Origin of the sequence: Burkholderia puraquae (genome assembly GCF_002099195.1) — a bacterium.
GTDB lineage: Bacteria > Pseudomonadota > Gammaproteobacteria > Burkholderiales > Burkholderiaceae > Burkholderia > Burkholderia puraquae.
On record NZ_NBYX01000002.1, the window covers coordinates 397,056 to 512,398 of the forward strand.

General features: G+C 66.9%; 92 protein-coding genes and 5 pseudogenes (2 of these 97 cut by a window edge). 42 read left to right on the top strand and 55 right to left on the bottom strand.

Annotation, left to right across the window (positions count from 1 at the left end; translation table 11 throughout):
• Both B7G54_RS06205 and B7G54_RS06210 read right to left on the bottom strand, forming a co-directional pair.
• A protein-coding gene (locus tag B7G54_RS06205) for a D-arabinono-1,4-lactone oxidase (RefSeq protein WP_085038275.1) crosses the window boundary here: on the bottom strand, nt 1-568 show its start. The gene continues 845 nt to the left of window position 1, outside the view; 568 of the gene's 1,413 nt are visible here — the first part of the coding sequence; the start codon lies at nt 566-568; the stop codon falls past the left edge of the window.
• A gap of 65 nt (nt 569-633) precedes the next feature.
• Nucleotides 634-1,860, bottom strand: coding sequence for an amino acid deaminase/aldolase (locus B7G54_RS06210; RefSeq protein ID WP_085038276.1), 1,227 nt, complete (start codon nt 1,858-1,860; stop codon nt 634-636).
• Nucleotides 1,861-2,290: 430 nt separating this feature from the next.
• On the opposite strand from B7G54_RS06210, the gene plcR reads away from it, so the two are divergent.
• Together plcR and B7G54_RS06220 are read left to right on the top strand one after the other, a co-directional pair.
• Nucleotides 2,291-3,004: a phospholipase C accessory protein PlcR gene (plcR, locus tag B7G54_RS06215; RefSeq protein ID WP_085038277.1), complete on the top strand. Its 714-nt coding sequence runs from the start codon at nt 2,291-2,293 to the stop codon at nt 3,002-3,004.
• A gap of 66 nt (nt 3,005-3,070) precedes the next feature.
• Nucleotides 3,071-4,447 (top strand): pectin acetylesterase-family hydrolase, encoded by a 1,377-nt coding sequence (locus B7G54_RS06220; RefSeq protein ID WP_085038278.1) that lies wholly within the window; start codon nt 3,071-3,073, stop codon nt 4,445-4,447.
• Nucleotides 4,448-4,523: 76 nt separating this feature from the next.
• Here B7G54_RS06220 and B7G54_RS06225 read toward each other — a convergent pair whose 3' ends face one another.
• From B7G54_RS06225 to B7G54_RS38530, 5 genes are all read right to left on the bottom strand, one after another.
• Nucleotides 4,524-5,657: a J domain-containing protein gene (locus B7G54_RS06225; RefSeq protein WP_085038279.1), complete on the bottom strand. Its 1,134-nt coding sequence runs from the start codon at nt 5,655-5,657 to the stop codon at nt 4,524-4,526.
• A gap of 107 nt (nt 5,658-5,764) precedes the next feature.
• Entirely contained in the window at nt 5,765-6,088 is a 324-nt protein-coding gene (locus B7G54_RS06230; protein WP_085038280.1) for a DUF4148 domain-containing protein, read from the bottom strand.
• A gap of 153 nt (nt 6,089-6,241) precedes the next feature.
• Nucleotides 6,242-8,626: a DNA polymerase II gene (locus tag B7G54_RS06235; RefSeq protein ID WP_085038281.1), complete on the bottom strand. Its 2,385-nt coding sequence runs from the start codon at nt 8,624-8,626 to the stop codon at nt 6,242-6,244.
• A 143-nt stretch (nt 8,627-8,769) separates the two neighbouring features.
• Nucleotides 8,770-9,021 (bottom strand): hypothetical protein, encoded by a 252-nt coding sequence (locus B7G54_RS06240; protein ID WP_085038282.1) that lies wholly within the window; start codon nt 9,019-9,021, stop codon nt 8,770-8,772.
• Nucleotides 9,022-9,104: 83 nt separating this feature from the next.
• On the bottom strand, nt 9,105-9,284 hold the full coding sequence (locus tag B7G54_RS38530) for a hypothetical protein (protein ID WP_133059144.1): 180 nt from the start codon (nt 9,282-9,284) through the stop codon (nt 9,105-9,107).
• A gap of 305 nt (nt 9,285-9,589) precedes the next feature.
• Between B7G54_RS38530 and B7G54_RS06245 the strand changes: the two genes are divergently transcribed.
• Entirely contained in the window at nt 9,590-10,492 is a 903-nt protein-coding gene (locus tag B7G54_RS06245; protein WP_085038283.1) for a hypothetical protein, read from the top strand.
• A gap of 124 nt (nt 10,493-10,616) precedes the next feature.
• Nucleotides 10,617-10,988 (top strand): hypothetical protein, encoded by a 372-nt coding sequence (locus B7G54_RS06250; protein WP_425266455.1) that lies wholly within the window; start codon nt 10,617-10,619, stop codon nt 10,986-10,988.
• A gap of 33 nt (nt 10,989-11,021) precedes the next feature.
• On the opposite strand, the pseudogene B7G54_RS06255 reads toward B7G54_RS06250, so the two are convergent.
• Both B7G54_RS06255 and B7G54_RS06260 read right to left on the bottom strand, forming a co-directional pair.
• Nucleotides 11,022-11,215: pseudogene (locus B7G54_RS06255) on the bottom strand (EAL domain-containing protein); the annotation flags it as partial.
• A gap of 254 nt (nt 11,216-11,469) precedes the next feature.
• Nucleotides 11,470-11,685, bottom strand: a complete 216-nt coding sequence (locus B7G54_RS06260; RefSeq protein WP_085038285.1) for a hypothetical protein — start codon at nt 11,683-11,685, stop codon at nt 11,470-11,472.
• A 697-nt stretch (nt 11,686-12,382) separates the two neighbouring features.
• Between B7G54_RS06260 and B7G54_RS06265 the strand changes: the two genes are divergently transcribed.
• The 7 genes from B7G54_RS06265 (at nt 12,383) to B7G54_RS06290 (ending at nt 14,930) form a co-directional block, all read left to right on the top strand.
• Nucleotides 12,383-12,667, top strand: a complete 285-nt coding sequence (locus B7G54_RS06265) for a hypothetical protein (protein WP_085038286.1) — start codon at nt 12,383-12,385, stop codon at nt 12,665-12,667.
• A 268-nt stretch (nt 12,668-12,935) separates the two neighbouring features.
• Nucleotides 12,936-13,139, top strand: coding sequence for a cold-shock protein (locus B7G54_RS06270; RefSeq protein ID WP_085038287.1), 204 nt, complete (start codon nt 12,936-12,938; stop codon nt 13,137-13,139).
• 234 nt (nt 13,140-13,373) lie between these two features.
• Nucleotides 13,374-13,529, top strand: coding sequence for a hypothetical protein (locus B7G54_RS38950; protein WP_165765548.1), 156 nt, complete (start codon nt 13,374-13,376; stop codon nt 13,527-13,529).
• Between the two features lie 403 nt (nt 13,530-13,932).
• Nucleotides 13,933-14,211 carry a hypothetical protein gene (locus B7G54_RS06275; protein WP_085038414.1) on the top strand — a complete coding sequence of 93 codons (279 nt, stop codon included), beginning with the start codon at nt 13,933-13,935 and terminating at the stop codon, nt 14,209-14,211.
• A 47-nt stretch (nt 14,212-14,258) separates the two neighbouring features.
• The gene (locus B7G54_RS06280) at nt 14,259-14,468 is read left to right on the top strand and encodes a hypothetical protein (RefSeq protein WP_085038288.1); all 210 of its coding nucleotides are present in this window, start codon (nt 14,259-14,261) and stop codon (nt 14,466-14,468) included.
• A 33-nt stretch (nt 14,469-14,501) separates the two neighbouring features.
• Nucleotides 14,502-14,714, top strand: a complete 213-nt coding sequence (gene rpsU / locus B7G54_RS06285) for a 30S ribosomal protein S21 (RefSeq protein ID WP_085038289.1) — start codon at nt 14,502-14,504, stop codon at nt 14,712-14,714.
• Between the two features lie 9 nt (nt 14,715-14,723).
• On the top strand, nt 14,724-14,930 hold the full coding sequence (locus B7G54_RS06290; protein WP_085038290.1) for a hypothetical protein: 207 nt from the start codon (nt 14,724-14,726) through the stop codon (nt 14,928-14,930).
• A 398-nt stretch (nt 14,931-15,328) separates the two neighbouring features.
• Here B7G54_RS06290 and B7G54_RS38010 read toward each other — a convergent pair.
• Nucleotides 15,329-15,515, bottom strand: a pseudogene (locus B7G54_RS38010) (2-keto-3-deoxygluconate permease); the annotation flags it as partial.
• 141 nt (nt 15,516-15,656) lie between these two features.
• Nucleotides 15,657-17,219: an EAL domain-containing protein gene (locus B7G54_RS06300; protein ID WP_085038292.1), complete on the bottom strand. Its 1,563-nt coding sequence runs from the start codon at nt 17,217-17,219 to the stop codon at nt 15,657-15,659.
• A gap of 489 nt (nt 17,220-17,708) precedes the next feature.
• Here B7G54_RS06300 and B7G54_RS06305 point away from each other — a divergent pair, with 489 nt between their 5' ends.
• A complete protein-coding gene (locus B7G54_RS06305) occupies nt 17,709-18,005 on the top strand; it encodes a hypothetical protein (RefSeq protein ID WP_085038293.1) in 297 nt (98 codons plus the stop codon).
• Nucleotides 18,006-18,040: 35 nt separating this feature from the next.
• Here the strand turns inward: B7G54_RS06305 and B7G54_RS06310 are convergent, their stop codons facing one another.
• Complete coding sequence (locus tag B7G54_RS06310) at nt 18,041-18,346, bottom strand: hypothetical protein (RefSeq protein WP_085038294.1); 306 nt, start codon at nt 18,344-18,346, stop codon at nt 18,041-18,043.
• A 73-nt stretch (nt 18,347-18,419) separates the two neighbouring features.
• Nucleotides 18,420-19,469, bottom strand: coding sequence for an AraC family transcriptional regulator (locus tag B7G54_RS06315; protein ID WP_085038295.1), 1,050 nt, complete (start codon nt 19,467-19,469; stop codon nt 18,420-18,422).
• A gap of 94 nt (nt 19,470-19,563) precedes the next feature.
• On the opposite strand from B7G54_RS06315, the gene B7G54_RS06320 reads away from it, so the two are divergent.
• Nucleotides 19,564-20,583, top strand: coding sequence for a sterol desaturase family protein (locus B7G54_RS06320; protein ID WP_085038415.1), 1,020 nt, complete (start codon nt 19,564-19,566; stop codon nt 20,581-20,583).
• A gap of 36 nt (nt 20,584-20,619) precedes the next feature.
• The gene (locus B7G54_RS06325; RefSeq protein ID WP_085038296.1) at nt 20,620-21,300 is read left to right on the top strand and encodes an alanyl-tRNA editing protein; all 681 of its coding nucleotides are present in this window, start codon (nt 20,620-20,622) and stop codon (nt 21,298-21,300) included.
• A gap of 18 nt (nt 21,301-21,318) precedes the next feature.
• On the opposite strand, the gene B7G54_RS06330 is transcribed toward B7G54_RS06325, so the two are convergent.
• The 3 genes from B7G54_RS06330 to B7G54_RS06340 form a co-directional block, all read right to left on the bottom strand.
• A complete protein-coding gene (locus B7G54_RS06330) occupies nt 21,319-22,938 on the bottom strand; it encodes a histidine-type phosphatase (protein WP_085038297.1) in 1,620 nt (539 codons plus the stop codon).
• A gap of 143 nt (nt 22,939-23,081) precedes the next feature.
• Nucleotides 23,082-23,516 carry an HAD family hydrolase gene (locus B7G54_RS06335; protein WP_085038298.1) on the bottom strand — a complete coding sequence of 145 codons (435 nt, stop codon included), beginning with the start codon at nt 23,514-23,516 and terminating at the stop codon, nt 23,082-23,084.
• Between the two features lie 326 nt (nt 23,517-23,842).
• Nucleotides 23,843-25,201 carry an NAD(P)/FAD-dependent oxidoreductase gene (locus tag B7G54_RS06340; protein WP_085038299.1) on the bottom strand — a complete coding sequence of 453 codons (1,359 nt, stop codon included), beginning with the start codon at nt 25,199-25,201 and terminating at the stop codon, nt 23,843-23,845.
• Between the two features lie 101 nt (nt 25,202-25,302).
• Here B7G54_RS06340 and B7G54_RS06345 point away from each other — a divergent pair, with 101 nt between their 5' ends.
• Nucleotides 25,303-26,256: a LysR family transcriptional regulator gene (locus tag B7G54_RS06345; RefSeq protein ID WP_085038300.1), complete on the top strand. Its 954-nt coding sequence runs from the start codon at nt 25,303-25,305 to the stop codon at nt 26,254-26,256.
• A gap of 26 nt (nt 26,257-26,282) precedes the next feature.
• Here B7G54_RS06345 and B7G54_RS06350 read toward each other — a convergent pair whose 3' ends face one another.
• The gene (locus B7G54_RS06350; protein ID WP_085038301.1) at nt 26,283-26,483 is read right to left on the bottom strand and encodes a hypothetical protein; all 201 of its coding nucleotides are present in this window, start codon (nt 26,481-26,483) and stop codon (nt 26,283-26,285) included.
• Nucleotides 26,484-26,678: 195 nt separating this feature from the next.
• Here B7G54_RS06350 and B7G54_RS06355 point away from each other — a divergent pair, with 195 nt between their 5' ends.
• Nucleotides 26,679-27,566: an AraC family transcriptional regulator gene (locus B7G54_RS06355; RefSeq protein WP_085038302.1), complete on the top strand. Its 888-nt coding sequence runs from the start codon at nt 26,679-26,681 to the stop codon at nt 27,564-27,566.
• 390 nt (nt 27,567-27,956) lie between these two features.
• Nucleotides 27,957-28,844: an NAD(P)H-binding protein gene (locus B7G54_RS06360; RefSeq protein WP_085038303.1), complete on the top strand. Its 888-nt coding sequence runs from the start codon at nt 27,957-27,959 to the stop codon at nt 28,842-28,844.
• 25 nt (nt 28,845-28,869) lie between these two features.
• Here B7G54_RS06360 and B7G54_RS06365 read toward each other — a convergent pair whose 3' ends face one another.
• Together B7G54_RS06365 and B7G54_RS06370 are read right to left on the bottom strand one after the other, a co-directional pair.
• A complete protein-coding gene (locus tag B7G54_RS06365) occupies nt 28,870-30,072 on the bottom strand; it encodes a benzoate/H(+) symporter BenE family transporter (protein ID WP_085038304.1) in 1,203 nt (400 codons plus the stop codon).
• 221 nt (nt 30,073-30,293) lie between these two features.
• Nucleotides 30,294-31,319, bottom strand: a complete 1,026-nt coding sequence (locus B7G54_RS06370) for a fatty acid desaturase (protein ID WP_085038305.1) — start codon at nt 31,317-31,319, stop codon at nt 30,294-30,296.
• 300 nt (nt 31,320-31,619) lie between these two features.
• On the opposite strand from B7G54_RS06370, the gene B7G54_RS06380 reads away from it, so the two are divergent.
• Nucleotides 31,620-32,444, top strand: coding sequence for a phosphate/phosphite/phosphonate ABC transporter substrate-binding protein (locus B7G54_RS06380; protein ID WP_085038306.1), 825 nt, complete (start codon nt 31,620-31,622; stop codon nt 32,442-32,444).
• Nucleotides 32,445-32,564: 120 nt separating this feature from the next.
• Here the strand turns inward: B7G54_RS06380 and dbpA are convergent, their stop codons facing one another.
• The 5 genes from dbpA to B7G54_RS06405 form a co-directional block, all read right to left on the bottom strand.
• Nucleotides 32,565-33,962: an ATP-dependent RNA helicase DbpA gene (dbpA, locus tag B7G54_RS06385; protein ID WP_085038307.1), complete on the bottom strand. Its 1,398-nt coding sequence runs from the start codon at nt 33,960-33,962 to the stop codon at nt 32,565-32,567.
• Nucleotides 33,959-34,156: a hypothetical protein gene (locus tag B7G54_RS06390; protein ID WP_085038308.1), complete on the bottom strand. Its 198-nt coding sequence runs from the start codon at nt 34,154-34,156 to the stop codon at nt 33,959-33,961. Before B7G54_RS06390 ends, dbpA begins: the two co-directional genes overlap by 4 nt.
• A gap of 437 nt (nt 34,157-34,593) precedes the next feature.
• Nucleotides 34,594-36,258 carry a malate dehydrogenase (quinone) gene (gene mqo, locus B7G54_RS06395; protein WP_175130441.1) on the bottom strand — a complete coding sequence of 555 codons (1,665 nt, stop codon included), beginning with the start codon at nt 36,256-36,258 and terminating at the stop codon, nt 34,594-34,596.
• A 511-nt stretch (nt 36,259-36,769) separates the two neighbouring features.
• Nucleotides 36,770-37,081 (bottom strand): hypothetical protein, encoded by a 312-nt coding sequence (locus B7G54_RS06400; protein WP_085038309.1) that lies wholly within the window; start codon nt 37,079-37,081, stop codon nt 36,770-36,772.
• Between the two features lie 61 nt (nt 37,082-37,142).
• Entirely contained in the window at nt 37,143-37,631 is a 489-nt protein-coding gene (locus tag B7G54_RS06405; RefSeq protein ID WP_085038310.1) for an Lrp/AsnC family transcriptional regulator, read from the bottom strand.
• 115 nt (nt 37,632-37,746) lie between these two features.
• On the opposite strand from B7G54_RS06405, the pseudogene B7G54_RS40090 reads away from it, so the two are divergent.
• Nucleotides 37,747-38,031 (top strand): annotated as a pseudogene (locus tag B7G54_RS40090) (histone deacetylase family protein); the annotation flags it as partial.
• Nucleotides 38,017-38,154: pseudogene (locus B7G54_RS39300) on the top strand (branched-chain amino acid ABC transporter substrate-binding protein); the annotation flags it as partial. The pseudogenes B7G54_RS40090 and B7G54_RS39300, both read left to right, overlap by 15 nt.
• A 68-nt stretch (nt 38,155-38,222) precedes the next feature.
• Here B7G54_RS39300 and B7G54_RS06415 read toward each other — a convergent pair.
• Nucleotides 38,223-39,092 carry a mechanosensitive ion channel family protein gene (locus tag B7G54_RS06415; protein ID WP_085038312.1) on the bottom strand — a complete coding sequence of 290 codons (870 nt, stop codon included), beginning with the start codon at nt 39,090-39,092 and terminating at the stop codon, nt 38,223-38,225.
• A gap of 340 nt (nt 39,093-39,432) precedes the next feature.
• On the opposite strand from B7G54_RS06415, the gene B7G54_RS06420 reads away from it, so the two are divergent.
• Nucleotides 39,433-40,797 carry a M23 family metallopeptidase gene (locus tag B7G54_RS06420; protein ID WP_085038313.1) on the top strand — a complete coding sequence of 455 codons (1,365 nt, stop codon included), beginning with the start codon at nt 39,433-39,435 and terminating at the stop codon, nt 40,795-40,797.
• Between the two features lie 616 nt (nt 40,798-41,413).
• The gene (locus B7G54_RS06425) at nt 41,414-44,587 is read left to right on the top strand and encodes an autotransporter outer membrane beta-barrel domain-containing protein (protein ID WP_244289260.1); all 3,174 of its coding nucleotides are present in this window, start codon (nt 41,414-41,416) and stop codon (nt 44,585-44,587) included.
• A 70-nt stretch (nt 44,588-44,657) separates the two neighbouring features.
• Here the strand turns inward: B7G54_RS06425 and B7G54_RS06430 are convergent, their stop codons facing one another.
• The 4 genes from B7G54_RS06430 to B7G54_RS06445 all read right to left on the bottom strand — a co-directional run bounded on the left by B7G54_RS06430 (nt 44,658) and on the right by B7G54_RS06445 (nt 47,896).
• Nucleotides 44,658-45,497 carry an AraC family transcriptional regulator gene (locus tag B7G54_RS06430; RefSeq protein ID WP_085038315.1) on the bottom strand — a complete coding sequence of 280 codons (840 nt, stop codon included), beginning with the start codon at nt 45,495-45,497 and terminating at the stop codon, nt 44,658-44,660.
• A 116-nt stretch (nt 45,498-45,613) separates the two neighbouring features.
• Nucleotides 45,614-46,354 carry a fucose-binding lectin II gene (locus B7G54_RS06435; protein ID WP_085038316.1) on the bottom strand — a complete coding sequence of 247 codons (741 nt, stop codon included), beginning with the start codon at nt 46,352-46,354 and terminating at the stop codon, nt 45,614-45,616.
• Between the two features lie 193 nt (nt 46,355-46,547).
• Nucleotides 46,548-47,381: a fucose-binding lectin II gene (locus tag B7G54_RS06440; protein ID WP_085038317.1), complete on the bottom strand. Its 834-nt coding sequence runs from the start codon at nt 47,379-47,381 to the stop codon at nt 46,548-46,550.
• A 125-nt stretch (nt 47,382-47,506) separates the two neighbouring features.
• Entirely contained in the window at nt 47,507-47,896 is a 390-nt protein-coding gene (locus tag B7G54_RS06445) for a fucose-binding lectin II (RefSeq protein ID WP_085038318.1), read from the bottom strand.
• 957 nt (nt 47,897-48,853) lie between these two features.
• On the opposite strand from B7G54_RS06445, the gene leuA reads away from it, so the two are divergent.
• Complete coding sequence (gene leuA / locus B7G54_RS06450; protein ID WP_106408948.1) at nt 48,854-50,563, top strand: 2-isopropylmalate synthase; 1,710 nt, start codon at nt 48,854-48,856, stop codon at nt 50,561-50,563.
• A 543-nt stretch (nt 50,564-51,106) separates the two neighbouring features.
• Nucleotides 51,107-51,511, top strand: coding sequence for a peptide ABC transporter ATPase (locus B7G54_RS06455; RefSeq protein ID WP_085038320.1), 405 nt, complete (start codon nt 51,107-51,109; stop codon nt 51,509-51,511).
• Nucleotides 51,512-51,562: 51 nt separating this feature from the next.
• Here B7G54_RS06455 and B7G54_RS06460 read toward each other — a convergent pair.
• Nucleotides 51,563-51,754: pseudogene (locus B7G54_RS06460) on the bottom strand (sodium/glutamate symporter); the annotation flags it as partial.
• 228 nt (nt 51,755-51,982) lie between these two features.
• Between B7G54_RS06460 and B7G54_RS06465 the strand changes: the two are divergent.
• Complete coding sequence (locus tag B7G54_RS06465; RefSeq protein WP_085038321.1) at nt 51,983-52,987, top strand: glycoside hydrolase family 5 protein; 1,005 nt, start codon at nt 51,983-51,985, stop codon at nt 52,985-52,987.
• Here the strand turns inward: B7G54_RS06465 and B7G54_RS06470 are convergent, their stop codons facing one another.
• The 10 genes from B7G54_RS06470 to B7G54_RS38535 all read right to left on the bottom strand — a co-directional run bounded on the left by B7G54_RS06470 (nt 52,988) and on the right by B7G54_RS38535 (nt 66,490).
• Nucleotides 52,988-54,040, bottom strand: a complete 1,053-nt coding sequence (locus B7G54_RS06470) for a hypothetical protein (protein ID WP_085038322.1) — start codon at nt 54,038-54,040, stop codon at nt 52,988-52,990.
• The gene (locus B7G54_RS06475) at nt 54,030-55,322 is read right to left on the bottom strand and encodes a lipopolysaccharide biosynthesis protein (RefSeq protein ID WP_085038323.1); all 1,293 of its coding nucleotides are present in this window, start codon (nt 55,320-55,322) and stop codon (nt 54,030-54,032) included. Before B7G54_RS06475 ends, B7G54_RS06470 begins: the two co-directional genes overlap by 11 nt.
• A complete protein-coding gene (locus B7G54_RS06480) occupies nt 55,319-56,485 on the bottom strand; it encodes a polysaccharide pyruvyl transferase family protein (RefSeq protein ID WP_085038324.1) in 1,167 nt (388 codons plus the stop codon). The genes B7G54_RS06475 and B7G54_RS06480 overlap by 4 nt, the downstream gene beginning before the upstream one ends.
• Complete coding sequence (locus B7G54_RS06485) at nt 56,482-57,705, bottom strand: glycosyltransferase family 4 protein (protein WP_085038325.1); 1,224 nt, start codon at nt 57,703-57,705, stop codon at nt 56,482-56,484. Before B7G54_RS06485 ends, B7G54_RS06480 begins: the two co-directional genes overlap by 4 nt.
• The gene (locus B7G54_RS06490) at nt 57,702-59,975 is read right to left on the bottom strand and encodes a polysaccharide biosynthesis tyrosine autokinase (RefSeq protein ID WP_085038326.1); all 2,274 of its coding nucleotides are present in this window, start codon (nt 59,973-59,975) and stop codon (nt 57,702-57,704) included. The genes B7G54_RS06485 and B7G54_RS06490 overlap by 4 nt, the downstream gene beginning before the upstream one ends.
• Entirely contained in the window at nt 59,972-60,481 is a 510-nt protein-coding gene (locus tag B7G54_RS06495; RefSeq protein WP_085038327.1) for a low molecular weight protein-tyrosine-phosphatase, read from the bottom strand. Before B7G54_RS06495 ends, B7G54_RS06490 begins: the two co-directional genes overlap by 4 nt.
• Nucleotides 60,478-61,722 carry a polysaccharide biosynthesis/export family protein gene (locus tag B7G54_RS06500; protein WP_085038417.1) on the bottom strand — a complete coding sequence of 415 codons (1,245 nt, stop codon included), beginning with the start codon at nt 61,720-61,722 and terminating at the stop codon, nt 60,478-60,480. Before B7G54_RS06500 ends, B7G54_RS06495 begins: the two co-directional genes overlap by 4 nt.
• 127 nt (nt 61,723-61,849) lie before the next feature.
• Nucleotides 61,850-63,253: an undecaprenyl-phosphate glucose phosphotransferase gene (locus B7G54_RS06505; RefSeq protein ID WP_106408944.1), complete on the bottom strand. Its 1,404-nt coding sequence runs from the start codon at nt 63,251-63,253 to the stop codon at nt 61,850-61,852.
• Nucleotides 63,254-63,897: 644 nt separating this feature from the next.
• Entirely contained in the window at nt 63,898-65,496 is a 1,599-nt protein-coding gene (locus B7G54_RS06510; RefSeq protein WP_085038329.1) for a tetratricopeptide repeat-containing glycosyltransferase family protein, read from the bottom strand.
• Nucleotides 65,497-66,265: 769 nt separating this feature from the next.
• Nucleotides 66,266-66,490 carry a hypothetical protein gene (locus tag B7G54_RS38535; protein WP_133059145.1) on the bottom strand — a complete coding sequence of 75 codons (225 nt, stop codon included), beginning with the start codon at nt 66,488-66,490 and terminating at the stop codon, nt 66,266-66,268.
• Between B7G54_RS38535 and B7G54_RS06515 the strand changes: the two genes are divergently transcribed.
• The gene (locus tag B7G54_RS06515) at nt 66,479-67,321 is read left to right on the top strand and encodes a peptidylprolyl isomerase (protein ID WP_085038330.1); all 843 of its coding nucleotides are present in this window, start codon (nt 66,479-66,481) and stop codon (nt 67,319-67,321) included. The genes B7G54_RS38535 and B7G54_RS06515 overlap by 12 nt on opposite strands.
• Nucleotides 67,322-67,979: 658 nt before the next feature.
• On the opposite strand, the gene B7G54_RS06520 is transcribed toward B7G54_RS06515, so the two are convergent.
• The 3 genes from B7G54_RS06520 to B7G54_RS06530 form a co-directional block, all read right to left on the bottom strand.
• Nucleotides 67,980-68,300, bottom strand: coding sequence for a helix-turn-helix domain-containing protein (locus B7G54_RS06520; RefSeq protein ID WP_085038331.1), 321 nt, complete (start codon nt 68,298-68,300; stop codon nt 67,980-67,982).
• Complete coding sequence (locus B7G54_RS06525) at nt 68,297-68,632, bottom strand: SymE family type I addiction module toxin (protein ID WP_085038332.1); 336 nt, start codon at nt 68,630-68,632, stop codon at nt 68,297-68,299. The genes B7G54_RS06520 and B7G54_RS06525 overlap by 4 nt, the downstream gene beginning before the upstream one ends.
• Before the next feature lie 285 nt (nt 68,633-68,917).
• On the bottom strand, nt 68,918-71,944 hold the full coding sequence (locus B7G54_RS06530) for an ATP-binding protein (protein ID WP_085038333.1): 3,027 nt from the start codon (nt 71,942-71,944) through the stop codon (nt 68,918-68,920).
• A 480-nt stretch (nt 71,945-72,424) separates the two neighbouring features.
• On the opposite strand from B7G54_RS06530, the gene B7G54_RS39575 reads away from it, so the two are divergent.
• From B7G54_RS39575 to B7G54_RS06555, 3 genes are all read left to right on the top strand, one after another.
• A complete protein-coding gene (locus B7G54_RS39575; RefSeq protein WP_279628048.1) occupies nt 72,425-83,614 on the top strand; it encodes a YadA-like family protein in 11,190 nt (3,729 codons plus the stop codon).
• 95 nt (nt 83,615-83,709) lie between these two features.
• On the top strand, nt 83,710-84,432 hold the full coding sequence (locus B7G54_RS06550; RefSeq protein WP_085038334.1) for an OmpA family protein: 723 nt from the start codon (nt 83,710-83,712) through the stop codon (nt 84,430-84,432).
• 269 nt (nt 84,433-84,701) lie between these two features.
• Nucleotides 84,702-85,415 (top strand): response regulator, encoded by a 714-nt coding sequence (locus B7G54_RS06555; RefSeq protein WP_085038335.1) that lies wholly within the window; start codon nt 84,702-84,704, stop codon nt 85,413-85,415.
• Nucleotides 85,416-85,548: 133 nt separating this feature from the next.
• Here B7G54_RS06555 and B7G54_RS06560 read toward each other — a convergent pair whose 3' ends face one another.
• From B7G54_RS06560 to B7G54_RS06575, 4 genes are all read right to left on the bottom strand, one after another.
• Complete coding sequence (locus tag B7G54_RS06560; protein ID WP_085038336.1) at nt 85,549-86,238, bottom strand: response regulator; 690 nt, start codon at nt 86,236-86,238, stop codon at nt 85,549-85,551.
• A 231-nt stretch (nt 86,239-86,469) separates the two neighbouring features.
• Entirely contained in the window at nt 86,470-91,356 is a 4,887-nt protein-coding gene (locus B7G54_RS06565) for an ESPR-type extended signal peptide-containing protein (protein ID WP_085038337.1), read from the bottom strand.
• 201 nt (nt 91,357-91,557) lie between these two features.
• The gene (locus tag B7G54_RS06570; RefSeq protein WP_085038338.1) at nt 91,558-94,560 is read right to left on the bottom strand and encodes an ATP-binding protein; all 3,003 of its coding nucleotides are present in this window, start codon (nt 94,558-94,560) and stop codon (nt 91,558-91,560) included.
• Between the two features lie 106 nt (nt 94,561-94,666).
• A complete protein-coding gene (locus B7G54_RS06575) occupies nt 94,667-95,458 on the bottom strand; it encodes a response regulator transcription factor (protein ID WP_244289261.1) in 792 nt (263 codons plus the stop codon).
• Between the two features lie 455 nt (nt 95,459-95,913).
• On the opposite strand from B7G54_RS06575, the gene B7G54_RS06580 reads away from it, so the two are divergent.
• From B7G54_RS06580 to B7G54_RS06610, 7 genes are all read left to right on the top strand, one after another.
• Nucleotides 95,914-97,344, top strand: coding sequence for a sensor histidine kinase (locus B7G54_RS06580; protein WP_085038340.1), 1,431 nt, complete (start codon nt 95,914-95,916; stop codon nt 97,342-97,344).
• A complete protein-coding gene (locus B7G54_RS06585) occupies nt 97,341-97,988 on the top strand; it encodes a response regulator transcription factor (protein ID WP_085038341.1) in 648 nt (215 codons plus the stop codon). Before B7G54_RS06580 ends, B7G54_RS06585 begins: the two co-directional genes overlap by 4 nt.
• A gap of 130 nt (nt 97,989-98,118) precedes the next feature.
• Complete coding sequence (locus tag B7G54_RS06590) at nt 98,119-98,835, top strand: outer membrane protein (RefSeq protein ID WP_085038342.1); 717 nt, start codon at nt 98,119-98,121, stop codon at nt 98,833-98,835.
• A 37-nt stretch (nt 98,836-98,872) separates the two neighbouring features.
• Entirely contained in the window at nt 98,873-99,388 is a 516-nt protein-coding gene (locus B7G54_RS06595) for a hydroxyisourate hydrolase (RefSeq protein ID WP_085038343.1), read from the top strand.
• Nucleotides 99,389-99,419: 31 nt separating this feature from the next.
• Nucleotides 99,420-99,758 (top strand): hydroxyisourate hydrolase, encoded by a 339-nt coding sequence (gene uraH, locus B7G54_RS06600; RefSeq protein WP_085038344.1) that lies wholly within the window; start codon nt 99,420-99,422, stop codon nt 99,756-99,758.
• Nucleotides 99,759-99,981: 223 nt separating this feature from the next.
• On the top strand, nt 99,982-100,950 hold the full coding sequence (locus tag B7G54_RS06605; protein ID WP_244289262.1) for a serine protease: 969 nt from the start codon (nt 99,982-99,984) through the stop codon (nt 100,948-100,950).
• Between the two features lie 419 nt (nt 100,951-101,369).
• Nucleotides 101,370-102,038 carry a MarC family protein gene (locus tag B7G54_RS06610; RefSeq protein ID WP_085038346.1) on the top strand — a complete coding sequence of 223 codons (669 nt, stop codon included), beginning with the start codon at nt 101,370-101,372 and terminating at the stop codon, nt 102,036-102,038.
• A gap of 73 nt (nt 102,039-102,111) precedes the next feature.
• On the opposite strand, the gene B7G54_RS06615 is transcribed toward B7G54_RS06610, so the two are convergent.
• From B7G54_RS06615 to B7G54_RS06630, 4 genes are all read right to left on the bottom strand, one after another.
• Nucleotides 102,112-102,600, bottom strand: coding sequence for a GlcG/HbpS family heme-binding protein (locus B7G54_RS06615; RefSeq protein ID WP_085038347.1), 489 nt, complete (start codon nt 102,598-102,600; stop codon nt 102,112-102,114).
• A gap of 144 nt (nt 102,601-102,744) precedes the next feature.
• The gene (locus B7G54_RS06620) at nt 102,745-103,581 is read right to left on the bottom strand and encodes an ion transporter (RefSeq protein ID WP_085038348.1); all 837 of its coding nucleotides are present in this window, start codon (nt 103,579-103,581) and stop codon (nt 102,745-102,747) included.
• Between the two features lie 150 nt (nt 103,582-103,731).
• Nucleotides 103,732-104,205, bottom strand: a complete 474-nt coding sequence (locus B7G54_RS06625; RefSeq protein ID WP_085038349.1) for a cupin domain-containing protein — start codon at nt 104,203-104,205, stop codon at nt 103,732-103,734.
• A 50-nt stretch (nt 104,206-104,255) separates the two neighbouring features.
• On the bottom strand, nt 104,256-104,867 hold the full coding sequence (locus B7G54_RS06630) for a cysteine hydrolase family protein (protein WP_085038350.1): 612 nt from the start codon (nt 104,865-104,867) through the stop codon (nt 104,256-104,258).
• Nucleotides 104,868-105,157: 290 nt separating this feature from the next.
• Here B7G54_RS06630 and B7G54_RS06635 point away from each other — a divergent pair, with 290 nt between their 5' ends.
• On the top strand, nt 105,158-106,135 hold the full coding sequence (locus B7G54_RS06635; RefSeq protein WP_085038351.1) for a LysR family transcriptional regulator: 978 nt from the start codon (nt 105,158-105,160) through the stop codon (nt 106,133-106,135).
• A 78-nt stretch (nt 106,136-106,213) separates the two neighbouring features.
• Here B7G54_RS06635 and B7G54_RS06640 read toward each other — a convergent pair whose 3' ends face one another.
• The gene (locus B7G54_RS06640) at nt 106,214-107,023 is read right to left on the bottom strand and encodes a TlpA family protein disulfide reductase (RefSeq protein WP_085038352.1); all 810 of its coding nucleotides are present in this window, start codon (nt 107,021-107,023) and stop codon (nt 106,214-106,216) included.
• Nucleotides 107,024-107,757: 734 nt separating this feature from the next.
• Nucleotides 107,758-108,765, bottom strand: a complete 1,008-nt coding sequence (locus B7G54_RS06645) for a hypothetical protein (protein ID WP_085038353.1) — start codon at nt 108,763-108,765, stop codon at nt 107,758-107,760.
• A 193-nt stretch (nt 108,766-108,958) separates the two neighbouring features.
• Here B7G54_RS06645 and B7G54_RS06650 point away from each other — a divergent pair, with 193 nt between their 5' ends.
• On the top strand, nt 108,959-109,684 hold the full coding sequence (locus tag B7G54_RS06650; RefSeq protein WP_085038354.1) for a class I SAM-dependent methyltransferase: 726 nt from the start codon (nt 108,959-108,961) through the stop codon (nt 109,682-109,684).
• 158 nt (nt 109,685-109,842) lie between these two features.
• Here the strand turns inward: B7G54_RS06650 and B7G54_RS06655 are convergent, their stop codons facing one another.
• A complete protein-coding gene (locus B7G54_RS06655; RefSeq protein WP_085038355.1) occupies nt 109,843-110,319 on the bottom strand; it encodes a GNAT family N-acetyltransferase in 477 nt (158 codons plus the stop codon).
• Nucleotides 110,320-110,671: 352 nt separating this feature from the next.
• On the opposite strand from B7G54_RS06655, the gene B7G54_RS06660 reads away from it, so the two are divergent.
• Complete coding sequence (locus B7G54_RS06660; protein WP_085038356.1) at nt 110,672-112,336, top strand: ABC transporter ATP-binding protein; 1,665 nt, start codon at nt 110,672-110,674, stop codon at nt 112,334-112,336.
• Nucleotides 112,337-112,368: 32 nt separating this feature from the next.
• On the opposite strand, the gene B7G54_RS06665 is transcribed toward B7G54_RS06660, so the two are convergent.
• The gene (locus B7G54_RS06665; protein ID WP_085038357.1) at nt 112,369-113,406 is read right to left on the bottom strand and encodes an aldo/keto reductase; all 1,038 of its coding nucleotides are present in this window, start codon (nt 113,404-113,406) and stop codon (nt 112,369-112,371) included.
• A 129-nt stretch (nt 113,407-113,535) separates the two neighbouring features.
• Here B7G54_RS06665 and B7G54_RS06670 point away from each other — a divergent pair, with 129 nt between their 5' ends.
• The 3 genes from B7G54_RS06670 to B7G54_RS06680 all read left to right on the top strand — a co-directional run.
• Complete coding sequence (locus B7G54_RS06670; RefSeq protein WP_085038358.1) at nt 113,536-114,423, top strand: LysR family transcriptional regulator; 888 nt, start codon at nt 113,536-113,538, stop codon at nt 114,421-114,423.
• 175 nt (nt 114,424-114,598) lie between these two features.
• Nucleotides 114,599-114,898: an ArsR/SmtB family transcription factor gene (locus B7G54_RS06675; protein WP_085038359.1), complete on the top strand. Its 300-nt coding sequence runs from the start codon at nt 114,599-114,601 to the stop codon at nt 114,896-114,898.
• A 20-nt stretch (nt 114,899-114,918) separates the two neighbouring features.
• Nucleotides 114,919-115,343, top strand: partial view of a pyridoxal phosphate-dependent decarboxylase family protein gene (locus tag B7G54_RS06680; protein ID WP_085038419.1) — the start only. The gene runs 928 nt beyond the window's last position; only the first 425 of its 1,353 coding nucleotides appear in the window; the start codon lies at nt 114,919-114,921; its stop codon lies off the right edge, out of view.

Consider the following 115,343-nt stretch of genomic DNA (forward strand, 5'->3'; position numbering starts at 1 on the left):
GCATGCCGCCGCGCTCGAGGCGCAGCTTGAACGCGGGTACGAGGCGCAGGCCGATCTCGGTCAGCACGCCGAGCGCACCGAGCCCGATCCGGCCGCCCGCGAACAGGTCGGGATGCGTGTCGGCGCTCGCGCGGATCTCGCTGCCGTCCGCGCACATGAAGGCCAGGCTGTCGATCTGCGTCGACAGGTTGCCGAGCGTGATGCCGGTGCCGTGCGTGCCGGTGCTGGTCGCGCCGGCGATCGACTGCACGTTGATGTCGCCGAGGTTCTCCATCGCGAGGCCGTGCGCGGCGAGCGCCGGGCCCAGCGCCCATAGCCGCGTGCCGGCATGCACGCGTGCGACGCGCCGGTCGCGGTCGACGTCGATCACGCCCTGCATCGCGTCGAGCGACAGGATCACGTCGTCGGTCTGCACGAGCGGCGAGAACGAATGACCGGCGCCGGCCGCGCGCACGGTGACGCCGGCTGCCGCCGCGTCGCGCAGCACGGCCGCGAGCCCGGCGTGCGACGCAGGCTTCGACACGGTTGCATCAGGACTGCAGACATATCCCGACCAGTTGCGCCACATGGCATTGTCTCCGTGGTTGTCGTTTGAATGGGTTGATCGGTCTGGACGACGGGCAGCGCGGCCCGCTAGAAGAAGCTCTTGCCTTCGCCGCGATAGGTGGGCGCCTCGCCGACCACGCGGCCGCCGCGGATCAGCAGCAGCGTGTTGAAGCGTTCGCACAGTTCGCCGGCTTTCGCGTGGCGGAACAGGATCGGATCGCCGATCGCCGGCGCGACGCCGCGCGGCACGCGCACGGGCGTCTGCACCTCGCCCGCGCCTTCGTTGCCGATCAGCGCGCAGCCGGCCGGCAGCCACGGCCGCGGCAGGCGGCTCTTGCCGGCCGGGCCGGACGCGATGTAGCCGCCGCCCGAGCAGGTCACGATGCCCGGCTGCGGAATCCGCACGACCGGCAGCGCGAAGCCGGCGGCCGGCTGCGCGTGAAACGCCGCGTAGTGATCGAACAGCGCCGGCGCGTAGAGGCCGGAGCCGGCCGCGAGCTCGGTGACCGACGCGTCGCCGAGCGTGCTTTCGAAGCTGCCGGTGCCGCCGCCGTTCACGAAGCGCAACGTGTGGCCCGCCGCCGCGAGCGCCTGCACGGCCGCCTGGCGGCGCGCGTTGATCTCGCGCGCCGAGCGGCGCTTCAGGTGGCGCACCAGCGCGTTGCGCGCGCCGCTGCCCGGCTCCGTGTCGGCCACGCCGGCAATCTGTCCTTCGTAGCCCATCAGCCCGTCGAGCCGCACGTGCTGCCGCTCGCCGATGCGGTTCGCGAGTGCGAGTGCGCCGGCCACGTCGCGCACCGGCGAGCGGTACATGCCGAAGTACAGGCCCGGATACGCGGACGACATGTCGAGATCGATTGCGAGCGGGATCGTCACGCGCTCCTCGTGTGCGAGGCGGTCGATTGCGTCGACCTGCGCGGCGTCGTCGACCATCAACGTGATCGAGCGGCCGCACCTGAGCTGCGCAGCCACCGCGCGCAGGTCGTCGGGCTCGACGGTCGGATACGCGACGACGATGTCGTCGAACCCGCCGTCCGCGAGCCATGCGGCTTCCGCCGCCGAGTAGCACAGCAGCCCCTGCATGAACGGGCCGGCGGCGAGCACCGCGCCGATCAGTTCGCGCGAGCGCACCGACTTCGTCGCGAGCCGGATCGGCAGGCCGCGTGCGCGGCGCTTCAGGTCGGCGAGGTTCGCGTCGAGGCAATCGAGGTCGACGAATGCGGCGGGCAGCCGGCGGCCCGCGAGCGCGTCGCGATAGGTCGGATAGTCGTGGGCGGCGGCGGGTGCGCGATGCGGCAGGTCTGCACGGCTCATGGAGCGGGCTCGGCTGGGTAGGGTGTGCGTCGCGCCGACCGTTCGGCGCGTGTCGGAATCCAGCATAGGGCCGGCCAAAATGACGACCAAGCGCTCAGCGGGTCGTTCGACGGGTCTTATCCGGCCATCCGTATCGGCCACGCCCGCGCGTGACGGTCGTGCGCCGCGCGGCTGGATCGCTGCTTGCTTGGTGTCGCGGCACACATGGCGCGTGCGGGCCCGACCCACCGCCGGGCGGGCGTGGCGCGCGACAGTACGCGCTTGCCGAAGCGACAACGAAACGCGTTTCAAACGATTTTCCGGGCATGGCCGATGCGCGCAGGTTTAGTGCCTGCGTTCTAGCGCCGCTTTTGACTGCATGCCGGATTCGACCTAGAACCTACTCGCGGATGCACCGGCGAAGAACGGCATGACGTGACGAGGAGGCGACGTGAAGAAGAACAGGGCACTCTGGCGGCGCACGGGCGCGATCGCGGCGATCGGCGTGGCCGTCGTTGCGGTCTGGCGCTATGAAGCGGCGACACCGGCGCAAGCCGCGTCATCCGGCACGACGGCCGCGACCGCGAGCGCGCAGCCAGGCGCGGCCGATACGTTCGGCACCGGCGCCGCGACGCCCGGCCCCGAGGAGCGGCGGCTCGACGTCGACGCGCTGCGCCGCAGCCTCGCGGGGCGCCCCGATGCGGATGCCGAAGTGAAGCGCATCGTCGCGTTTGCGCGTTTCCGCGACGAGGTTGCCGCGTACGGCGATCGCCGCAACGTCCTGACGCCAGCCGAGCGCAGCGCGCTCGCGCGCCGGATTCTCGACGAACTCCCCGACCATGTCGCGCGCAACGAGATCGTGCCCGTGCAGGCCGAAGCGCTGAGCGCGGCGCTGCTGACCGACACCGACGCCGACCCTGCGACGCGCAGCGCGGCGATCCGGTCGATGCGCGCGCAATGGGACGCGTATGCGCAGCAGACGGTCGGCCCGTCGCCGGCGCAGGACCCGCGCTATCTCTCGTACGAACGACAAAGCCGCGACGTCGTCCGGCAGGTTCAGGCGAGCATTCCCGATCCCGATCAGCAACAAGCCGTCATCGCGCAGCGCCTTCAGGCGTTGCGCGTCCAGCTGTTCGACGGCGCTTCACCGTCCGGCGTGCACTGAGCGCCGAATCCGCGACGCCGGGGCGAAGCCCGGCGCCCGCGTCATGTCCATCGACAAGGAGGGGAGATGTCCACAGCACGATGCTTGCTGCGCGCGGCCGTTGCCACGCTGCTCGCTTGCGCGGCACTGAACGGTCACGCGGCCGATACGACGATGCCGGATCCGTCGATTCCCTATTATTCGTGGTACGAAGTGACGTTGCCGGAAAGCACCGGTGCATCGTGCGGCAACGGCACGCCGATGCGCTTCTACATCAATCGCGCGCAGTCCGACAACCTGCTGTACATGATGGAACCGGGCGGCGCGTGCTGGGACTACGGCACCTGCACGCAGACGTCGACCGGTGCCGAGGCCGGCCTCGGCGGCTTCAACCCGGACGGCATCCCGCACAACTACATGAACGGCACCGCGAACGAGGCGCTGCTGTCGTCGTTCCTGTCGCCGCTGCTCACGCGGATGGACCTCGCGCACATTCTCGTCGGCGAGCCGAAGGTCGAGACGCAGCAGTGGACACAGGTTTTCGTGCCCTATTGCACCGGAGATATCCACATGGGCAGCGCGGTGCGCAACTACACGTCGCCGACCGGCGACTGGCGATTGCAGCACTACAGCGGGCTGAAGAACATCCAGGCCGTCGCGCAGTGGCTGACGTCCCACGGCTTCGGCAAGCCGAACCGGTTGCTCGTATACGGGATGAGCGCGGGCGGCTACGGCACGCTCGCGAACTACGCGACGCTGCGCAACACGCTGCAGCCGCAGGCACATAGTTCGCTGCTCGACGACGCCGGCACCGTGTTCAACACGCCGTTCGATGCGGACGCGGCCACGCATCCGTCGGTCGGCCTGTACGACCGGGTGCGCACCGAGTGGGGGATGACGGGCCCCGACGGCATGATCACCGTGAACAGCCGGCTGACCAGCCGGTTCGATCCCGGCAACATGGGGAGCGCGTACGCGGCGCTGTCGGCGACATTCCCGCACGACCGCTTCGGCTTCTCGAGCTACCAGCGCGACAAGATCATCGCCGCGTATCACTATCGCGCGTTCGTGCCGGCCGTGATCGCGGCGCCCGACGACGCGACGAAGGATGTGCTGTCGCTCGCGATGTTCGACAAGGAGCTGGACGGGCTGAAGCAGACGCTGAACCCGCTGCCGAACTTCGGCTACTTCATGCCGTGGGCGCGCAACGACTTCATCGACAACCACCAGGTGACGGCGGTCAGCTTCACCGGGTCGGGGATCCACGAGAACGGCATCGACGCGGATATCGGCACGTTCGTCGACAACCTGCTGAACCAGCAGGACCCGGCCGATACGCCGGTGATGAAGGCATTCCGCACGCAGCAGTGGTCGGATTTCACGTTCTCGACGTTTCTTGCGTGGATCGACAGCGTATTCAACCTGACCGGCGAAGCGGGGCCGATCTCGGGGCATCGGGCGTGAAGCGGTGGGCCTGAACGGGTGACGGCGGCGCGCCGGTGCGTGCCGCCATGCCGGCCGGAAGAATGCGCGTGCGTGTTCAGAACGGCTCGCCGTCGAAGCGGGACGCAGCCGGACGGCGCTTCATGTCCTTCAGCCAGCCCCGGACCTTTTCCGGATCGTCGAACTCGCGCAGCGCCATGGTCAGGTCGTGGTTGCTGCGCTGCATGCCGGCAATGTCGCGCGCGAGCATGCGCATCACGGTATCGGGCGCCACCTTGACGGACGGTGCGATCCCGTAGGTCCGCCGGAAACCGGTCTCGACGTGCTGGATCTCCTGATCCAGCTCGCGGATCTGTTCCTCGAGGATGCCGTTGTAGCGCGCCAGCCGTTCTTCGCTCAGGCCGTCGATCGCGCGCCGGTCGATCTGTTCGATCTCCAGCTGCAACTCCAGCAACTGCAGGAGATTGCCCTTCGCATACGCGTGGTTGACCCGCTGCATCAGCACGGTCTTGCGCGCCTGTTCCTGCGGATCGGTTTCGCGATCGGGATGCAGCGCGCTCGCGAGCTTGCGATAGACCTCGCGGATCGACTTGCTCGATTCGGCCTGCTCGGCTTCGCGTTTGGCCACCGCGGCCGATTGCCGGGGCGCTTTCTTGCGCTCGGCGCGCTGCGCCTCGCGAGCCTCGTGGGCAGCCATGTCGCGCCTGAACTGTTCATCGAGGTCGGCTTGCATGCGCTCGGCGAGTTCGTCGGGCGACAGCGTGTCGAGATCGTCTTTCGGTGCAACCTCAGGCGCCGGCGCCGGCGCCGGTTCCGGCTTCGTCGGCGTGCGATCGACGGCTTCGTATTCGTCGCCGCCGGAGGCACCGTGCCGGTTGTAGATGACCTTCAGCTGCGCGTCGTCGCTGACGTCGAGCAAGTCGCGAGCCATGCCGGCGATGAGTTCGGACAGCGTGCGCTGTTCGGCCTTGCTCAATCCCTTTTGCAGGAACGCGTCGTCGAGCAGATTGAGCAAGCGGATCCGCAACGCCGTCGACGCCTGTTCGAGCGGCAGCAGCCCGTCGACGAATTTCTTCTGGAAGTCCGGCATCACGGCTTCCCATGCGCCGAGACGCTCGCGCCGCTTCTCGATCTGCTTGACGAGCGTATTGAACGCTTTCTGGGCTTTCGACAGGCTGGCTGTTTCGTGGCCGGGCGCAATGGCGACCGCGGCACCGCGACGTGCGGTCATGATGAGGATCCTCCGGCCGCGGCGGGAGGCGCAGCAGGCCGGTATTTTAGCCGGACGGGCTGCGGGAGGCCCGCAAGGCGTGCTTCCCCGCCGCGACCGGTGGCGCGTTACTGCTTCACCGCCGCAACGGCCGGCGCGCCCGACTCCGAGGCCGATGCGCCGTTCGACCCGTAGGCCGCTTGGGCGTTCTTGCGTTCGGCGACGCGCTTGGCGGCCAGGCGTTCCTGCGCGGCGACGATGTCGCCCGGATAGTTTTCGCCGTCGGCGGCGATCGGCTCGTAGCCGACCGATTCGAGATCGAACAGTTCCTGGCGCACCTGGGCGCGCGTGAGCGTCGAGTGCGACGACTGCGCGTACGACGCGGACGGTGCGGCGAGGAGAACGGTGGCGGTAGCGGCGACGGTGGCGATGGTGACGATGATGGATTTCACGGTTTCCTCAGACAGTTTCGTTACGGTCCTGCACGCATTCGCTTGGCTGAACCGACGACGCAAGTTTAGGAACCCGGACTGCCCGGATAAATGGAGAATCCGTGCCTGCAGTGTTTCAGAATCAGCAAGAGTGGGCCGGGCGGCGTCGTTGCGTCAGTCGCCGAACAACTGCCCCTGCCCGGAGATCACGCGTTCGAAATCGTCGCGCAGGAACGGCAGGATCGCGTCGGCCACGGGCTGCAACTGGCGGCTCAGGTAGAACGCGTAGTCGATCGGCGAGCGCATCGTTTCGAGCGGCTCGGGGCCGGCCGTCGTCATCACGTAGCTGATCCAGCCGCCGCGCTGATACTGCAGCGGCCGGCCCTGCGCGTGGTTGAACTCGTCGGCGATCCGCGCCGCGCGCACGTGCGGCGGCACGTTGCGCTCGTATTCGCGCAGCGGCCGGCGCACGCGCTTGCGGTAGACGAGCTGGTCGTCGAATTCGCCGGCCAGCGTGCGCCGCACGGTGTCGCGGATGAAATCCTGGTACGGCTCGCGGCCGAACACGCGCCGGTACAACTCGCGCTGGAATTGCTGCGCGAGCGGCGTCCAGTCGGTGCGCACCGTTTCGAGCCCCTTGAAGACGAGATCCTCGCCGCCGTCGGCCGCTGCCGCGAGGCCCGCGTAGCGCTTCTTGCTGCCTTCCTCCGCGCCGCGCACGGTCGGCATCAGGAAGCGGCGGTAGTGCCGCTCGTACTGCAGCTCCAGCGCGCTCTCGAGCCCGAAGTGGTCGCGCAGGTGCGCCTGCCACCAGCGGTTCACGTGTTCGACGAGCGCGCGGCCCTTGGCGCCGGCTTCGTCGTCGTCGTGCGCGCGACCGAGCCACACGAACGTCGAATCGGTATCGCCGTAGATCACTTCGTAGCCCTGCGCTTCGATCAGCTCGCGCGTGCGGTGCATGATCTCGTGCCCGCGCATCGTGATCGACGACGCGAGGCGCGGGTCGAAGAAACGGCAGCCCGTCGAGCCGAGCACGCCGTAGAACGAATTCATGATGATCTTCAGCGCCTGCGACAGCGGCGCGTTGCGCTGCCGCTTCGCATCGTCGCGGCCCTCCCACACGCGGCGCACGACATCGGGCAGGCAGTGCGCGGTACGCGAGAAGCGCGCGCCGAGAAAGCCGGGCACCGATGCATCGTCGCCGGGATTCGCGAGCCCTTCGATCAGCCCCACCGGATCGATCAGGAACGTGCGGATGATCGACGGATAGAGGCTCTTGTAGTCGAACACGAGCACCGAGTCGTAGAGCCCGGGGCGCGAATCCATCACGAAGCCGCCGGGGCTGTTTTGTCCCGTCACGTCGCCGAGGTTCGGCGCGACATAGCCGAGCCGGTGCATGCGCGGCAGGTACAGGTGCGTGAAGGCTGCCACCGACCCGCCGGTGCGATCGGCCGCGAGGCCTGTCACGCTCGCGCGTTCGAGCGCGAAGGACAGCAGGTCGGCCTTGTCGAAGATGCGCGTGACGAGCTCGCAGTCCTTCAGGTTGTAGCGCGCGAGCGCCGGCTTGTCGTGATCGAAGCGGCGCTGGATCTCGTCCATCCGCTGGTACGGGTTGTCGATCGACTTGCCTTCGCCGAGCAGCGCCTGCGACACGTATTCGAGGCTGAACGACGGGAATGTCCACGTCGCGGATTTCAGCATGTCGATGCCGTCGAGAATCAGCCGGCCGGCCGCGCCCGCGAAGAAGTGGTCGGGCTGCTGGCCGTGCGCGCGCCAGTCGAGCACGCTGCCGCCGCGCCCGAGCTTCAGCGGCACGCCGAACTGCTCCGCGTGCGCATGCAGGATGCGCAGGTCGAACTGCACGAGGTTCCAGCCGATCACGGCATCGGGATCGTGTTCGTCGAACCACGCGTTGAGCCGCGCGAGCATCGCGGGCCGGCTGTCGCAGTAGTCGAGGCGGAAGTCGCTGACGCCTGCTTCATCGCTGTCGTCCCCGTTCGGCGGGCCGAGCATGTAGACCTGCCGTTGCCCGCAGCCTTCGAGCGCGATCGAGTACAGCTCGCCATGGACGCTGGTTTCGATGTCGAGCGACACGCAGCGCAGCGCCGGGCGATAGCCGGTCGCGGTTTTCAGCTCGGCGCCGGTCAGCGTGCCGTCGCGGCCGGGCTGGCCGCGAAACTGCACGCAGGCCGTGATGAAGCGCTCCATCGCGTAGCGGTCGGGCGGCTGCACGTCGGCTTCGTAGACGTCGACGCCGGCCGCCGCGAGGCGCTTCTGGAGCCCGGACAGGTGGCGATAGCGCTTGCAATAGAGGCCGACGACCGGGCGCTGCCGGAAATCGCGCAGCGCGAGCGGGCGCAGTTCGGCCTCGTGCTCGCCGGCCAGTGCGTGTTCGGCAAGCGCCCGCTGTTCGGCCGGAATGAACGCGACGGCTTCCTGCGGGCGCAACCGCACGCGGCGCGGACCGTGTTCGGTTGCCAGCCAGAACTCGATCTCGATGCCGGATGCGGTGTCCCGCCAGTGGCGGGTGAGGATGAAACCCTGCTCGAACGCCGTCAAAACGCTTGCTCGTTGTGGATGCCCAGGCGGCGGATTTTAGCGCTTGGGCGGGGGGCTTGCCGGAATGGAGTGCGAGATGTCGTACCCGGTATGGCGAGCAATGATCGTAAGATTCGGGGTCGATTCGACCAGCCAGGCATCGTCTAATGAAAATCACGATGGATCGTGTCGCACGTGGCGCCGCGCATACTGTTGTCGCGGCCTGTCCATGTGGAGGCGGGAGCACGATATTCGCGGCTCCGAAACTGAAGATACTGCCGGCAGCCACCGAAGCCGACGAATTCGATCACGGCCGGGTGCGGCTTCATGGCGCGAGGTGCGTCATTGTCGAGTGTCACGACGCTGCCGGGGTAGAGGTGCGAATGGGTTGTGCGCAGCAGTACGGTGGTGTGCATCGAAGGCGCTCCGAGCGTTGTAGTGCGACGGTGGCGTGTCATTGCTGACGGCATTCACGAGAACGAGCGGCAAATTCAGGTTTTCAATTATTTGAATTACGCCCGATTGACTTCACAGAATCATCATTCGTAGAATCGCCGATCAATAACAACATTACTCTGAGAGAGGCGCCATGAATGCGCACCGCGTGGTCGAAGTCATTGCGGAAGGGCCGGCTCGGCAGGAGCCGCTTCTCAAGTTCAATACCCGGCTTGGCAGTCATGCTCGGATTCCCCGCCGGAGGGCCGGGCAGTCTCGCATCGGTCGCGACGACGTGCCAACACATCGAGCAGGCTGTGTGAGCGCGCATCGCGTATCTCGACCTGACGCGGTCGGCCTCGTTTCCGATCGCCGCATGTGAGCGCCCCGTTCTGCAGGCGCCAGGCAACTCGCTCGACATGAGCGAAGGCAATCGACCGCAAAAACTACACGCATCCGCTGACCCGATTGAATTCGGTTGGCTGTCCCGCTTGCCTGGAAGGCTGGCGCCGCACGCATTGCTGACGAACTCATTAACCCGGACTCCCCATGACCTCACAATCCCGACAATTCTCGTTACCCGGTGCCGCCGCGCTCATCGCGGCGGTCATTACCACTGCGCAGTTTCTGCTCGGCCTCTACGTGTGGTCGACGAAGTCATCGCCGTCCGTGACCATGCTGGCCGTGCAACTGTCCAGTTTCTTCGGGGGCCTGGTATTTCGAACCGGCCTGGTTTTCCTGATCGTCCGATGGCACGGAGAGAAGCGGGATCAGCTTGCATTCCGCCGCCCGGCGTTGCCGCTGACCGCCTATGCGTTATGCCTGCTGGTCTGGCAGGCCGCACAGATACTGATATTCCAGGCGCTGGTGGCAATGCTGAGCAGCGGTGCCCTCAGCCTCGCGCACATCGGGACGATCATTGCGCCGCTGAATGCCGTCCTCTATGCGCTCGTGGCCTGGCTTGCGTGGTGGCTCGTCACCCACCTGTTCCGCCACGATGCGTTGCCCGGAGCGCCGCGCGGTAATGCACGACGACGCATTGCGGGTCTCGCGGCTTGGCTGTTTGTCAGCGCATTGCAGCTCTTCATGCCGCAAGCCGTGATGATGTTGCTCGACTACTATGACGACGGACTCAAGCTCGTGATGTTGAACTACGTCGGAGGCGTTGTCCTTTGCGCCGCGGTCGTCTTCGCGGGGGCGATGTTCGGCCTGCCGCGCGATCTCGGTCGACTGCACGTCCGGCGCATGGTGGGGGCGTCGCTTGCGTCGGTGGTATCTGTTTTGCTGCTGGCTTATGGGGTACTGCGCGTGCTGGGCAACGTGCTCGGGACAGTCAGTTTGATGTCCGGAATGATGCCGATTGTCGTTCTCGCCGGAATCGGCGTGGCCTACTGGGTATGGTTCCGTGTGTTCTATGCCGGTGCGCGACGAGAGATTGCCGAAGCGTCTTAACACATGCCTTCGTCATGAAAGCCACAAGCGGATACGGCGTGATCCGCATGCACGACAATACGACCCGTGCCGGCCGCGAACCGGCAAGCCTGAATCGACATGACGTAAAGAACGAATCATGCGGATGACAATCTTGATACGCACGTGCATCGCGATGCTTGCGATCGGTGCTGGCCTGGGCGCGAACGGCGCGCACGCAAAAAACGCGGTGGACTGCGCAAAGCTCAACGCGGCAACGAGCGGCCCGGAAGACAACTTCCGGCCGCCGGCTTCCGGCACGGTCATCGGTGCGGGGCGCGCGTACTTCTACTCGGCGCCCGATGTGCAATGCATGACGAAGCGAACCTTCATCATTCCCGGCGATTCGGTGACCGTCTACAAGTCGCACGGGCGCTGGTACAACATCATGTACATGAACGGCAAGACCGGCGAGGACTTCGAAGGCTGGATCGAGCAGGGCCGCGTACACCTCGACGGTCAATACGGTGCGCAGTAGCCGTCGGTGCGTATGCGTCGACGGCAACGCCCGCTACACCGACGCCCACGCAACATCCTCCTTCGGATGCTCCACCCGCTGCGGCCGCTGATACAGATAACCTGCGCATACTGAATCCCGACCGCATGCAGTGCGCGATGCTGCACGTCGGTCTCCACGCCCTCCGCGATGAGCTTCAGGTCGTAGTGATGCGCAACGGACGCGATCCCTTCGATCAATCCCGCACTGTCCCGACGGACGAGATCATTTCCGTTCATCGGCAATCGGGCCGCGTGTATCGGATAATGCGTCGGCCTGGGGAGCCGTCGCGGATTTTATGCCGTGTCGATGGCCGAAGGCGATCGACGACGCGACACGCCGCCATGAATACACCGATCCACTCGCCCGTGCGGCAACGGAGGCCCGCTCGCTCGATACGCTTGCGCCTCGGGCCCGTATGCGTGCGCGTGACTGCCGGTGCGGCATGTGCGGGTCGTCCCGTTCAACCAAACTGGGCGGTCAGCCATCGTTCGGCCCATTTTGTTGCGTATGCAACCGCGTCGTCACGCGCATCGAAACCGGCCAGATCGCCGCTGGTGTGTACTTCCTGCTCATCTCCATCCAGAAGGGTCGTGGTGATCCTCACATGCGCGATGTACTCTCCATCTGCCCTGCGAGGGGTTGGATCGATTCGGAACCGTGTCAAATTGAATAGCATGGGTTCCTCCCAGTCGGGTTACCGCGAGTCAGGCTGTCGCGGGAGCAGCGCAAGAAAGCGTCAGACATCAAGCAGTGCGATGATCTGGCACACGTCCTGACCGGAATCACGACCTGCCGTCCCGGTTCGCAGCGTGGCGCGCGACCGGACACGAACGTCGGGAAATCATCCGTATCGACCTCGCAGCGAGGGTCACGGATAGGCTGGCGAATGACATGTCGCCTGGGGGAAGGGGAATCCGTTGCTTCGGCAACCCTTCGGAGCAATGCTCAGGCGGCGGGACAAGAGGGGCGCGTCGACGCCATTCAGTGGCGCCCGGACGCTGGGTCACGGTGAGGGGCCAGACCGCATTCAGAGGGTATGCCGAGCGATGCGCCGGAATCAGTCACCGGTCATCCGACCGTTTGATCGTACGCCGTTCCATACGTTTGTATAGCGAATTTTCGAGGAACGCCCGCAGCCGAAGCAGGCATTCGGGTTGCCGCGAAGGTGTGCGCGACGGCGGCAGCGCGTATAGTGGGGCTAGCCTTGTCGCCGGTTCCATGGAACAGTCCTCGCATTCAGGGGTGACATTGTCCGGGCGTCGGGCCGTGCAGGGGCGTCGATGTTCCAGGTTGGCATTGTGAATGTGTCGTCGACTTTGAAGCAGGCAGTGCCCTGGCTTGCACGAACCGGATCCGGACGAAACGGCGCCCCCATGAAAATCGATCGCAGCTCCATTCCCTGCTACCTCGTCCTTCGTGACGGCTGGCCCCCCTATGTATTGAATGCGGACCGCCTGGTGCTCCGCCGCGAAGCGAGCCCGTTGTTGCGCGCGTTTGCGCGAGCGCGCGGACGGTTCGCGCATGTCGACGACGTCGCGTGGAACGTATTCTCCGCCGCCGAGGGGCTGTCGGTGGTCGAGCGTCGGGAGACCGGGTTCTTTGCGCTGATCAATGGAACCGAGACCGAGCATCAGTTGCATTTGCTGGCCACCCTCTGATGTCGCCGCCGGCGTGGCCATGGTCGACGAGCGCTGCTCCGGTCTGGTCGACGATCAATGGGGGCCGGACGACGGCCGCGTGGTCGGCCCTTCGGTTGAAAGCGCTTGACACGCTCTGTGATGACACGTACTGTCAGCCGGTGAAGTATTCAAGAAGCGCGATTGCTGCTCATCATTGACCGTAGCCTGCGGTATTCCTTCTCCTCCTTGATTCTTTGCCCGCGTCCGCTTGGGGCGCATACGCTCGTCCATTTTCAGGAGATCTAACATGGATACCGGTACCGTCAAGTGGTTCAACGACAGCAAGGGCTTCGGCTTCATCACGCCCGACAAGGGCGGCGACGATCTGTTCGCGCACTTCTCCGAGATTCGCGGCGACGGCTTCAAGACCCTCGCCGAAGGCCAGAAAGTCAGCTACGAGACAAAGAGCGGCCCCAAAGGCTTGCAGGCGTCGAACATTACCCCTCTGTAATCGACCTGATTCGTTCGCCTCGTTCACGGAGCGGCGGGTCACCGCCGCTTCTTGCGCTACGCGCTGTCGTCGCGGGCGCCGCGTGTCTCGATGCCGGCCCGGCAAGGCCAGCCGTTTCGCATCGGGAAGTCGAACCCGCGTGCAGGCCTGTGCGCCAACCGCCTTCGTAGCGCGTGCATGATCGGACGAGCAGCGCTCGTCCGATCATGCACGCAGCGCAGCAGGAGAACCCGCATGACCCGAAATCAGTCTCGCAGCAACAAGGCGCCGCCGCGCGTCAAGCCGGTCATGGTGCTGCCCAAGCTCGGCACGGCATTGAACTGGGTGCCGCCCAAGCCGGCCGTGGCCGCGAAATCGCGTCCGAAAAAGCGCACGCCGGCGCCGCAGTAGCGACCGGAATCGTCCCGCATGACGAGGGGCAGCCTCCGGCTGCTTCGCCAGGAATGCGATTCGTGCGACGCTGGCCGGATCGTGGCCGTATTCGTCCGGACAAGGCGATACCCTCCGCCCGATACCTCGCCATCCAGCATCGTGCGCCTGCCGGCACCCCCGTCCGCTGTTGTGCGCAATCCGGAATAAGTTGGACGCCCGACAAACGATGCGCGTATGATGGGTTTATCCGATCGAACCTGGTGCTCCGGTCGCTCGCCCCTCCATCTACCCGCTTGCTGCATCGCCCCGCCTCCGCGCTGCAACGTTGTCCCTTTCACCCCACTGGCCCGCCTCGTAATGGGGTATTGGCCAGTTGCGTTCGCTCGTGCGTTTCGTCGCGGCCGAATGCCAGGAGCTTGTCATGAGCATGCATGTCTACCGTGGATTCGAGATCTATCCATTGATTTACCCCCACGTGCCGGCGCTGGACGGCTGCCCGCACAACTACGATGCCGGTTTCGATGCGGCAGTCAAGATTTGCCTTCGCAGCGATACGCTGACGCGCAGCCAGACTTTCAGATTGCGCGACAACGCCCCGTTCGGCAGCGCTGGCGATGCACGTCGTGCGTCGGTGCGCTATGCGGAAAACATCATCGACGACAATCGCGACAAACAAGGCTTCTTTTCCGGCACGCCTTGAGATGAGTCATCCAGGTAACGCGATGAATTGGCAATTCGGAGGACGAAATGATCATCGACGAACTGCTCGGCTTGATCAGCCGGCGTGAGGTTATCCGGGCCGACGCCACCCTGCCTGCGGGAATGGCCGATTCAGCGCAGTGCCATCAGCAGGAGCTGCAAATGTTCGCGGCGGTACGCGCGCTGTCGATCGGGGCTGGATATTCGGAGTTCGAGTCCGACGAGATAGCAAGTGCCGTCATGACACGACTCGGCTAGTTTTCCGTTCTACCATTCCAAAACAGGATCACCATGACAACCATTACGCTAAAGGTCAACGAACCGATCGATGTCGCGCTGCGGCGATTCCGGCGCAACATCGAGAAAACCGGGCTGATTCGGGAGCTGCGCAGTCGCACCGGCTACGAGAAGCCCACGACGGAACGCAAACGGAAAAAGGCGAGCGCCGTTGCCAGGCAGCGCTTGCGGGCAAAACGCATGTTGCCGCCTCGCAAAATGTACTAGGAGAGCATCGTGTTCAACATGCCGGCCGAGGCGCCCCCGTTTTTCCCGCTGACGAAATGCGAAGTCGATTTCGATCAGCAGAAGGACATGGTGACGCTGCTACCGAGCTTCTATGCGTTCGGATGCGAGTACACCAGCCGCGGCTTTCTGATCGGACGCGACGATGCGTTCAAATTGATTGCCGCGCTAGAGAAGGCGCTCAGCATCCAGGGATGAGCTGACGACGACACACGCGCGAGCATTGACAACCAAAAGATGAGCTATGCGCGTCGCGACGAAGTACGTGGATCTACTCTATTTCCTTGTTGTCCTGCAACTCGTCACGCAAAGGCAGACTCGCGAGTGGCTGTCGCCGTTCCAACTCGTCGAATCGCTGCAAGCCTGGCTGGTTATCCACCGTGCGAAATGCGAGTGGCGCGATCGCGTCTGGATAGGACATGCGTCTCTTCAGATAGCGAAGTTGGCCCGCCCGGTCGACAACGCTGCATCGGCAGAGACGGGCGCTCCACGGGATGCCCTGGCAGACCGGTCGAGTTTGCGGATGAAGTGCATCCGCTACCTTCGGGAGCATGTCTGATCGTGGTCGCGCTCCCACGGGCGGCACGCAGGTTCCGGTCGCCAATCAGCGCGGGCCGCTCGTCCTTGTGCAGCCCGGCCGTGCCGTTGCTCCTCCCGAGGCACTTGTCCGCAAGGATCGGCGGCACGCCCGTCACGACGATCACCGCGAGCCCGAGCGCGACGCCGGCCAGGCCGTGCTTCGCGATCACGTAGAGATCGGATCCCGTTGCCGTGCGCGAAGCCGATCCGGAGCAGCGCCCCGCGCCGGCGAACGGCGGCGCCTTGAACACCGCGACGTCGGCCGCACCGGGATCGTGTGTGCACGCGCCGAGCACGCGGTGGTCATGCAGGATCGAGCATGCGGCGACGCCGCTACACCGACACCTACGCAAACTCCTCCTTCAAATGCTCCACCCGCTGCGGCCGCTGATACAGATAGCCCTGCGCATACTGAATCCCGACCGCATGCAGCGCGCGATGCTGCACCTCGGTCTCCACACCTTCCGCGATGATCTTCAGGTCGTAGTGGTGCGCCACGGACGCGATCCCTTCGATCAACCCCGAGCTGCCGCCGTTCAGTTGCGAGACGAACTGGCGGTCGATCTTCACGTAGTCGAACGGAAAGCGCGACAGCATGTCGAGATTGCTGTGATGCGTGCCGAAATCGTCGATCGCGAACTTCGCGCCTTTCGCTCTCAGCGCATGGAAGATCGCGGTGGTCCGCGCGTTCTTTTCAAGCAGGATGCGCTCGGTGACTTCGAGCACCAACGTACAGCCGGGCGGCAGCGCGCGGATCGCATCCTCGACGACGGACACGAATCGCGTGCGCTCGAGATCCTTCGGCGCGATGTTGATGGCGATGCGCAGCGGCACGGCGGGCGTCAGCGCGGACAGTTCCGACACGGCTGTCCTTAGCACGAATTCCGTCACTTTCGGCAGCACCGCACTGGATTCGACCTGCGGGATGAATACGGCCGGGCTGATGGCCCCCCACTTGGGATGCTGCCAGCGCAGCAGCGCCTCGACGCCGATGGTCCTGCGCGTCTCGACCTCGACGATCGACTGGTACACGACATGGAGCTCGTCGCGCCTCAGCGCGTTGCGAACGGCCTTCAGCAACAGCCGGCGCGGTGCCATTGCCAGCAGATAGGCGGCCATCACGAGGCCGTCCGCCAGCAGCACGATCGTGATGCCGATCAGCCGATAGTGGTGCCGCACCTGGGACGCATAGTGCGCGGAAGCGGCAACCCGCACCGTGAACGGCCAGCGCGGCGACACGATCGTGCTTCCGCCTGCAGGCTCCGTGGCCGACTCCGGCGAAAACTTTCCGTGCTGATCGAGATGGCCCGAACCCGCGATCGACAGCGTCGCGGTTTCCGTCCCGTAGCGGGCGCCGTGCGCGAGCGCGTCGGCCACGTAGTCGCCTTCGATCAGGTAGAGCACGCCCGCGCCCGGCGCAGTGGCGTAAAACACGGGCAGCACCGGGATGCCCTGCTGGAACGGCGTCTGGCGCAGCAGCGTGACGAGCGTCGAGCCCGTTTCCGGCTCGTGTGTGTATGCGCCGAGCGGCAAGTCGATCGCCCCCAGCGCCGACGAGCACATGACGCGGCCGTCGTGCACCAGCGCGACGGCGCGCAGGTAGCGCAGGCGCGTACCGATCTCTGCGAGCGTCCGGAATACCGTCGCGCATGGCCGCCCGACGAGCGCGGTCAGCTCGTCCACATGTCGCAGGCGCGCACCGTCCAGGATGCGATCCACCGATGCCACGATGTCGTTCGCGATGACGCGTTCATGCTGGGTGACGGTATCGCGCGCGTAGCGGTCGGCCAGCGCGATCGCGAAGGCCGGCACGAGCACGCAAACGATTACGGCGACAAAAAAGGCGACCCGCGGCCACGCACCGCTGTGCTGGAAAACTGGCTTCGAGCCTGGCGTGAACGCCGACATTCCCGCGGTCGCCTTTGGTGTTGTGTGTATGGAAACGCAAGTCGAACCGGCCGGTACACCAACGATGCGCGTGCGTCATGCCGGGTTTCGGGCTATGTGCTGCGCGCGCCGGTATCGCGATGCGATCGATTCTACGGTCGCGACGGGCATCTGCGGCAGCCTCGTCGCAATCGGCCGTTCATTCCGGAGGCTTGCCTCTATAAACATGTGCATTCAGCGCATCTATATTGACGTAGCACACCGAAAAAACCCCCGGCCGCATGGTCTTGCGGCCGGGACAAAAAACACCGTCTCTTGGCACGAGGATGGTGCGCGGCAAGTATAAGATGTGATGAGAGATTGTGAAATATTGTTATTCAACAATTGGTGTAGTTTTGTCATTGTGTCTCGACAGGAAGCATTCTTTCGGGATGCTGTCTATGCCGGCCTGCCGGCGGCCTGCGAGCGGTCGCCGCGCGATACGGTCGCGCGTCTCGCCGGAGCTTCGGGATGGAAGAAAATACCGTGCCTGTGGTCATCGTGACCGATGGTGCAGCCGCAGCCGATGGCGGCTCGCTGTGGATCCGGATTGCCGTGAACGGGCAGGCCCGCAACTACCTGCTCGATCGCGCGCTCACGTCGCGCGGTACGCCGCGCTACAACACCATCAGCGGCGAACACGGGCCGCTTTCGAAAGGTGACCGAAAGGAATTGCTCGCACTGCTGCGCAGCATTGCCGACCCTGCGATGTGGGCCGGCATCGCAGGCGCGTTCGTGCAGGTGCTGCAGGCGTCCGATGATGAATGAGCGATGCGGTGCCGGTGTGTCGCGCGGGCCGTGATTCAGAAATCGTTACGCATCTTGCGCAGCAGGCTGCCGGCCGACTGGTGCGTGTCTACCGCGGTGAGGACGTCGGTCAGGAACCACGGCAGGTTCAGTTGCGTATTGGAATCGCCGACACATACGCGGATCGGCGGCGCCTTCGACGGCGAGCGGGCGTCGGGCGTGGCGTCACGGGACGGGACGCAGTTTTTCGCGTGGGCTTGAACGGGAACCGGCTCGGCGCTGCCGGATGCTGCACCGGCGGCGGCCGGCAAGCTGACGGCGGCAAGCAGGGTCAAGACAGCGACAGGGGCAACGCGTTTCATGGGATTCTCCGGCGATGCTCGTTCGACCGCACGGGCGGACGCGAGTTCGTCGGGGCATGCTTGCGAGCCGCGCTCAGCCGCGCGCGACGTGCGCTGCCCGTGCAGGTTGCCGGCTGCGCCATTGCCGAGGCGATTCGCCCGTCCAGCGCCGAAAGGCGCGCGTAAATGCGCTGTGTTCCGAATAGCCGAGCAGCCACGCGACTTCCGCGAGCGTCAGCCGCGGATCGTTCAGGTGGTCGATCGCGAGCCGCCGCCGCGTGTCCTCACGCAGTATCCGGAAGTTGAGCCCGAGTTCGGCAAGGCGCCGATGCAGCGTGCGCGACGATACATGCAGGCCCGCGGCGATCTGTTCGATGCTCGCTTCTTCGCCTTGCGTCAGCAGGCGTGCGACGGCTTCGCGCACCGACTGTTCGAGATCGTCCGTCTGCCGCAGCTCGGCAAGCAGCGCGCTCGCCTGGCGTTCCATCATCTGCAGCAGCGCGTCGTCCGGTTGGCGCAGCGGCTGCGCGAGCAGGTGCAACGGGAATGCGAGGCGGTTCACCGGCTGGCCGAACCGCACCGGGCAGCCGAAATAATCGACGTACGGCCGTTCGTCGCCGGGCGACGGGTGCACGAAGCAGACTTCGACGAGCCCGTGACGCGTGCCGGTGATATTGCGTGCGAACTGGACGATGGCCGTCAGCGCGACTTCGTCGACGAGCGGGCCGAGCGGCTCGGGCGCGTCGTGCCATTCGATCGCGACCGACGTCGCCTCGACCCGCACTTCCATGCGCGCGACGTTCGCGATCAGGTGTTCGTATTGCTGCCAGCGTGCGAGTGCGGCGCCGGCATCGCGGCATGCATGCAGCGCGTAACCGAGCGCGCCGAGATGGGCGGGCGTGATCCGCTGGCCGACGTGCAGGCCGAGCAGCGGATCGTCGAGTGCGCGGACCGCGGATTCGAGCAGGCGCCGCCAGTGCGCGCTCGCATATAGCGTGAGCCCGCGATCGTCCTCGGGCGGCCGCGCCTCGCCGAGCACGTGCGCGGCATCCTCGCCCTGCTCGGACAGGTAGTCGAACAGCAGCCGCACGTAGGTGCTCGAGTAGTAGACGCGCTGTGTCGATAGCGGGGAGGCGGCGGGCATGGCGGAAAGTGTCAAGTAATCGTCGGCAAGTGTCAACGCGGGTCGTCCCGTGCGCGACGATACTGCCGGTCAGTTCTTGATCGAGGCCGCGAACATGCCGACCGAGTTGATGACGTGGCTCCATGCGTTCCTGGGTAACGACGTGGACTGGAAGCAGGTGTTGCTGATCGGCATGACGCCGGTCTTCCTGATCGCGTTCGCGATCGAATACGCGGTGATGACCGGGCGCGGCCGTCGTGAGCCGTTTCGCTGGAGGGAGATCGTCGCGAACCTGTCGCTCGGCGCCGGCTATCAGGTGGCCGAAACCGCGATGGGGCTCCTGTTCACGGGTGCGATCTTCGCGTGGGTCTACCAGCACCGCCTGTTCGACGTGCCGGTGAACGGCTTCACGATCGTGCCGATCTTCGTCGCCGTGGAGTTCTGCTATTACTGGTTTCATCGCACGTCGCATCGCGTGCGCTGGTTCTGGGCCGCGCACGTGCCGCATCACAGCGGTGAAGTGATGAACTTCACGACGGCGATGCGGCAGTCGCTGCTGAACGCGTTCGTCGGCGTGTTCGTGTTCTACCTGCCGCCGGTCTGGCTCGGCATCCCGCCCGCGGTCGTGCTGTTCCTGCTCGCGGTCGATCTCGCGTACCAGTACTTCGTGCATACCGAAGCGATCGGGCGGCTGCCGCGCTGGTTCGAGTACGTGTTCGATACGCCGTCGAATCATCGCGCGCATCACGGCCGCAATCCGCGCTATATCGACAGGAACTACGGCGGCGTGCTGATCATCTTCGATCGCCTGTTCGGCACGTATGTCGAGGAAACGGAGCCGGTCGACTACGGGATCACGCAGCAGATTCGTTCGTACAACTTCCTGGTGTTGAACCTGCATGAATTCGTCGACATGTGGCGCGACGTGCTCGCACCCGGGCCGGTCCTGCAGCGGCTGAAGCACCTGTGGATGCCGCCCGAATGGGAGCGGCCGGGGCATCGGCCGATTCATACGTGGAGCGTCGAGCGCAAGGGCGAGGACGCGGCTGCGGCAGCACCGCGTGCCATGCCTGGCGAGGATGCGTCGGCACAACGGCGCAAGATCGTACAAGCCACGCGCACGCGCTCAGGCTAACCTGCGTGCTTTCCTCGGCGAAAGGCTCGGCGGGCAATGACGAAGAAAGTATTCTGGGACGATCCCTACCGGACCACGCTGGATACCGTCGTCAGCCACGTCGACGGCGAGCGCGTGCAGGTGGACGCGACCCTCTTCTTTGCGTTTTCGGGCGGGCAGGAAAGCGATGCGGGGTCGCTCGGCGGCTATCCGGTCATCCAGGCCGAAAAGCAGGGCCTCGACATCGTCTACACGCTGCCGCACGATCATGCGTTGAGCGTCGGCGATCACGTGACCTGGCGCATCGACTGGACGCGGCGGTACCGGCTGATGCGTCTGCACTTCGCGGCCGAAATGGTGCTGCAGCTGGTCTATCGGCTCAGGCCCGGCATCGAGCGCATCGGTGCGCATATCGGGCAGGACAAGGCGCGCATCGACTTCGCGAGCGACACGAGCGTGGCGCCGCTGTTTCCCGAAATCGAATCGGCCGCGGCCGACCTGTCGAAGCGCGACCTGCGCATCGTGACCGACTTCAGCGATGTCGGCGCGCAACGCAGGTTCTGGACGGTCGACGGCTTCGCGACGATGGCGTGCGGCGGCACGCATCCGGCGTCGACCGGTGAGATCGGCATGCTGACGCTCAAGCGCAGGAATACCGGGAAGGGCAAGGAGCGGATCGAGGTGATGCTGGTCGAACCGGAGATGGCCGGCGGGCAGCGGGGCGAGCGGGTCGCGTAACCCGTCGCCCGCATCACCTCACTGATACCCGTAACACCGCTTCAACCCCGCGTAGTCGTAGAAGTGGCTACCCGATGCGATCTTCGCGCCGTCGCACGCGGCCTGGAAATCCGTTTCGCGCTCGTTGTACAGCATCTTCACGATGAGCCGCGAGCCGTTGCGGTAGACATCCCACTGCATGTTCGCGGCCATCGGCGACACCTGATCACCGCGCCACGGATTGTTCGCGTACGTGTAGGTCTGTGCCTGCGGTGTCGGCACGAACACGTTCTTCAGGTTCATGATCGACGCGAACGGAATCACGATCTCTGCATGCGTGAAGCGCAGCTTCGCGGCGCGGGTCAGGTCGCCGCGCGCGATCGCATCGACTTCGCCGAAGAAGTCGTCCTGCAGCACCTTCGCCATCCGGTACGTGACGGGGTTCGCCTCCTGGATGCCGGGCCCCTTCTGGTAGTAGTCCTCGGCATCCTGCAGATACGCGAGATACTGCGCCTGCTCCGCGCCGATGTACTTCTCCATCGTGACGCCACCGGTTTCCGCCGTCATCGCGGGTGCGACCTGCAGCAGGTTGTACAGCACGTTCACCGCATCGACGGCCGTCGCGATCTTCGTCTTGCCGTCACCCTTCAGCGTGTTGGTGAACTTGCCGTCCGCCGACGTGAACGCATAGGTGCCCGTGTTCGCGAACGTGTAGCCGTCGGTGCCGAGCTTCGCGATGAAGGCCTGCGACACGAGCGCGGACAGCACCGTTTGCGCGACGTCGGCTGCCCTCGGCGCGGCCTTGATCGCGTTGAGCTTCGCAGTCACCGTCGCGTCGTTCGAATAGGCCTGGTACGCCTGGCTCGCCTGGTAGGTCGCGTAGTACGGATCGCCGGCATCGGTCACGAGGTCGGTGGCCGGCTTCAGCGAGTGGAAATACAGCAGGAAGCGTTGGGTGCCGGCCGGCTGCGCGACCGGCGCGTTCGCCGGATAGCCGGACGGCGCGGCCGGCAGCGTGATCGCCGGGGCCAGCGCGGGCTGCGCGGCCACGAGCGACGCGGAGAAATACGTCGAACTGTCGACCGCGCGATCCTGGCCCGAGTTGACGACGACGACCTGCCGGTTGCCAGCCGAGAACAGTGCGGGCAGCCGCTGCGCGAGGCGGGCGGCGAGTTGCTGGTGTTCGCGGATGCCGGTTTGCGTGAGGTTGCCGTACCCCGGCGTCGAGATGCCCGCCACGCCGTAGCCGAGCAGCGCATTGGCCTTCATCATCGCGTACGTGTCGGCCTTGAGCTGAGCGCCGAGCGTGGTCAGCGCACCGTCGGCCTCGGCCTTGACCAGCATCGCGTAGATCGCGCCGTCATACTTGAAGCCCGACAGCCCGCGCGAGCCGTGGCGCGCGACGAGTTCGGTATAGACGGGCGCGTAGCCGGCGGGCGGCGCTTCGTACGTCGCGGCGTCCTGCTGCGGACGGTACGGCGTCTTTGTCTGGTAGTAAGTCGTGGGTGCCGGCGTCGGCTGGGGTTGCGGCTGCGGTGCTGGCGTCGAGCCGCCGTGGTCGGCAGAGGCCGCGGGCGGCGTCGAGTCTTCCCCGCCGCAAGCGGCGAGCAGCAGGCAGGCAATCGCGAGGGCGGTGGCGGTGCGGGTCGGGTGTGTCATCGTGGCGTGCAACGGGCGGGATCGGTCGAGCCCCGAAGTGTTGCAAGCAACTTTGACAGCAGAATGTCAGGATTCGGTCGGGCAATCGTCGGACTGCCGCCGAATCGCGGCGAGCCGGCCACAGCCGGCTCGTGTGCCGGCGTTCAATGCAGGCCGGCCGATGCGATCGAGCGCACGGTGTCGTTGATGTTCACGCAGCGCGACAGGCCGAAATGCTCGGCTTCGCGGCGCTCCGGTTCGCTGCTCGCAATCGCCACCGCGCGCTCGGGCGGCACGCCGAGCGCCTGCAGCGCGACGTCGAAAGGATGCTGGTTTGATCCGGAGTCCTTTTGATTCGAGTCCGTGACGACGACCGAGAAGCGGTCGAGGTTCGCGCGGCCGAACTGGCCTTCGAACATGTCGCTGAGCCGTGCAGCCGGCAGCGTCGTGACGAGACCGAGTCGATATCCTTCTTCCGATGCTCGGTCGAGCCACTGGATGATCGCATCGCGTTGATGGCGCGACTCATGCGAATCCGGTGTTGCTTCGATTTGCGCGAATGCAGCGTCGAGACGGGTGACGATGGCTTCGATAACCACGGTGATTCCTCTTCAGAGACGTGATGATCCGTTCGCCGACGGGAATGCCACACACCTTAGCGTCGATCCGGAAATCGCGACCAATTAATATTTATATCCGACTCATACGATTTGACTAATGAATCGGGCGGTGAGCCAGCGTGGGCGCGGGATGCGTGTTGCACGGGATATTCCGCGCGAATGGCATCTTATCGACGGCCTTCGATGTGATGCACCAGATTCGCGCATGCGGTGAATGCACCGCACATGCGCATATGAAAAAACGGCATATCGAGCGATGCACGCGCGATATGCCGCCTTGCGATACTGCGTGTGAACCGGCGCGATCAGTGCAGCTTGATCGACGGCTGGTTGCGGCTTTGCAGCCAGTGGCTCAGCGACTGGAACAGCGCGCGCTTCACGCCGACCACGCTGAACAGGTGCTTGCGATACAGGAACTTGTACAGGCCGATCGCGGCAAGCCCGTCGACGATCAGCGAGCGCGAACGCACGCTGATATCGGCCTGGTACACGGCGCCCGCATGCCCGAGCGACACGACGGTGCCTGCATCGCGGAACGTGAAGCCGGCCACCGGCTTGCCGGCGACGCGGCGCGCGAACGCGTTGACCAGATACACGGCCTGCTGGTACGCGACCTGCGCGCGCGGCGGCAGGAAGCCGCTCGCGCCGGCCGTCGGGCACGCGGCGCAGTCACCGAACGCATACACGCGCGGGTCGTCCGGCGTCTGCAGCGTATCGGTCACGATCACCTGGTTCGAACGATTGAGCGTGATGTCGCCGATCTCCCGCAGGATCGCGGGGCCCGCCACGCCGGCCGCCCAGATCGTGATGTCGCTCGCGAGCCGTTCACCCGTCGAGGTCGTCACGGCGTCCGCGCCGACTTCCGCCACGCGAGTATCGGTCAGCACGTCGACGCTCAGCGCGCGAAGCTGCGCGTGCATCTTGCCGGACAGCCGTTCGTCGAGCGCCGGCAGGATGCGCGGGCCGCCTTCGATCAGCCGGATGTGCACGTCGCGCGCGGACACCAGCGCCTTGAAGCGGTACGTCGTCAGCTGCTGGATCGCATGCCGCAATGCCGCCGCCAGCTCGACGCCCGTCGCGCCCGCACCGATCACGTTGATGCAGATCGGCGCCGCGCGCCGCGCGGGCTGCTGCTCGGCCAGGTGATTCGCCTTCGTGCAGGCCGCGAGGAACTTCCGGCGGAAATCCTCGGCCTGGTCGAGGTTTTCGAGCGGCAGTGCATGGCGCGCCGCGCCCGGCACGTTGAAGAAGTTCGTCACGCTGCCGACGGCGAGCACGAGGTCGTCATAGCCGAGCTCGCGCTGCGGCAGAATTTCCGTGCCGTCCGCGTCGTGCACGGCCGCGATCGTCGTCGTGCGAGCCGCGCGGTCGACCCGCTGCAGCGCGCCCTGCACGAAGCGGAACCCGTGGCGCTTCGCTTGCGCCGCGTATTCGATCGTGTGGGAGGCCGGGTCGCGATGGCCCGATGCGGCTTCGTGCAGCAGCGGCTTCCAGAAGTGCGTCGGATAGCGGTCGACGAGCACGATTTCGGCATGCCCGCGGCGTCCGACCGTATCGCCGAGACGCGTGGCGAGGTGCAGGCCGCCAGCGCCGCCGCCGACGATCACGATGCGCGGCACGCGCGGTGCGCGATCCGTTGCAAGGGTAGGCGTGATGTTGTCCATGTTGTGGCTCCCGCTGAATGACGATTCGGATGACATTGCTCAAGAACCGACGATATAGTTTCGAACCCACACGAACAATTTAATGTTTATAAGCGACTCATATGTATTCACTTATAGGAAAGACCGCGACGTTCCGGCAGCTGAAGGCGCTGGACATGATTGCGCGGCTCGGCAGCGTGTCGCGGGCGGCCGAGGAGCTGAACCTGACGCAGCCGGCCGTGTCGCTGCAGGTTCGCCTGCTCGAGCAGGCGGTGGGTGCTGCGTTGCTGCAGCGGGTGGGGCGCGGCGTGCAACTGACCGCGGCCGGCGAGATCGTGTCGCGCTATGCGCGCGAGATCCTGCATCTGTGGAGCGAGGCTGGCGACGAAGTGGCCGCGCTGACGGGGGATCTCGGCGGCACGCTGCGGATTGGCGCGATCACGACGGCCGAGTACCTGATCCCGCCGCTGCTCGTGAAATTCACCGCGACGCGTCCGCATGTGAAGACCTATTTCAAGGTTGGCAATCGCGACGACATCATCCGCATGCTCGCGACGCATGAAATCGATCTCGCGGTGATGGGCAGCGCGCCGAAGGAGCTGCGCACGCATGCGGTCGAGTTCGCGAAGCATCCGATGGTGTTCGTCGCGGCGCCCGGCCATCCGCTGATGCAGCGCAAGCGCGTCGCGCTGAAGGATCTCGAATCCGCGCACCTGCTCGTGCGCGAACGCGGCGCGGGCACGCGCTCGACCGTCGAGAGCCTGTTCAAGAACGCGGGTTACCGGTTCCATGTGGGCTCCGAACTGTCGAGCAACGAGGCCATCAAGCAGATGGCCGAAGCGGGGCTCGGCGTTGCATTCCTGTCGTTGCACGCGTGTGCACTCGAACTGCGCACCGGGCTGCTCGGGCAGCTGCCGTTCCCCGGCAACCCGATCGAGCGCGAATGGTATGTCGTCACGCTCGCCGACCGGCGCATCTCGCAGGTCACGGGGCTGTTCCGCGATTTCCTGATCAAGCAGGGCGCACCGGTGATCGACGGCGCGACGGTGGCGCCGCATGAGCGGCGGCGCAAGTAGGCGGACGATGCCGGCCGGGCGGCCGGTCAGACGAGCCCGAAGTCGTCGTTGCTGTCGGGGATCGACGCGAGCAGCCGTTCGAGCCGGTACCAGCCGACGATGCGCAGGCACCAGGCGGCGAGCGCGGTGCGGTCGTTGCGGGAGCGGGGGCCGGATGAAGCGCGGCGGGCGGCAGCAGGCGAGGACGTGGTGAACGCGGCGCGTTGCACAAGGCACTGGTGGGGCATGACGGTCTCCGTAGGTGTCGGATGGGGCCATCGTAAGCGGCGCGGGGCCCGCCGGCGCACACGCAAGGATGGCCCCGAGCAGAATCGGATGATCTTTTTCTGCTCGATCCGGGTACGGCTGGGGCAAGCCGCGGCGGGCGGTCCGAAAACGCGTCACAATGCGCGTTCGACATCCCCGTCCACTGGAGGAAGGCCATGAGCGATGCGATTCTTGCCGCGCCGACGGACAACGGCGTCCCGGTCAGCCTGCGCTCCAGCCGCGGGCTCGGCTGGCACGGCTTCGGCGCGTCGCTGCTGGAAATCCGCGCGGGCACCTACCGGATTCCGGCGGCCGAGCATCACCGGATCGGCGTGCATATCGGGTCGCCCGTTCGAGCGGATTGCGTGTGCGACGGCGAGCGCGTGTCGCGCATCCAGGCGCATGGCGACGTCGACGTGATTCCGGCCGGCCTGCCCGGCCAGTGGACCGACAGCGCCGACTGCCGGATCCTCCATATCGCGCTCAGCGACACGTTCGTGCGGCGGACCGTCGAACAGCTCGAGCTGAAACCGTCGCAAGGGCAGATCCGCCGCCGGCTGCAGGTGCGCGACCCGCGCCTGCAGCACATCGCGTGGGCGATGGCCGCCGAACTCGAGGCGGAAGACGCGTCGGATCCGCTCTATGCGGAAAGCCTGTGCACGGCGCTCGTCGCGCGGCTGGTCGACGGCCAGCCGGCGTTTCGCGAGCGCCGCCGCACGCTCGCGCCGAAGGCCGCCGCGCGCGTGATCGACTATGTCGAAGCGAACCTCGATCGGCGCATGACGCTTGCCGAACTCGCGGCGCTCGTGTCGATCAGCGTGCCGCATTTCAAGGTGCTATTCCGCGAAACGCTCGGGATGCCGGTGCACCAGTACGTCGTGCGGCGCCGGGTCGAGCGCGCGAAGGCGTTGCTGCTCGAAGGCCGGCTCAGCATTAGCCAGATCGCGCTCGAAGCCGGGTTTGCGCATCAGAGCCACATGGCGAGCTGGATGAATCGCGTGCTCGGCGCGACGCCGACGGAGATCGCGCGGTCGGGGGCGCGGGGCGGACTGCGGCTGGCTTAGGGTGGCGAGGGCAGCGGGAGCGGCGCGTAATGGAGCGGTGACACCGCGCCCGGAGATGAGTGGTCGCGTTGGCGCCTGGGCATTTCTCCAACAGGCTGTTGGACAATCGCCGCATTCGCCCTCATCCGGAAAGCGCTTCATCGTCTCCCGTCTCGACGAGCCTGCTGAAGCGCAACGTCATGAACGTGAGCGACGCATCCATCGCGAGTGTGTCGTTGCGCGTCATCGGCAGGCCGTCCGATTCGAAGCGTCAGGCGACGCAGCGGACCATGCGCATGGCAGCCACCGCCCAATCCTTCATCCTTTCCTGCTCTGTTCATCCCTCCCTGCGCGCCGTTGCGTCCGCCCAACCGGACAATCACCGCACCTTCATCCCCTCAGGAGCGAATCGTGTTCGTGATCTTCGGTGCATCCGGCAACGTCGGCCAGTCGACCGTGACGGCCTTGCGCAACGCCGGCCATCCCGTGCGCGCGGTGTTGCGCGACGCACGCCATCGTGAACGTTTCACGCAGCTCGGCTGCGACGTCGTGATCGCCGGGCTGACGGACGCGAACGCGGTCGCTTCGGCAATCGACGGTGCGCAGGCCGTGCAGCTGCTGTGCCCGGTACCCGTCGCCGACCCCGATCCGGCCGCGACGATGACGCGGACGATCGACGTCGCGACCGCCGCGCTCGCCGCCAATCCGCCGCCGGTGCTGCTCGCGCTGTCGGACTACGGTGCGGAGCGCGACGGCAATACGGGCATCACCCGGCTGTTTCATCACTTCGAAGCGCGACTGAAGACGATCTCGACGCACCTGACTCTGCTGCGTTCGGCCGAGCATCTGCAGAACTGGACGCGCATCCTGCCGGTTGCGCTCGGCACCGGCGTGCTGCCGAGCTTTCACCATCCGGTCGGCAAGGTGTTCCCGACGGTCTGGGCGCCCGATGTGGGCGTCGTCGCGGCGCGGCTGCTGCTCGATGTGCCCGAACGCGGCAACGGGCCGCGCGTCGTCAGTGTCGAAGGGCCGCGGCGGGTGAGCGTGACGGCGATCGCCGATACGCTCGGCGTGGCGGCGGGCAGGACGATCGTCGCGCATGAACTGCCGCGCGACACCTGGGCCGCGACGCTACTGCGCGCGGGCCTCAGCGAACGCCACGCACAGTTGATCGTCGATCTCTACGACGTGCACAACGCCGGGCAGATCGACGTCGAGGATGGCGTGTCGGAGCGGCTTTACGGGACGACGACACTGACCGATGCGCTCGCGCAACTGGTGCGCCAGCACGTGCGGTAATAGTGGAGGCGGCGCGCGTTGTGCATCACGCCTGTCGCCGCACCTTGTTCAGTACCGCATACGAAAGCGACCCGATCACGATTCCCCAGAACGCGGAGCCGAGCCCGAGCCACGTCATGCCCGACGCGGTCGCGAGGAACGTGATCAGCGATGCCTCGCGGTGGTTTTCGTCCTCGAAGATCCCGTGCACGTTCGCGCCGATCGCGCCGATCAGCGCGAGCCCCGCGAGGATCGCGACGAATGCCTTCGGCAGCGCGAAGAACACCGTGACGATCGTGCCCGCGAACAGCCCGCCGATCAGGTAGATCGCCCCGTTCGCGAGCCCGGCGATGTAGCGCCGGTCCGGATCCTCGTGCGCGTCCTTGCCGGTGCAGAGCGCGGCCGTGATCGCCGCGACGACGATCGTGATCCCGCCGAAGCACGCAACGACGAGCGACATCACGCTGGTCGCGGTGATGATCGGCCGCGCGGGTGTGTGATAGCCGGACACGCGCAGGATCGTCATGCCCGGCAGGAACTGGCCGGTGAGGCTGACGACGACGAGCGGCAGCGCGAGGCTGAGCGTCGTGCCGAGCGTCCATTCGGGCGCGATGAAGATCGGGTGCGCGATGCTCGCCGACACGTTGCCGAGATGCGTCATCCCGAGCAGCGTCGCGAGCGCGGCGCCCGTCAGCAATACGAGCACGATGCTGTAGCGCGGCAGCAGGCGCCTGAAGATCACGTAGGCCGCGATCATCCCGAACGCGAGCGCGGGCTGCTCCGACGCGGCGGCGAATGCATGCGTGCCGAACGGCAGCAGGATGCCGGCCATCATCCCGCACGCGATGCCGCGCGGAATGTGGCGCACGAGCCGGTCGAAATAGCCGGTCACGCCGATCAGCAGGATGATCAGTGCGGCCGTGATGTACGCGCCGACAGCCTGGTTGAGCGTCAGTTGCGGAAACAGGCCGACGAGCAGCGCGGTGCCGGGCGCCGACCACGCGGTGATGACCGGTACCTTCAGCTTCCAGCTCGCGAACAGGCCCGATACGCCCGCGCCGATCGAGATCGCCCAGACCCACGACGACACCATCGCGTTGGACGCATGCGCCGCCTGCGCGGCCTGGAAGAAGATCGCGAGCGGGCCTGCATACGAAATCAGTACCGCGAGAAAGCCCGCGGTAATCGCGGAAACGGACCAGTCGTTGCCGATCGCGCGGATTGCGCCGGGCGGGGTGTTCGGTTGCATCGTCGTGGGGGAGTGCGGCGCGCGGGCCGGGGGCAGAGCCGGGGCGAATGATTGTTGGAAGCTCCGGACGAGCCGTCATTCTGGCCATTGCCGACGCAATTGGCAATGTGCGGGTGCGAGCGATGTTGTTGGTGTTTCGTAAGGAAAGTCGGGCGGTGTGGGCGAATCGGCGGCCGTGCGGCCCGTTTCCCCTCCGCTGAATCTCGCACCCGCACCGAACGTCACGTACTGATCTGCAACACCTTGTCGACCACCGCCACCTTCACGCCGCTGCCCGTCGACAACGACGCCGTGCCCTGGTCGAACGGATGCACGGGCGTATCGGTCGGCGTCCACGCATGGCGTGCCAGCAGTTCGCCGTACCCGCCGCGAATCACGAAGCCGCCGCACTTCTGCGCATACGCGTCGCGGCGCATCCGGTACGCGCGCGGCAGGTCGTACCACGGCAGCTTCGGCAGGTCGTGATGGACGAGATGATAGTTGTTGTTCAGGTACAGCAGTCGCATCGCGAAGCCCGCTTCATTGATCGCGATGCGCGCCTTCGGATGCGGCGCGGCGCGATGCTCGTACAGCGAGCGAATCATCGCGATCGACAACGCGGGCCACGTGACCGCGAGCAGGTAATACCACCACGGCACGCCGATCGCCCATTGCAGCCACGCGAGCAGCGCGACCACGCAGGCGACGTGCGTCGCCCACATCGGCAGATAGCGGAAGTCGCCGCGACGAAACGCGGCGAATGCGTCGACGCCCATCGCGGCGATGCTCAGCGGCGGCCCGGCGATGAAGCGTCCGACGAAGGTCTTGCGTGCGACCGTCAGCACGCGGCGCCAGCGCGGCAGCTGCGACCAGCGTTCGCGCGTGACGTAGTTCGTTTCCGGATCGACGCCCGGCACGGTCAGGTCTTCGTCGCGGTGATGGTCGAGATGCGTGTCGCGATACAGCGTGTACGGATACCAGGCCGTCAGCGGCGGATAGCCGAGCAGCTTGTTCACGAGGGCGGAGCGCGTCGGATGGCCGTGCAGCAGTTCGTGCTGCAGCGACATATGCCATGCGCCGAGCAGGATCAGCGGCGGCGTTGCGGCCGCGAGCGGCAGGGCCCCGGTGCGCACGAGCAGCAGCACGGCGAGCCAGCCGCCGTAGATCGCGACGACCAGCAGCCAGGTCGGCCACTCGGTGCGGGCAGTGAAGCGGGTGTCGAGCGCGGCGATCGCACGCGCGTGGTCGACGTCGAAGTATTCGGCCATGGCGTTGAGGCGGGATGGAACAGGCAGCGCGGGGAACGCGCGGTTGAACCGGTGCGCTCGGCCCGGGTGCGCAGGTGTCGCGCGGATCACGGTCGGCCTGTCCGGCAACACGCGCGGTGGCGATGCTCGGGTGGGCATCAGAACGGTACCGGGATCCCGCCGCGCGGCCAACCAACCGATTCGCATTTGCTTATCGTCGCGCGGCCGATATGCTTCGCGCGTGCTGCGCCACGTTCGGCCCCCGTTTTGCGGGATCGAACCGGGTTCCGCTGTGCGAGCGGCGATGCGTAGAATGCCCGCATGAGCCCATGGATCGCCGCCCTGCCGATGTACAACGTGACGCCGCGCCACGACGCGCTTTGGCGCGCGCTGCTGCGCGACGCGCTCGATGCGTTCGCGAACGCGGGTGGGCCTGCCGATGTCGCGCTCCCCGGCGAACCGTTCGACGACCTGCATGCGCTGTGGCGGCGCGACGATCTGCTGCTGTCGCAGACCTGTGGCTATCCGTACCGGATGCTGGGCCTGAGCGATGTCGTGCGACTGATCGCGACACCCGTGTTCGATGCGGACGGCTGCCGCGGCGCGCACTACAGCAGTGTGCTGGTCGTGTCGGCACGCGCGTATTCGAGCGGCGCGACGACGCTCGCCGCATGCCGCGGGCTGCGGGCCGCATTCAACGGTCGAGATTCGCACAGCGGGATGAACGCACTCCGGCATGCGGTGGCGCCCCATGCGCGCGACGGACGATTCTTCGGATCGGTTGCCGCGCTCGGCTCGCACCTGAACGTGCTGCGCGCGCTGGCTTCAGGCGACGCCGATTGCGCGGCGATCGACTGCGTGACGTTCGCGTACGTGCGGGACGCACTGCCGGAATTGCTGGAGGGCATCCGGATCGTCGGGATGACGGCGTCCGCCCCGGGGTTGCCGTTCGTCGCATCGCGGGCGCTGTCGGACACGCAGGCCGCCGCATTGCGGGATGCGCTCGACCGCGCGGTCGAGGCCGATGCGGAACGGGCGCGCGTGCTGCGGCTGAAGGGGTTCGAACGGCTGTCGCCGGGCGACTACGACACGATTGCGCGGTTCGAGCGCGAGGCGGCTGCGCACGGGTATCCGGAACTGGCGTGATGCGAGGGTAATGCGAGGGTAATGCGAGGGTAATGCGAGGGTAATGCGAGGGTAATGCGAGGGTAATGCGACGGAGCGCAGGCCGAGCGCGCCGCGTGAGTGCCGCGGCGCGCGCCGGCATCACTCCTCGTCCATCAACCGGACCTTGACCCGCTTGCCCTTGATCTTCCCCGCATTGAGCTTGCGCAGCGCGTCGTGCGCAACACCACGCTCGATCGCGACATAGGTCGAGAACTCGGTCACGTTGATCTTGCCGATCTGCTTGCCGTCGAACCCGGCGTCGCCGGTCAGCGCGCCGAGCACGTCGCCCGGGCGGATCTTGTCCTTGCGCCCGCCGAGGATCTGCAGCGTTTCCATCGGCGGCGTCAGCACGCTGTCGTCCGCCGGCTTCAGTTCCGCGAGCGGATGCCATTCGACGTCGCGCTTCTGCGCCTGCTCGATCCCGCCGACACGGCCCATCTCGTCCATGCTCGCCAGGCTCAGCGCCCAGCCGTCCTGATCCGCACGGCCGGTGCGGCCGATGCGGTGCACGTGCACTTCGGGGTCGGGCGTCACGTCGACGTTGATCACCGCTTCGAGCTGCGCGATGTCGAGCCCGCGCGCGGCGACGTCGGTTGCGACCAGCACCGAGCAGCTGCGGTTCGCGAACTGGATCAGCACCTGGTCGCGCTCGCGCTGGTCGAGCTCGCCGTGCAGCGCGAGCGCGTGGAAGCCCTGCGCGTGCAGCACGTCGAGCAGGTCGCGGCACTGCTGCTTCGTGTTGCAGAACGCGATCGTGCTCACCGGCCGGTAGTGGTTCAGCAACTGGCCCACGGCATGCAGCCGCTCGTCCTCGGTCACTTCATAGAAGCGCTGGCGGATCTTGCTGTCGTCGTGACGCTCCGCGAGCTTCACTTCCTTCGGGTTGCGCAGGAACTGCTGGCTCAGCTTCGCGATGCCGTCCGGATAGGTCGCCGAGAACAGCAGCGTCTGGCGCGTCGTCGGGCACATCCGTGCGACCTTCGCGATGTCGTCGAAGAAGCCCATGTCGAGCATCCGGTCGGCTTCGTCGAGCACGAGGGTATTCAGCGCGTCGAGCTTCAGGTTGCCGCGATCGAGGTGATCCATGATGCGGCCCGGCGTGCCGACGACGATGTGCGCGCCGTGCTCGAGGCTCTGCGTCTGCGGGCGCATCGGCGTGCCGCCGCACAGCGTCAGCACCTTCACGTTCTCCTCGGCGCGCGCGAGGCGGCGCACTTCCTGCGTGACCTGGTCGGCGAGCTCGCGCGTCGGGCACAGGATCATCGCCTGTACGTCGAAGCGGCGCGCGTCGAGGCGCGCCAGCAGCGCGAGCGAGAACGCGGCGGTCTTGCCGCTGCCCGTCTTCGCCTGCGCGATCAGGTCCTGGCCGGCCAGCGCGATCGGCAGGCTCGCGGCCTGGATCGGCGTCATGTCGACGTAGCCGAGCTGCGCGAGGTTCGCGAGCATGGCGGGCGTCAGCGACAGCGCGCTGAAGGGGGTGGCGGTCGGCTGGGTCATTCCAGGTCTCCGAGGTAAGGGCGGCCGGCCATCTGCTCGTAGACGACCGTGCCGTCTTCGGCATCGAAGCGTTCGAGGTAGTTGCGTGCGCCGCACAGCGGGCAGCGGAACAGCAGCCCCTGGCCTTCGTCCTTGATGACGACGTCGGATTGCTCCCACTGCGTGCCGCAGCTCTGGTTTCGGCAGGTAAACACGGTCTTTCTCCAGCTGAATTCGGTTGTGCGCCCTTTGCGGGCGGGCGTGGGCGTCGCACGGCCACGGCGGTCGCGTGCGCCCGCGGGAACGGGGCGGTGCGGACGGTGGCGTGAGGGTGCGACGCTGCGGATGATGGATCGGGAGGGCGATTCGGGATCGCGCGTGCCGCAATTCTAGCGGATACCGCGCGCGGTGCCGGGTCGGATGCGGTGGAATCGGCGCAATCGGTCGATTTCGCCCGGGCGGCGCGACTGATCGGCCGATGGCACGCGCCACGGCGACGGTCGCCGACGCAAAAGCGGCCATCCTCACGGATGGCCGCAGATTGCCGACCGCCTCCCCGTTCTTCGGAGCGAGAGGCAGTCCGTCTTTCAGGCGAAACGGGACGGAACGGGCAACGGCCTGCCCGTCGCGTGATGCGTCGCCGTTCGGCGGATTACAGCGCCATGTCGGCCGCTGCCTTGGCCGGCCGGGCCGGCGCGGCAGCGGCACCCGACGGGGCGGGCACGCTGAGGTCGATCTTCGGCGGCGGCGACAGCTGCAGCACGTCGCTCGTGTAGGTCCATTCCTCGACGACCTTAGCCGGGCTGTCGTTCAGCTTCGTGCCGTAGCTCGGCACGATCTGGCGGATCTTCTGCTGCCACTCGGGCGTTGCGACCTTGTCCTTGAACACCTTCTTCATCAGGTTCAGCATGATCGGCGCGGCCGTCGACGCGCCCGGCGACGCGCCGAGCAGGCCCGCGATGCTGCCGTCCTGCGAGCTGACGATCTCGGTGCCGAGCTTCAGCACGCCACCCTTGACCGGGTCGCGCTTGATGATCTGCACGCGCTGGCCGGCCTGCCACAGGCGCCAGTCTTCCTTCTTCGCGTTCGGGAAGTATTCCTTCAGCGCGTTGAAGCGGTCGTCATCGGACAGCATCAGCTGGCCGGCCAGGTACTGGACCAGCGGGAATTCGTCGACGCCCACGCGCATCATCGGCGCGACGTTGTGCGTGTTGGTGCTCTTGAGCAGGTCGAAGTACGAGCCGTTCTTCAGGAACTTGGTCGAGAACGTCGCGAACGGCCCGAACAGGATGATCTTCTTGCCGTCGATGATCCGCGTGTCGAGGTGCGGCACCGACATCGGCGGCGAGCCGACCGACGCCTTGCCGTACGCCTTCGCGAGATGCTGCTTCACGACCTCGGGGTTGTCGGTCACGAGGAACGAGCCGCCAACCGGGAATGCGCCGTAGTCCTTCGCCTCGGGGATGCCCGACGCCTGCAGCAGGTGCAGCGCACCGCCGCCCGCGCCGATGAACACGAACTTCGCGTCGACCGACTGCGCCGGTTCATCCGAGTGCAGCTTGACCCAGCTCACGTGCCACGTGCCGTCGGCGTTGCGCGAGATCTCGCGCACTTCGCTCGACAGCGACAGCGTGAAGTTCGGCTGCGTCTTCAGGTAGCCGACGAACTGGCGCGTGATCTCGCCGAAGTTCACGTCGGTGCCGATCGGCGTCCACGTTGCCGCGACCTTCTGGTTGCGGTCGCGGCCTTCCATCATCAGCGGCACCCACTGCTTGATCTGGTCGTAGTCTTCCGAATACTGCATCCCGCGGAACAGCGGGCTGGCCTGCAGCGCCTCGTAGCGCTTCTTCAGGAAGCGGACATTGTCGTCGCCCCACACGAAGCTCATGTGCGGCGTCGAGTTGATGAACGAGTGCGGGTTCTTCAGCACGCCCTGCTTGACCTGCCACGCCCAGAACTGGCGCGAGATCTGGAACGACTCGTTGATCTCGATCGCCTTCGAGATGTCGATCTTGCCGTCCGCCTTTTCCGGCGTGTAGTTGAGTTCGGCGAGCGCCGAGTGGCCGGTGCCGGCGTTGTTCCAGCCGTTCGAGCTTTCCAGCGCGACGCCGTCGAGGCGCTCGACCATCGTCATCGACCAGTCAGGCTGAAGCTCGTGCAGCCACACGCCGAGCGTCGAGCTCATGATGCCGCCGCCCACCAGCAGGACGTCGACCTTCTTCGTATCGGCGGCATGCGCGGACGACGCGGCGACGCACAGCGCGAGCGCCGACAGTATTACCCGTAATGTTTTGATCACAGCAGATCCCTTCTTCAACTTGGATGCATCGGTTTGCCAAGCCGCCCGGCACGCGTGCCGATCGCGGCGAAACACGGATCCGGAGATCCGGATCGCGAATCCGGAATTCCGGATCGACGCCGCACGCCGTTGCATTTGCGCACGCGAAACCGTCGGGAAGGACACCTTCGGATCGGCTTCCTGCGGGCAGGCAAGCGCCTGCGTCACAGTGGCGCACAACGCGCCCGGGCCCTTGCGGCAAGCCTGGGCGGAAGGCGCTTCAGGCTGCGTGGAAAGAGGCCGCGCGCGACGCGTTTTGCGGGGGCGGGGTGGCAAGGGGCGCGTAATGTAACCGAACTCGTTTGCTGTGTCACAAACGAAAAATACCGTTGTTTTTGTGGGGTTTTTTGCGTGTCCGGGTTTCCGGAATGGCGGTCGCCGGAAGCGGGAAAGATGTGGATAACTGCGCGGGATCGGGAGGGCTTTTCGGGCGCGATCGTGTCGTGTCGCGGCAGCGCGCGGCGGCACGATCGCGTGACGTCATGTCACTTTACTTCGCGGCACCGTTCCGGCAGAACTGGTCATACGCTTGCGCCGAATTTGCGAAGCCCTTCTGTTTCGCGAGTTCCCACGGGCGCTCGCATTGTTGCGTCGTTTCGCACCACGAATAGCCCGCCGAGCCAATGCAGCCGTGCGCATCGCGATCGCCGCCGACCATCGGCGGCGCTGCCTGGGCGGTCTGCGTGTCCTGCCCGGCGATATTGGGCGGGAGAGGGGCGGGCGGTTGTGTCGCGCATGCGCTCAAAGCAACAGCGAATGCGATCGCGGCGGCAATCGGCGCGGAAGGAATGAGATGTTTCATTGCTTGGTGCTCCATGGAATGACGATCAGCGGTGGATGCCCGTGCACGGGCGAAGGGGCGTTCACGCGTCCGGCACCGGCACGCGCGACGAGAACTTCACTTCGCGCAACGCGAGGCTCGACTGGATCGACGACACCCCCGGCTGCTTGCGCAGCACGCGCTCGACGAATTCCGCATACGCATCGAGATCCGCCGCGACGACCTGCAGGATGTAGTCGGCCGCACCGGTGATCTTGTGGCAGGACGTCACTTCGTCGTGACGCCGCATCACGTCCTCGAAGTGATCGGAATCCTGGTCGGAATGCATGTTGAACGTCACCTGCACGAACGCGAACACGTTCATGCCGAGCGCGCGCCGGTCGAGATTCGCCTGGTAGCCGGTGATCACGCCTTCGTCCTCGAGCCGCTTGCGGCGCCGCCAGCACGGCGTGACGCTCAGCGACAGCTTCTCGCCGAGCGTCGCGTTCGACAGCGCGCCGTCGTCCTGCAGCAGGCGCAGCATGGCGCGGTCGACGCCATCCAGTTCGGCCGAAACGCGATTTTTGCTCATTTCCGGGGTTTCGTAGGCGGTTTTCTCAAAATTGTATGAAAGACGCGCGTCGAAGGCAAAGCTGTTGCCGGTTGCCGTCAATAAACTGTTGCCACCCTCACCGCAACGGCCAACCATGCTCACGGTCTATAGCAGCGATCACCAACTGCATTGCGGCGTCGAACTGAAGGATGGCGCGATCACCGATTCGTTCGAAAACCCCCTTCGCGCCGAAACGGTGCGCGCTGCCGGCCTCGGCGACGTGATCGGGCCGAAGCCGTTCGGCCGCGCGAACTACGCGGCCGCGCACAGCGCGCGCTACGTCGATTTCCTCGCCGGCGCGCGGGACGAATGGACCGCGACGGGTCGCACCTGCCAGGCGCTGCCGCTCGTGTGGCCGGTGCGCGCGATGCCGGCCGCCGACTATCGCGGCGTGATCGGTGAAACGAGCTTCACGCCGCACGGCGACCTGAAGCATGGCGCGATGTCGGTGTTCACGTACAAGAGCGGCAAGAAGGCGCTGCTCGATATCGTGAAGATGTGATGCGGCGGCGACGTCACGTACGACGTCGCAGGGCCGCGAAGCGGGATGGGCTTCGCGGCCGCCGCCGTTTACAGCGCGCGCGTTTGCGCGCGATCGGCGCGACGCTCCGTGTCGTGCACGATGTGCAGCTCGCGCGTGCGGATCGGCAGTGCGCAGTTCGCGTCGGCGAGCGTCTTGCGCACCTGGCGCGCGAGGCGCCAGCGCATCGCCCAGAACTTGTCGGTGTGCGTCCATACGCGCATGTTCGCGACGGCCGTGCTGTCGTCGAAGCGCATCACCATCACGTCCGGCGCGGGATCCTGCAGCACGTCGGGATCGGCCGCGGCCAGCGCGCGCAGCGCGTCGAGCGCGCGATCGATATCGTCATGCACCGATACTTCCACTTCGAGATCGAGGCGGCGGGTGGGGTTGCGCGTGTAGTTGCGGATCGAACTGCCCCACAGCGCGCTGTTCGGCACGTATTCGCAGATGCCGTCCGGTTTCGTCAGCCGTGTCATGAAGAGCCCGACCTCGTCGACGGTACCCGCGACACCCGTGCCGCCGTCGATATAGTCGCCGACCTTGAACGGCCGCAGCAGCAGAAGCATGATGCCGGCCGCGATGTTCTGCATCGTGCCTTGCAGCGCGAGCCCGATCGCGAGGCCGGCCGCGCCGAGCACTGCGACGATGCTCGCGGTTTCGATGCCGAGCTGCGACAGCGCGCCGACGATGGCGACGATGCGGACGCCCCACACGGCGACGTCGCAGAGGATCGGCCGCAGCGTGTCGTCGACGCGCTCCTTGTTCGAGAGCAGGCGGTTCAGCCAGTTGCCGATGCGTTTCGACAGCCACCAGCCGGCGAAAAGCAGCGCCAGGCCGGCGCATAGCTTGAGGGAGAGCGTGGACAGCGCGTTCCACAGGAACGTCCAGCGCTCCGGATGTAGTTGATCGAGAAACATGACGGGATTCCGGGTTGAAGAAACGATGCGCGACGCGCAGCGTGCCCGCGGTGGTCGGGCCGGCTGGCGCTCATGCGCAGGCAGCGTTCGACCGTGTACGGGGCAGGATGGTTCGCGCGAGCGGGTGGGGTCGGATGTCGCGTCGCCGTGCCGCCGTGCCGCGAAATCGCGATTTCGATCTAGTACGAAGCGGTTTTCAGATTAAATGAGACTAGTCCTATTCAGCTGTTTCGATCACGCCGATACACTCGTTTTCACGTTGCCGGGTCGCGACGATCGTTCCTCCGCGATACCCGGTTCTTTCCCGATTGTTCATTGACAGACAGCGAGTGACGACGTCATGCGGTTAGACCTGCGTTTCCGTCTCGCACGCGAACAAGGTCAACCCGCACCGCGCGGCGTTTGCGGTTTCCCGATGCGCCGCGCGCTGCTGCGCGGTGTCATCGCGGCGGCCTGTGTGGCCGGCGCACCGGGTGCGGTGGCACACGCGTCTCACGACGCCGCGCCGCTTTCGCCCGCGATGGCCGATCTTGTCGACGTGCCTTTTTTCAATGCCGCGCGCACGACGTGGGGCGGCTTGCATGCATCGACGGCCGCGCCGCTCGACGTTGCATACGCGTCGCATGCGTTGTCCGCGCCGATAGCCGGCGAACGCGACGACCCCGTTGCGCGCTTCGGTGCATGCGTGGCTTACCGCGTGCTGTGCGACGCGGCGCGCGGTGCGGTCGAGCGCGCGTACGCGTCGAGGTTCGATTACGGTCTTGCGTCGGCGTTGCCCGCGATGGGCGAGCAGGCGGCGTTCGAACGGCGTCCGGTCGATCTCGCCGCCGCCGAGCCGTTCGTGCTTGCGGCAGCCGAGCGTGGCGCGCGGGCCGGTGCGATCGTCGGCAGCCTGCAGGCGTCGCTGGCGCGCGCCGATCTGCCGGCCGGCGTTGCCGCACAGATCACCCGCATGCTTGCCGGTCGCATCGACCTGAAACAGCGCGGCGCACTCGGCGACACCTTCCGCGTGGCCTATGAACCTGATGACACTGCGATGCTGCCTGACGGCGTGCGCGTGACGGCGCTCGAGCTCCGCTTTCGCGGCCAGCACGTCGCGGGCGTGTGGTTCGCACCCGATACCGGCTCGCCGGGCGCCTATTACGACCTCGACGGCATGCCGCTCGCCGGCGCCCGGTTTGCGATGCCGGTCAACGCAAACCGGATCAGCTCGCATTTCGGTACGCGCGTGCATCCGGTGACCGGCGCGCGTCATGTGCATTCCGGCGTCGATCTCGCGGCGCCGGCCGGGCGCGCGGTTCATGCGTCGGAGCGCGGCGTGGTGACGTTCATCGGCACCGAGCCGCGCGGCTACGGCAAGTACGTGGTGATTCGCCACGACGGCGGCTATGCGTCGTACTACGCGCACCTGTCGGCGTTCGAGCCGACACTGCGAACCGGCATGCGGGTCGTGCGCGGCCACCGCGTTGGTGCGGTCGGCAGCACGGGCACGGCTACGGGACCGCATCTGCACTTCGAGGTTCGGCGGCACGATCGTCTCGTCGATCCGGTCGCGCTGGTACAGGCGGGCAAGGCGGCGAAGCTGAAGGGCGAACGGCGCGTGGCGTTCAACCGCGTAGTGCTCGACGCGCGTACGCGCCTGGCGTCGGCTGCGTGGTCGCAGCCGGTGGCGATGTCGAAGCCTGCAGGATCGCGGGCCGGTTGACGGTTGGCGAGGTGCGGGCCGCCGTGGCGGGCGGCATCGTTGCATGTGCATCTCGACGCGCGTGCCGGTATTTTCCGAATTGCCGGCCATCGTGCGGAGCAACATGGCGTAAATGATGCGTAAGTCATCGTACGGCCAATCGAGCATCGAATGGCGTCAAATTTTCCGGCTGCCTCAAGGCGCCATCTTCATCGCATTCAAGGTTTGCCTGAAACTCGGCAAATTCAACCGCTTTACTTTTCCGCTTGCCTGCCACGACGGCGACGCATGATTTGCCGCAACGCAGCAGCGCGGCCCATTCCGTTATTTTCGAATGCGAAATTAATCCCAGGCTGATTGCCGATATTACGCGATCGGATCTTGCGATTATTTCAAGGCGGGTGATATAACCCGTTTCACGCACCGATTTGCAGCGATAACGTCATCAATAAATGCGAGCGGAATGATGAAAAGAACGACGCGGAACCTGGGTTTGGGCGGGATGGCGATGCTGACCGGCGCGATGCCGGTGGGCGCTTATGCGGCATGTTCGGCTACAGCGCCGGGCAGCGGAACGACAGTCACATGTTCCGGTGCGAACCTCCCATCGGTCGTGGCCGCGACCGGCAGCACCAGCGTGACGATCAACATCGGTGTGGGCGCGACCGGCAGCTACGTGCTGACGTCCACGCCGACGCCGTTTTCCGTCGACACGTCGAGCGCAATCACCAACAACGGCAACCTGTCGATGTCCGGCAACGGTACGGGCGTCGCGAACCGAGGCGCGGTGCTGCTCGGCGCGAACAACGGCAATACGCTGACCAACGCCTCGGCAGGCGTGATCTTGACGACGGGCGCCTACAACGATGGGATGGCCGCGAACGGCAACAACAACACGCTCGTCAACAACGGTACGATCACGACCACGGGCAACAACGCGTACGGGATGACGGCCGCGTGGGGGCAGAGCAACCCTGGTGCGTCAGGCAACCAGATTGTCAACACGGGCACGGTGACGACCTCGGGCAACAACGCACGCGCGGCGTCGCTGCTCGGCGGCAACGGCACGATCACCAACAGCGGCACGCTGACGTCGAACGGCCGCGATGCGCCGGCGGTGTACATGCAGGGCAACAACGACACGCTGGTCAACAGCGGCACGATCCAGACGACCGGCACCGCGACGAGCGGCGGCAGCGTCGACGCGGTCGTGTCGAATACGCTCGGCAGCGCGTTTACCGCGACGATTACGAACCAAGCGGGCGGCAGGATCATCAGCAACAACGGGATCGGCGTGCGCTCGACCAACGGCGCGACGACGATCACCAACGCGGGGCTGATCCAGGGCGGCGGCGGCACCGCGATCCAGGGCGGCAACGGCAACGTGACGCTGATCCTGCAGACCGGCTCGCAGATCGTCGGCACTGCGAACGGCGGCGTCGGCACCAACACCGTGACGCTGCAGGGCACGGGCACGGCGTCGAATGCATTCGCGAACTTCCAGAGCCTGACGATGGCCGGCACGGACTGGACGTGGGCCGGCACCGGCACGTTCTCGACCGCGCTCGTGCAAAGCGGCACGCTGAACCTCACGGGCACGCTCGGCACGACGACGGCATCGGTCGTGGCCACGGTCAATGCGGGCGCGACGCTGCAAGCGAATGCGTCGAATCTGCCGCTGTCCATCACCGACAACGGGCTCGTGCGCTTCCAGCAGGACAGCACCGCCACGTACACGGGCACGATCAGCGGTTCGGGCGCGGTGGAGAAAACCGGCGCGGGCACGTTGACGGTGGCGCCTTCGGCTGCAGGCGGCAACACGTATTCGGGCGGCACGACGATCACGCAGGGCACCCTCTCGGTTGCGGCCGACAATGCACTCGGCGCATCCTCGGGAAACCTGGCTTTAAATGGCGGCACGCTGCGGTTCGGCAGTTCCTTCAACCTGGCGTCGAGCCGCGCGGTGTCGATTGCGCCGTCGAGTGCGGGCACGATCGATACGCAGGGGTTCGACACGACGTTGACGCAGAACATTGTGGGTGGCGGGGGCTACCTGACGAAGCTCGGCAGCGGCACGTTGACGCTTAACGGTCCCAGTAATGCCATCGGCTTCACCGACGTGAAGGCGGGAACGCTGGTGATTGGCGACGGACTAGGCGGCCCGGCCACGATGGTCGGTGGCGGCATGGTCAGGGTTGAGCCGGGGGCGACGTTTGGCGGTTACGGCAGTGTGGCGGGCGATGTAGTGAACTACGGCACTGTCTTTGTCGCGAACGCGCTGGCCGGTCTCGCGAGTGGCAGGACAGGTAACCTCGAAATCAAGGGGACGCTGACGAATGCCGGGCTCCTGCAGCTTGCAGGCAGCGGTGTGGGTAACACGCTAACGATCGTCGGCGGCAGCTACGTCGGCCAGAACGGGACGATCGCGCTGAATACGTATCTTGCAGGCGATGGTTCGGCTTCGGACAGGCTGATTGTCGGCGCCGGTGGCATGAGCGGCTCGACCACGCTGAAGGTGACGAACGTCGGTGGTCCCGGCGCGCAGACGACGGGCGACGGCATCCAGATCGTGCAGGCGGCCGATGGCGGGATGTCGAGCGCGGGTGCGTTTACGTTGTCGGGCGGCACGGTGAGCGCCGGTGCGTATTCGTACTTCCTCGCGAAGGGTGGTGCGGCAACCGGCACAGGCTCCAACTGGTACCTGCGCAACACGGTGCCGCCGAAACCGCAGCCTCCGGTCATCGAGCCCGGCCAGCCGACGCCGCCGACCGAGCCTCCGATCACGCCGGCCGAAGGCACGCCGGAATCGATCGTCGACGCGGTCGACAACGCGGGAACGGGCGGCAATCCGGAGCCGATCTACCGCCCCGAAGTGCCGCTATACGCGGAAGCGCCGGCCGTCGCACGCCAGGTCGGGCTGCTGCAGATCGATGCGTTCCACGATCGGCAGGGCGAACAGGGCCTGCTGGCCGAGAACGGTTCGATACCCGCATCGTGGGCGCGCGTGTGGGGTGGTCACAGCGACATCAAGCAGAAGGGCGACGTGACGCCGTCGTACGACGGCACGGTTTGGGGGATGCAGGTCGGTCAGGATCTGTACGCGGACACCACCTCAAGCGGTCATCGCAACCACTACGGCTTCTTCCTCGGGTTCGCGCGCGCTGTCGGCGACGTGAACGGCTTCGCGCTCGCGCAGCAGGGCATGGGCGTCGGTTCGCTGCAGGTCAATGCGTACAACCTCGGCGGCTACTGGACCCATATCGGCCCGGGCGGCTGGTACACGGATGCCGTGTTGATGGGCAGCGCACTGACCGTGCGCACGCATTCGAACGACAACGTAAGCGGTTCGACGAGCGGCAACGCGTTCACAGGCTCGGTCGAAGCTGGGTTGCCGATCCAGCTCGGCGGCGGGCTGACGCTCGAGCCGCAGGCGCAGCTCGTGTGGCAATGGCTGTCGCTCGACCGGTTCAATGACGGGATTTCGAGCGTGAGCTGGAACAACGGCAGCGCGTTCCTCGGCCGGATCGGCGCACGGCTGCAATATGCGTTCGATTCAAACGGCGTGAGCTGGAAGCCGTACCTGCGCATGAACGTGCTGCGTTCGTTTGGCACCGACGACAAGACGACGTTCGGCGGCTCGACGACGATCGCTACGCAGGTCGGGCAAACGGCCGGGCAGATCGGCGCAGGGCTCGTTGCGCAACTGACGAAGCGCGGCAGCGTGTATGCGACGGTCAGCTACCTGACGAACCTCGGCGGCGAGCACCAGCGCACGATCACCGGGAATGCGGGCGTGCGGTGGGCGTGGTGAGGTCGACGATGACGATGCGTTGGTCGATCGACCGCGACGAGCCACGGCGCGGCCGACCAGGGCAAACCGCTTACGCAGCGGGTTCGACAGGCAACCAGATTTCCAGCACGCCGGCGCCCGTCACCGGATCGTAGTCCGCGCTGTAGCGCTCGAACTCGGGCGCGTCCACTGCCTTGAACCCCGACGTCGGCAGCCAGCCGTTCCAGATGCTGTAGAAGGTCTGGTGCAGCGTGGAAATATGCCCGCTGTGTTCAAAGACCGCATACCGCTGCGGTTCGAGCTCGACGCAGCGAAACGGCGCGGGCAGCCGGTCGCGGCTGGCGACTTCCACGCCCGCGATGTACTCGAAACTGCCGTCCGCATCGGGGTTGCAGCACACGCCGTAGGTCACGTCGTCGACCTGACCGGGAATGGTACCGATGTATGGGATAAACGCTTGCCACAGCGCCGGAATGCCTTCGTTGGTTTCGAAGGTGTAGCGATCGCTCATGCCGGCGATCAGCCGCTTTCCGGCGGCTTCGAAGCGCGACGGCGTCACGGCGATGCGTTTCAGTTCTTTCATGCGAAGGGGCTCCACAAGAGACAATCCATCGAGCGTGCGCCGTGCCCGCACGTCCTCGGGCGTCATGCCGAAGAGATCGCGGAAGGCGCGCGTGAACGCCTCATGGGAGCCATAGCCGGCATCGAGCGCCACGTGGAGGATGTCCGGCGCGCCTTGCGCCAGCGCGCGCGCCGCACGCGTGAGCCGCCTCGACCGCACATAGCGCATCACCGGCCAGCCGGTATTCATCGAGAACAGGCGCGAGAAGCCGAAGCGCGTCATGTCGCAATTGGCGGAAATCCTGTCGAGCGTCAGTTCCCTGTCCAGTTCGGTTTCGATAAACCAGAGTGCTTGTCCAACCGGGTTCATAGCGGGCCAATGAGGGTGTCGAGCCGACTATATGGTATCGGTGGCGAGGGCATTTGATCGTTCTTGCGGATCGCCACGCCGGGCGGCGTGGCGAAGGAGCGGAGTTACGCTGCTTGTTAGCCGAGCGGCCAGTTCAGGATGGCGATACCGTCGTTGTAGTCACCGTCCGTCCCGTCTTCCGACCCGACCAGACCGAAGTAGGTCTTCTTGAAGATGTCGACCTGGCGCGAGCCGATCTTCGACGGCTTGCCGTTCGCCGTCACGACCACGCGCACCTTCCCCTTGCCGGAGTTCACGATCTGCGTGTTCAGGTTCGCGTCCTGCGTGCCGGCGCCCTGGAACGTCGCGGCCGGTTTCGGGTTGTCGTCGACGAACACCTCGATCGTCTGCTGCGCCGACGAATTGACCAGCGCGGTCACGCCGAATGCGATGTTCGGCGGCAGGTTGAAGATGCCGTCACGTTCGCCGCCGCCGGTCGTCGTGGTACCCGGCTGCGTGGGCTGCGGCTGAGGCGTCGCTTTCGAGAAGTAATTGACCACCGCCCCGACGCCGAACTTCGCCGCGGCCCCGGGCAGCACGCCGGGCGCGCCGGCCCACGTCACCGTGCAGGCGATCACCTGCCCGGCCGCATCGGCCTTCACCTTGTTTTGCCAGCTGCCGACGTCGAAGCTGTACGGGATGGTCGCGATGTCGACGAACACATCGTATTGCGGCAGCTTTTCCACGAGCTGCGCGGTCATGAACTGACGCATCCGGTCGAGCACCGCCTGGTCGCCGTTCGCCTGTACGGCGGTTGCATCGTTGCCGGCGAGTTGCAGCAGGGCGTACAGATCGTCATGGGTAAACGGTTGTGACATGTCGTCCTCGTCTCTATGAAAGGAATCGCGTTGCGCGGCCGGTGAATGGATTTCGCCGTTGTCGCGCACGGAGTACAGCGTGGGACTGCAAATGACTGCTCGAATGAATCGATGCGCAATGCGTGGTTGGCTCCGTCGCCATGGCGGGTTCGACAACGGCGCGCACACCCTGCCGCGCCGCGCGTCGTCGTGCTCAGCCCAGCGGCCAGTTCAGGAACACGATGCCGTCGTTGTAGTCGTCGTCGGTACCGTCTTCCGAGCCGACGATCCCGAAGTACGTCTTCTTGAAGAGGTCGACCTGCCGCGAGCCGAGCCGCGACGGCTTGCCGTTCGCCATCACGATCACGCGCACGCGCCCCTTGCCGGAGTCGAGTACCTTCGTGCCGAGGTTCTGGTCCTGCACGCCGGCGCCCTTGAACGTGGCGGCGGGTTTCGGGTTGTCGTCGACGTAGATGTCGATCGTCTGGTCGTTTGCCGCGTTGGTGAGCGCGGTGACGCCGAACTTGATGTTCGGCGGCAGGTTGAAGGTGCCGTCGCGCTCGCCGCCGCCGCCGATGTTGCCGCTATCCGTGCTGCCGGGATTGTCGCCCGTTCCGGTTTCGCTGCTTCCGCTGCCGTGCGACGGTGATTGCGCGGCCGTGCCGCCGATCGCGGACAGGCTCGCGTACGAATCGATATGCATCGCGCTGCCGCGTACGCTTTTCCACTGGCCCTTCACGAACGTGACGCCGGTGCCGACGTCGATCGTCGCGACGAGCGTGAACGGCATGCGCCCGGTGCTTTCGGGCACCTTCGACGAATAGGTGAAGCAGCCGTCCGCGACGACGCCCTTGTTGGTCGCGATCGCGAAATAGATGCCGGGGAAGTTGTTGCCGGTCGCGTACGGCGTCGGCACGTTGAGGATGACCTGCAGTTTCCCGTCTCGAATCTCAGCTTTGGCGATGTCGATGTACAGGCCCGGGATGTCGACGTAGGTCGCCGATGTCGCCACGGGTGCGCTGATGATCGATGCCGAAAGGAGGGGCATGGGTGTCTCCGTTGTTAGGGCGGGTTTCGATGCAAAAGGAAGGGAAGGTGCCGCCGAATGCGGCGCGCCACCGCCGGCCGGCCCGGAGGCGGCCGGCGGTGGCGGGTCGTCAGGCGCGCGTCAGGTCAGCCGATCGGCCACTGGAGCACGACGATGCCGTCGTTGTAGTCGCTGTCGTGGCCGTCTTCCGACACGACGATCCCGAAGTTGACCGTGTACGGCGAGCCGTCCGATTTCTTGCCGTTGATCGGCGCAAGGCGTGCATCGGTGGCCGACGGCTTGCCGTTCACCGACACTTCGAAGCGGATCTTGCCGTTGCCGGAATTCAGCGTCGCTTCACGGGTACCGTCGCGCGTCGTCAGCTTGTGATACGCGGCGGGTTCTTTGCTGTCGCCGATAAACAGCTTGATGTGTTGCTGCTCGGCGGCATTCGCGAAGAAAATCGCGCGGAAATTGGTATTCGGCGGAATCGAAAACTCGCCGGCGCGATTGGATGACGTTTGAGAATCGGCCATGCTCTCCTCCTGAGGAATGATGGGTAAGGCTTCGAGTCGTGTCGCGCAAACGTTTGCCGTTTGAAATGCGACGTATCGAGCATGCCGAAAAATAAATAAAAAAATATTCGTGGGGGAATGGCTATTGTTCAGTAAATCGAAAATGGAGGTTAATCGATTGAATGAAATGTGTTTAATTGGTGCTATTTCGATATATTTTGGAAATTATATCGATGTGCGTATCGATTTTCGGAACGATGCGCGATTGCACAGGTGGGGCGGGGGAGGCGGAGGGGGCAATCGGGCTTGGGCGCGGACGCTCGGCGTTCGCATATGGCAGCGTGTTGTTTCAACATCAGCATCTCGGTCGTGGCCGCGCCCACCGGCCACCACCGAACGCCCACGCCGAAACCCGATGGCAACAGGAAGGGGGTGCGGCAACCGGCGAAGATCGTTGACCAACTCACTCCGAACGTGAACAGGGGCCTCACCGGCGCCGCACCCATGAAGCATATCGACGGGGTGGCGCGCCGCCTATCGGACAGGACTGATTCTGTGCGATCGAATTCGGCGCCATTTGTACCCAGCCCGTTGACAGCTCCCGTCACCCTGTGATTTGATTTCGGCCATGCAAGCCGCCCAGCCCCGTTTCTCGCTACGACTACTAGCCCGTTTCTCCGGGCTGGGTCTGCGGCTGCGCGCTTTCCGTCTGCTTCTGTCCTGAAGCGCCAGATTTCCCCCGCATCACCGACCTGGCCCCGGTTGTCGACCGGCGCCTGAGTTCGTCCTTTTTCCGAATCGTTCCGCTCCGTCCCGGTCACTCAACCGCCAAGGCTGTCGTTCGCCGTACCGCTTTGCCGTTGTGCCGTTTCTTACCGCTTTCTACCGTTTTCACCGCTGCGCGCGCAGCCTGCCACCACGACGGATGGCCACCGCGCCGCGGTTTCCCGACAAACCGACCGAGGACCGAACATCATGATGCTGAAGAACCCCGCGACGAAGTACCGACCGTTCACGCCCGTCAACCTGCCGAACCGCATGTGGCCGACGCGCACGATCACGCAAGCCCCGATCTGGATGAGCACCGACCTGCGCGACGGCAACCAGTCGCTGTTCGAGCCGATGGATGCGGCGCGCAAGATGCGGATGTTCAAGATGCTGGTCGCGATCGGCTTCAAGGAGATCGAGGTCGCGTTCCCGTCGGCGTCCGAGACCGATTTCAACTTCGTGCGCGAGCTGATCGAAGGCGGCCACATTCCCGACGACGTGACGATCGAGGTGCTCACGCAGGCGCGCGACGACCTGATCGAGCGCACCTTCGATTCGCTGCGCGGCGCGAAGCGCGCGATCGTGCACCTGTACAACGCGACCGCGCCGGAATTCCGCAAGATCGTGTTCGGCCTCGACCGCGACGGCGTGAAGGAACTCGCGGTGAACGCTGCGCGCACGATCAAGCGCTTCGCCGACGCCGCGACCGACACGCATTTCACGCTGCAATACAGCCCGGAAACCTTCACTGCGACCGAGCTCGATTTCGCGAAGGAAGTCTGCGACGCCGTGTTCGACGTCTGGCAGCCGACGCCGGAGCACAAGGCGATCGTGAACCTGCCGGCCACCGTCGAAGTCGGCACGCCGAACTTCTACGCGGACCAGATCGAATGGATGCACCGCAACCTCGCGCGCCGCGATGCGCTGATCGTGTCCGTGCATCCGCACAACGACCGCGGCACCGCGGTCGCGGCGGCCGAGCTTGCGGTGATGGCCGGCGCGGACCGGATCGAGGGCTGCCTGTTCGGCAACGGCGAGCGCACCGGTAACGTCGATCTCGTCACGCTCGCGCTGAACCTCTACTCGCAGGGCGTCGATCCGGGCCTCGATTTTTCGCAGATCAACGAAGTCGCACGCACGGCCGAGGAATGCACGCAGCTGCCGATCCATCCGCGCCATCCGTATGTCGGCGACCTGGTATTCACCGCGTTCTCCGGCTCGCACCAGGACGCGATCAAGAAAGGCTTCGCGGTGCAGCGCCCCGATGCCGTGTGGGAAATGCCGTACCTGCCGATCGATCCGAGCGACGTCGGCCGCACCTACGACTCGATCATTCGCGTGAACAGCCAGTCGGGCAAGGGCGGTATCGCGTACCTGCTCGAGCAGAGCTATGGGGTCGCGCTGCCGCGCCGCCTGCAGGTCGACTTCAGCGCGGCCGTGCAGCGCATGACCGACGACAGCGGGCTCGAAGTGACGAGCGCGCAGATCTGGTCGCTGTTCCAGCAGGAATACGTCGAAGGCGATGCGCCGCTGCGTTATGTCGGCCATGAGCTGACCGAGCGCGACGGCCGCGAGACGATCGTGCTGACCGCCGACGTGCACGGCGAGCGCCGCGTGCTGCGCGGGGAAGGCAACGGCCCGCTCGACGCGCTGATGCATGCGCTGCGCACGCCGCTGCGGATCCAGCACTACGAGGAGCGCGCGTTGTCGCAAGGTGCCGATGCGAAGGCGATCGCGATCGCGGAACTGTCCGGCGCGGGCGTGCGCGGCAGCGCGTTCGGCGTCGGCATCGACGCGAACCTGACGACCGCGTCGATCCGCGCGGTAATCAGCGGCATCAACCGCGCGTATGCGCGCGCGGACGAAGCGATGCAGGCGACGTTTTTTGGCGTGCAGCCTGCGGTGAAGGCCGTCGCGTAAGCGGGGGGCTGGGGGCCGCGCCGGGGGGCCGGCGCGGCTGAGTCTCCGGCGTCGATGTCGTCGCCAGCGCTGCTACGCGACCCGCCTTGTCTCAAGGTGGCGTCTGATCGCGGCGGGCGAGTTTGCACAAAGGCGCGATTGGGGATTCAACGCAAGTGGATGGCCTCAATCCATCACGGCCTTGCCGCACCGGAGTTTGTGGGGAAGTGCTGCACTTCTTTGTCACGCGAAGCCCGGATGACGCGCCTCTACGACGGCGGACGGAGATGTCTGAATAGGGCAGGTTCCAGATTGTGAGCCTGACATACCCGACAGGCGACGAATTCTGGCAATGGGCGTATCGTTCCTTCGGATCGGGCGGGGCATCCGCCCGCCGCACGATATCGTGCGGACCCTTAGTTATGCCGGCGCGTGTCGCCGGCATGTCATTCGTGGCAGCCACGAGCGTTGGGGGTGACGAGCCCCGTGCTTCTGCCCGCCCGTTCTCCGTAGTCCTTGTCCATTCAATCGGCCCGTTGCCGGGCCCATCGCGAGGAAAACGTCATGACGAAACCCGATACCCTGAAAGGCGACATCAAGGGCCAGGCCAAGGCCGCGGATCGCCACAACCTCGAGCGGCCGGATGGTGACAGCGCACTGTGGGCGCGCAGCCTGACGACGCAGCGCGTGGCCGACCTGTTCCGGACCTTGCCGGGCCTGCCGGGCCACTGGATGCAGTTGCAGATGCAGGTCAACGCCGGGAATCGCCATTTCTGCGGCGGCCAGAACGGCCATCAAACCACTGAAGAGGGCAAGGAGCTGATTCGCTGGATCGCCGATGCGGTGATCAAGGCGGCCGAGCGGGCCCCGTTCGATTTCAACTTGCAGCAGCTGCGTTTTACCGCCGACATGGGTTGGCTCAAGCTGCATCGGGTGGGTGGGCGCGTGCTGGTGCTGTCGCGGCCCTGAGCGATACGTTACGCGGCACGCATCGTGTATCGACCGCAGTTCGGCATCGCAAGAAAGAAACCGCTTGATCGCGAGCGCGTTCGCGATGTCGATGAAGAACGTGCTGACCATCGGCACGATCAGGAATGCCATGCACGACGGGCCGCGCCGCGCGGTGGCGGCCTGCATGTTCGCAATCGCAGTGGGCGTCGCATCGAGGCCGAAGCCGCAGTGGCCGGAGGTGGGCATGGCGGCACGGTAGTCGCGGCGAATCGGCGCGGGACACTCGACATTGGCGCAGGCCAGCCGGAAGGCCGATGACGTGCTCGGACCGGTCTGATGGTGACGCGGGTGGCGCTCTGCGACAATGAACGGCCGAAACCGGCCGGCGACTCACGCGTCAGCACCCGGCCAGCCTGCCGCCTTTCCGTGGCGAAGCGGCGCACGTCGGCCGGCCCCCGCCATTCGCCCACCCCTACCGTCGAATCGCCGATGCCCTCGCTCCGGATTCCCTCGCTGCTCATCGCCACCGCGCTCGCTTGCGCGGCATCTGCATCCCTGTCGGCCACCGCTGATCAGACGCGCTGGCCCAGCGCTTCGCAACAGAAGCCACGCATCGGCGTGCAGGTAAAAATCCAGTCATTCACGGCGGACGATGCACGACGGATCCGCCAGGCGGGATTCGATCTCGTGCGCTTCGGCGTGTGGACCGATCGCCTGGACCGCGACGACTACCGTCGCCAGGTCGACAACGCGTTCACGGCGGCCCGGTCGGCACATCTGCCGGTGTTGCTCACCGTCCGCGCGCTTGCGCCATTCGAGCAAGCGGGGGCGAAAGGCGCCGGCAATGACCGGACGGCGATGCTCGCGGCTGCCGGCGCACGGCTTGCCGACACGGTCGTGCGGCTTGCCACGCAATATGATCGCGAACTCGTGGCCGTCGAAGTGTGGAACGAACCCGACCTGAGCCGTTACTGGCCCACGGGCGACGTGACGCACACCTTCCCGCCATTCGCGGACGGGCTATGCCGACGGCTCGCCGAACATCGACCCGCAACGCCGATCGTCGGCTTCGGGTTCGCGCGGCCGCCGTCGCCCGGCAGCGTGCCCGATCGCTTGCTGGCAGGCATGCACGCGCCAGTGTCGGGCTGCCTCGCCGCCGTGTCGTACCACGCATACGGGATGACGCCCACGCAGATCCGCGCGGCCGCGCACGATATCGACGTGCGCTACGGTGTACCCGCGATCATCACCGAAGACGGCGCAGCCTCGGTGAACGCCGATGGAGAGCGGCGCCAGGCGCAACGCTTGCGCACGCTGCTCGACGCACGCGGCGAACTCAATACGCCGCTGATTTCGGTCTACGAATGGGCCGACACCGCAAACGCGAGCGATGCCGCGCAGCGCAGCTACGGGCTCGTGCATGCGGATCGGTCGCCGAAGCCCGCGCTCGATGCCGTGCGGGAATCGCTGGGCGCGACGCCGCCTGCGCGGTAATCATGCCGGCCGGCGTCGCACGCCGACCGACCACAGCACGATCGCGAACGGCGCGATGCTCGACAGGTGCCGCAGGTAGCTGCCGAGATCGGGCTCGAACAGCATCGACACCGCGACATGGCCCAGCAGCAGACACGCAAGCAGCTCGCGGTGGCGGGCGACGCCGATTGCCGGCTCGTGCGCCGGCGGCACGGGCACACGTCGCCACGCGGCGCCGAGAAACAGCGCGATCAGTGCCTGCATCGCGACGCCTTTCGGATCGAACGAGAACAGCACCGGCAGGTTGAGGCGGACGAGCGAGTACGCGTAGTTGCCGATGAAATGAACGAACGAATCGGGCGGGAATGGGTTGTAGAAGCTCGTGCGCGCGCCGAACGGCGACGCATAGACGAGGTAGTCGACGGCGAGGTCGCGCGGCTGTTGAAGCAGCATGTAAACGGGGTTCGGCAACGCAATCAGCACGGCGACGGCCAGCAGCGCACCGGCGATGCGCGGGAGCGCGGATGCCCGGCGAAACGCCCAGGCCGCCAGCGCGATCGCGAGGATCAGCGCGAAGTAGCTGCGGATCGTCGCCGCGTAGCCGAGATAGAGCGCCCCGGCGATCAGCATCGGCCGGATCGTGCCGCGCAGGCGCACGGCAGCGAGCACCGCGATCGACATCGCGACGACGAGCGTGTCCTTGCTCGCAACGAACAGGTTGAAGAACAGGCACGGCGCGATCAGCGCGAGATAGGCGACCAGTTCGCCGAGCCGCCGTGCGTTTCGCAACGCGATCGCGATCGTGGCGATGCCGAGTGCGACGACGAACACGGCGGTGCCGGCGCCACCGAGCGCTTGATAGAGCTTGCCGACTGCATCGAACGACGAGCCGTCGTAGGTCGAGCCGCCGCCGATCTGCGTCTGGATCTTGTCCGCGTCGCGGAAGATGAATTCCGGCAATAGCGCACGCGCATTGGCATACACGCAGACATACAGCAGCGCGACGAGCGCGGCGACTGCATCGCGCAGGCCGCGGCTCAGCAGCGGGCCACGGCCCATCACGTTACGCAGCACGACCGGCTCCGATTTGCCGGCCGCGCACGGCAGGCAGCCGCGACGTGACGATCCAGGCGAGCCACGCCAGTACCGCGATGCTCGCGACGAGATGGGCGACCGCCGCGCCGAGCGCGCGCTGGTCGTGCACGAGCACGATCGACATCGGCACGCACGCGATCGTCAGCGCGACCAGGACGCCGGCGACCACGCACCCCGCGCGCAACGCGACGGCTGCTGCCCACAGCACGTCGGTGGCGGCGCGCAGTACGAACGACAGCAGCAGGATCATGAGGATGGCGACCGACGGCCCCTCGCCGCCCACATGCGCGAGCCCGAAGATCCACGGATGCAGCGCGGCGATCGCAAGCGCGGCAGCGCCGGTCAGCGCGAGCGACGCGCGCAGGGCGTGCGCGAGTTCCGCGCGGAAGGCCGACGCAATGTCGGACGGGCAGACGAGCACGCGGACGAAGCGCGGGGCGGCCACCGCCGCGACGGTCGCGGACGCGATCGTCTGGATCGCATTCGCGATCGACCAGACGAACACATATCGACCGAGTTCGTTCGCGTCGAGCAGCGCGGACGCGACGAAGCGCTCCAGATATTGCAGCACCGACAGCAACAGCAACGCGACGAAGAACGGCGCACCGTCGCGCCAGACCGTCGCGAGACGCACGCGTGTTGCTGACAGCGCGGGCATCGCCGGCAACTGGCGTGCCGCGCGCGCGATCAGGATCCAGCCGAGCGCGACGACGCAGACATCCGCCGCGAGCCAGATCGCGAACAGCCCGTTGATCGAATCGATCGCGCGAGCCGTGAGCGCGGCGATGGCGACGCCGGCCCATGCACCCGTTCGGACGAACAGCAGCCACGATGCGGCGCGGGCACGATGCAGCGAGAACAGCCACGTGTTGACTTCGAGCGCCGCGTGCTCCGCACAGGCCACGAGCGCGACCAGCACGAGCGGCGTGCCGGCGAGCAGGCCGGCCTGCGGCAGGCCGAAGCGCCCGCTGCCCGGCAGCGCGGCCGCACCGCACAGCAGCAGATAGACGCCTGCATACAGCACGGACAGCCGCACGCAGGTGCGGATCGCGTCGCGCGGGTCGGGGCCGGCCAGCCGCCGGTTGATTTCCGTGCTGAAGCCGAGCCCGAGCACTTTCGACGCGACGACCGACACCGCGAGTGCGAAGCCATACACGGCCACCGCGTCGAAGCCGAGCGTGCGCGCGACGACGATCGTCAACACGAACTTCAGGCCGAGCGCACCGACGCGCAACATCAGGCGGGACAACGCGGCGTTCATCGCGTGACTCCGCCGTCGACTGCGGCCCGGAGCGCATCGACGATTTTCCCGCGCTCGCGTTCGAGGCGCGCGAGCCTGGTTTCGGCCTGCATCCAGAAGCGGCTCAGCGCGTGGGGTGCGAACAGCGTGTCGCACACGGCATGCGCATCGAAGTCGGCCGCGTTTGCGACCCAGCTGCCGACGCCGAGATCGGCGTAGGCGCCGAACCCCTTGCGTTCGTAACTCAGGTGATACGCGGGCACGCCGTGCAGGATCGCTTCGAGTGCGCCATGCAGGCGCACGGACACGACCGCGTCGGGCGTATCGGCGGCGAGCACGTCCTTCAGCGAACGTGCATCGTCGAAGCCGCGTTCGCGGTAGTACGCGGCGTCGTCGTTGCCGCGCCCGGTGCTTTGCACCGCGAACGTGACGCGGCAGAACGCGTTCAGGCGCTCGATCATCGTGTCGGTCTGCGCCTGATAGCGCGCGCATTGCGCATCGCTCCATGCGGGTGGGCGGCGCAGCACGAGCGCGACGTGCGCGGGTGTCGACGCGGCCGAGCCCGCGCGATCCCGCAAGCCCGATGCCTGGCGCCCGAACTCGAGCACCGCGAGATCCGGGGCGCGCTGCGTGTTGGCGTTGGCGGCGAGGAAGCCGGCGGAACGATCGTCGCGCACGAACACCGCATCGAAGCCCGCTAGCAGCGACGTCAGGTGACGGGCGAGCAGCGCATTGCCGGCGGCCGGGCCGATGCTTTGCGGCAGATAGACGGCCGGCTTGCGCGCCGCACGGGCTGCGCGCATCTGGACGAGGTGCCCGGCTTCGAGCTTGAGTGCTTCGACGGCATTGCGCGCACGCAGGTAGCCGCCGCCGACGCCGACGATCAGGTCGACGTCGCGCAGCAGGCCGCGCAGGTCCGCGAGCGCCGGATTCGTACCGACGGGCAGCGCCGTGGCGAGTGCGCCGATCAGCCGTCCGGCGCCGGCGGCGGCGAGTACGGGGGCAGGCCGCACGTCGGGATGCGCGGGGAACGAAGCAGGATCGGCGGCGACCACCGACACCCGCGTATCGGGGCCGAACGCGTCGCGCAGCAGCGCGACCGACAGCTCGACGAGCAGGCCGTCGCCGGAGTTGCGCGCGCTGTAGGCGTGCAGCAGCGCGACGTGAACGGGGCGGTGGGTCATGCTTTTTCCTGGAGAAGATCGTGATAGACGGCGAGCGTGCGATCGACCATCGCATCCGCCGAGAAATGCGCATAGGCGCGCGTGCACTGGTCACGCATCAGCCGGTATGCGGCCGGATGGTCGACGAGCCGGCCGACCATCGCGGCAAACGCGGCCGGATCGTCGCTGTTCGGCACGCTCAGGCCGACGTGATGCTCGGCGATCAGTTCGGTCGCGCCCGACACCTGCATCGCGACCATCGGCACGCGCGCGGCGACGGCTTCGAGGCACACGTACGGAAAACCTTCGTAGCGACTCGGCAGCGCGAGCAGGTCGAACGCGGAGAAGTAGCGGCGTGCTTCGTCGACGCGGCCCGCGATCCGCAGGTTCGCGGGCAGGTCGCGTGCTTCATCGCCTGCCGCGCGATCGAAGTCGCCGGAACCGATCGCGACGACCTGCAGGCGTTTGCCGTAGCGCTCGTCCAGCAGGCGCGCGATACGCACGAGGCGATCGACGCCCTTCTGGTGATCGAAGCGGCCGACGAAGCCGACGACGAACGTGTTGTCGGCGAGCCCGAGCGCAATGCGCGCGGCCTGACCCGCGAGCAGGCGCGGCGGCGTCACGCCGTTTTCGACGAGACGGATGCGGTCGCGCGCGATGCCGAGTGCGTGCAGGTGATCGGCTTCGTCCTGCGACACGGCGATGACCGCGTCGGAACACGCGTTGCCGAGCACACGCTCGACACGGCCGTAGAACGCGCGTTTCGCGGGCGACAGCGTCGGATTCAGCGTATAGACAGCATGGGGCGTATAGATCTGCTTCCACGGCCCGCGGCACAGCCGCGCGAGCGCGCCGGCCTTCGAACTGTGGCTGTGCACGATGTCGGGGCGAATCCGGCGCAGCAACCGGCGCAATGCGAGCACGCCGCGCAGATCGTGTGCGCCGACGTCGCGCCGCAGCGGCAGCCGGTGGAATGTGTTGCACTGCGCGGCCGCGCCGGCCAGCATCGCGTCGTCGAAGCGTGCGCCGAGCGGCGCGATCAGGTGGATCTCGACGTTCGAGCGTGCGCGCAGCCCCGCGATCAGGTCGGTGAGGTGCACGGCGACGCCGCCGCCGGCCGCTTCGACGACGAGCGCGATGCGCAGCGGCGCGGCGGTGTGCGCAGGAGGCAGCGATCGGGCGCAGGCGGGGGAGCGCGTCGCGCGGTCGGCTTGCGACGGGACGAATGCGATGTCGTTCATGCGGGCCTCTTCAACAGGCGCCGGAGCGCGGAACGCAAGCGGGTGACGTGCGTGCACCGTTGCGTGTCGCACGTGTAGCGATACGCTTCGTAGCGATAGCCGCCGAATTTCGAACCGAACGCCGATGCGCCCGAACGCGGATCGAGGCCGTTCAGCACCACGCCGAGCGTCGCGTCGGTCCGGTGCGGCAGCCGTTTCGCGGCCTCGACCAGCTCGCCGGCCCGGGTCGAACCGGCGCGCGCGACGAGCAGCGTCGCGTCGGCATGCGTGTCGAGCCAGGTCGCGTCGGTGGCCGCGAGTAGCGGCGCGGAATCGACGATCACGATGTCGTAGCGTTCGCGCAGCCGCGCGAGCAGTTCACCGGCGCGTGCGTGTTGCAGCAGCGCGGTTGGCCCGGCCGGCAATTCGCCGGTCGGCAGGAAATCGAGGTTCGGCGCGACGCCGCGAGGCACGGCCGCATCGGTGCCCGAGCGGCCGTCGAGCAGCTCGGCGAAGCCGGGCCCGCGTTCGAGGCCGAAATACTGGTGCAGGTAGCCCTTGCGCAGGTCGCCGTCGATCAGCAGCACGCGCCGGCCGCTCGCCGCGTGCACCGCGGCGAGGTTGACCGACACAAACGACTTGCCGGTGCCCGGCGCCGGCCCGGTCACCAGCACGAGCGGATGCGCGACTTCCGCGAGCGAGAAATGCAGCGCGGTCTGCAGGCTGCGCAGCCCTTCGATCGCCGGTTCGTACGGATCGTCGTACGCGAGCACGTGCAGGCCGGCGGCGCGGCCATCGACCGCGCGCATCAGCCTGCGCTGGCGTGCGGCGGCGGGCAGCACCGCGCGCACCGGCAGCGACGCGTGACGTTCGATCTCGTCGACGGCACTCAGCCCGCCGTACAGGAATTCCCGCGCGAACGCGGCAAGCAGGCCGAGCGCGAGACCGGCCAGCGCGGCCGCCGCGATCACGACCGGCCGGTTCGGCCGCACCGGGTCGGCGGGCGCGACGGCCGCGTCCACCACGTGCACGCTGGCCGTCCTGCCCGCCTGCACGAGTTCGAGCTGCTGGATGTTGTTCAGCAGGGCGGTGTACAGGTCGGTGTTGACCTTCACGTCGAGCTGCGCGCGCACTTCCTCGCTCTGCTGCGCGGGCAGTCGCGCGATGCGGGAATCGAGCGCGCCCTGCTGACGCTTCAGCGTCGCGAGCTGCGCGTCGAGCGCGGCCATGTCGGGGTGGGTCGGCAGGAAGCGGCGCGACAGCGCGTCGCGTTTCTGCTGCAGTTCGAGCGCGCGTGTCTGCAGATCGGCGCCTTGCTGGAGCGCGACCTTGCCTGCCTCGACGAGATCGACCGAGCCCGTGCGGCTGCGCAGGTCCGCGTAGCGCGTCTCGGCGCGTTCAAGCTGCTGCTTCACGATCGGCAACTGCCCGTTCAGGAACGTCAGCGACTGTTCGGCCTCCGCGGACCGTCGCGCGATGTTCTGCTCGACGTAGCGGCTTGCGATGGCATTGAGCGTCGCGCTGAGGTCGGCCGGATCGTCGCCACGCAGCGACGCGACGAGCACGCCCGACTGCTTGACCTTTTCCTGCACGTCGAGCGCGGTGCGCAGCGTGTCGATCGTCTCGGCCCGCGATTGCCGGACCAGCCGGAAGCGCGTGCCGGGCAACGCGTCGAAGCCGGCGATCTCGATCTGCAACGGGCCATGGCGGGTCGCGAAGGTTTCCGCCATGCCGACGGTGCCGATCGCGTCGGCCGTCATGTCGGCGCCGGTCAGGCGGTAGCGGGTCGCGTCGATGCGCACGACGTGGAACGTGTCGCCCTCGGCGCGCGCCGGCACGTCGAAGCGGGTGACGTCGATCCGTTCCTGCCCCCACGCGTAGCCGCCGAAGCCGAGCAGGCCGGGCTGCAGGACGCCGTCGTTGAAGCGCGCGACGAACGCGCCGAGCATCGGTACGCGCGATGGCTTCGCGACGATGTAGCTGCGCAGGTCTTCCACCGCACGCGTGACGACGAGCCGCGACGACAGGATCTGCGCTTCCGCCGACGCGGGCGATGCGACGTTGAAGAACGACGCGGCGTCGCCGAGCAGGTTCTTCGATGCGGCGTCGGCCGAGTCGTCGGTCTGGATCATCAGGTCGGCCTGGTAGGTCGGTGGCGCGACGAACGCATACAGCGCGCCGGCCGCGATGGTGGCCGCGGCGATCGCGGTGACGGTCCAGCGCGCGTGGCGCAGCACGTCGAGCACGCGGATCAGGTCGATCTCGCGTTCGGGAGGGGCGGAAGTCGTCATGGCTGTGAGTCGTGGAAAGAGGCGGTGGCCTGCGGCCAGCGCGCGGCGAGGCGCGGCAGCCAGCTGCCGACCGCGAGATCGATCAGCGCCGCGCAGCGCACGAAGTCGTCGCGCGTGCCGCGATACGGATCGAAGATGTCGATGCCGGGCGGCATGCCGTCGGCGACGCGCGTGAATTCGCCGAGGCGAAACACGCGGCCGCGCAGGAACGGATGGCGCGCTTCGAGCACGCGACGCTGCGCGTGATCCATCACGAAGATCAGGTCGGCCTGCGCGCTCATCGCGGTTGTCACGGGGCGGGCCGTGTGGGCGGCGAGGTCCAGGCCGCGCGCGCGGGCCATGTCGCGGGCCAGCGGGTCGGCCGGGCGGCCCGGCGGCGGCGCGAGGCCGGCCGAGCCGACCTGCGCGCGTGGCAGCTTCGCCGCGAGCAGCGCCGCGGCGAGCGGGCTGCGGCAGACGTTGCCTTCGCACACGACGAGCAGGCACGGGAGCGGGGTCGGGGTCATTTCGCGGCGATCCCGGCGGCGACGCCCGTATTCACGCTCGGCAACAGCAGGCTCAGCACGCGGCTGAAGCGAACGAGCCCGTTGCCGTCGACGTAGACGATGTCCTTCGGCTCCAGTTCGAACCGGTTCGCGAGCACCATCGCGACGGGCGAACGTGCGTCGAGATGGAACACGGTCGGCGCGCGGCCGTCCGCACCGCGGATCACGAACATCTGCGCGGCGTCGGCCGTATTCGAGTTGATGCTGCCGGCCTGCAGCAGCGCGTCGCTGAGCGTGAGGCGGCCGTTGCGTTTCGGCAGCGCGAGTATCGGGCGATTCACCTCGCCCATCACGTAGACGCCGTTGTCGTCGCGTGCGCCGATGCGCAGCAGGTCGCCGCCGCGGAGCACGATGCGCGACGGGTCGCGGTGCTGCTCGATGAGGCGTGCGAGGTCGATGCGCACGGGCGTGCCGTCGCGCACGATCGTCACGTCGCTCTGGTCGGCTGCCGGCGTGAAACCGCCGGCGCGTGCGATCGCGTCGGCGAGCGTCATCGTCACGTCGTTGACCGGCAGCGCGCCCGGCGTGTGGACTTCGCCGTCGATGTACACCTGCTGCGAGCGGAACGACGCGACACGCAGCGTGACCTGCGGGTCGCGATAGATCGTGCCGAGCACGCGCTTCACACGTGCCTGCGCGTCGGCAGCCGTCAGCCCTGCCACCTTCAGCGTGCCCGCGTACGGGAACGTCAGATTGCCGCGATCGTCGACGACGAAGCCCGCGACGGGATCTGCCGCGCGCGCCGGCGCCTGCGGCACGCCGCCTTGCGCGGCGGCAAGTTCGGGATGGTCCCAGACGGTGATCTGCAGCACGTCGCCGGGGCCGATACGGTAGGACGGTGCGTGCGGCGCGGCGGGCTGCTCCAGCGCGGCGGCGGCGTCGTCGCGCGCCGCACGCTGGCGTGCGATCAGCGCCGGATCGATGGCGACGATCGGCGGCATCGCGACGACGGCAGGCGGCGCGCGCGAGGTGTCGGCCGTGCGGCCGTCGGCGGCGATCTGCGTCGCAGCGGGCGTGACGTCCGCACGGGTACCGGCCGCGGGCGTACCGGCGGGTTCGTCAGAGCGCCAGTCGAGATACGACGCGTTCATGTTCATGCCTGGCGCCAGCGCGCATCCGGACAGCCAGACGCAGGCAGTCAGAACGAGCGCGAGCGCGCCGCGGCGGCGGCGCGGGGCCGCCGATGCGATCGAAGTGTTCATGGGTTCCTTCCAGTCGTGCCGTTGCATCGCGAGGCGACGGCGCGCGGCGGGCGCCTCGGGACGGGCCGGCACCTTGTTCAATCGGGGAGCGGCGGCATCGAGCCGCCACGGCGAACGGCATTGCCGTTCAGTACGCGTTGGGATGCACGATCCCTTTCAGCACCGTTGCGCCGATGATTCGAAGATCGAGCGCGAACGACCAGTTGCGCAGGTAGTACAGGTCGTACTCGACGCGCGACTGCATGCTTTCGAGCTGCTCGGTCGCGCCGCGCAGGCCGTTGACCTGCGCCCAGCCGGTGATGCCGGGCTTGATCCGGTAGCGGTGGATGTAGCCGTCGACGAGCGTGCGGTACTGTGCGTCGTGTTCCACCGCGTGCGGGCGCGGGCCGACCACCGACATGTCGCCGAACAGCACGTTGACGAACTGCGGCAGCTCATCGAGGCTCGTGCGGCGCAGGAAGGCGCCGACCTTCGTCACGCGCGGGTCGTTGCGGGTGGCCTGCGCGACCCTGCCCGCTTGTTCGACATGCACGCGCATCGTGCGGAACTTGTAGATGTCGAACGTCTGGCCGTCCGCGCCGCGCCGCTGCTGCGTGAACAGCACGGGGCCGGGCGACGTCAGCTTGATGGCCACGGCGATGACGAGCAGCAGCGGTGTCAGCGCGATCAGGACGACGGCGGCGAACAGGCGGTCGAAGATCGCCTTCGCGAACAGCGCGCCACGCGACAGCGGCGGCGCGGCCAGCGAGATCGCCGGCTCACCGAGGATGTCCTCGACGTGGCTGCCGAACAGCGCGTGCTTGCTGACGTCGGGCATCAGCCGCAGTTCGACGAAATCGTGACGGAACTCGTCGATCACGCGCGTGATCGCGGCGTCGTCGTCGAGTGGCAGCGCAATCCAGATCTCGTCCGCGCATTCGGCGCGCGCGGACGCGGCGAACGACGCGAGATCGGTGGCGACGAAAGCATCGCTGTCGAGTGCGACGGCCTGGTCTGTCGTGCGATACGCGCCGACGAACCGGTAGCGCACCGCGCCGGATGTGCCGAGCGATTCGACGACGCGTTCGAGCCATTCGCCGCCGCCGACAATCGCGATGCGGGACGGCGTGCCGGGCACGTGCAGGCTGCGGCGACATACGACGCTCAGTGCGAGCCGGAATGCGACGAGCGCGATCGCGACACAGATCGTCCAGCTGAAGAACCACACGAATAACGACATCGTGACGTTCGTCAGCGCCATCATTTTCAAGAATACGAATCCTTGAATGACGACCCAAAGCGCGAGCGTTCGCAGTGCGTAGCGCGTCGCCGGGCGCGTGCGGCCGTCGAGGCCGATGCCGGCGAGCCGCAGCACGAGTGCCGCGAGCAGCGCGCTGACGCCGATCAACAGCCATTCGATGCGGAGCGCAGCGAGATGAAAAAGGGAACCTTGATGCACGATCGCCGCGATGGCGGCGATCAGAAGGGTATCGATCGCGCATACGAAACGCGCGCTGACCGTTGCCCGCTTGCGCTGCATAGCTGTATTCATTCGGCTTGACCCCTGGTTGCCGGCATGGCGGCGATTCGCCCGACACATTCGAGCAGTACGGCGAGTCTAAGAACGATGACGGTGCACGGCCATCGGACGTGCATGCGAATGGCCGAACAACATGCTCGGATCGGTCCTAGGCGGATTCGGACTCCGGAGCGATCGGGTCAAGGATGGTTAAACGACCGGTGGAAGCGGAAGAATTTCAGGCTGCGCGAGCGCGAAACCGTGGAGGGGAGCTGCTTGTGCCGATTCGTCGCGAATCATGAAATCGACGAAAGGTGTGACGCGCGTCAGCGCGCTGCATGGATGCAGCGCGAGGCCGACGATATGCGGGTGTCGGCCGGCTGCCGGTTGAACCGCCGGTGGTGCGCGATTGTCTGCGATGAGCGTGCCGTTGCATCCGGATCGAGATCCGTCCGGAAGACGTCATGCGGCGTGTTCCCGCCGGCGCGCGGAACGGGGTGGGAAACAAGACGCCGCCTGCGAGAGGCGGCGCCGAAAACGGCGTGGCTTGCTTCGTGTCGATGGCCGTTGAAGCTGCGTCGAGCCATCTACCACGCCATCGTCGTGAATGGCGTCGCGACACGAAACACGACCGGTTGGATTGGCGGTCTCGTTGCTGGACGAGCGACCGCTGGTTTTCAGGTTGCGAGCTCGCGAAGATCCATGGTGACCTTGTCGAGCACCGGACGCCAGTCGGCGAAGGTCTGCTGCCGGTAAAGCGCCGCGCTTGGGTAGAACGGGCTGTCACGCCGGTCATGCTGCCAGACCCAATGCGGATTCGCGTCGAGCAGCACCCATGTGGCCTGGCCGAGCGCGCCGCTCAGGTGCGCGACCGACGTGCAGACGGTAATCACCAGGTCGAGTGCGCCGACGAACGCGGCGGTGTCGTCGAACGTCTTCCATTCGCGTGTCATGTCGATCACGTCGAACCCGGCCGCTTTCGCGGCTTCGACGTCGTGCTGCGCGCCGGGTTGCAGCGAGTAGAACGCGACGTCCTTCTGCAGGCTCGCGAACGCATCGGCGTAGCGCTCGAGCCCGACCCGGCGAAAGCGGTTGCGTTGATGGTTGAGGCTGCCTGTCCACACGAGGCCCACCTTCAACCGCTTCTCGCCGGACAGCGCGTGGCGCCATGCGTCCGTGGCTCCGGCGTCCGCCTGGAGGTACGGCGCGGACGTGCCGAGAGCGTCCGTGTCGAGGCCGAGCATCCATGGAATACTCATCAGCGGCAGTTCGTAGTCGAAGTGGGGCAGATGCCTGACACGGGTGCTGGTATCGAATACGTCGGCGTGTTCGCCGAGGCTGCGTCTAACCAGCGCGCCCATCTGCGGAAACACGTTCCACACGAGCCGCCCGCCTTCGCGATGCACGCGTTCCGCGAGCAGCGGGACGTAGCGACTGAATTGCAGCACGTCCCCGATGCCTTGTTCGCCCCATACGAGCAGCGTCTTTCCGGCAAGCGATTCGCCGGACCAGCGCGGCCGTGGAAACTCGGGCAGCGTGCCGCGCAGTTCCCCCGCGCCGTGCCAGCGCGCCTCGTAGTCAGCCCATCCCGATGCGAAGTCGCCACGCGCGAGCCGTAGCAGCGACAGGTTGTGGCGGTGCGTCAGGTCGTTCGGATCGAGCGCGCACGCGCTCTGAGCGTACTGCTCGGCTTCGTCCCATCGTTGCGCTTCCTTGAGTGCGGTGGCCGCGTTGTTGGCCGCGAGCGGGCTATCCGGCGCAAGCGTCACGGCACGGGTGGCCGCGCGCAGTGCGCCGTCCAGATCGAAGCGGTTGAGGCGCGTGATGACTGCGTTGGTCCACGCCTGCGCGTTGTTCGGATCGTCGTCGAGCGCGCCTTCGATGAATGCGTGTTCCAGATCGGGATCGTCACCCGACAGCCGGATCGCGAGTGCAAGATTGTTCTTCAGCGACGGCCACGCGGGGGCGAGCGCGAGCGTCCTGCGATACGGAACGATCGCTTCCTCGTGACGCCCGGCCACCTGAAGTGCATAACCACAATTGAACGCCGCTGCGGGCGATGCGGGATGCTGTTGCCAGTGCATGAGCGCGAGCTCCGCAGCGCGTGCGAGATCGCCGCGCTCGATCAGCGTTTGCGTGGCTGCGGCGACGGATTCGTCGAGCATGCCGGGAGCGGCCTCCGCTTCGATCGATGCGGTTTGCGTCGCATCGGCGAGATCGACCGGCAGTCGGGGGATGTCGGCAAGCGTGGGCATGTCGTGCGCGGTGATCTGCATGTGAGTTCTCTCCGGAAAGACGTTCGCGCGACGGGCGGCGATCGGCTGCATCGTGATTCGGGGAAGGCTGACAACACTTCGCGATGCGAAGCATGGCGCCGGATGGCATCGCGGGCTGTCGTTCCGGTTGAGTTGGAAGTGGAAGGCCCGGTGCCGTGATGAACTCCACTTTATGCAGGTACCGTCGGCAATTGAATCGGACAAGTCCTAAACGTATTGACTTAAGCGTCGTAACCGTACGGAAGGAGCGCGCCCGTCGTCGGAAAGACCGTTGGACGCGGGCGTGTAGGCCAGGTCTGATTCATGGGTATCGCGGGGGCGATGTAAGACCTGTCTGATGGAGATAGGCGTTGTCTGCGTCTTTAATGCGAGACATCAGGGGCCGGGACGTTCGGCCTCAACGCGATAGAGAGGACGGGCGATGATCGATGCCGTGACGACGAACCTGCACGCGATGCCGATGGGCGCATCCGCATGAACACGGACGAGCTCGCCGTGCGAACGATCGAAAAGTTCATGCGGATTAGGACCAGGCCGATTGTGCGGATGCCTATCGTTCTTCGACAATGCGCAGGTCGGGCGGCCGCATGGTATTTGCCCGATACCTCGTATCCGAAGCATGTCTTCGTTCAATGCGCTGCCCGGTTTCGGGCAGCGTCTTTTTCTCGGCCGCATGCGCGCGCCGATCGAACCGATTGCGCGATGCGTGTCGCGCGGACACACGTGAATGCCTTGCGGCGGCCGGTGGGCTCGGCCGTTCATCGACCCTTCAGGTCGCAGGTTGGGAGAACGCTGCCTCATGCGAGCGCAGGGCATTCACGACTGTCTGCGGGCGTTCGGTTCCCGTTCCCGACATGCCGCCGCGCATTCGCTTGCGTGCGGCCATCCCGGCACCGACCCGCTCGGTTGCCGGCAGCGGCCACGCCGCTTTCCCTGTCGCCGCCGGTGCGCGGCTTTTCCACTCCACAATGAAGGACACTTCATGAAGAAGCATCACCTTTCCATCGTATCGACCCTGATCGCACTCGCGTGTGCCGGCGGCATGCCTGCTGCGCGCGCCGCCGGCCCGAAACCCGATGCGGCATTGCCGCCGGGCGTCGAGGCGGTCGTGAACAACGTGCCGATTCCGCGTATCGACGTCGACGAAGCCATCAAGACATCCGGTCAGCCTGACACGCCGGCGCTGCGCGCGCAGGTCAAGCAGAACCTGATCATCCAGCAGCTGATCGAGCAGGCTGCCGAAAAGGCGGACTACGGCGTCCGTCCGGAAGTGAACAAGGTCGTGATGCGTGCCCGCACGATCGCATCGACGGATCTCTACCTGCACGAAATGGCCCGCCCGCAGCCGGTGACCGATGCGCAGGTCAAGGCGCGCTACGACCAGATCGTCGGTACGGCCGCGCCGTTCCAGTACCGCGCGGAAGTGATCGCCGTACGCAGCCCGGCAGAGGCGAACGAGATCGTCGCGGAACTGAAGAAGGGCACCGCGTTCGACGTGCTCGCGAAGAAGTTCAACACGACGCCGAACGGCGGTATTGCCGAATGGGCCGACCTGCATACGCCGGTGGCAGAAGGGAACACGGCTGGCGTGCCGGTTCCGGTCGCGCAGGCGATCACGACGCTTCAGCCGGGCGCTATCTCGGCACCGATCCGGGTCGGCGATGCCTTCGCGTTCGTGAAGCTCGACGAGAAGCGGAAGACCGTCGTGCCGACGTTCGACGCATCGAAGAACGTGCTGCGCCAGCAGCTCGAAGCGCAGGCGGATCAGCGGGCGATGGCCGCGCTGGTCGAGAAGCTTGCTGCGCAGGCGACGATTCAGCAGTAAGTCGGTGGTGTGTGAAGGGCTGCTCGGGCTGTCTGGCGCTTTTGCGACGGATAGGCGGGCAGCCCGTTTTTCGTTTGTATCGGAATCGTTTCAGCGGGCGGCCGAACCGTGTGCGTCAGGGGCGAACGTCGTGCGATTGCCGACGCGCGATGACGCATCGAAGAATCAGCCTGGTCTGATTGGTTGTAACGATCGTTCACGCTAAATTGGACAGGTGTGGTATCGGAGGGGCTTCGGCGGCGACCGTTGGGCCCGGTCGCAGTCATGCTATTCATTAATGGCGCTACTCCTAACGCTGCCTTATGCGAGCGCCGAGGATATTCCGGTGCCACACACTTCCTTTCCAGGACGGGATCCTGGTCACGCTGCGACAGTGATACCAGCCGAACGCGAGCGTCTTGCAGGCTGCACCACGATTTCCACATACTGGCCCAGCGACACCAGCGCTTGCGTCCGCCCGCTCGGCATGCTTTATCGCGCGGAGCGTTCAAGCAGTACGGCATGGTGTCATGCCATTGGCGTGCGGCGCGTGCTTCCGGCGAGCATCGGTGCCCGCCCGCTCCAAATATTGAAGGTGCGTGGTGCCGAAACTGCTGCGGCGGCGGCCGGGTCTGCCCCGGCCGCCGCACCTCTGCGTTTCTGTCTACTTAGCCAGCCGTCAGACCGAAACCGTGATACCCGCCGGCCCCGATCCCCCCGCTGGCCGCACCACGATTTCAACATGCTGGCCGAGCGATACGAGCGTCACCATCAGCAGTTCCAGCGAAACGTTCCGAAGCCTGTCGCGCTGCTCGGGTGTGACCACCGGCCGGGTCATCTCGGCCAGCGCAGCAGCCTCGTCGTCGCTCAGGCCGCGCGACGCGATCAGCGCATTGAGCTTCAGCACGAGCGCGGATTTGGCCGCCAGTTCCCCGACATCGTAGAAGTCGAAATCGGCCGGCACGTCGTCGATGTGTTGATTCGGGGCGTCGTGGTTCATTGTGCTTCTCCTGCCATCACCGATTCCAGTTGCCGTCCCGTTGCGGGATCGTCATCGGGGCGTTCGTGCCTTACGCGATGATCGCTGCCCGCATCATCGATCGGGGTAATCACCAGCCGCTGGTGCGATACCTCGATCTGCAAGCGCTGCTCGGGATCGAAACCCGCTGCCTCGATCCACCGGCCGGACAATTTCGCCCACAGATACATGACAGGCGGCGCCATGTCGGTCAGCCTGAGGTGCGGAACGAGACGGCCAGATTGAAAGGACGATTGCAGGGGGAAAAAGCAATCGTGGAAATACGTCGGTGCGTTATGATTCGCGCCAGCCATGGTCAACTCCTTAGTTGAGTTGGTTGTGGTCAGCGGCCCGCAGGTGTTGTTCTCACCTGCGGGCCGCGCTCGTTTGCGCAGCGGATGGCGATCGCCATTCCGTTACACGATTTGCATGTCGGAATGACCGAACCTTCCTCGCGAAAACGTGCAACCAATCTACCGAGAATGACGGCCGATCTGATATCGGTCTTGTACGGTTTTATCGACATTGGCCATTCGGCCCATGTCTTGCATCCTTGATGCTCAACGATTCCAGGGCAGTCGAGCCGGCGGGCTGCTTCGTCACTTCATCGCAGATATGTCAGAAAACGTGTCGGCCGGCTGTTGCGACTCGCCAGTCGCGCGTCGAATGAGGATCTCTTTCGCGTCGTGCCGATACCGCTCGAACTCACGCGCGAACGCCGCGGCGTCTCCTGCCAGCGCGAGCGCTTCCATCGATGCGCAAAGCCCGGAAATCTCATGCTCGCCAATCATCGCGAACGCACCGCGCATGCTGTGGATCTCCGTGCGGGCAGCCTTCAAGTCACCATCCTGGAGCGCCCGTGCGATTGCGCCATTCGACCGGTACGCGGTGTCGGAAAGCACCTTGTGCAGATCATGAGGCAGCGGCCCATGCCGGCGCGATGGCGGTGGAGAATGCGGCGCCTGCGACGGACCCGTGTGCTTCACGATCGCCAGTTCAAGCGACTTCAGCGACGTCGGCTTCGCGACGATTTCGTCGATCCCCGCTTCCCGCGCGAGACGCAGTTCATCCGGCTCGGCATGCGCGGTCACCGCGAGAATCGGCCGCGCGCGGCCCCGTTCGCGCAGCACGCGCGCGAACGCATAACCATCGAGCCCCGGCATGTTGAGATCGGTCATCACGAGCGCGTAGTCGTGCCGATCGACCAGGTCGAGTGCTTCCGAAACGCTCGACGCGACATCGGCCGGATAGCCTAGAACGTCGAGCTGGTCGTGGATCAGCGAACGGTTCACCGGGTTGTCGTCGACGAACAGCACGCGGGCGTTCTGCGCGTCGGCCCCCGCGCCGTCCCGCGCGGCACCCGGGCGATGATCGAGCGGCAGCGGCAGCGTGACGACGAACGTCGAGCCGACGCCCGGCACGCTGTCGACAGCAATGTTGCCGCCCATCGATTCGACGAGCTTGTGGCTCAGCGCCAGCCCGATGCCGGTGCCGCCGAAACGTCGGGCGATCGACTTGTCGGCCTGCGCGAACGGCTCGAAGATGTGCGCGAGCTGATCGGCCGTCATCCCGATCCCGGAATCGCTGACGCGGATCGTCACGGGCGTTGCATCGACTGCCGACGCCGACACGGACAGCGCCACCGTGCCGCGATCGGTGAACTTGATCGCATTGCTGACCAGGTTCACGACGATCTGCCGCACGCGCATCGGATCGCCGACATACGCATGCGCGACGGCCGTATCGATCTCCACGCGCAGCGCGACGCCCTTCGCGGCGGCCATCGGCTCGAACAGGTCGGCGAGGTCGCGCATCAGTTCGTCGATGCGGAAGCTGGTGGCTTCGAGCGTCATCCGGTCGGCCTCGATCTTCGTCATGTCGAGCACGTTGTTCAGCATGTCGAGCAGCATCCGCGCGGCCGACGTGACCGCGTGCAGGCGCCGCTTCTGCCGGCTCGGGTCGGGCGCCTTGTCGAGCAATTCGAGGTTGCCGAGCATCGCGTTCAGCGGCGTGCGAATCTCGTGCGTGATCGTGGCGAGGAAGGTCGACTTCGCACGGTTCGCGCTGCCGAGCGCGCGCTCGGCGTCGGCGCGCGTCGTGATGTCGGAGAAGCTGCACAGCAGCGTGTCGCGCCCCTTGTAGCGCGCGCGGACGAAGTTGACGAGCAGGTCGCGCATGCGGCCGTCTTTCAGCGCGACCGGCAGTTCGACGTCGAGCTGCACGGGGTCGCCGTCCTGGCGCTCCCGGTAGCGTGCGAGCAGGCGTTCATGCAGCGGCGGCGTGCCGGCCTCTTTCTCGTACAGCTCCATCATCCGGTTGCGCAGCAGCACCTGGCGCGAGCCGAGTGAAATCAGGCCGATGCCGAACGGCGCGGTCGCGATGATCGCGCGGCTCATCTGCTCGCTTTCGAACACGCGGCGCGAGCGGCGGAACACCGGCGCGAACAGCTTCAGGTCGAACATGATCACGAGCGCCCACAGCACGGCGAGCATCAGCGCGGTCGTGCCGAACTCACGCAGCATCGCCGGCCAGATCGCGTGCGCGATCATCCGCCACGAGTATGCATAGACGATCGCGAAGCCCGTATCCGAGATCCGGTCGCTGACCGTGAAGATGCCGTCCCGGTAGTTCGCGGTGAGCCGGTCGAAGCCGTGCCGCCAGTCGCCGCTGGCGAGCGCGTGACGCATCAGCGCGGCGCCGTCGGTCGACGCGTTGGTGCGATCCGCGCTCAGCAGGATGCGGCCGCTTTCGTCGACGAGCATCGCGACCGTGTCGTCCGGCGCGTGATCCATCCGGTCGGCGATCACATCCACGTCGAGGTCGCTGACGAAGGTCATGATGTGATCGGCGCCGCCGAACACCGGCTCGACGAGCCGGAACACCGTCTTGCCCGTGAGCGGATCGACCGCGGGCGGCTGCCATGCAATGTGGCGCGTGCTGCGCCAGTGGCGTGCGACCGCCGGATTGCGCCAGTCGGCGACGTCGAAAGCGAGACGATCGATCAGCCCGTGCGTGTCGTGCACGCCCATGCGCGCGAGCAGGTCGGGGTAGGGCGTGTTCGGCGGCGGCGTGATGGCGATCACGCGATGGTCGGGGCTGTATGCATAGCCGGTGACCGGGCGTCCGGTCTGGCGCTCGGCGGCCGCGATCGAGATCGTCTGGCGTTCCATCAGTTGCACGTAGCGATCGAATTCGCCGTTGGCGGTGGCATCGGGCGTAGCCGCGACGAACACTTCGGTGGCGCCGCGCATCGGCGACAGCAAGACATGTCCATCGCGCCGAAGCGTGTCGGACGATGCGCGCGCGTGCGGCGGATGGCCGTTCCACAGCAATTCCGCATTGATCACCGCGCGCCGCATCGACGCCTGCTTCGCGTCGATTTCGAGCTGGACGAGCGCCTTGTGCGTCGTGAGCAGCTCGCGCCGTTTCGAGATGTAGTCGCGCACCGAGCCGGTGAGCAGGATGCTCGCCGCAAACAGCATCACGAGCGACAGCAGCACGGCGCCGCCATACAGCGTGAAGCGCTGGTAGCGGTGCAGCAGGCCCAGGTCGCGCGGCTCGCCGCCGATCGAAGCGAACGGCGCGCTGGCATCCGCCTGGGACGCGAAGAGATGTCGGATGGGCATGGAGCGAATACCGTGAATCGATGCGCAAATCAGGAGCCGCGAACGGTTCGCGCGGCGCAGGCCGCGCGCAAGCCGGGACGTGGGGCGATATCCGTAAGCCGTGTGGTGAGGCAGGCGATTGCACTGCCGGCTCGGGGGACGAGCGAATTATCGGGATAGTGGGGTCGCCCGTATGTAGGGCAACCCGAAACAGTCGAGGGCAATGACTAAGACCAGTCCTATTTGTTCGAGCACTTGCGCGATGCGTATATAAATCCCGCCGCGCGCGCATGTCAAATCAAATCGAAAATCGATCAAGAGAACGTAGCATTCGCGGCGGTTTGGCACAGGCGATTGTCAAGCAACGTCAGGATAGGACGGGTCCTACAAAATAAGTCATCACACGTCCGGCCGTCTGATTAACCAAATGACAGGCGATCAATACATTGGCATCTGTGGACGAGGTACGTCCTTTCTTCTCCTTCTACAGAGGCTATCAACGTGAACAAGACTTATCGAACCGTCTGGAACGCGACGACGGGCACATGGGCGGCAGCGCCCGAGACGGCGCGGATGCGCACGAAATCGAAAGCGAACTCGACGATGAAGTCGTCGGTGACGGCAGCGGTCGCGGTGATGGCCGGGGTCGGCGGCGGGACGATGTCGGTCGATGCGATGGCGCAGGCTGCGAACGGCGGCGGGTCGTTGACGCTTTGTGCACCTGGAACCGGCGCGACCGGAACGACGTTCGGCGGCGGCAATATCGCCGGCACTCGGACTACCGCGGCATGCGGCGGCGCGATCCAGAACTTCAGGCTCAGCGAAGGCCACGAGAGGTCGTTCCAGCTGTACAACAACAGTAACGTCAATGGCGGGGGTGTTGGTCAGGCAAGCGCCGCGACCGAGGCGGGCATCAGCGGCACCGTCGATGGGCATCTTTTCCTGCTCGGCGGATCCGGCGTGCACCTCAGGGGCCCGGTGGATTTCGACAGCAACGCCAGCATGACGAACCACCGCATCACGAACCTGGCGAACGGTACGGCCGGGACGGATGCCGTTAACCTGAATCAGTTGAATGCGGCGGTTGCGACGGCGGGCAACCCGTACGTGGCTGTCAGTACGGGTAATTACGCGGCGGCGACGGCCGCCGTGGCGACTGCGGGCAACAGCGCGACCGCGGTGGGCGGGAATGCACGCGCGACCGGTGTTTCGGCGGTGGCAGTCGGTGGCAATACGGTAGCGAGCAACCAGAACGCGACCGCCATCGGCACGCTGTCGCGAGCGACCGGATCGGAAAGTGTCGCGGTCGGCACGAGTGCAAATGCGGCGGGGGTCAATGCGTCCGCGTTGGGGCAAGCGGCGGCTGCGAGCGCCAGCCGGGCCACTGCAGCTGGCTCGGGTTCGGCTGCCACCGGCGACGGCGCAACTGCGCTCGGGTATACGGCTAGCGCTGTCGGCGCCAATGCCATCGCGGTCGGCCGTGGTGCGAGCACCAGTGGTACTTACGGCACGGCGATCGGTTATCAGGCGCAAGGCGCCACGAACGCGGTCGGGATGGGTGTGCTCGCGAATGCAAGCGGCGGGTCGAGCACCGCACTGGGGGAGCGCGCGAGCTCGGCCGGAGCGAGTGCGGTTGCCATCGGTAGCCTGGCTCAGGCGAACAATGCAAATGCTGTGGCGCTGGGCGCGGGTTCGGCAACGGATCGGGACAACTCGGTTTCCGTGGGTTCGTCCGCGCGACAGCGGCAGCTCACGAACCTGGCCGCGGGTACGCAGAACACCGATGCCGTGAACGTCGGGCAGATGAACACTGCTCTCACGACGAAAGTCGACAATACCTATTTCAAAGTCAACAGCACGGCCGCGGGCTCTGTTGTCACTTCGGCGAATTCGATTGCGATCGGCCCTGGCGCGTCCGCGACTCCCGCCGGGGCAGTCGGATCCAACTCGATCGCAATCGGTAATGGCGCGGCAGCTGGCGGCACCGACTCGATCATGATCGGGACGAATGCCACGCACTCGGGGTCGGGCGCGACCGTGGTGGGCGCAAATGCCAATGCCATGGGTGGCGGCTTTGCCGTTGCGCTGGGGTTGAATAGCTCGGCTGCCGCACTCGGTTCGATGGCGTTGGGAGCGAATACGACCGCGGGCGGCCGGTATTCGGTTGCATTGGGCAGAGATAGCGTTGCTGACGCGGCAAATACTGTCTCCGTCGGTTCTTCGACGTTGCAGCGGCGCATCACGAACATGGCTGCTGGTACGGGTGCGACCGACGCGGTCAACGTGAGCCAACTGACGGGCGTGACGAATGCCCTCGGCGGCAACGCACGCGTGGGTGCGGACGGCAGCATCGTGCAGCCGACATACAACGTGGCAGGCACCGATTACCACAACGTGGGCGATGCGCTCGACGCACTTGCTGCGAATGGCGGCGCCGATCCGAATGCGGTGAAGTACGACGACGCAACGAAGGGCACCGTGACGCTGGGCGGCGCGGGCGCAACGACGCCTGTCGCGCTGAAGAACGTCGCGGATGCCAAGGACGATCACGATGCGCTGAACCTCGGGCAGCTCAAGAACGCCGGTCTGGTCGGCGACGACGGGTCGGGCAACCTGACGTCGCTCGCCGTGACGTATGACGACGCGACGAAGAATGCCGTCACGCTGGGTAACTCCGGTGCGCCGGTGGCGATCCACAACGTGGCCGACGGCGTGCTGTCGGCGAGCAGCACGGATGCCGTGAACGGCTCGCAGTTGTTCGCGACGAACCAGAGCATCGGCGATCTGAAGGACTCGCTGCGCGATGGCGGCGTGATCGATCCGGTGACGGGCGAATCGCTGGCTGTCGTGTATGACGGTGCCGCGAAGGACAAGGTCACGCTGGCGGGCGCGGACGGCACGACACTGTCGAACGTGAAGGCCGGTGTCGACGACACGGACGCGGTGAACGTGAGCCAGCTGAAGGACTCGGGCCTGATCGGCGACGACGGCAAGTCGATTGCCGCGGTGACGTACGACCGTAATGCGGACGGCACGCCGAACTACGGCGCGGTGACGCTGGGTAACGGCGCAGGTCCGACCCAACTGAAGAATGTTGCGGACGCGACGGACGATCACGATGCATTGAACCTCGGCCAGCTGAAGAACGCGGGCCTGGTGGGCGACGACGGCGCTGGCAATCTGACGTCGGCAGCGGTCACGTACGACCGGAACGCGGATGGCACGATCAACCGCGACAAGGTCACGCTGGCAGGCACGGATGGCACGACGCTCGCGAACGTGAAGGCCGGTGTGGCCGACATGGACGCGGTCAACGTCGGCCAGATGAACGATGCGCTTGCGACGAAGGCGGACGACACGCTGATCAAGGTCCGGAGCAACGACGGCACGCCGCCGCCTGCGACGGCAGCCTCCGAACGCGCGATTGCGATCGGTGGCGGTGCATACGCGGATAGCCGCATCGCCGCCGGCGGTGGGTTGAGCGACGGCGCGGTGGCAATCGGCGAGGGCGCAACGGCTACCGGCGGTTTTGCCACGGCCGTGGGCGCGGGCGCCTATGCCGGCTATCTGGGCTCGGCATTCGGCGACGCGGCCAGCGCGTCGGGGACGTCGTCTTCCGCATTCGGTGAGGCGGCGAACGCAACGGGCGACGCGGCGACCGCCATCGGTGCGCGGGCCTCCGCCGGCGGTGCGAGCGCGATCGCGCTTGGCGCCGCGGCAAACGCGCAAGGCAAGGACAGCTCGGCGCTTGGAGCGGGCGCACGTGCGCAAGGCGAATCGACGGTTGCGCTCGGCGCGGATTCGGTTGCGGATCGCGACAACACCGTGTCGGTCGGCTCGGCTACGCAACAACGCCAGATCGTCAACGTTGCGGCCGGCACGCAGGATACCGACGCGGTCAACGTCGGTCAGCTGAAGGATTCGGGCCTGATCGGCGACGACGGCAAGGCGATTGCGGCGGTCACGTATGACCGCAACGCGGACGGCACGCCGAACTACGGCGCGGTGACGCTGGGCAACGGCGCAGGCCCCACGCAGCTGAAGAACGTCGCGGATGCGACGGACGACCACGATGCGCTGAACCTCGGCCAGTTGAAGAACGCCGGCCTGGTGGGCGAAGGCGATGACGGCAAGCTGACGTCGCTCGCCGTGACGTATGACGATGCGACGAAGCAGGCCGTCACGCTGGGTAACGCCGGTACGCCGGTGGCGCTCCACAACGTGGCCGCGGGCGCACTGTCGGAAACGAGCACGGACGCGGTGAACGGTTCGCAGCTGTTCGCGACGAATACGCGTGTCGGTAACCTCGAAGACTCGCTGAAAGATGGCGGCGTGATCGATCCGGTCACGGGTGAATCGCTGGCCGTGGTGTACGACGGCACCGTAAAGGACAAGGTCACGCTGGCAGGCGCTGACGGCACGACGCTGTCGAACGTGAAGGCCGGCGTTGCCGACATGGACGCCGTGAACGTATCGCAGCTGAAGGATTCGGGCCTGATCGGCGACGATGGCAAGGCGATTGCCGCGGTCACGTACGACCGCAACGCGGACGGCACGCCGAACTACGGCACGGTGACGCTGGGCAACGGCGCAGGCCCGACGCAAATCAAGAACGTCGCGGCGGGTGTCGACGGCACGGACGCGGTCAACGTCAATCAGATGAACACGGGCCTGTCGGATCTCGAAGAGCGGGTAAAGACCGCCGATCTGCGCTTCGTCAAGGTCAACGCCGACCCGGTGACGGGCACGCCCGCGCTCGCAACGGGCGCGCTGGCGGTCGCCATCGGTTCCGGTGCGCAGGCCGCGGGTGCGAACGCGCTGGCGCTGGGCAGCGGCGCACGCGTGTCCGGCGCCGGCTCGGTCGCGATCGGCTACAACTCGGTCGCGAACCAGAACAACGTCGTGTCGGTCGGCAGCGTCGGCAACGAGCGCCGGATCGTCAACGTCGCGGACGGCGATGTCGGGTTCGAAAGCACGGACGCGGTCAACGGCGGACAGCTGTACGCAGCGCTTAACGACCTGTCGACGTCGGTGAACTCGAAGACGCAGCAGGCGATCGACAGCTTCTCGTCGGCCATCGACGAGAAGACCAAGAGCGCGCTCAACGAGATGAATTCGCGCGCGTCGCTGATGGACGTCACCGATCCGCTGGTCGCGATCGAAGGCGTGCGCGGCGACAACCTGGCTTCGCTGAACGGCGCGGATCCGAGCACGGCGACGGCGGCGGCGATCGGTTCGTCGACGGTCGCGAGCGGCGCGAATGCAGTGGCGGTCGGTCTGCAGAGCGGTGCGCTTGCCGACAACTCGGTGGCGATCGGCAGCTTTGCGCAGACGGGCGCCGGCCAGCCGTACTCGGTCGCGATGGGTTCGAACGTGCAGACGAACGGCACGCAGGCCGTGGCGATGGGCGCGAACGCGCAGGCCAACGCGGACTACGCGACGGCGATCGGCAACAACGACGTCCAGGCGATCGGCACGGGCTCGGTTGCGGTCGGTAGCGGTGCAAACGTGCGCGCGGGTGCGACGAACTCGATCGCAATGGGCACCGGCGCGAACGTCGCACGTAACGTCGAGGGCGCGATGGCGCTCGGCTCCGGCGCGACGGCCACGACGAACGGCGGCATCGCGCTCGGCGACAACTCGCTCGCGAACCGTGCGAACGCGCTGTCGATCGGCCGTGCTGGCGCGGAACGCCAGATCGTCAACGTGGCAGCCGGCACGCAAACGACGGACGCGGTCAACGTGGGCCAGCTGACGGGCGTGACGAACGCGCTCGGCGGCGGTGCGGGCGTGGGCGCGGACGGCAGCGTCACGCAGCCGACGTACAGCGTGGGCGGAAAGGACTACAACAACGTGGGCGACGCGCTCGACGCGATCGCCGCGAGCGGTGGCGATCCGGACGCGGTGAAGTACGACGACGGCACGCATCAGGCGATCACGCTGGGCAATGCCGGTACGCCGGTGGCGATCCACAACGTGGCGGCGGGCGAACTGTCGGCGACGAGCACGGATGCGGTGAACGGCTCGCAGTTGTTCGCGACGAACCAGAGCATCGGCGATCTGAAGGACTCGCTGCGCGATGGCGGCGTGATCGATCCGGTGACGGGCGAATCGCTGGCCGTGGTGTACGACGGTGCCGCGAAGGACACCGTGACGCTGGCCGGCGCGGACGGCACGACGCTCGCGAACGTGAAGGCGGGTGTGGCGGACATGGACGCGGTGAACGTRTCGCAGCTGAAGGGCTCGGGCCTGATCGGCGACGACGGCAAGGCGATTGCTGCGGTGACGTACGACCGTAACGCAGACGGCACGCCGAACTACGGCGCGGTGACGCTGGGTCATGGCGAAGGCCCGACGCAGCTGAAGAACGTCGCGGACGCGACGGACGACGGTGATGCACTGAACCTCGGCCAGCTGAAGAACGCGGGCCTGGTGGGCGACGACGGCGCGGGCAACCTGACGTCGGCAGCGGTGACGTACGACCGGAACGCGGACGGCACGATCAACCGCGACCAGATCACCCTGGCGGGCACCGACGGCACGACGATCACGAACGTGAAGGCGGGCGAACTGTCGGCTACCAGCACGGACGCAGTGAACGGTTCGCAGCTGTTCGCGACGAACACGCGCGTCGGCGATCTGGAGGGTTCGCTGAAGGATGGCGGCGTGATCGATCCGGTGACGGGCGAATCGCTGGCCGTGGTGTACGACGGTGCCGCGAAGGACACCGTGACGCTGAAGGGCGCTGACGGCACGACGCTCGCGAACGTGAAGGCCGGTGTGGCCGACATGGACGCGGTGAACGTATCGCAGCTGAAGGGCTCGGGCCTGATCGGCGACGACGGCAAGTCGCTTGCCGCGGTGACGTACGACCGTCTCGCGGACGGTACGCCGAACTACGGTGCGGTGACGCTCGGCAACGGCGCAGGCCCGACGCAACTGAAGAACGTCGCAGCGGCGACGGACAACACGGACGCGGTCAACTTCGGCCAGATGAAGCAGTACGTTGCCGACAACCCGGGCGAAGGCGGTCCGGGCAACCCGCTGGCAGTCGCCTATGACGACGCAACCAAGGGGCAGGTGACGCTGGCTGGCGGCGCGGATGGTACGAAGCTGACGAACGTGGCGGCGGGCGACGTGAGCGCCACCAGCACGGATGCGATCAACGGTGCGCAATTGCACGGCACGGCTCAAAGCGTGGCCGATGCACTGGGCGGCGGCTCGACCGTGGGCGCGGACGGCACGGTGACGAACCCGACGTACTCGCTGGCGGATCCGGCGGACGGCTCGACGAAGACCGAGTACCACAACGTGGGTGACGCGCTTGCGAACCTGGACGGCCGTACGTCGACGAACACGGAGAACATCACCGTGATCAACAAGCAGCTGGCCGATTCGGGTCTGGTCGACCCGGTGACCGGCCAGTCGATCGCGGCAGTGACGTACGACCGCAATGCGGACGGCACGCCGAACCTCGGTTCAGTGACGCTGGGCGGCGCGGACGCAACGACGCCGGTGGCGCTGAAGAACGTCGCGGACGGCACGGATCGTCACGACGCGATCAACCTGGGTCAGTTGCAGGACGCAGGGCTGGTTGCGCCGGTCGATCCGACGAACCCGGGTGCGGGGCTGAAGTCGCTGGCGGTGACGTATGACGGCGTCGATCAGGACAAGGTCACGCTGAAGGGCGCGGACGGCACGATGCTCGCGAACGTGAAGGCCGGTGTGGCCGACATGGATGCGGTGAACGTGTCGCAGCTGAAGGGCTCGGGCCTGATCGGCGACGACGGCAAGGCGATTGCCGCCGTGACGTACGACCGTAACGCAGACGGCACGCCGAACTACGGCGCGGTGACGCTGGGTCATGGCGAAGGCCCGACGCAGTTGAAGAACGTCGCAGACGCGACGGATGACGGCGATGCGCTGAACCTCGGCCAGTTGAAGAACGCGGGTCTGGTGGGCGACGACGGCGCGGGCAACCTGACGTCGGCAGCGGTGACGTACGACCGGAACGCGGACGGCACGATCAACCACGACCAGATCACGCTGAAGGGCGCTGACGGCACGACCTTGTCGAACGTGAAGGCCGGTGTGGCCGACATGGATGCGGTGAACGTGTCGCAGCTGAAGGGCTCGGGCCTGATCGGCGACGACGGCAAGGCGATCGCTGCAGTGACGTACGACCGTAACGCAGACGGCACGCCGAACTACGGCGCGGTGACGCTGGGTCATGGCGAAGGCCCGACGCAGTTGAAGAACGTCGCAGACGCGACGGATGACGGCGATGCACTGAACCTCGGCCAGCTGAAGGAAGCGGGCCTGGTTGGCGACGACGGTTCGGGCAACCTGACCTCGCTCGCCGTGACGTACGACGACGCAGCGAAGAACGCCATCACGCTGGGCGGCACGGGCGCAACGACGCCGGTGGCAATCCACAACGTGGCGGACGGCGTGCTGTCGGCGACGAGCCACGACGCGGTGAACGGTTCGCAGCTGTTCGCGACGAACACGCGTGTGGGCGATCTGGAGAACTCGCTGAAGGATGGCGGTGTGATCGACCCGATCACGGGCCGCTCGCTGGCGGTGACGTACGACGGCACGGCGAAGGACAAGGTCACGCTGCAAGGCGCGGATGGTACGACGCTCGCGAACGTGAAGGCCGGCGTGGCCGACATGGACGCGGTGAACGTGAGCCAGCTGAAGGACTCGGGCCTGATCGGCGACGACGGCAAGGCGATTGCCGCCGTGACGTACGACGATGCGACGAAGAGCACGGTGACGCTCGGCGGCGCGGGTTCGACGACGCCTGTCACGTTGAAGAACGTCGCGGACGGTGTCGATCGTCACGACGCGATCAACCTGGGCCAGCTGCAGGACGCAGGGCTGGTTGCGCCGGTCGATCCGACGAATCCGGGTGCGGGCTTGACCACGACGGCAGTGACGTACGACAAGAACGCGGACGATTCGGTCAACTTCGGCCAGATCACGCTGAAGGGTGGCGCGGACGGTACGAAGCTGACGAACGTGGCGGCGGGCGACGTGAGCGCGACGAGCAAGGACGCGATCAACGGCGCGCAGCTGCACGGCACGGCACAGAGCGTGGCCGATGCGCTGGGCGGCGGCTCGACGGTGGGCGCGGACGGCACGGTGACGAACCCGTCGTACTCGCTGGCCGACCCGACGGACGGCTCGACGAAGACCGAGTACCACAACGTGGGTGACGCACTCGCGAACCTGGACGGCCGTACGTCGACGAACACGGAGAACATCACCGTGATCAACAAGCAGCTCGGCGATTCGGGTCTGGTCGATCCGGTGACGGGGCAAGCGCTTGCCGCGGTGACATACGACCGTAACGCGGACGGCACGCCGAACCGCGGCTCGGTGACACTCGGCGGCGCGGACGCAACGACGCCGGTGGCGTTGAAGAACGTCGCCGACGGCGTGGACGCGAACGACGCAGTGAACCTGGGCCAGCTGCAAAGCGCAGGCATCGTTGCGCCGGTCGATCCGGAGAACCCGGGCAAGGGTCTGAAGTCGCTGGCGGTCGTCTACGACGGCGTCGATCAGGACACGGTCACGCTGAAGGGCGCGGACGGCACGACGCTCACGAACGTGAAGGCGGGTGCGGTAACGGCCACCAGCACGGACGCGATCAACGGTTCGCAACTGCACGGTACGGCGCAAAGCGTGGCCGATTCGCTGGGCGGCGGCTCGACCGTGGGCGCGGACGGCAAGGTGACGAACCCGACGTATTCGCTGGCCGACCCGACGGACGGCTCGACGAAGACCGAGTACCACAACGTGGGCGATGCGCTCGCGAACCTCGACGGCCGTACGTCGACGAACACGGAGAACATCACCGTGATCAACAAGCAGCTGTCCGACTCGGGTCTGGTCGATCCGGCGACGGGTCAGGCGCTTGCGGCGGTGACGTACGACCGTAATGCGGACGGCACGCCGAACCGCGGCTCGGTGACGTTGGGCGGTGCGGACGCAACGACGCCGGTGGCGCTGAAGAACGTCGCGGCCGGTGTGGATCGTCACGACGCGATCAACCTGGGCCAGCTGCAGGACGCGGGCCTGGTTGCGCCGGTCGATCCGACGAACCCGGGTGCGGGCCTGACGTCGCTGGCGGTGGCGTACGACAACGTGGCGAAGGACAAGGTCACGCTGGCGGGCGCAGACGGCACGACGATCACGAACGTGAAGGCCGGCGCGGTGAGCGCGACCAGCACGGACGCGATCAACGGCTCGCAGCTGTACGGGGCGTCGAAGAGCGTGGCGAATGCCTTGGGCGGCGGCGCGACGGTCGACGCGAACGGCAACGTGACGAATCCGACGTACACGGTCAACAACGAGAAGTTCGACAACGTCGGCGATGCGCTCGAGAACATCTCGAGCAGCCTCGTCCACGGTTCGATCGGCCTCGTGCAGCAGGACGAGGACACGCGCGACATCACGGTCGCGAAGAACACGGACGGCAAGACCGTGAACTTCGCCGGCACGGAAGGCGAGCGCGTGCTGACCGGGGTGGGCGCGGGTGCGGTGAACGCGACAAGCAAGGACGCGATCAACGGTTCGCAGCTGTATGGCACGGCACAGAGCGTGGCCGACACCATCGGCGGCGGCACGACGGTCGATGCGGACGGCAAGCTCGCGGATACGGCGATCGAAGTGAACGGCAGCAAGTACAAGACCGTGGCGGAAGCAGTCCAGGCCGCGGCGGCGTACGGCGCGACCGATTCGCTGGCGGTGCGTTACGACCTGAACCGTGACGGCACGCCGAACTACGGTTCGGTGACCCTCGGCGGGACGGGCGCGGCACCGGTACGACTCGGCAACGTCGCGGACGGCACGACCCAGTACGACGCCGTCAACTTCGGCCAGTTGAGCGAACTGAGCGACAAGATCGGCGGTATCGACGATCGCGTCGGCCGGCTCGAGGAGAACCCCGGCGGTGGCGGCGGTACGCCTCCGGGCGGCGGTTCGGGCGGCAGCGACTACTTCGCGGGTACCGACATCGGCACGGGCACGACCCCAGCCAACGCCGGCACCGGCGTGGGCAACACGGCGGCCGGTTCGGGCGCGGTGGTCGGCGACGGCGTGAACAACGGCACGGCCATCGGTTCGAGTTCGAACGTGTCGGGAAGCAACGGTGTTGCGATCGGCTCGAGCGCGAAGAGCTCGGCGGAAGGCGCGACGGCGATCGGCAGCAATGCCAACGCATCGGGCAGCAAGTCGGCCGCGATCGGTGAAGGCGCGAACGCGTCCGGTTCGAACTCGGTCGCGCTGGGCGCAGGTTCGGTGGCGACGAGCGATAACACCGTGTCGGTTGGTTCGGCGACGCAGCAGCGCACGATCTCGAACCTGGCGGACGGCGTGAACGCGACGGACGCGGCGACGAAGGGTCAGCTCGACCGGGCCATGGGCGGCATGCAGGGCCAGATGAACGAGCTGTCGCGCAACGCGTACTCGGGTATCGCCGCGGCCACCGCGCTGACGATGATTCCGGGCGTCGATCCGGGCAAGACGCTGTCGTTCGGTATCGGCGGCGCGACGTTCCAGGGCTATCAGGCCGTGGCGTTCGGCGGCGAGGCGCGCATCACGCAGAACCTGAAGATGAAGGCCGGCGTGGGCCTGTCGAGCGGCGGCAACACCGTCGGCGTGGGCGCTTCGTATCAGTGGTAATGCGCAGGGCGGGGCGCAAGCCCCGCCCGTGCCGCTCCCGATCCCTTTCCATTAACCCGTTTTTTATCGTCCGCCTTCGGGCGGACGTTTTCATCATGAAAATTTCCACCTTGTTGTTGCGCGCCGCCTCGATCGGCGCAATCGCGATGGCACTCGGTGCGTGTACGACGCAATCGGGCCTCACCTACGACATTCGCGCGGTATCGATCCCGGGCAAGCCGGACAACGTGTTCCGCGTGAGCTGCGACGGGCTGCTGGGCAGCGCGAACGCCTGCGCCCGCGCGGCCGAGGAGTTCTGCCAGGGCAAGGGCTTCACGCCGCTCGAGATGATCGACCGCGTGTACAGCCGTTCGCCGATGAAGGACCCGCGCGAGATCACGTTCATGTGCGGCAAGCCGCAGCCGGCGCCCGTCGCGGCGCCGGTCGCGCAACCGCAACCGCAGCCGGCCCCCGCGCCGCAGCCGGTGCCGCAGCGCCAGGTGCTGCTGCAGGGCGACGCGAACTTCGCGCTCGACAGCGCGGCGCTGTCGCCGCAGGCCCGCAACCAGCTCGACCGCTTCATCGAGATCAATCGCGGCGTCGAGTTCCGCCGCGTGACCGTCACGGGCTTCACGGATTCGACGGGTGGCAAGACCCACAACCTCGCGCTGTCGGCGTCACGGGCGCGTAACGTGATGAGCTATCTGAGCAGCAATGGCCTGAAGGCGCAGTCGTTCCAGTCTGAAGGCATGGGCGCTGCCGATCCGGTCGCGACCAATGCAACGGCCGAAGGCCGCGCGCAGAACCGTCGCGTCGAGATCCGGATCGACGCGCGATGACTTGACGATGCGCTGAGTGGCGGGTGCCGCTGACGCGCCCGCTTTCTCGGCCCGGCATAGACCCGAAGCCGCCCGCTCTCAACGAGCCGGCGGCTTTTTTTGTGCGCCCGTACAAACCGGCTCCCGGCCGTTGGCCCGATTCATGGATACCACCCCGGTTTCATGCGAAGATAGCGCCCAATTACGATCCACGACGCGCGCGAGCGCCGTCGCCGGCCGGCGCGTGGCGGTTTCCGCCACGACACCAGGCCGCGCAAATCTGGACGACTATGGGAAGCTATCTGATACGCGTGGTACTGGCCGACGACCATCCGGCGATGCTCGCCGGTGTCGAGCACGGGCTGTCGTCGGTGCCGACGATCCAGCTGACCGGCAAGGCCGGCAGTTCGACCGAGCTGATCCGGCTGCTCGATGCCGGCGCATGCGACGTCGTGGTGTCCGATTACGCGATGCCGGGCGGCGCGCACGGCGACGGCATCACGCTGTTCTCCTACCTGCAGCGCAATTACCCGGTTGCCAAGCTGGTCGTGCTGACCATGCTCGACAATCCGGCGGTGATCGGCGCACTGACGCGGCTCGGTATTACCTGCATCGTCAGCAAGTCCGATACGGTCGATCACCTGATTCCGGCGATTCACGCGGCCGCGACGGGCGGCACCTACTATTCGCCGTCGGTCGAGAAGGTCGTGCGTACGCTCACGTCGCATTCGAGCGCGCGGGCCGCCGACCAGAAGCGCGAGTTGAGCGCACGCGAAATCGAGGTCGTGCGGCTGTATGCGTCGGGCCTGACGGTGAACGAGATTGCGGAGAAACTGAGCCGCAGCAAGAAGACGATCAGCACGCAGAAGGCGCGCGCGATGGAAAAGATCGGCGTGGAAAAGGACATCGACCTGCTGCGCTACGCGATCGAGAACGGGATCGTTGCCGCCGCGGGCAGCGAAGGGCGCGCCGGGGAAGGGGCGCAGGGCGGCGACCCGGCCTGACCGGGCGCGCGTCGTCACGCGCTGCCGGGCGGCGGCGCGCATGACCTGCCCATTTGGCTAAGTGCCGCCTGCGCGGACAGACACACCGGCGCCGCACGGGTGCCGATGCTTTCATCTCAAGGCTTCGGTTCGATCAGTCCGCTTCGCCGGCCGCCTGCGCCGACGCATACCCGTAATCGGTCACGAGCCCGCACGAGATCGCATAGCGAACCAGATCGACGTCGCGCTCGATACCGAGCTTCTGCATCGCCGAACTCTTCTGCGTGCTGATCGTTTTCTTGCTGCGATTCAGCTTCTCGGCGATGTCGTTCACCGACAGTCCCGACGCAAAGAGCCGGATCACCTCGACCTCGCGCACCGACAGCGCCGGCGCCCTGCCGGTCACGCTGCCTGCATTGCGCAGGATCTTGTCCATCGACGGCGACAGATACCGGCCGCTCGTATAGGCCGCGTGGATCGCCATCGTCAGGTGATTCGGCAAGTCCGACTTGCTGACGATGCACGCGATGCCGAGATTGATCAGCGCGCGCAGCGCGACCGCGTTTTCCATCATCGTCATCACGACGATCTTCAGGCCGGGATGGCGCTTCAGGATCGCCGTGAACAGCGCGAGCCCGTCGCCGTAATCGCTGCCGGGCATCGCATAGTCGGATACGAGCACGTCGCACGGATGGCTCGCGAGCGCTTCCATCAGTTCCGTCGAGTTGTGCGCGGTCGCGACGACCGTGACGGTGTTCGTCGACGACAGTTCGTAGCGCGCGCCGATGACGATCGCCGGATGGTCGTCGGCGATCACGATGCGGATGGGGAAGGTTTTGTTCATGAGGTTCTCACGCGTTGTGCGGTGCCGGGCGGCACGCGTTCGGCGTCGTTGAGCAGGTTGGAGCCGGCGCGGAGGCGCCGTCGCGGGCGGCGAAAGAACTGGCCGGACGCGACGCCGTCGCGCCGACGGCCGGTGGCAACTCGGAGGAATCGCCACTGGCCGTCGGCCGAGCGGCGGGGGAATCGCTTCCCCCGCTTCGGGTCGACGCTCCGCTTGCGCGGAGCCGTCCGGTCAGAACTCGTAGCCGACTTGCGCACGGATGCCCACGTCGCCGACCGACGTGACCGACGTCGCGCCGTTCACCAGCCAGTTGCCGTTGCGGGAACGGTAGGTCGCACCGGCCGCGATCGCCGAGCCGCTCTTGAAGTTCGCGGCGCCGACCGCGACCACCGTCTTGCCCGGCTGCGACGGCGTCATGTTCGGCATCGCCATCGCGGCCGCGATACCGGCGTACGCGTTCTTCGCGACGTCGTTGATCGCGCGGTTCGTGTCGTTGAAGCGCTGGTCGACCGATTCCATCGCACGGTCGAGCTGGCCCTTCGTCGCCGCGTCCGACGCGTTGATGCCGTCGGCGATGTTGACGAGGCGGCGGTTGCCGGCTTCGGTGCCGTCGCCGAACGAGACGGTGTTGGCCTCGGTGGCCACCGAGCCTTGGCCGACCGCGATCGAGTTGTTGCCCGATGCCGTCGCGCCCTGGCCGAGCGCCGTGCTGCCATCGCCCGATGCGACCGAGCCTTGGCCGACAGCCGAACTGTTGTCGCCCGATGCGACCGAGCCTTGGCCGACAGCCGAGCTGTTGTCACCCGACGCGACCGAGCCGTTGCCGATGGCCGAGCTGTTCCGGCCCGATGCATCCGCACCTTCGCCGACGACGGTCGAGCCTTCGCCCGTGCCGGGGCCGCCTGCGCCCGGCCCACCCGTGCCGGGGTCGCCCGGGCTGGTTTCGAGTTCGCCGACACGGCTCGACAGGTCGTCGAAGCGGCCCGACAGATCGCCGTACTGCTTCGCGAACTGCTCTTGCAGCGCGTACAGCTGGCCCCCGTTGACGGCTTCCATGCTGTCTCGACCGATGAAGCCCGCCGCGACCTGCTTCAGCACCGTTCCGTCCGTGCCGGCGAAGGTCACGGAATCGAACGACAGGCCGCTGTCGTACGTGACCGCGCCGACTTCCTTGCCCGTGTAGTCGATCAGGCCGGTCGCGCGGAGCTGCGAGACGGTCACGACATCGTCGTCGTCCACGCCGTTCGCGACGCCGGACAGCACGCGCGGGCCGCCGCTGCCGGCGAAGTTGACCACCGAGCCTGCGCCGCCCGCGCCGACCGTGATCATGCCGCTCGTCGCGTCCTGCCGAACGAGGCCGACCGTGCCGCTGCCGAGCTGGTCGGCGAGCTTCTTGATGCCGCCTTCGTTGTCGGTGACGCGCCCGTTGAGGTTGGTGACGGCGTCGCCGACCGAGTTGACGATCTTCGTGCCGCCGCTACCGTCGCCGACGGTGAAGCGAGGTGCGGAAATCGAACCGTCGGCATTGACGGTCGAGCCGCCGCCGATCGCCGATGCAACGCTGTCTGCGACACCGTGCAGTTGCGAACCGTTGACGGCGTCGGTGCTTGCCGTCGAGACGTCGCCGGCGGTGACGCCGGTGAGCTTGCGCGTGCCGGTCTTGCTGCTGAAGTTCACGGCGTTGCCGCCGGTGTTCGCGCCGACGGTGATGTCGTCGCCCGGGTTGGCCTGCTGGACGAGGCCGACGGTTCCGCTACCGATTTGCTCGGCGAGATCCTTGATTCCGCCTTCGTTGTTCGTGACACGTTCGTCGAGGTTGGTGACGACGTCGCCGACCGAGTTGACGATCTTCGTGCCGCCGCTGCCATCGCCGACCGTGAATACCGGCGCGGAGATCGAGCCGTCTGCGTTGACGGTCGAGCTGCCGCCGATCGCGGATGCGACACTGTCCGCGACACCGTGCAGTTGCGAACCGTTGACGGCGTCGGTGCTTGCCGTCGAAACGTCGCCGGCCGTGATGCCGGTGAGCTTGCGCGTGCCGGTTTTGCTGCTGAAGTTCACGGCGTTACCGCCGGTGTTCGCGCCGACGGTGATGTCGTCGCCCGGGTTGGCCTGCTGGACGAGGCCGACGGTACCGCTACCGATCTGCTCGGCGAGATCCTTGATTCCGCCTTCGTTGCTCGTAACGCGATCATTGAGGTTGGTAACAGCGCCACCGACCGAGTTGACGATCTTCGTGCCGCCGCTGCCGTCGCCGACCGTAAATACCGGCGCGGAGATCGAGCCGTCTGCGTTGACGGTCGAGCTGCCGCCGATCGCGGATGCGACACTGTCCGCGACACCGTGCAGTTGCGAACCGTTGACGGCGTCGGTGCTTGCCGTCGAGACGTCGCCGGCGGTGACGCCGGTGAGCTTGCGCGTGCCGGTCTTGCTGCTGAAGTTCACGGCGTTACCGCCGGTGTTCGCGCCGACGGTGATGTCGTCGCCCGGGTTGGCCTGCTGGACGAGGCCGACGGTACCGCTACCGATCTGCTCGGCGAGGTCCTTGATTCCGCCTTCGTTGTTCGTGACACGCTCGTCGAGGTTGGTGACGACGTCGCCGACCGAGTTGACGATCTTCGTGCCGCCGCTGCCGTCGCCGACCGTAAATACCGGCGCGGAGATCGAGCCGTCTGCGTTGACGGTCGAGCTGCCGCCGATCGCCGACGCGACGCTGTCCGCAACGCCGTGCAGTTGCGACCCATTGATCGCATCGGTGCTGCCCGCTGATACATCCCCGGCCGTGATGCCGGTGAGCTTGCGCGTGCCAGCCGTGCCGGTGAAGTTCACGGCTGCGCCGTCGGTGTTCGCGCCGACGGTGATGTCGTCGCCCGGGTTGGCCTGCTGGACGAGGCCGACGGTACCGCTACCGATCTGCTCGGCAAGATCCTTGATTCCGCCTTCGTTGTTCGTGACACGCTCGTCGAGGTTGGTGACGGCGTCGCCGACCGAGTTGACGATCTTCGTGCCGCCGCTGCCGTCGCCGACCGTGAATACCGGCGCGGAGATCGAGCCGTCTGCGTTGACGGTCGAGCTGCCGCCGATCGCCGACGCGACGCTGTCCGCAACGCCGTGCAGTTGCGACCCATTGATCGCATCGGTGCTGCCCGCTGATACATCCCCGGCGGTGATGCCGGTGAGCTTGCGCGTGCCCGTCGTGCCGGTGAAGTTCACGGCTGCGCCGTCGGTGTTCGCGCCGACGGTGATGTCGTCGCCCGGGTTGGCCTGCTGGACGAGGCCGACGGTTCCGCTGCCGATTTGCTCGGCGAGGTCCTTGATTCCGCCTTCGTTGTTCGTGACACGCTCGTCGAGGTTGGTGACGACGTCGCCGACCGAGTTGACGATCTTCGTGCCACCGCTGCCGTCGCCGACCGTAAATACCGGCGCGGAGATCGAACCGTCTGCATTGACGGTCGAGCTGCCGCCGATCGCCGACGCGACGCTGTCCGCAACGCCGTGCAGTTGCGACCCATTGATCGCATCGGTGCTGCCCGCTGATACATCCCCGGCGGTGATGCCGGTGAGCTTGCGCGTGCCCGTCTTGCTGCTGAAGTTCACGGCCGTGCCGTCGGTATCCGCGCCGACGGTGATGTCGTCGCCCGGGGCAGCTTGCTGGACGAGGCCGAGCGTGCCGTCCGACAGGCCGGCAAGTTGATCGTTGATCTTCGAAATGTCGCCGGTATGGGTCGCGATGTCGTTCTTCGCGGCCGCCATGTCGGCATTGAGCCCGGCTACCTGGGTGTTGGTGGTCGACAGCGCCGAGTTGGTTGCGGCGAGCGTGGTGTTGGTGGTCGACAGTGCCGAGTTCGTCGCGGCAATCGACGCATTCGTCGTCGACAGCCCGGCGTTCATCTGGCCGACGTTCACAGCGTCACTGCTGTCCAAGCCGGCGTCCACATTTGTAATGCGTCGCCGGAGCGCTGATGAGCCGACGGAGACAGTGTTGTTCGCATCGGCGATGCTGCCGTAACCTAGCGCGATCGACGAGGTGCCGCTCACCGTCGCGCCCATACCCAACGCTACGCCTCTCCAGCCGTCGGCCGTGCTACCGGATCCCACGGCAACGCCGGAGCCCCCCATGACGCTGGCGTTGGCGCCCACGACCGTTGCGCCGGAGCCCGTATGCTTTGCGTTCGTTCCGATCATGATCGTGCCGGTGCCGGCAGCCGAGGCGCCGCTGCCGATTGCGATCGATCCCGAAGGATTGGTCACGCCGCCGTTGTAAACGTTGGCGCCGGGACCAATGGCGATGCCGTCCGTGGTGCTGGCAGTCGCGGCGGCCCCGGTGCTGTTGACCTTGAAGTAGGTATCGGCGACTTTCGTCGACAGTGCCGTGTTCGTGGCGGCGAGCGCGGTATTGGTGGTCGACAGCGCGGCGTTCGTCGCGGCGATCGATGCATTCGTCGTCGAGAGGCCAGCGTTCATCTGGCCGAAATTGACGGCGTCGTTTGCTTCCGTGCCGGCGGCTACATTGACGATCTGGCGGGTAAATGATCGGCCATCACGGTTGTTGACCGCGCCTACCGAGACGGTATTCGCGCGGTCGGCTAGAGAACTGTCGCCCAGGGCAACGGAGTTGTTGGCGCGTGCTTCGCTCACGGACCCGATGGCGACCGAGTTGTTTCCGCCGGCGAAGGCGCCGCGCCCGCCATTCGCATCGGTGCCCGTCGCGCCGCCGATCGCGACGGACCAGTTTCCCGTTGCACGCGTATAGGAGCCCAGCGCCGTCGCGGAGGTGCCTGTCGCGCTGGCGGCTCCCGTTGTCCCGGTACCGAACTTCACCAAATCGGTGAGTTCGGTGGAGGTCGCCATCGTTCCGACTGAACCCATCGTGCCGATCGAGCCCGAGTCCGTTGCCTTGCACACGCCAGCCGCATCGACCGTCCCGCTCGACCCATCGGCCGCCGTACACACTTCCGCCGCTGCCGCACTACCGATCGCCGCGCTACCCAGCGCGATCGCGACCACCGCCCGCCGCGCTGCGCGCGACGAACCCTTCGAATGCGACTTCGCCGTCTCGGCCACGGCCGTCCACGTGTTCGTCGCAGCGTTCCAGATGTTGCGATAGGTCTTGTTCATTTGCCCTACTCCTTACGGTTTGTCAGTTCACAAACCGATGGTAGGGATCGGCCTCGTCCTAATCAGTCGTCCGAGGCTGATTCGAGATAGCGCTTGTGTAGGCCCAGTCCTACACGCGTGCGGCGGCCTGGCGGGCGTGGCCCGCGAGACGCAAACAGAAAGGGGAGAAAAGTCCGGCCAGCGACGGCCGGCGAGCGGTATTCAGGCAGAAGGCGCTTGCGTCGCGCGTCGCTCGAGCGCGTCCCGCGCAAGGCTTTCCACTTCCGCGAGCCGTGCATCGAACGACGCCATGTCGCCTTCATGCACGATCGCCTGCAACGCGCCGACCGCATCGGCCACCGCGTGCTCGTGAATCGTCGCGAACGCGCCGCGCAGCGAATGCAGTTCATGGCGCAGTGCCGGGGTATCGCCGCGCGCTACCGCATCGCGTGCTGCCGGCAGCGACTGCGCGAGACTCGCGTCGAGCAGCGCATGCACGTCCGGCGGCAGCGGGCCTTCGGCCAGATCGACGAGCGTGCGCGCGGCCGCAGCCCGCGCAGGCACCGCATGCGCATGCCGCCGCACGGTGCGGTCGATCGTCTCCAGCAGCACCGGCTTCACCAGCACCGCGACGATCCCCGCTTCCGCACAGCGCGCATGCTCGGCCGCGCTCGCATGCGCGGTGACCGCGACCACCGGCAGCTCCGGATACTGCGCGCGCAGCACGCGGGCCAGCGTGTAGCCGTCCATCCCCGGCATGTTCAGATCGGTCATCACGAGGTCGTAGCGCGTATCGGTACAGCGCCGCAACGCGGACGCCCCTTCCTCGGCCGCGTCCGCCGCGTAGCCGAGCGTGACGAGCTGCCCCTGCAGCAGCTTGCGGTTCACCGGATGATCGTCGACCACCAGCACGCGCGCGGTGACCGACGGAAGCGCTGCTGCATCGTCGGCACGCGCCGCGTCCTGCGCGGCGATCTGCTCGCCGCTCGCCGCCTGCAGCGGTAGCGTGACGACGAACGTGCTGCCGTGGCCGGCTTCGCTCTTCACGTCGATCGCGCCGTGCATCATCTGCGTGAGCTGCTTCGTCAGCGCGAGCCCGAGGCCCGTGCCGCCGTAGCGCCGCGTGATCGACGTGTCGGCCTGCGTAAACGGGCGGAACAGCGTTGCGCGTTGTTCGTCGGTCATCCCGATGCCCGTGTCGCTGACGCCGATCGCGATCGGCGAAGCGGGATCGGTGTCGTCGCGCAGGTACACCTCGAGCGTGATTTCGCCGTGGTTCGTGAACTTGATCGCGTTGCCGACGAGGTTCGCGGCGATCTGCCGGATGCGCGTCGGGTCGCCGAGATAGCGGGGCGCGAGCGCGTCGTCGACGAACACGTCGAATTGCAGCCCCTTCGCGGTGGCCAGCGGCTCGAACATCGCGCCGGTTTGCCGGATCGTGTCGGCGAGATCGAACGGGATCGCCTCGATCGTCATCTGGCCGGCCTCGATCTTCGACAGGTCGAGGATGTCGTTGATCAGGTCGAGCAGCACCGACGACGCGCCTTCGACCGTATGCAGCCGCTCGCGCTGCGTGTCGGCGAGCGGCTCGCGGCCGATCAGTTCGAGATTGCCGAGGATCGCGTTCAGCGGCGTGCGGATCTCGTGGCTCATCGTCGCGAGGAATGCGGATTTCGCGTTGTTCGCCGCGTCGGCCGCCTGCCGCGCGTTGTCGAGCGCGCGTTCGACGTTCTTCTGCGACGTGATGTCGGAGAAGTTGCACAGCACGGCGTCCGTATCGCGGTAGCGTGTGCGCACGAGGCTGGCGAGCAGGTCGACCGCATTGCCGTTCGCGGTGGGCAGCGATACGTGCAGGCCCGACTGCCACGCGTCGGTCTCGGCCGAGCGGTCGAAGCGCGCGAGCAGCCGCGCCGGCAGCGACGGCCCGCCCGCGCGGCGCGCGTCGTAGTCTCGCATCGTGTCGTTCTGCAGCAGCACGGTGCCGTCGGCGAGCGCCAGCAGCGCGATGCCGGACGGCGCGGCCTCGACGATCGTGCGGTTCAGGTTCTCGCTGTCGATCACGCGGCGGCGGCGCGCTTCGTCGGGCTTCAGCACGCGGTGGTCGAAACGCACCAGCAGCCACCACACGAGTGCGATTACGGCCAGCATGATCGCCGCGTAGCCGCCGGCGCGCAGGCCGATCGTCGCGAGCAGCGAGCGCAGCGAGAACGCCTGCACGAGCGTCCAGTCGGTGTCGGGGATCGGCTGGCTCAGCGCGAACAGGCCGTCGCCGAACGCGGTGCGCGGGCCGCCGTTGCCGAGCGCCGCGCGCGTGCGCGCGCCGAGGCGTTCGACCGACGCGAGCGTCGCGTCGTCGTCGGCCGCGGTGCCGGTACGCAGCAGCGTGCGGCCGCCGGCGTCGGCGACGATCGCGGCGTCGGTCGTTTCGCCCACGGCCAGGCGCGTGCGCAGCACGTCGACGGGCAGCGTCGACAGGAACACCACGCGCGGCGTGTGTCCGTCATAGACGGCGCCGGCGATCCGGAACACGTCGCGCCGCTGCACCGGATCGTAGACGGGCGGGTGCCATTCGTATTGCCCGGGTGGTGGCGTACTGATGCCGGCCGCGACTTTCGCGACGAGCGTCTGCGCATTGGTATTCGGCGAAGCGGTCAGCGGATCGGCCGGCACGGGCTCCGGAATGACGACCGCGAAGCTGCGGTCGGGGCGGTACGCGTAGCCGGCGATTGCGCGGTCGGCGTCGTGTTTCGCGACATAGGCACCGACGCGGTAGCTCATGTCGCTCGCCATCGCGAGATCGTGCGCATAGCGCTCGGCCGGCTGCGCGGGCGACAGGTCGGCCAGCACCAGCGTGGGCGGGAAGGTCGGGCTGCCCTGGATCACGAGCCGGCCGTGCCCGGCCGCGAGCGCGGCCACGCGGGCGGGGTCGGTCGGGCGCGCGTTCCACACGGCTTCGTCGTGCGTGACGAGCGTGTCCATGCCCGTCGTGCGCATCTTGAATTCGAACTGGACGAGGAACTGGCGCACCGCGAACGTCGTGTAGCGCGCCTGGATCGCTTCGCGCGCCATCGTGTACAGCATCAGCCCGCTGGCGAGCAGGATCGCGACGGTCACGGCAACGCCGCCGCCATACAGCAGCGCGCGCTGGCGGCGGCCGGCCGGCGTGGGTTCGGCGGCCGGGCCGGCGGCGGGGCGGGATCGATCGGGTGCGGCGCGGTGGTCCATCGGGGCGGGGCGGTCGGCCAAGGTGCCCCCATGATAATGGAGTCCGATCACCGCGCAATGGGGCCTGTCAGGCTTGCGAGGGCGCGCGCCGCGCGCGGCGACGCGTTTATCGTCGCGGGTCGGGGGTGTCCGGAGAGGGCGCACCCGGCTCGCACGTGACGAGCCGGTACCCGAAGCCGTACATCGTCATCATCCGCACGCCGTGCCGCCCGTCGAGTTCGAGCCGGTCGCGCAGGTACGCGACGTGCGTGTCGAGCCGCCGGCTCTGCGACGCGACGAGCGAGCCCCACACGAGCTGGCTCACGTGCGCGCGATCGAGCGCACGGCCCAGGTTCAGGAAGAACGCGGTCGCGATCTGGAAATGCTTCTCGGTCAGCACGTGCTCGCGGCCGGCGACGTTCACGCTGCGTGCGGCCGTGTCGAATTCGAAGCAGCCGATCCGCCAGTGGCGATGATGCGTCGCGCGGTGATGCGACCACCTGAGCCACGTCGCGATGCTGGCGATCAGCGTGTCGGCCGGCGACACGTAGGGCAGGTGCTCGTTCGAGCCTGCCATGAAGCACGCGCTGCGCGACGCGTCGGCATCGCGCTGGCTGATCGACACGATCGCGACCGTGCCGGCAAAGCGCGCGCGCAGTGCGCGGATCGCGTCGAGCGTGCGGCAGCACGCCGTTTCGCATTGCACGATGAACAGGTCGAACGACCGCGTGTCGCAGGTCGCGAGCAGGTCGGACAGATACTCGAAGCGCGCTGGACGGTAGCCTGACTTGCGCAGGATGTCGTCGATGCGCAGGCGATCGTAGCCGTAGCCGGCGCGGCGCAGCCGATCGTCGAACGCGCTGCGGCTCGGGTGGTCGATCGTCAGGATCGCGATGGAAGTGGTGGGTGTTTCGATCACGATGCGGGCGGGCGAAGCTGGCGCGGAGCGGAAGCGGCGCGCGTTCGCGATCGGATGAAGGGAAGCGGGATCATGGCCGGACGGGTTCCGGGCGGTTTCGGCGCGATGCCGTTCAAAAAAAGTCCCGCCGCGGAGGGCGGGAAAATATCGACTATGGAGCCTGTACTCCCGGAGGCAACGGAGAACAAGCAGGCCGATTGTGGTCGGTTCGGAGTCTGAAGAAAATCAGCCCAGTCTGAAATTGCAGGCAGTGCTGCCGGCGAAACCGCATGTTTGGGACGGGTCTGACAGGAAACATAACGGGGTTCGGACCACAGGCAGTGCGGACTTGCCGACAATGGAGAGCGTTGCGCGCGGCAGCGGGATTCCCGCGCCGTGTCCGTGTTCTCCGCATCGCGCCGGCCGTGCGCCGCGCTGTCCGCCATGCGTCATCCGTTGTCGAACCCGCCTTGCTCATGAAACCTTCCGTCCGACTCGTCGCCCTGCTCGCGTGGCTCGCACTCAGCCTCGCCGGCACGGCTTTCGTCGTGTCGCGCGCCGCCGCCGACGCATACGGCCGCTTCTTCCAGGATTCCAGCATCACGATCCGCCTGCTCGCGCAGAAAGCCGCGCAACACGAGGCGATCCTCGCGACGCTCGGCGCATCGTCGCTGACGGCGCCACCTGCCCACATGCTCGACAACCTGCGCGAACGCATGCCGCAGCTCGACGGGCTCGCCCACTGGCGGCGCGGCACGGGCTGGCAGGCCGACGGCGGGCCGGTGCCCGCCATGACGCCGCAGCCACGGCCCGGGAAGCCGTTCACGTTGGTGTTCGACGGTCCTGCCGCCTACTGGCTGATTGCCAATTCCGGCTGGGCCGTGCGTGTCGATCCGCGCCAGATGATCCAGCCGGGAGATTGGTCGCCAGCGATTTCTTCGGCGGCGCTGGCGTTGCGCGATCGTCGTGTCGACTTGCTGTCGCGTGAGTCCGGCAGCGCGCTGCCCGGCTGGACCTTGCATCTCGAGAAGCACCTGCCCGCGCAGCCGCAGGCGTTCGTGCTGCACACGACGCGCACGCTGACGATCGCGGATCTGCCGTGGCTGCCGATCGCGTTGTGGAACGCGGTGGCCGCGCTGCTCGTCGTGGGCGCGCTGGTCGTATGGCGACTGCGTGAAGCACGCCGCCGCGAGGATGCACGTGCCCGGCTCGACCGCTTCGGCCGGCTCGACACGTTCGGCGAAATGGCGGCCGGCCTCGCGCACGAGCTGAACCAGCCGCTCACCGCGATCGTCACGCACACGCGGGCGGCCGAACGGCTGCTGGATCGTCCGGCCGAACACGACAGCGTGCGCCGCGCGCTGCAGACGAGCGTCGCGCAGGCGAAGCGTGCGGCAGCGATCCTGGAACGGCTGCGCGCGGCGGTGACGTCCGCGTGCGCCGGCCAGCGCGATGCGATCGATCCGGACGCCGTGATGAACATGCTGCTGTTCCTGTACCGCGACGACTGCGCGCGCGAGCATGTCGCGCTCGGCTGGCACAACGCGGCGCCGCGCGCTCGGCCGTTCGCCGAACAGGTCGGGGTCGAACAGATCCTGCACAACCTGATCCAGAACGCGCGCGATGCGCTTGTCGGCACGCCGCGCGGCGAGATCCGCGTGAGCGGCGCGCGAGTCGGCCGGCATTACCGTTTCAGCGTCGTCGACAACGGCCCCGGCGTGCCGGAAGATGCGTTGCCGCGCCTGTTCGAGCCGTTCTTCACGACACGTGCGCACGGGCTCGGCCTCGGGCTGCCGCTGTGCGATACGCTCGCGCAGCGGCAGGACGGCACGCTGACGGTGCGCAACCTGCCGACGGGCGGCGTCGAAGCCGTGCTGCTGTTGCCGTTGGCCGAGGAGGCCGCATGAACGAAGCGCTTCATTCGACACCGGATGCATCGGTCGTCGCCATCGTCGACGACGACGAAGCCGTGCGCGATGGCCTTGCGTTGCTGCTGCATTCGGTCGGGCTGGCCACGCGTTGCTATGCGGATGCGCAGGCGTTCCTCGTCGACGCCGACGACGCGGCGCTCGGCTGCGTGCTGCTCGACATCCGGATGCCGGGGATGAGCGGCCTCGACGCGCTCGACGAACTGCGCGCGCGCCGCGACTTGCCCGCGATCGTGATGACCGGCCACGGCAACATCGACGCGTGCCGGCGCGCGTTCAAGCGCGGCGCGCTCGACTTCCTGCGCAAGCCGGTGGATGACGACGAGCTGATCGACGCGGTCCAGCAGGCGATCCGCCGGCACGCGGCGCAGCGCGAACAGGGCGCACACGGCGGCGCGGACCCGGCACGCGCGGCGCGTATCGCGACGCTGAGCGCGCGCGAGCGGGAAGTGCTCGACGGCATCGTGCGCGGCTGGAGCAACAAGGAGATCGCGCGCGAACTCGGGCTGTCGCCGCGCACCGTCGAGACCTATCGTGCGAACGTGTTCGACAAGCTGCAGGCCGCGTCGCTGGTCGAGCTCGTGCGCGAGTACGCGGCGTTCGCGGGCGCCGCGTCGCCCTAGCGCGTGCACGGCGCCTCCGTAGCGCTACGGAGGCGCAACCCGTAGCCGAACGGGTTCAACGATCGCGGCGCGATTCCTACGATGACGGCTTCTCCGACAAGTCATTCATCGTCAAGGAATCGAACTCATCATGATCAAGCGCTTTGCCCTGCCGTCCACGCTCGCCCTGCTGTTCTCGGGTGCCGCTTTCGCCGATACCGTCGCCGCGCCGGAAACGAAGAAGGCCGCCGACGTGAGCGATGCCGGCTACTACGCGACGGGCCGCATCATCGGCGCGTTCGACAACGCGGTGAACATGGAGCTGACGAGCCCGCGCGTCGCGAGCCGCGTCGGCGGCCCGGACATGGGCTCGAACCTGACCGGTTCGCTCGGCCTTGGCTACCAGTTCGGCAACGGCTGGCGCGCGGAAGGCGAATACGTGTTCAAGCGCACCAACAACTTCACGAGCTACTGGGCGCCGTTCGATGCGAACGCGAACGAATTCCACGTGTCGGCGCAGCGCTTGATGCTGAACGGCTACAAGGACTTCGATCTTGGCCGCGGCTTCTCCGTGTACGGCACGCTCGGCATCGGTGTCGCGATCGTGTCGGCCGATGGCTGGCAGACCAACGACTCGCGCCGTTTCGCGTCGAAGACGCAGACCAACCTCGCGTACTCGGCCGGCGCCGGCGTCAGCTATGCGATCAACAAGCGCTTCTCGATCGACCTCGGGTACCGCTATGTCGACATGGGCAACGTCGAGACGGGCTTCAACACGTTCGCGAACCGCATCAACGCGCGCGACGAACAACTGAAGTCGAAGCTGTCGTCGAATGAAGTGTTCATCGGGTTGCGCGGCCGGTTCTAAGCGCGGGATCGAATCGGTCCGCGAGGAGGCAGAGGAGATGAAGGACGTCATCGATACGGCGCGGCGCAGGCTCGTGCTTGCGACGGCGGCGCTGGCGGGCGGCGGTGCGCTGGCTTCGGCGCCCGCCGGGGCGGCTGAAACAGCGCCGGCCAGCTCGGCGTGGGGCGCGATGCGCGGCAGGTGGCGCAATGCGCATCCCGACCTGACGGTGCGCATCGTCGACATGCTGAATGGCGTGCCGGCCGAAGGGATGCGCGTCGAGCTGTCGCGCTTCGACGGCGAACGCGAGGTGCCGCTGCGCACCGCGACCGTCGATGCGCGCGGCGGGACGGGCGGCGCGCTGCTCGCAGGCGATGCGTATCGCGCCGGTTCATACATGCTGCTGCTGCATGTCGACGCGTATTACCGCGACCGCGCAATCGGTGCACAACCGGCGAAGCCGTCGTTCCTGACGACGGTGCCGATCCGGTTCCGGATCGCAAGCGCCGACGAACGGCTGCACGTGCCGGTGCAGTTCGGCCCGTGGAACTACACGTATTACCGCGGCACGTGAGCCCGCCGCGACAAGGCAAAAGGAGGGCGACATGGCGGCTGGCATCAGCACGCACTTGCTGGACGTGACCAGCGGCAAGCCGATCACCGGCGTGCGGATCGAACTGTTCGATCTGGGCGAACGGCCGCCGGCGCTCGTCGCGCGAGCCATCAGCAACGCGGACGGGCGCAACGATGCGCCGATGCTCGACGGCGACCTGGCGCGCAGCGGGACGTTCGAGTTGCGGTTTCATCTCGGCGAGCATTTCACCGCACCGGACGCGTTGCTGGACATCGTGCCCGTGCGTTTCACGGTGACCGATCCGGCGCAGCACTATCACGTGCCGCTGCTGTGTACGCCGTGGTACGCGTCGGTGTATCGCGGGAGTTGAGCGGCTGGGCTCAGGTCGTGCGGTGGGCCGTGACGCGAGGGCCGGATCGAACCGCGCGTCGTCTTGGCGGTAGGACTGGGCTGACCCGCATGTCGCCTCCGATACGGACTGGTCCGATTGTCCGGCGGCGGCCTGACGGCGATACTCGAAGCCGATCCAGTCAACTACAGGAGCACGGATTGCTGCGGCGGATGTCGCGCAATGCGTCGTCGACATCATGAGCATGCAGGACATCACCGGGCATTACGCGATTCCGCTCGCGCATCCGTATTCGGATGTGCCGCCGCCGTACGGCCGGCGACGCCGGCCGTTCGTGGCGAGCCGGCGCGCGCGACAGTACGTTTTCGATATTCATGGCCCGCGACGCGTGCAGGCCGCCGCGCCGGCACGCGGCACGCAGGCGGCCAGGGTCGCCAAGCCGGTTCGCGCCGAGGATTTCGGTTCGGACAACCGCGCGTGGGTCCGGCCGCATCCGCTGCGCCGCCGCTGGAAGACGACGCTGCTGGCCACCGCGATGTTCGGCGTGGTGTGCGTGGTGGCGACACATCTGATCGACGAGCGTCAGCACATGGCGACGCCCGGCAGCGTGTATGCAGCGGCCATCTCGATCGCGCCGGAGGCAATCATCGCCGCGCCGGTGACGGCGGTCTCGGCGATGGTGGATGCGGCTGCGGCCGATACATCGTTCGCGTCGAAGACGAAGCAGGGTGCGTTGCCGGATGCCGCCCCGGCCGCAGGTGTGCTGGCCGCCGGCGCGCAGAACGAGCGCGTGCGCGACGGCGAGACGGCGGCGACACAGCCGGCGCGTGTCGCATCGCGGCCCGTGAAGGCGGTGAGGGGCAAGCCGGATACGGTGTCGGCGCGGTCGACGGTCGCTTCGAAGCCCGCCACTGTTACGCGCAACCGGAGTGCGCAGGGTCCCACGCCCGAAGGGCAGCGCGCGGCATCGGTGGCCGAGGTTGTGCGCGCCGCGTCGTCGAACACGCGCGACACGCATCGGGGTGCGGCACAAGCCGTCGCTTCGTCGCCCGGCACGGCTGAAGCAGTGGGCATGACCGCAGCCGAATTCACGCACTGGCTCGCGGCAACGCGCGACACGGCACGGCCGGCTGCGTCGCCGTCGAAGACGGACGCAGGCGGCACCGATCTCACGGTCGATCTGCCGAGCCATACGCGACTGGTCGGGTACTGAGCGGCCTGAACGACGCGCTGCGGCGCCGGCGTACCTGGGTGCGGTTGCCGTACCGCTGCCTTGCCGCTGACATGCGGTGCGTTCGCGCCACGTGCCGAGACCGTTCGTGGAAGTTTCTCCTCTCTTGGGCGGCCGCTCGTGACGACTGGCCGCCGTTTTTTTTGCTGCATTTTCTTCTGCGTGCGTCCGAAATGCGGCGAGACCCTTCGGACGATCACAAGCGGGCACCGCGCGTCGCTTCGCCCCGAAAAATCAGACCCGACTGATTTCCCGCCGGATCCGCTTCATCGACAATCGGGGTTCTGCGGCCCGGCGTGCCCCCGCGCGCCGGATCATGGAGATCTCTCCGTTTGAGCGGCCGATCCTGTCGATCGGCCGTTTTTTTATTCGCTGCCCGTTACCGAGGAGTACGCATCGCGATGCCGGTCGACCGCCTGATTTCTGAAATCCTGTTCGGCTTCACGGGCCTGATCGGCATCATCAATCCGATCGGCATGGCGTTCGTGTTTCTCGAACGCACGCAATCGCTTACGGAGGCCGAGCGTGCGACGTTGTCGAAAAAGCTCGCGACGAACGTGTTCTTCACGCTGCTCGTGATCTTCTTCATCGGCGCGCCGGTGCTGAATTTTTTCGGGATTTCGATGGAAGCGCTGCGGATCGGGGGCGGCTTCGCGGTGGCCGTGGCCGGCTGGTCGATGCTCAACGCGCCCGACGTGCCGGGCGGTGACAGCGCCGCGCACGGCGACGACCTGCCGAAGCTGATGGCGCGTGCTTTCTTCCCGCTCACGGTGCCGCTGACGATCGGCCCCGGCTCGATCGCGGCCGGCATTGCGCTGCATGCGAACCGTGCGCGGACGGCTGCCGACTACCTCGCGTCGGGCGTGGTGTCGGTTGCGGTCGCGGCGCTCGTCGCGTTCGCGATCTGGCAGATCTACAGCCGCGCGACGACGCTCGCGCGCTATCTCGGCAGCGAGGGGACGAAAGTGGCGATGCGGGTGTCGGCGTTCCTGCTGCTGTGCGTGGGTGTGCAGATCATGCTGACGGGGCTGGCGGCGTTCGTGCAGATGCTGGGCGGGCAGGCGGGGTGAGGCGGCGATAGCGCGTTTGCGCGGGCCTGGAGAGGGAAGCAGGGCCGAACCGCGAACGGTTCGGCCCGTCGAGTTACAGCAATTTCGCCTGAACGCGCGCGATCCCCTGCTGCGCACAGGCTTCGTCGAGATGCCCGCCCGGGGCACCGCCCACACCCACCGCGCCGATCACTTCGTCGCCGGCCTTGATCGGCACGCCGCCCCCCAGCACCAGGAACCCGTCGATGGCCGTCATCTGCGCGGCGGCGGGGTTCTTCTGCAGGTTCGTGGCGAGCGTGCCGGTCGGCGTTTTCGTCGACAGCGCCGTGTAGGCCTTGCGTTGCGACGCATCCACCGTATGCAGGCCGGCATGGTCGGCACGCAGCATCGCGCGCGCGATGCCGCTGCGGTCGACGACGGTGACGGCCACGTTGTAGCCGCTGGCCGAGCAGGCCTGAACGGTCTGCTGCGCGATTTCAGTCGCGAGGTTCAGCGACAGGTTCTTTTCCTGAAGGACTTGTGCGGAAGCGGCGGTGGTCAGCGTGGCGGCGGCGAGCGTCGCCAGGGTCGATCGAATGATCATGTGAACTCCTTATCGAAATGACTGGAAGACGAGCGGTGAATTGACGGTGCGCATCGCGTGTCGCGAAGACCGGCGCTGCGGAGGCCGAACCGCTCGATGAACCCAGTTTCGACCAAGGGGAGGCGAAGCTGAATAGGACGGGGCCTATTTTGGCGGCGGCGCATCGGCAGCGCCAGGCGCAGGCAGCGCGACGCCGCAATGCGGGCAGCACGGCTCATCGCCCACGGCGGGCCGCGCGTTGGCCCGCGTACGCTCGAGCGCCGATGCAACCAGCTCCGCGCCCATGATCCCGGTCGGAAGCGCGATGATCCCGTAGCCGAGCAGGATCGCGCACGACGTGATGAGCCGGCCGAGCGGCGTATGCGGCGTCAGGTCGCCGTAGCCGGTCGTGCTCATCGTCACGGCCGCCCAGTACACGCCCACCGGAATGCTCGTGATGCCGTTCTCCGGCCCTTCGACGAGAAAGATCACGGTGCCGAGAATCACCACCAGCACGAACATCCCGCCGATGAACACGAAGATCTTGCGCCGCGCGCGGGTCAGTGCGCGCATCAGCATCTGCCCTTCCTCGAGGTAGATCGACAGTCCGAGGATGCGGAACACGCGCAGCAGCCGGAGCAGCCGCACGTCGATCAGCGCATGCAGGCCGGGGAAGAAGAAGGCGAGATAGGTGGGCAGTACCGACACGAGATCGACGATGCCGAAGAAACTGCGCGCATAGGCGGCCGGTTTCGGTGCGGAGAGCAGCCGCATCAGATATTCGACGGTGAACAGCAGCGTGAACGCCCATTCGGCTGCATAGAGCGCATGGCCGTACCGCTCGTGCAACTCATGCACGCTGTCGGCCATCACGACGAGCACGCTCGCGACGATCAGCGCAAGCACCACGATGTCGAGGTTGCGGAGGAAGGCGGGGCGGCGCGTGCAACGCGCGATGGCGTCGCGCAGGGCGTCGAAGGCGGGCTGGATGGGGGAAATCATGTGCCCGAGTTTACGGACGGTACTCGGCAGGGCCAATCGGACGAGTCTGATTCAGCGGCGCAACACCGGGCCGCGAAAATGCGCGAGGCCGCCGACCGTGACGAAGCGGAAACATCGGCACGGTCGGCGGCCTCGCGATCGGCCGCGGGTTCATTCTTGCTTCTTCGCGACCGGCACGAGGTCGAAGTGGTCGGCCTGGTACTGGAACAACAGGCAGTCCTCGCCCTTCTCGCAGCCGCTGTAATGCGGCATGTCGGCCGGCAGGTTGTAGAAGGAGCCTGCCGGATACTCGGTGCGTTTGCCGTCGACGATCGCGTAGAACGTGCCCTTCAGCACGACCGTCGGCAGGTTCTGCGTATGCAGGTGGTATGGGTTGTCCTTGCCGGCCGGGAAGATCACGAAGGCGTCGTAGGGGCCGTGTCCGGTGATGCTGCCGCGCAGGTCGGCGACCTTGATGCCGCCCGTGCCCGGTAGCTCGCGCCATTTCAGGTCGGAGACGGGGAAGGACACGAGCGGCTGCGGGGCGGCCTTGGCCGGTTCCGCGGCATGCGCGGCGGTGGCGAGCGGTGCGGCAAGTGCAAGCGTGGCAGCCGTGGCGGCGAGATACTTCGGGATGAATTTCATGTGTATTCCTTACATTAAAGGGGATGCCGGCCTGTAACCAGGCATGCCGATCAACGGGTGTGCAGTTCGAGGATGGCGTCGGTCGACATCACCGCGCCGAACGTATCGGCGACGGTGACCAGCGACGCCGCGTGCAGCGCGGTGTGGGGAACGGTACCGCCGGCCGGCGAGTCGATGTCGCGTGTGGCCGACGCGTCGGACGCGACGATCACCTCGAACCCGGCGGGTGCCGCGTCGCGCGCCGCGCCCGCGACGCACGCATGCGTCATCAGGCCCGCGACGATCACGGTCTCGATGCCGCCGGCTTTCAGTTGCTGTGCGATGTCGGTGCCCTGGAACACGCTGACGTTCGATTTGCGGACCACGTGATGATGGGGCGCGGGGCGGATCGCAGCGTGGAATTCGACGGTAGGCGAATCCTCGGCGAACACCGGTGCGCCGGCCGGGTTCACGTGCTGCACGTGGTACACGGGCATTCCGTGGCGGTCTGCCATTGCGATGAGCCGGTTCGCGTTGTGCAGCGCCGGTAGGCCGTCGGGAATCGGCATCCGGCCGGTGAAATACTCGTTCTGGAAATCGATGACGAGCAGCGCCGTGCCGTTGCGGGCGAGGACGGCCGGTTGCGACGCACCGACGAGGGTGAGAATGGTCGGGTGGGACATGATGTGCTCCGGTTCGAAAAGGGGATGTGGCGAGTGTAGGGAGCGGCCCGTTGCCCGGCTACAGCGTGCGCGAACATGATCTGTGCACGACGCGTACAACTCCGGTACCCGTGCCGCTTGGGACGAAACCCAGTATCGTCCGGCCGGAAACACATCTACATAGGACCGGTCCTAATCGTGGCGCCGGACGCGAATCGCCCGTTGCCGTCGCCGATACTCGGGATAAGATGTCCGCCGACGAGCTTCGTCGAACCGACGGACGAACCGGAAAAGCGTGAGGCGCCGTGTCAATGGATCAACTGCTTGCAATGCGCGTGTATCGCACGCTAGTCGAAGCGCGCAGCTTCTCGGCCGCCGGCGACCGCCTGGACATGACGCATTCGACGGTCTCGCGGCAATTGCGGCAGCTCGAAGCCGCGCTCGGTGTGCAGCTCGTGCAGCGCAGCACGCGTCACTTCGCGCTGACGACGGACGGCGAGCTGTACTACGCATCGTGCGTCGACATTCTCGATCGCGTCGATGCCGCCGCCGGCGCGCTGTCGGCCGGGCACGCGGAGCCGAGCGGGCTGCTGCGCGTGTCGATGCCGCTTGCGGTCGGCACGCTGGAGATGAGCGCGTGGCTGCCGGCGTTCCGTGAGCGCTATCCGAAAGTTCAGCTCGACATTTCGTGTAGCGACCGGTTCGTCAATCTCATTGCGGAAGGCTTCGATGTCGCGTTGCGGATCACCGGCGCGCTGGCGGATTCGGAACTGGTCGCAAGGGCGCTGACGAGTTCGGACGAGATTCTCGTCGCCGCGCCGGCGTATGTCGCGCGTCGCGGCCTGCCGAGATCGCCGGCCGACCTTGCCGGCCATGACCTGCTGATGCATCGCAAGCCGCAGGGCGACGGCAACTGGTCGCTGACGACCGACGACGGCAAGGTGACGAGCGTCGCGGGGCAGGCCGCGCTGCGGATCGACGCCATTACGGCCGTTCATGCGGCGGCGGTGGCGGGGCTCGGTATTGCCGCGTTCACGCATCTCACGGTAGCGCGCGACATCGCCGAAGGCCGGCTGGTGCCCATCCTGCCCGGCCACCGGCTCGGGCGGCTGAATTACTACGCGGTTTATCCACGGCGTCGGCACACGTCGTCAAAGGTGCGCCTGTTCGTCGAGTACATGAAGACGTACTACGACGCCTGTGCCGAAGGCTTGCGTGCGGTGCAACCCGCTGCACCGGGCGCCGTGGCGAGCCCGGCAACGCGCGCAAAGCGCAGCCCCGCTCGCTGAGCGGGGCCCGCCGCCCTGCGCCGGCTGGTCTTGTGCACCGTTCCCGCGCTGACCGTGAGCAGGGGGTGCAATTGGCCCTCAAGGTCCGAAGCGGTCCGCCACGGCATCCTTCAGCCGCGCGGCGGTGATCTCGCCCATGTGCGATTCGACGAGGTTGCCTTTCGCGTCGAAAAAGAGTGTCGTCGGCAGCCCGCGCGAACCGTAGGCCTGCATCGCGTGCAGCGTGCGATCGAGCAGCACGTGATCGAACCGCAGCCCTTTCTGTTCGAGGAACGCGCGCACGGTCTGCGCATCTTCGCCCTGGTTGACCATCAGCACCGTCATCCCCGGATGATCCTGCTGCGCTTGCGCGAGGATCGGCATTTCGCGCTGGCACGGCGGGCACCACGTCGCCCACAGGTTCACGACGACGGGCTTGCCCGCGAAGCGTTGCGCGGGCACCGGCGTGGCGTCGAGCGCCTCGAGCTGCAACGCGGCAAGCGGCGGCGCGCCGTGCTGCAACGTTGCGAGCGTGCCTTGCGCGATGCCCCACGCGGCGAGGCCCGCGAGCATGCCGGCCATCACCGGGCGACGCAGCGCGGGCAGGCGGCGCAGGCGCCAGCCCGCGAACACGATCCCGGCTGCGAGGCCGATGCGCCAGTCGAAGCCGCCGTCGCCGAGCGAGATGATCGAGCGTGGTGCGGCGGCGTACTCGCGCCACCACTGCGCGATATAGCCGACGCGTGCGGCGATCAGCCCGAGCAGCAGCACGTCGAGGATCAGGCTCGACGCCGTCTTGTGATGTCCGTCGGGCGGATGGCGCTGGAGGAAACGCGCGACGAGCCACGCGAGCAGCGCGGCGACGGCTACCGCGACGACGCGGATCGAGAAGGGACCGATGCTCAGCATGAAAGGGCGGGGACGTGATCGAGCGGGGTTGGGGACGGGATGGGCCGTCGCGGCGCTGAAGCCTGTCGACGGTCGTGCTGCGTTTCGACCGGCTGCCCGGCATGGGGGTTCCCGGCGCGAACGTAACCGCGCGCTGCGGATTCGGCGGAGGAGGCTGGTTCAGGACTCCGTGATTGTCGTGCGGGCAGGTTGCAAATCAGACTGGTCTGATGTTCAGCGGAAGCGCATTCATCAACAATACCCACGCCGGTCCGGAGTGGTGTCCGCCGGCATCCCGTACAGGGATCTCTCCTTGACGGCCGCTCCCCCCCGGGCGGCCGATTTTTTGTCGTCCTGCATGCGAGCGTGAATGCCTGGTGGCGGCCGGTGGGCGCGGCCGCACTCCGATCCCGATCGGCTGATTCAACGGAATAGGACCGCTGCCAGATGCGAGCACCAGGCATTCACTCGCGCATTGCACGACGCCAGGTTGGTGACAGGAGAGGGTTTCCGATGACGGCAACACACATGAACTGTCGTTGCCGATGGGCTGGCTGACGACGTAGCCGTGCATGCGTGGCTTGCCCTGGCATTCAGGGATTCGGCGATTCAGTCATGCCGCGCGCGGGAGCGCGGTGAGGGGCGGGGCAGGCCCGGTGTCGAGAGGCTTGCTGAAAGGACCATCCGGTCGACCGGTTCCGCGCAGGAGATGGGCGCCGGCATCTGCCGCGGCGGCGCAGGCTATGTGCGTGTCGTCACTGGCTTTTGCCCGATGCCGCCTCGCCGAGCCGATACGCCGTGAAGAACTCGTACCACGGCGACCCTTCCGCCACGGGCACGTCGAGCGCTGACGTCCGCCGCTTCAGTGCGCCGAACACGTCGTTGATTCGTGCCGTCTGCCCCGCATCGTTGAACGGATAAGGCCGTGCCCGGCCGGCCGCGAACGCGCCATAGGCGATTGCGAGCAGGCGCGCGCTGTCGTCGGTCGCGGCGATCGAGCCGTTGATCGTTTCGGCGAGGCGCGGCCGGTCTTCGGTGCGCGATCCAGACAGGCACAGGAACACGATCGCCGACAGTTCGTGCAGATCCTTCACCCGCAGCAGGCCCGGCAGCCGCGCGACGATCCGCTCGACCGGTTCGTCGCGCAGCGCGTCGCCGAAGTCGAGCACGGCGGTCATCGGGTTCGTGTCCGCTTTCAGGCGATCGAGCGCGGACGGGGCGGCCGACGCGCTGGCGCCGTCCGGCGACGCTGAGGGAGCCGCCCGCAACGCATCGGCCACCTGCTGCGTCCATTCCGGAAAGATCATCCGCACGTTGCCGAACTGCTCGCCGCCTTTCGCCGCCGGATTCCATCGATACACGATCGTGCCGCCGCGAATGAACGGCGAATAAAGGTGCTCGGGCGTTTGCGGCAGCGGCCGCCGGTTGATCGGCAGCCAGGCGAGCGTCAGCCAGTCGTAGCGGCCGGTGGCGGGCACGGAAGGGCTCGAACTCGCGACGACCTGCCATGTGCCGCGATTCGCATGGCGGCGCCGCGCGTCGGGCACCGCGACGGTCTGGCCTTTCGCGGTGTCGAAGTAGGTCGTGCCGGTCACGTTCGTACCGCTGTCCGCGGCCGGCGTGATGATCGAGATGACCCACGATGCGCCGTCCGCCGAGCGGTAGTCGGACGGCTTCAGCGTCGCGACGTCGTGCACCATGCGCGTTTCCGCCGCGACGGGGCTCGGGGGGAGATTGGCGGGCGCGGCCAGGATGCTCGGCATGGGATTTCCTCGGATTCGGGTGCGTATCGTCGAGCGGGAACGATGCGCGGCGGCGCAGATTGTTTTATGTCACTGTAGAACGTCGCCGCCGGAAACGGAAACCGGCTGCGCGGCGCACCCCGCTCACGCGTTCCGGCGCTTCGGCTTACCATGCGCATCCTGAGCCAACGACGAACACGGGGCGGGAGCGCACATGACCGACACGAAAGCCATTACCGAGCACTGGACGCAAGTCGCCGACCAATGGATCGGCTGGGCCGGCAAGCCGGGGCACGATGCGTTCTGGAAATACCGCGCGGGCCTCGCGGCCTATATCGGCCGCGACACCGGGCGCGCGCTGGAGATTGGCTGCGGCGAAGGCCGCGTGAGCCGCGAGCTGAAGGCGCTCGGCTACGACGTGACTGCGACCGACGTGGTGCCCGCGATGCTCGATGCCGCGCGTCATGCGGATTCCGCGCATCGCTACGAGCTGGCCGACGCGGCCTCGTTGCCGTTCGACGCGGCCAGCTTCGATCTCGTGATGGCGTACAACGTGCTGATGGATCTCGACGACATGCAGCGCGCGTTGAACGAGGCGCGCCGCGTGCTGAAGCCGGGTGGGACGCTGTTCATCTCGCTCGTGCATCCGTTCCGCGATCGCGGCGGTTTCGCGGGGCCGCAACCGGATGCGCCGTTCGTGCTGAAGGGCAGCTATTTCGGACGCGAGCACTTCGACGGCGTGGAAACGCGCGACGGGCTGTCGATGCACTTCGCCGGCTGGTCGCTGCCGCTGCAGGCGTACATGGAAGCGCTGGAAGCGGCCGGGTTCGCGATCGTGTCGCTGCGCGAGCCGCCGCCGGACCACGTCGAGACGGACCAGTTGAAGCAGTGGGCGCGCGTGCCGTTGTTTCTGTGGGTCAAGGCGCGGCCGGTGGGTTGAATTGGTCGCCCCGTGGATACAAAAGCCGACCGAAAGGATGATTTTGTGCCCCCGGGGCGACCGAATGGGCCGAAGCGACCGTTCCCGGAAGGGATCATGGCATTCAATCGGGCGGGGCATTCCACGAGAGGGCGCTTGCCCACGTTTCGCCGCCCTGCTCAGCGCGACAGCTCTTTCCGGTAGAGCACGGCCCCCGGCTTTTCCGCGACGGTGTCGTAGAGCCGCATCGCCGTGTGGTTCGTCTCGTGCGTCTGCCAGTACACGCGTTCGGCGCGATGCGCCCGCGCGGTGTCGTATACGGCTTCGATCAGCGCGCGGCCGACGCCCTTGCCGCGCTCGCTGTCGAGCGTGAACAGGTCCTGCAGGTAGCAGGTTGGCCCGGCGAGCGTCGTGCTGCGGTGATACAGGAAATGCACGAGCCCGACGAGCCGGCCGGCGCGCTCGGCGACGAGCGCATGCACCGGTTCGTAGACGTCGAAGAAGCGCGACCACGTGAGCTGCGTAATGCGCAGCGGCAGTGCCGTGTCGTCGAAGCGGCCGTAGAAGCGGTTGTAGCCGTCCCACAGCGGTAGCCACTGGTCGTAGTCGTCTTCCGTGACCGCGCGTACGGTCAGTCCGGTGTCGTTGGCGTTCATGTTGGCGGGCCTGTCGATGAGAAGGGCGCGCGCCGCCGATCCGGCCGGCGCGTCGCAGGTCTCCACGATAGGAAGTTCGCGGCCCGATGGGTAGGCCCATGACGACAGTGCTTTTTGGTGCCACGACCCGCAAAATGCTCGCGATGTCGATGTCGGCCGGAACCTGCGGCGATCACGCCGGCCGCCCTTGTTGCTGCCGGCATGGCGCTGTCAGGTTCAGCCTTCGCCGCGCAGCAGCCGCGCAGCACGGCCCCCATGCCGCCCGAACGCCACCACGGCATGCCGTTCGCTCTGTTAGACTTTTTCGCCCATCGCCGCCATCCGGGCTGCGCCGTGCCCGGTTCATCCCGCCATGAACGAAACCCGTGCGTCGCATCCGATCACCGAGGTCCTGCGGGCCTACTGGAAGGCCGATCGCCTGATGTTGCTGACGGTCGTGGCCGTCGTCATCCTGTCTGGCGCGAGCGCGGTTGCCGCCCCCTATCTGTTCTCGCGCCTGATCGACGCGTTGTCGCATCGCGGCGTGCTCCACGCGCTGATCCCGGGCTTCGTGGTCTACGCGGTGCTGCTGGGCCTTTCCAGCGCGCTGCAACGCGCGGTGCAGTACCTGGCGTTCATGAGCGCGCAGAATCTGGGCTTCATCACCAGCACGCGCTTTTTCGAGCGCATCCTGAAGAAGACCACGGTGTTCTTCGTCGAGCACAATCCCGCCGAAATACAGAGCGCGAACGAGCGTGGAAGCCGGGCGCTGTCGGTGCTCGTGCAACTGGGGCTGATGGACCTGATCCCCGGCACGCTGCAGATCGTGCTGACGCTCGTCACGCTCGGCGCATTGATCAATTTCGAGGTCGTGGCCATCACGGCCGCCTACGGCGCGGTCGCGGTGACGATCGCGGTCGTCGCCGCCCGGCGCTCGCGCGCGTTCCTCGATCGCGCGATCGAGGCCGGGCAGGAGAATGCGCGTTTCGTCGGCGGCGCGATCAATGCGATGGAGACGCTCCGGCATTTCGGCAGCCATCGCTGGATGAGCGAACGTTTCTCGGAGAAAGCGCGCGTCGTGCGCGACAGCTGGCGCGCGTATGTGCTGCAGCACGTCAGCTATCTTGCGCTGCTGGGTCTCGGCCTCGCAATCCAGTTCTCGGTGACGTTCTGGCTGCTGCTGCCGCGCCATGCGGCGGGGGCGCTGTCGATCGGCGACATCGTGCTGTTCAACACGCTGCTGCTGCAGCTGAACATGCCGTTCGAAATGATCGCGCGCGCGGTCGACGAGAGCGCACGCTCCCGCGCGGCGCTCGTGCCGTTCGCGGCGCTGTGGACGGCGCCCGAGGAGCGGCAGGTGTCGCACGCGGCGGCGTTCGCGCCGCAGGACGGGCGCATCGTGTTCGACCGCGTCGCCTATGCGTACGACAATGGCCGCTGCGTCGCCGACGTCGACTTCGTCGCCGAGCGCGGTGCGATCACGTTCCTCGTCGGTGAAACGGGCGCAGGGAAATCCACCGTCTTCAAGCTCGCGCTGAAGTCGATCGAGCCGACCGGCGGGCGCATTCTCGTCGACGGCGTGGATCTCGCGGCCATCGATCGCGCCGACTGGTACGGCGCGGTCGCCGTCGTGCCGCAGGATGTCGTGCTGCTGAACGAAAGCCTGGAAGACAACATCCTGCTCGGCCGGCCGCGTGACGCGCAGCGGTTGCGCGAAGCGGCCGCGAAGGCGACGATCCTGACGTTCATCGACAGCCTGCCGGACGGTTTCCGCACCACGGTGGGCGAGCGCGGGCTGAAGCTGTCCGGCGGCGAGCGCCAGCGCATCGCGATCGCCCGCGCGCTGTACGGCGATCCGAGCGTGCTGTTCCTCGACGAAGCGAGTTCCGCGCTCGACGAAGCCACCGAGCGCGACATCATGGAACACGTGCGGTTGCTGGCCCGCGACGTCACGGTCGTCGCGATCACGCACCGCCGCTCGGTCATCGGGCCGGCCGACAAGGTCGTGCGGCTCGGCGATGCGCGCGTGCCGGCGTAGGGCTGCACGGCCGCGTCCGCAGGCCGTCTGCCTTACCCGCGCATCGGCGGATTGAGCCGCGCGAACGCCTGCTGGCGGCGATACGGGAAGTGCGGATAAGGCGCTTCCACCGCGCTCGCCGCGTCGAGCGTCGCGACCTGCGCATCGGTCAGTGCCCAGCCGACCGCGCCGAGGTTCTGCCGCAGTTGCTCCTCGTTGCGCGCGCCGATGATCACCGACGACACGGTCGGGCGCTGCAGCAGCCAGTTCAGTGCGATCTGCGGCACGGTCTTGCCGGTCTCCTCGGCGATCGCGTCGAGCGCATCGACCACGTCGTACAGGCGCGCGTCGTCTACCGGCGGCCCGTAGCTGGCCGTTTCATGCAGGCGGCTGCCTTCGGGCAGCGGCGCGTTGCGCCGGATCTTGCCGGTGAGCCGGCCCCAGCCGAGCGGGCTCCAGACGAGCGCGCCGAGCCCTTGGTCGGCGCCGAGCGGCATCAGGTCCCACTCGTAGTCTCGGCCGACGAGCGAGTAGTAGACCTGGTTCGCCACGTAACGCGACCAGCCGTGCCGGTCCGCCACCGCCAGCGACTTCATGATCTGCCACCCCGCGAAGTTCGACACGCCGATGTAGCGCAGCTTGCCTGCGCGCACGAGATCGTCGAGCGTCGACATCACTTCGTCGACCGGCGTGCCCGCGTCGAACGCGTGGAGTTGCAGCAGGTCGATGTAGTCGGTGTCGAGCCGGCGCAGCGCGTGGTCGACGGCGCGTACCAGCCGCGCACGCGACGTGCCCGCGTCGTTCGGGCCGTCGCCGGTCGGCAGGCCTGTCTTCGTCGAGATCAGCACCTGGTCGCGACGTCCCTTGATCGCGGCGCCGAGCACGCGCTCGGATTCGCCGTCCGAATACACGTCGGCCGTGTCGAACAGGTTCACCCCGGCGTCGACGCAGATGTCGATCAGGCGGCGCGCTTCGTCGACGCCCGTATTGCCCCATGCGCTGAACAGCGGGCCCGTGCCGCCGAACGTGCCGGCGCCGAAGCTGAGGACGGGAACCTTGAGGCCGGAGCGGCCGAGGGTGCGGTATTCCATGGCGGGTTTCCTTTGGGCGATCGACGTGTCGAGGGGGGCCGCGAGGCCAGGTGTTGCCACACTGTATCCCTTGCGGATATTTCGGATAATTGGGCACACTTCGAAAATATCGTTCGGAAGAGGCGAATAATGCTGCTCGACAATCTCGCGCTGTTCCTGCGCATCGTGGAGAAGGGCGGACTGGCCGCGGCGGGCCGCGAGTTCGGGCTGTCGCCGGCCACCGTGTCCGAGCGGCTGACCGCGCTCGAGCGCCACTACGGCGCGGCGCTGCTCACGCGCACGACGCGTGCAATCAGCCTGACCGACGAGGGCCGCACGCTCGTCGACGGCGCGCGGCGCCTGCTGGCCGAAGCCGACGAACTGGAAAGCCGCGTGCGGTTCGGCGTGCAAACATTGTCGGGGCCGGTGCGCCTGAGCGCACCGGCCGATCTCGGCCGCGAGCGCGTGGTGCCGGTCGTCGACGCGTTCCTGGCCGAGCATCCGGGCGTCACGGTCGACCTGCATCTCGGCGACGGTTACGTCGATGTCGTCGGGCAGGGGCTCGATTTCGCGATCCGCCGCGGGGTGCTTGCCGACAGTTCGTTGCGCAGCCGTTCGCTCGGCCGTGCGCGGCGCGTGGTGTGCGCGTCACCCGCGTATCTCGCTGCGCACGGCACGCCGCAGCATCCGGACGATCTCGCCGCGCACGACTGCATCGTGATGCGTTTCGGGCCGGCCCTGTATGCCGAATGGCCGTTCAGCATCGATGGCGAACCGACGCGCGTGACGGTGCGCGGCCGGCGTGTGGCCAACGACGGTGCGCTCGTGCGCGCGTGGTGCGTCGCGGGGCACGGCGTCGCGCTGAAGTCGCTGGTCGACGTCGAGCAGGATCTGGCGTCCGGCGCGCTCGTCGAAGTCCTGCGCACGTACTCGCCGGGCGACGTCGATTTGCAGATCGTCTATCCGGGCAACGCGATGCAGCCGCGGCGCGTGCGCGCGCTGATCGACCGGTTGGCGCAGGCGCTGGGCGGGGCGTAACCGGGCAAGGTTCATGCGGTTCGCCGAGCGTTGCAGCGTTTGTCCAGACACGATCGCATCGAAGGCAGGCGTGGCGATTCCCGGCACGACGTCGCCGGCCGAAACCGGCGTTCGGTCGATTGCACACATTTCGTCATTTAGCTAATATTCGAAACGTCAAGCGAAACCCGAAACCATGGACGACGTCACCCGCATCAGCGCACTGGCCAACGAAAGCCGCCTGGCCGTGATGCGCTGGCTCAAGCAGCCGCGCAAGCATTTCCCGCCGCAGCCGCACGGCGATGTCGACGAACTCGGCGTGTGCTGCACGTACATCACCGAGAAGCTCGGCATCGCGCCGGCCACGACCACGCGCCACATGCGCATCCTGGCGGATGCCGGGCTCGTGCAGGCGACCCGCGTCGGCAAGTTCACGTACTACAAGCGGATCGACGGCGCGCTGCAGCAGCTCGGCCGCGATCTTTTGCAACTCTGATGCACACCGAGGCAACCGACATGGACGAACTTGCATTGCTGGCCGACGCCGACCGGCGCGCGCACGCGTATCTGGCCGCGACGAACGCGCGGCGGGCGTATCCCGACGCGGCCGCATTGGCCGGCCTTGCTGCATTCGACGAGCCGCTGCCCGATACGGGCCGCCCGGCCGACGACGTGCTGTGCCTGCTCGACGAGCGCGGCACGCCCGCGACCGTCGCGTCGAATGGCCCGAACTACTACGGCTTCGTGATCGGCGCCACGCTGCCGGCCGCGGCGGCGGCCGAGCGGCTGATGCTCGCGTGGGACCAGTGCGCGTCGTCGTTTGCGAATTCGCCGGTCGCCGCGACGATCGAGCGCCAGGCCGCCCGCTGGGTCGTCGACGTGCTCGGGTTGCCCGAGGGCAGCGCGGTCGGTTTCGGCACGAGTGCGACGGCCTGCACGCT

Excerpts from the sequence above, each read along its gene's own strand:
- B7G54_RS06210 (WP_085038276.1), bottom strand. The coding sequence starts at position 1,860 with ATGAGCCGTGCAGACCTGCCGCATCGCGCACCCGCCGCCGCCCACGAC.
- B7G54_RS06220 (WP_085038278.1), top strand. The coding sequence starts at position 3,071 with ATGTCCACAGCACGATGCTTGCTGCGCGCGGCCGTTGCCACGCTGCTC.
- B7G54_RS06225 (WP_085038279.1), bottom strand. The coding sequence starts at position 5,657 with ATGACCGCACGTCGCGGTGCCGCGGTCGCCATTGCGCCCGGCCACGAA.
- B7G54_RS06240 (WP_085038282.1), bottom strand. The coding sequence starts at position 9,021 with ATGCACACCACCGTACTGCTGCGCACAACCCATTCGCACCTCTACCCC.
- B7G54_RS38530 (WP_133059144.1), bottom strand. The coding sequence starts at position 9,284 with ATGACTGCCAAGCCGGGTATTGAACTTGAGAAGCGGCTCCTGCCGAGC.
- B7G54_RS06245 (WP_085038283.1), top strand. The coding sequence starts at position 9,590 with ATGACCTCACAATCCCGACAATTCTCGTTACCCGGTGCCGCCGCGCTC.
- B7G54_RS06250 (WP_425266455.1), top strand. The coding sequence starts at position 10,617 with ATGACAATCTTGATACGCACGTGCATCGCGATGCTTGCGATCGGTGCT.
- B7G54_RS06260 (WP_085038285.1), bottom strand. The coding sequence starts at position 11,685 with ATGCTATTCAATTTGACACGGTTCCGAATCGATCCAACCCCTCGCAGG.
- B7G54_RS06265 (WP_085038286.1), top strand. The coding sequence starts at position 12,383 with ATGAAAATCGATCGCAGCTCCATTCCCTGCTACCTCGTCCTTCGTGAC.
- B7G54_RS06270 (WP_085038287.1), top strand. The coding sequence starts at position 12,936 with ATGGATACCGGTACCGTCAAGTGGTTCAACGACAGCAAGGGCTTCGGC.
- B7G54_RS38950 (WP_165765548.1), top strand. The coding sequence starts at position 13,374 with ATGACCCGAAATCAGTCTCGCAGCAACAAGGCGCCGCCGCGCGTCAAG.
- B7G54_RS06275 (WP_085038414.1), top strand. The coding sequence starts at position 13,933 with ATGAGCATGCATGTCTACCGTGGATTCGAGATCTATCCATTGATTTAC.
- B7G54_RS06280 (WP_085038288.1), top strand. The coding sequence starts at position 14,259 with ATGATCATCGACGAACTGCTCGGCTTGATCAGCCGGCGTGAGGTTATC.
- rpsU (WP_085038289.1), top strand. The coding sequence starts at position 14,502 with ATGACAACCATTACGCTAAAGGTCAACGAACCGATCGATGTCGCGCTG.
- B7G54_RS06300 (WP_085038292.1), bottom strand. The coding sequence starts at position 17,219 with ATGTCGGCGTTCACGCCAGGCTCGAAGCCAGTTTTCCAGCACAGCGGT.
- B7G54_RS06305 (WP_085038293.1), top strand. The coding sequence starts at position 17,709 with ATGGAAGAAAATACCGTGCCTGTGGTCATCGTGACCGATGGTGCAGCC.
- B7G54_RS06310 (WP_085038294.1), bottom strand. The coding sequence starts at position 18,346 with ATGAAACGCGTTGCCCCTGTCGCTGTCTTGACCCTGCTTGCCGCCGTC.
- B7G54_RS06315 (WP_085038295.1), bottom strand. The coding sequence starts at position 19,469 with ATGCCCGCCGCCTCCCCGCTATCGACACAGCGCGTCTACTACTCGAGC.
- B7G54_RS06320 (WP_085038415.1), top strand. The coding sequence starts at position 19,564 with ATGCCGACCGAGTTGATGACGTGGCTCCATGCGTTCCTGGGTAACGAC.
- B7G54_RS06325 (WP_085038296.1), top strand. The coding sequence starts at position 20,620 with ATGACGAAGAAAGTATTCTGGGACGATCCCTACCGGACCACGCTGGAT.
- B7G54_RS06330 (WP_085038297.1), bottom strand. The coding sequence starts at position 22,938 with ATGACACACCCGACCCGCACCGCCACCGCCCTCGCGATTGCCTGCCTG.
- B7G54_RS06340 (WP_085038299.1), bottom strand. The coding sequence starts at position 25,201 with ATGGACAACATCACGCCTACCCTTGCAACGGATCGCGCACCGCGCGTG.
- B7G54_RS06345 (WP_085038300.1), top strand. The coding sequence starts at position 25,303 with ATGTATTCACTTATAGGAAAGACCGCGACGTTCCGGCAGCTGAAGGCG.
- B7G54_RS06350 (WP_085038301.1), bottom strand. The coding sequence starts at position 26,483 with ATGCCCCACCAGTGCCTTGTGCAACGCGCCGCGTTCACCACGTCCTCG.
- B7G54_RS06355 (WP_085038302.1), top strand. The coding sequence starts at position 26,679 with ATGAGCGATGCGATTCTTGCCGCGCCGACGGACAACGGCGTCCCGGTC.
- B7G54_RS06365 (WP_085038304.1), bottom strand. The coding sequence starts at position 30,072 with ATGCAACCGAACACCCCGCCCGGCGCAATCCGCGCGATCGGCAACGAC.
- B7G54_RS06370 (WP_085038305.1), bottom strand. The coding sequence starts at position 31,319 with ATGGCCGAATACTTCGACGTCGACCACGCGCGTGCGATCGCCGCGCTC.
- B7G54_RS06380 (WP_085038306.1), top strand. The coding sequence starts at position 31,620 with ATGAGCCCATGGATCGCCGCCCTGCCGATGTACAACGTGACGCCGCGC.
- dbpA (WP_085038307.1), bottom strand. The coding sequence starts at position 33,962 with ATGACCCAGCCGACCGCCACCCCCTTCAGCGCGCTGTCGCTGACGCCC.
- B7G54_RS06400 (WP_085038309.1), bottom strand. The coding sequence starts at position 37,081 with ATGAAACATCTCATTCCTTCCGCGCCGATTGCCGCCGCGATCGCATTC.
- B7G54_RS06405 (WP_085038310.1), bottom strand. The coding sequence starts at position 37,631 with ATGAGCAAAAATCGCGTTTCGGCCGAACTGGATGGCGTCGACCGCGCC.
- B7G54_RS06415 (WP_085038312.1), bottom strand. The coding sequence starts at position 39,092 with ATGTTTCTCGATCAACTACATCCGGAGCGCTGGACGTTCCTGTGGAAC.
- B7G54_RS06420 (WP_085038313.1), top strand. The coding sequence starts at position 39,433 with ATGCGGTTAGACCTGCGTTTCCGTCTCGCACGCGAACAAGGTCAACCC.
- B7G54_RS06430 (WP_085038315.1), bottom strand. The coding sequence starts at position 45,497 with ATGAACCCGGTTGGACAAGCACTCTGGTTTATCGAAACCGAACTGGAC.
- B7G54_RS06435 (WP_085038316.1), bottom strand. The coding sequence starts at position 46,354 with ATGTCACAACCGTTTACCCATGACGATCTGTACGCCCTGCTGCAACTC.
- B7G54_RS06440 (WP_085038317.1), bottom strand. The coding sequence starts at position 47,381 with ATGCCCCTCCTTTCGGCATCGATCATCAGCGCACCCGTGGCGACATCG.
- B7G54_RS06445 (WP_085038318.1), bottom strand. The coding sequence starts at position 47,896 with ATGGCCGATTCTCAAACGTCATCCAATCGCGCCGGCGAGTTTTCGATT.
- leuA (WP_106408948.1), top strand. The coding sequence starts at position 48,854 with ATGCTGAAGAACCCCGCGACGAAGTACCGACCGTTCACGCCCGTCAAC.
- B7G54_RS06455 (WP_085038320.1), top strand. The coding sequence starts at position 51,107 with ATGACGAAACCCGATACCCTGAAAGGCGACATCAAGGGCCAGGCCAAG.
- B7G54_RS06465 (WP_085038321.1), top strand. The coding sequence starts at position 51,983 with ATGCCCTCGCTCCGGATTCCCTCGCTGCTCATCGCCACCGCGCTCGCT.
- B7G54_RS06475 (WP_085038323.1), bottom strand. The coding sequence starts at position 55,322 with ATGAACGCCGCGTTGTCCCGCCTGATGTTGCGCGTCGGTGCGCTCGGC.
- B7G54_RS06480 (WP_085038324.1), bottom strand. The coding sequence starts at position 56,485 with ATGACCCACCGCCCCGTTCACGTCGCGCTGCTGCACGCCTACAGCGCG.
- B7G54_RS06485 (WP_085038325.1), bottom strand. The coding sequence starts at position 57,705 with ATGAACGACATCGCATTCGTCCCGTCGCAAGCCGACCGCGCGACGCGC.
- B7G54_RS06490 (WP_085038326.1), bottom strand. The coding sequence starts at position 59,975 with ATGACGACTTCCGCCCCTCCCGAACGCGAGATCGACCTGATCCGCGTG.
- B7G54_RS06495 (WP_085038327.1), bottom strand. The coding sequence starts at position 60,481 with ATGACCCCGACCCCGCTCCCGTGCCTGCTCGTCGTGTGCGAAGGCAAC.
- B7G54_RS06500 (WP_085038417.1), bottom strand. The coding sequence starts at position 61,722 with ATGAACACTTCGATCGCATCGGCGGCCCCGCGCCGCCGCCGCGGCGCG.
- B7G54_RS06505 (WP_106408944.1), bottom strand. The coding sequence starts at position 63,253 with ATGAATACAGCTATGCAGCGCAAGCGGGCAACGGTCAGCGCGCGTTTC.
- B7G54_RS06510 (WP_085038329.1), bottom strand. The coding sequence starts at position 65,496 with ATGCAGATCACCGCGCACGACATGCCCACGCTTGCCGACATCCCCCGA.
- B7G54_RS06515 (WP_085038330.1), top strand. The coding sequence starts at position 66,479 with ATGAAGAAGCATCACCTTTCCATCGTATCGACCCTGATCGCACTCGCG.
- B7G54_RS38535 (WP_133059145.1), bottom strand. The coding sequence starts at position 66,490 with ATGCTTCTTCATGAAGTGTCCTTCATTGTGGAGTGGAAAAGCCGCGCA.
- B7G54_RS06520 (WP_085038331.1), bottom strand. The coding sequence starts at position 68,300 with ATGAACCACGACGCCCCGAATCAACACATCGACGACGTGCCGGCCGAT.
- B7G54_RS06525 (WP_085038332.1), bottom strand. The coding sequence starts at position 68,632 with ATGGCTGGCGCGAATCATAACGCACCGACGTATTTCCACGATTGCTTT.
- B7G54_RS06530 (WP_085038333.1), bottom strand. The coding sequence starts at position 71,944 with ATGCCCATCCGACATCTCTTCGCGTCCCAGGCGGATGCCAGCGCGCCG.
- B7G54_RS06550 (WP_085038334.1), top strand. The coding sequence starts at position 83,710 with ATGAAAATTTCCACCTTGTTGTTGCGCGCCGCCTCGATCGGCGCAATC.
- B7G54_RS06555 (WP_085038335.1), top strand. The coding sequence starts at position 84,702 with ATGGGAAGCTATCTGATACGCGTGGTACTGGCCGACGACCATCCGGCG.
- B7G54_RS06560 (WP_085038336.1), bottom strand. The coding sequence starts at position 86,238 with ATGAACAAAACCTTCCCCATCCGCATCGTGATCGCCGACGACCATCCG.
- B7G54_RS06565 (WP_085038337.1), bottom strand. The coding sequence starts at position 91,356 with ATGAACAAGACCTATCGCAACATCTGGAACGCTGCGACGAACACGTGG.
- B7G54_RS06570 (WP_085038338.1), bottom strand. The coding sequence starts at position 94,560 with ATGGACCACCGCGCCGCACCCGATCGATCCCGCCCCGCCGCCGGCCCG.
- B7G54_RS06580 (WP_085038340.1), top strand. The coding sequence starts at position 95,914 with ATGAAACCTTCCGTCCGACTCGTCGCCCTGCTCGCGTGGCTCGCACTC.
- B7G54_RS06585 (WP_085038341.1), top strand. The coding sequence starts at position 97,341 with ATGAACGAAGCGCTTCATTCGACACCGGATGCATCGGTCGTCGCCATC.
- B7G54_RS06590 (WP_085038342.1), top strand. The coding sequence starts at position 98,119 with ATGATCAAGCGCTTTGCCCTGCCGTCCACGCTCGCCCTGCTGTTCTCG.
- B7G54_RS06595 (WP_085038343.1), top strand. The coding sequence starts at position 98,873 with ATGAAGGACGTCATCGATACGGCGCGGCGCAGGCTCGTGCTTGCGACG.
- uraH (WP_085038344.1), top strand. The coding sequence starts at position 99,420 with ATGGCGGCTGGCATCAGCACGCACTTGCTGGACGTGACCAGCGGCAAG.
- B7G54_RS06605 (WP_244289262.1), top strand. The coding sequence starts at position 99,982 with ATGCAGGACATCACCGGGCATTACGCGATTCCGCTCGCGCATCCGTAT.
- B7G54_RS06610 (WP_085038346.1), top strand. The coding sequence starts at position 101,370 with ATGCCGGTCGACCGCCTGATTTCTGAAATCCTGTTCGGCTTCACGGGC.
- B7G54_RS06615 (WP_085038347.1), bottom strand. The coding sequence starts at position 102,600 with ATGATCATTCGATCGACCCTGGCGACGCTCGCCGCCGCCACGCTGACC.
- B7G54_RS06620 (WP_085038348.1), bottom strand. The coding sequence starts at position 103,581 with ATGATTTCCCCCATCCAGCCCGCCTTCGACGCCCTGCGCGACGCCATC.
- B7G54_RS06625 (WP_085038349.1), bottom strand. The coding sequence starts at position 104,205 with ATGAAATTCATCCCGAAGTATCTCGCCGCCACGGCTGCCACGCTTGCA.
- B7G54_RS06630 (WP_085038350.1), bottom strand. The coding sequence starts at position 104,867 with ATGTCCCACCCGACCATTCTCACCCTCGTCGGTGCGTCGCAACCGGCC.
- B7G54_RS06635 (WP_085038351.1), top strand. The coding sequence starts at position 105,158 with ATGGATCAACTGCTTGCAATGCGCGTGTATCGCACGCTAGTCGAAGCG.
- B7G54_RS06640 (WP_085038352.1), bottom strand. The coding sequence starts at position 107,023 with ATGCTGAGCATCGGTCCCTTCTCGATCCGCGTCGTCGCGGTAGCCGTC.
- B7G54_RS06645 (WP_085038353.1), bottom strand. The coding sequence starts at position 108,765 with ATGCCGAGCATCCTGGCCGCGCCCGCCAATCTCCCCCCGAGCCCCGTC.
- B7G54_RS06650 (WP_085038354.1), top strand. The coding sequence starts at position 108,959 with ATGACCGACACGAAAGCCATTACCGAGCACTGGACGCAAGTCGCCGAC.
- B7G54_RS06655 (WP_085038355.1), bottom strand. The coding sequence starts at position 110,319 with ATGAACGCCAACGACACCGGACTGACCGTACGCGCGGTCACGGAAGAC.
- B7G54_RS06660 (WP_085038356.1), top strand. The coding sequence starts at position 110,672 with ATGAACGAAACCCGTGCGTCGCATCCGATCACCGAGGTCCTGCGGGCC.
- B7G54_RS06665 (WP_085038357.1), bottom strand. The coding sequence starts at position 113,406 with ATGGAATACCGCACCCTCGGCCGCTCCGGCCTCAAGGTTCCCGTCCTC.
- B7G54_RS06670 (WP_085038358.1), top strand. The coding sequence starts at position 113,536 with ATGCTGCTCGACAATCTCGCGCTGTTCCTGCGCATCGTGGAGAAGGGC.
- B7G54_RS06675 (WP_085038359.1), top strand. The coding sequence starts at position 114,599 with ATGGACGACGTCACCCGCATCAGCGCACTGGCCAACGAAAGCCGCCTG.